91 protein-coding genes (2 of these 91 cut by a window edge) are annotated in these 115,343 nt (G+C 54.0%); 33 read left to right on the top strand and 58 right to left on the bottom strand.

Translation table 11 applies throughout. From position 1 onward, the window contains the following. Both Q3Y58_RS12220 and Q3Y58_RS12215 read right to left on the bottom strand, forming a co-directional pair. Positions 1-412 carry the start of a sugar ABC transporter ATP-binding protein gene (locus tag Q3Y58_RS12220; RefSeq protein ID WP_319622433.1) on the bottom strand. It extends 1,136 nt beyond the left edge of the window, so 412 of the gene's 1,548 nt are visible here — the first part of the coding sequence; the start codon lies at positions 410-412; its stop codon lies off the left edge, out of view. Between the two features lie 79 nt (positions 413-491). Further along, the gene (locus Q3Y58_RS12215; RefSeq protein WP_413697817.1) at positions 492-1,415 is read right to left on the bottom strand and encodes a sugar ABC transporter substrate-binding protein; all 924 of its coding nucleotides are present in this window, start codon (positions 1,413-1,415) and stop codon (positions 492-494) included. A 596-nt stretch (positions 1,416-2,011) separates the two neighbouring features. On the opposite strand from Q3Y58_RS12215, the gene Q3Y58_RS12210 reads away from it, so the two are divergent. Next, positions 2,012-3,262, top strand: a complete 1,251-nt coding sequence (locus tag Q3Y58_RS12210) for an MFS transporter (RefSeq protein WP_319622432.1) — start codon at positions 2,012-2,014, stop codon at positions 3,260-3,262. 79 nt (positions 3,263-3,341) lie between these two features. Here Q3Y58_RS12210 and arsH read toward each other — a convergent pair whose 3' ends face one another. From arsH to Q3Y58_RS12195, 3 genes are all read right to left on the bottom strand, one after another. Beyond that, complete coding sequence (gene arsH / locus Q3Y58_RS12205) at positions 3,342-4,064, bottom strand: arsenical resistance protein ArsH (RefSeq protein WP_319622431.1); 723 nt, start codon at positions 4,062-4,064, stop codon at positions 3,342-3,344. Continuing rightward, positions 4,039-4,461, bottom strand: coding sequence for an arsenate reductase (glutaredoxin) (arsC, locus tag Q3Y58_RS12200; RefSeq protein WP_319622430.1), 423 nt, complete (start codon positions 4,459-4,461; stop codon positions 4,039-4,041). The genes arsH and arsC overlap by 26 nt, the downstream gene beginning before the upstream one ends. A 92-nt stretch (positions 4,462-4,553) precedes the next feature. After that, positions 4,554-4,886: an ArsR/SmtB family transcription factor gene (locus Q3Y58_RS12195; RefSeq protein ID WP_274219750.1), complete on the bottom strand. Its 333-nt coding sequence runs from the start codon at positions 4,884-4,886 to the stop codon at positions 4,554-4,556. Between the two features lie 196 nt (positions 4,887-5,082). Here Q3Y58_RS12195 and Q3Y58_RS12190 point away from each other — a divergent pair, with 196 nt between their 5' ends. Further along, complete coding sequence (locus Q3Y58_RS12190; protein ID WP_274219749.1) at positions 5,083-5,763, top strand: GntR family transcriptional regulator; 681 nt, start codon at positions 5,083-5,085, stop codon at positions 5,761-5,763. 53 nt (positions 5,764-5,816) lie between these two features. Here the strand turns inward: Q3Y58_RS12190 and Q3Y58_RS12185 are convergent, their stop codons facing one another. Genes Q3Y58_RS12185 through Q3Y58_RS12170 form a run of 4 tightly spaced genes read right to left on the bottom strand, consistent with a single transcriptional unit; the run spans position 5,817 to position 10,179 of the window. After that, positions 5,817-7,394 (bottom strand): BCCT family transporter, encoded by a 1,578-nt coding sequence (locus Q3Y58_RS12185; RefSeq protein WP_274219748.1) that lies wholly within the window; start codon positions 7,392-7,394, stop codon positions 5,817-5,819. A 51-nt stretch (positions 7,395-7,445) separates the two neighbouring features. Then, positions 7,446-8,618, bottom strand: coding sequence for a mandelate racemase/muconate lactonizing enzyme family protein (locus Q3Y58_RS12180; RefSeq protein WP_319622429.1), 1,173 nt, complete (start codon positions 8,616-8,618; stop codon positions 7,446-7,448). 50 nt (positions 8,619-8,668) lie between these two features. Then, complete coding sequence (locus Q3Y58_RS12175; RefSeq protein WP_274219746.1) at positions 8,669-9,844, bottom strand: UxaA family hydrolase; 1,176 nt, start codon at positions 9,842-9,844, stop codon at positions 8,669-8,671. Continuing rightward, the gene (locus Q3Y58_RS12170) at positions 9,844-10,179 is read right to left on the bottom strand and encodes a carbohydrate kinase (RefSeq protein ID WP_274219745.1); all 336 of its coding nucleotides are present in this window, start codon (positions 10,177-10,179) and stop codon (positions 9,844-9,846) included. The genes Q3Y58_RS12175 and Q3Y58_RS12170 overlap by 1 nt, the downstream gene beginning before the upstream one ends. Positions 10,180-11,046: 867 nt before the next feature. On the opposite strand from Q3Y58_RS12170, the gene Q3Y58_RS12165 reads away from it, so the two are divergent. Both Q3Y58_RS12165 and Q3Y58_RS12160 read left to right on the top strand, forming a co-directional pair. Next, positions 11,047-11,259: a cold-shock protein gene (locus Q3Y58_RS12165; RefSeq protein WP_274219744.1), complete on the top strand. Its 213-nt coding sequence runs from the start codon at positions 11,047-11,049 to the stop codon at positions 11,257-11,259. A 71-nt stretch (positions 11,260-11,330) separates the two neighbouring features. Next, positions 11,331-11,549 carry a S1 domain-containing protein gene (locus Q3Y58_RS12160; RefSeq protein WP_274219743.1) on the top strand — a complete coding sequence of 73 codons (219 nt, stop codon included), beginning with the start codon at positions 11,331-11,333 and terminating at the stop codon, positions 11,547-11,549. A gap of 154 nt (positions 11,550-11,703) precedes the next feature. Here Q3Y58_RS12160 and Q3Y58_RS12155 read toward each other — a convergent pair whose 3' ends face one another. Then, positions 11,704-11,895, bottom strand: a complete 192-nt coding sequence (locus Q3Y58_RS12155) for a hypothetical protein (protein ID WP_319622428.1) — start codon at positions 11,893-11,895, stop codon at positions 11,704-11,706. A 94-nt stretch (positions 11,896-11,989) separates the two neighbouring features. Then, complete coding sequence (locus tag Q3Y58_RS12150; RefSeq protein WP_319622427.1) at positions 11,990-12,217, bottom strand: hypothetical protein; 228 nt, start codon at positions 12,215-12,217, stop codon at positions 11,990-11,992. Between the two features lie 472 nt (positions 12,218-12,689). Here Q3Y58_RS12150 and Q3Y58_RS12145 point away from each other — a divergent pair, with 472 nt between their 5' ends. Beyond that, the gene (locus Q3Y58_RS12145) at positions 12,690-13,964 is read left to right on the top strand and encodes an aromatic amino acid transport family protein (protein ID WP_319622426.1); all 1,275 of its coding nucleotides are present in this window, start codon (positions 12,690-12,692) and stop codon (positions 13,962-13,964) included. A 77-nt stretch (positions 13,965-14,041) separates the two neighbouring features. Beyond that, positions 14,042-15,409 carry an L-serine ammonia-lyase gene (locus Q3Y58_RS12140; RefSeq protein WP_274219740.1) on the top strand — a complete coding sequence of 456 codons (1,368 nt, stop codon included), beginning with the start codon at positions 14,042-14,044 and terminating at the stop codon, positions 15,407-15,409. Between the two features lie 47 nt (positions 15,410-15,456). Here the strand turns inward: Q3Y58_RS12140 and Q3Y58_RS12135 are convergent, their stop codons facing one another. After that, a complete protein-coding gene (locus Q3Y58_RS12135) occupies positions 15,457-16,470 on the bottom strand; it encodes a LacI family DNA-binding transcriptional regulator (RefSeq protein ID WP_319622425.1) in 1,014 nt (337 codons plus the stop codon). A 280-nt stretch (positions 16,471-16,750) separates the two neighbouring features. Here Q3Y58_RS12135 and Q3Y58_RS12130 point away from each other — a divergent pair, with 280 nt between their 5' ends. From Q3Y58_RS12130 to Q3Y58_RS12090, 9 genes are all read left to right on the top strand, one after another. Next, positions 16,751-17,701, top strand: a complete 951-nt coding sequence (locus tag Q3Y58_RS12130; protein WP_274219738.1) for an extracellular solute-binding protein — start codon at positions 16,751-16,753, stop codon at positions 17,699-17,701. Positions 17,702-17,792: 91 nt separating this feature from the next. Further along, positions 17,793-19,787, top strand: a complete 1,995-nt coding sequence (locus Q3Y58_RS12125; protein WP_319622424.1) for an ABC transporter permease — start codon at positions 17,793-17,795, stop codon at positions 19,785-19,787. Beyond that, the gene (locus Q3Y58_RS12120; protein ID WP_319622423.1) at positions 19,784-20,878 is read left to right on the top strand and encodes an ABC transporter ATP-binding protein; all 1,095 of its coding nucleotides are present in this window, start codon (positions 19,784-19,786) and stop codon (positions 20,876-20,878) included. The genes Q3Y58_RS12125 and Q3Y58_RS12120 overlap by 4 nt, the downstream gene beginning before the upstream one ends. Next, positions 20,875-21,675 carry an inositol monophosphatase family protein gene (locus tag Q3Y58_RS12115; protein WP_274219735.1) on the top strand — a complete coding sequence of 267 codons (801 nt, stop codon included), beginning with the start codon at positions 20,875-20,877 and terminating at the stop codon, positions 21,673-21,675. The genes Q3Y58_RS12120 and Q3Y58_RS12115 overlap by 4 nt, the downstream gene beginning before the upstream one ends. Before the next feature lie 420 nt (positions 21,676-22,095). Further along, the gene (locus tag Q3Y58_RS12110) at positions 22,096-23,706 is read left to right on the top strand and encodes a peptide ABC transporter substrate-binding protein (RefSeq protein ID WP_319622422.1); all 1,611 of its coding nucleotides are present in this window, start codon (positions 22,096-22,098) and stop codon (positions 23,704-23,706) included. Positions 23,707-23,767: 61 nt separating this feature from the next. Next, positions 23,768-24,691 carry an oligopeptide ABC transporter permease OppB gene (gene oppB / locus Q3Y58_RS12105; protein ID WP_319622421.1) on the top strand — a complete coding sequence of 308 codons (924 nt, stop codon included), beginning with the start codon at positions 23,768-23,770 and terminating at the stop codon, positions 24,689-24,691. 4 nt (positions 24,692-24,695) lie between these two features. Beyond that, positions 24,696-25,622 (top strand): ABC transporter permease subunit, encoded by a 927-nt coding sequence (locus Q3Y58_RS12100; protein ID WP_274219732.1) that lies wholly within the window; start codon positions 24,696-24,698, stop codon positions 25,620-25,622. A gap of 1 nt (position 25,623) precedes the next feature. After that, positions 25,624-26,595 (top strand): oligopeptide/dipeptide ABC transporter ATP-binding protein, encoded by a 972-nt coding sequence (locus Q3Y58_RS12095; RefSeq protein ID WP_319622420.1) that lies wholly within the window; start codon positions 25,624-25,626, stop codon positions 26,593-26,595. Then, positions 26,592-27,578 (top strand): oligopeptide/dipeptide ABC transporter ATP-binding protein, encoded by a 987-nt coding sequence (locus tag Q3Y58_RS12090; RefSeq protein ID WP_319622419.1) that lies wholly within the window; start codon positions 26,592-26,594, stop codon positions 27,576-27,578. Before Q3Y58_RS12095 ends, Q3Y58_RS12090 begins: the two co-directional genes overlap by 4 nt. A 176-nt stretch (positions 27,579-27,754) precedes the next feature. On the opposite strand, the gene Q3Y58_RS12085 is transcribed toward Q3Y58_RS12090, so the two are convergent. The 10 genes from Q3Y58_RS12085 to Q3Y58_RS12040 form a co-directional block, all read right to left on the bottom strand. Further along, a complete protein-coding gene (locus Q3Y58_RS12085) occupies positions 27,755-28,039 on the bottom strand; it encodes a DUF6916 family protein (protein WP_274219729.1) in 285 nt (94 codons plus the stop codon). An 83-nt stretch (positions 28,040-28,122) separates the two neighbouring features. Next, complete coding sequence (locus Q3Y58_RS12080; RefSeq protein ID WP_319622418.1) at positions 28,123-28,707, bottom strand: GNAT family N-acetyltransferase; 585 nt, start codon at positions 28,705-28,707, stop codon at positions 28,123-28,125. Between the two features lie 35 nt (positions 28,708-28,742). Further along, on the bottom strand, positions 28,743-29,282 hold the full coding sequence (locus Q3Y58_RS12075; protein WP_274219727.1) for a phage tail protein: 540 nt from the start codon (positions 29,280-29,282) through the stop codon (positions 28,743-28,745). Between the two features lie 73 nt (positions 29,283-29,355). Then, positions 29,356-29,916 carry a phage tail protein gene (locus Q3Y58_RS12070; protein WP_319622417.1) on the bottom strand — a complete coding sequence of 187 codons (561 nt, stop codon included), beginning with the start codon at positions 29,914-29,916 and terminating at the stop codon, positions 29,356-29,358. A gap of 46 nt (positions 29,917-29,962) precedes the next feature. Continuing rightward, on the bottom strand, positions 29,963-30,508 hold the full coding sequence (locus tag Q3Y58_RS12065) for a phage tail protein (protein ID WP_319622416.1): 546 nt from the start codon (positions 30,506-30,508) through the stop codon (positions 29,963-29,965). 311 nt (positions 30,509-30,819) lie between these two features. Continuing rightward, positions 30,820-32,091 carry a cytochrome P450 gene (locus tag Q3Y58_RS12060; RefSeq protein ID WP_319622415.1) on the bottom strand — a complete coding sequence of 424 codons (1,272 nt, stop codon included), beginning with the start codon at positions 32,089-32,091 and terminating at the stop codon, positions 30,820-30,822. Then, positions 32,088-33,281, bottom strand: coding sequence for a radical SAM protein (locus tag Q3Y58_RS12055; RefSeq protein WP_319622414.1), 1,194 nt, complete (start codon positions 33,279-33,281; stop codon positions 32,088-32,090). The genes Q3Y58_RS12060 and Q3Y58_RS12055 overlap by 4 nt, the downstream gene beginning before the upstream one ends. A gap of 13 nt (positions 33,282-33,294) precedes the next feature. Beyond that, on the bottom strand, positions 33,295-34,800 hold the full coding sequence (locus tag Q3Y58_RS12050) for an LpxL/LpxP family acyltransferase (protein ID WP_319622413.1): 1,506 nt from the start codon (positions 34,798-34,800) through the stop codon (positions 33,295-33,297). Continuing rightward, complete coding sequence (locus Q3Y58_RS12045; protein WP_319622412.1) at positions 34,793-36,805, bottom strand: carbamoyltransferase C-terminal domain-containing protein; 2,013 nt, start codon at positions 36,803-36,805, stop codon at positions 34,793-34,795. The genes Q3Y58_RS12050 and Q3Y58_RS12045 overlap by 8 nt, the downstream gene beginning before the upstream one ends. A 255-nt stretch (positions 36,806-37,060) precedes the next feature. After that, the gene (locus tag Q3Y58_RS12040; protein WP_319622411.1) at positions 37,061-38,410 is read right to left on the bottom strand and encodes a methyltransferase; all 1,350 of its coding nucleotides are present in this window, start codon (positions 38,408-38,410) and stop codon (positions 37,061-37,063) included. 335 nt (positions 38,411-38,745) lie between these two features. Here Q3Y58_RS12040 and Q3Y58_RS12035 point away from each other — a divergent pair, with 335 nt between their 5' ends. Genes Q3Y58_RS12035 through Q3Y58_RS12005 form a run of 7 tightly spaced genes read left to right on the top strand, consistent with a single transcriptional unit; the run spans position 38,746 to position 48,454 of the window. Further along, a complete protein-coding gene (locus tag Q3Y58_RS12035) occupies positions 38,746-39,951 on the top strand; it encodes an NAD-dependent epimerase/dehydratase family protein (RefSeq protein WP_319622410.1) in 1,206 nt (401 codons plus the stop codon). Next, complete coding sequence (locus Q3Y58_RS12030; protein WP_319622409.1) at positions 39,866-40,918, top strand: NAD-dependent epimerase/dehydratase family protein; 1,053 nt, start codon at positions 39,866-39,868, stop codon at positions 40,916-40,918. The genes Q3Y58_RS12035 and Q3Y58_RS12030 overlap by 86 nt, the downstream gene beginning before the upstream one ends. A 3-nt stretch (positions 40,919-40,921) precedes the next feature. After that, complete coding sequence (locus Q3Y58_RS12025) at positions 40,922-44,002, top strand: glycosyltransferase family 4 protein (RefSeq protein ID WP_319622408.1); 3,081 nt, start codon at positions 40,922-40,924, stop codon at positions 44,000-44,002. Continuing rightward, positions 43,989-46,103, top strand: a complete 2,115-nt coding sequence (locus Q3Y58_RS12020) for a glycosyltransferase (protein WP_319622407.1) — start codon at positions 43,989-43,991, stop codon at positions 46,101-46,103. Before Q3Y58_RS12025 ends, Q3Y58_RS12020 begins: the two co-directional genes overlap by 14 nt. After that, entirely contained in the window at positions 46,100-47,326 is a 1,227-nt protein-coding gene (locus tag Q3Y58_RS12015) for a glycosyltransferase family 2 protein (protein WP_319622406.1), read from the top strand. Before Q3Y58_RS12020 ends, Q3Y58_RS12015 begins: the two co-directional genes overlap by 4 nt. Beyond that, on the top strand, positions 47,326-47,490 hold the full coding sequence (locus Q3Y58_RS12010; RefSeq protein ID WP_319622405.1) for a hypothetical protein: 165 nt from the start codon (positions 47,326-47,328) through the stop codon (positions 47,488-47,490). Before Q3Y58_RS12015 ends, Q3Y58_RS12010 begins: the two co-directional genes overlap by 1 nt. Further along, the gene (locus Q3Y58_RS12005) at positions 47,474-48,454 is read left to right on the top strand and encodes a hypothetical protein (protein ID WP_319622404.1); all 981 of its coding nucleotides are present in this window, start codon (positions 47,474-47,476) and stop codon (positions 48,452-48,454) included. Before Q3Y58_RS12010 ends, Q3Y58_RS12005 begins: the two co-directional genes overlap by 17 nt. Positions 48,455-48,835: 381 nt before the next feature. Here the strand turns inward: Q3Y58_RS12005 and hutU are convergent, their stop codons facing one another. Genes hutU through hutI form a run of 4 tightly spaced genes read right to left on the bottom strand, consistent with a single transcriptional unit; the run spans position 48,836 to position 54,001 of the window. Beyond that, positions 48,836-50,509: a urocanate hydratase gene (gene hutU / locus Q3Y58_RS12000; RefSeq protein ID WP_319622403.1), complete on the bottom strand. Its 1,674-nt coding sequence runs from the start codon at positions 50,507-50,509 to the stop codon at positions 48,836-48,838. Further along, entirely contained in the window at positions 50,506-51,294 is a 789-nt protein-coding gene (gene hutG / locus Q3Y58_RS11995) for an N-formylglutamate deformylase (RefSeq protein ID WP_319622402.1), read from the bottom strand. Before hutG ends, hutU begins: the two co-directional genes overlap by 4 nt. Further along, a complete protein-coding gene (gene hutH / locus Q3Y58_RS11990; protein WP_319622401.1) occupies positions 51,291-52,808 on the bottom strand; it encodes a histidine ammonia-lyase in 1,518 nt (505 codons plus the stop codon). The genes hutG and hutH overlap by 4 nt, the downstream gene beginning before the upstream one ends. Next, positions 52,805-54,001 carry an imidazolonepropionase gene (gene hutI / locus Q3Y58_RS11985; RefSeq protein WP_319622400.1) on the bottom strand — a complete coding sequence of 399 codons (1,197 nt, stop codon included), beginning with the start codon at positions 53,999-54,001 and terminating at the stop codon, positions 52,805-52,807. The genes hutH and hutI overlap by 4 nt, the downstream gene beginning before the upstream one ends. Before the next feature lie 74 nt (positions 54,002-54,075). Here hutI and Q3Y58_RS11980 point away from each other — a divergent pair, with 74 nt between their 5' ends. The 8 genes from Q3Y58_RS11980 (at position 54,076) to Q3Y58_RS11945 (ending at position 68,287) form a co-directional block, all read left to right on the top strand. After that, positions 54,076-55,437, top strand: coding sequence for a formimidoylglutamate deiminase (locus tag Q3Y58_RS11980; protein WP_319622399.1), 1,362 nt, complete (start codon positions 54,076-54,078; stop codon positions 55,435-55,437). Beyond that, positions 55,437-56,135: a GntR family transcriptional regulator gene (locus Q3Y58_RS11975; RefSeq protein ID WP_319622398.1), complete on the top strand. Its 699-nt coding sequence runs from the start codon at positions 55,437-55,439 to the stop codon at positions 56,133-56,135. The genes Q3Y58_RS11980 and Q3Y58_RS11975 overlap by 1 nt, the downstream gene beginning before the upstream one ends. A gap of 644 nt (positions 56,136-56,779) precedes the next feature. Then, entirely contained in the window at positions 56,780-60,127 is a 3,348-nt protein-coding gene (locus Q3Y58_RS11970; protein ID WP_319622397.1) for a M10 family metallopeptidase C-terminal domain-containing protein, read from the top strand. 75 nt (positions 60,128-60,202) lie between these two features. Beyond that, the gene (locus Q3Y58_RS11965) at positions 60,203-60,601 is read left to right on the top strand and encodes a hypothetical protein (protein ID WP_319622396.1); all 399 of its coding nucleotides are present in this window, start codon (positions 60,203-60,205) and stop codon (positions 60,599-60,601) included. A gap of 330 nt (positions 60,602-60,931) precedes the next feature. Continuing rightward, on the top strand, positions 60,932-62,035 hold the full coding sequence (locus tag Q3Y58_RS11960; protein ID WP_319622395.1) for an efflux RND transporter periplasmic adaptor subunit: 1,104 nt from the start codon (positions 60,932-60,934) through the stop codon (positions 62,033-62,035). Between the two features lie 11 nt (positions 62,036-62,046). Continuing rightward, positions 62,047-65,118, top strand: coding sequence for an efflux RND transporter permease subunit (locus Q3Y58_RS11955; RefSeq protein ID WP_319622394.1), 3,072 nt, complete (start codon positions 62,047-62,049; stop codon positions 65,116-65,118). Continuing rightward, complete coding sequence (locus Q3Y58_RS11950) at positions 65,115-66,797, top strand: alpha/beta hydrolase (protein ID WP_319622393.1); 1,683 nt, start codon at positions 65,115-65,117, stop codon at positions 66,795-66,797. The genes Q3Y58_RS11955 and Q3Y58_RS11950 overlap by 4 nt, the downstream gene beginning before the upstream one ends. Before the next feature lie 701 nt (positions 66,798-67,498). Beyond that, the gene (locus Q3Y58_RS11945; RefSeq protein WP_319622392.1) at positions 67,499-68,287 is read left to right on the top strand and encodes a hypothetical protein; all 789 of its coding nucleotides are present in this window, start codon (positions 67,499-67,501) and stop codon (positions 68,285-68,287) included. Positions 68,288-68,606: 319 nt separating this feature from the next. On the opposite strand, the gene Q3Y58_RS11940 is transcribed toward Q3Y58_RS11945, so the two are convergent. The 14 genes from Q3Y58_RS11940 to Q3Y58_RS11875 form a co-directional block, all read right to left on the bottom strand. Continuing rightward, a complete protein-coding gene (locus Q3Y58_RS11940; protein WP_319622391.1) occupies positions 68,607-70,550 on the bottom strand; it encodes a hypothetical protein in 1,944 nt (647 codons plus the stop codon). A 17-nt stretch (positions 70,551-70,567) separates the two neighbouring features. Next, entirely contained in the window at positions 70,568-71,734 is a 1,167-nt protein-coding gene (locus Q3Y58_RS11935; protein WP_319622390.1) for an NAD(P)/FAD-dependent oxidoreductase, read from the bottom strand. Then, a complete protein-coding gene (locus Q3Y58_RS11930; RefSeq protein ID WP_319622389.1) occupies positions 71,734-73,632 on the bottom strand; it encodes a tetratricopeptide repeat protein in 1,899 nt (632 codons plus the stop codon). Before Q3Y58_RS11930 ends, Q3Y58_RS11935 begins: the two co-directional genes overlap by 1 nt. A 17-nt stretch (positions 73,633-73,649) precedes the next feature. After that, positions 73,650-76,133, bottom strand: a complete 2,484-nt coding sequence (locus Q3Y58_RS11925; RefSeq protein WP_319622388.1) for a lantibiotic dehydratase — start codon at positions 76,131-76,133, stop codon at positions 73,650-73,652. Further along, on the bottom strand, positions 76,130-78,685 hold the full coding sequence (locus Q3Y58_RS11920) for a lantibiotic dehydratase (RefSeq protein ID WP_319622387.1): 2,556 nt from the start codon (positions 78,683-78,685) through the stop codon (positions 76,130-76,132). The genes Q3Y58_RS11925 and Q3Y58_RS11920 overlap by 4 nt, the downstream gene beginning before the upstream one ends. Further along, positions 78,682-81,147, bottom strand: a complete 2,466-nt coding sequence (locus Q3Y58_RS11915; protein WP_319622386.1) for a lantibiotic dehydratase — start codon at positions 81,145-81,147, stop codon at positions 78,682-78,684. Before Q3Y58_RS11915 ends, Q3Y58_RS11920 begins: the two co-directional genes overlap by 4 nt. A gap of 4 nt (positions 81,148-81,151) precedes the next feature. Then, entirely contained in the window at positions 81,152-82,930 is a 1,779-nt protein-coding gene (locus Q3Y58_RS11910; RefSeq protein ID WP_319622385.1) for a tetratricopeptide repeat protein, read from the bottom strand. Positions 82,931-82,942: 12 nt separating this feature from the next. Beyond that, positions 82,943-85,186, bottom strand: coding sequence for a lantibiotic dehydratase (locus Q3Y58_RS11905; protein WP_319622384.1), 2,244 nt, complete (start codon positions 85,184-85,186; stop codon positions 82,943-82,945). A gap of 91 nt (positions 85,187-85,277) precedes the next feature. After that, positions 85,278-87,149 carry a gluzincin family metallopeptidase gene (locus tag Q3Y58_RS11900; RefSeq protein ID WP_319622383.1) on the bottom strand — a complete coding sequence of 624 codons (1,872 nt, stop codon included), beginning with the start codon at positions 87,147-87,149 and terminating at the stop codon, positions 85,278-85,280. Next, entirely contained in the window at positions 87,146-88,393 is a 1,248-nt protein-coding gene (locus tag Q3Y58_RS11895; RefSeq protein WP_319622382.1) for an MFS transporter, read from the bottom strand. The genes Q3Y58_RS11900 and Q3Y58_RS11895 overlap by 4 nt, the downstream gene beginning before the upstream one ends. Positions 88,394-88,432: 39 nt before the next feature. Beyond that, positions 88,433-89,050, bottom strand: a complete 618-nt coding sequence (locus tag Q3Y58_RS11890; RefSeq protein ID WP_319622381.1) for an NAD(P)H-dependent oxidoreductase — start codon at positions 89,048-89,050, stop codon at positions 88,433-88,435. A 64-nt stretch (positions 89,051-89,114) separates the two neighbouring features. After that, complete coding sequence (locus Q3Y58_RS11885; protein ID WP_319622380.1) at positions 89,115-89,309, bottom strand: ammosamide/lymphostin RiPP family protein; 195 nt, start codon at positions 89,307-89,309, stop codon at positions 89,115-89,117. Between the two features lie 1,097 nt (positions 89,310-90,406). Next, complete coding sequence (locus Q3Y58_RS11880; RefSeq protein ID WP_319622379.1) at positions 90,407-90,796, bottom strand: homocysteine S-methyltransferase family protein; 390 nt, start codon at positions 90,794-90,796, stop codon at positions 90,407-90,409. 547 nt (positions 90,797-91,343) lie between these two features. Next, positions 91,344-91,496, bottom strand: coding sequence for a hypothetical protein (locus Q3Y58_RS11875; protein WP_319622378.1), 153 nt, complete (start codon positions 91,494-91,496; stop codon positions 91,344-91,346). Between the two features lie 1,235 nt (positions 91,497-92,731). Between Q3Y58_RS11875 and Q3Y58_RS11870 the strand changes: the two genes are divergently transcribed. Both Q3Y58_RS11870 and Q3Y58_RS11865 read left to right on the top strand, forming a co-directional pair. Further along, a complete protein-coding gene (locus tag Q3Y58_RS11870; RefSeq protein WP_319622377.1) occupies positions 92,732-96,085 on the top strand; it encodes an HAD-IA family hydrolase in 3,354 nt (1,117 codons plus the stop codon). Between the two features lie 20 nt (positions 96,086-96,105). Then, positions 96,106-97,041, top strand: a complete 936-nt coding sequence (locus tag Q3Y58_RS11865; RefSeq protein WP_319622376.1) for a class I SAM-dependent methyltransferase — start codon at positions 96,106-96,108, stop codon at positions 97,039-97,041. 980 nt (positions 97,042-98,021) lie between these two features. Here Q3Y58_RS11865 and Q3Y58_RS11860 read toward each other — a convergent pair. The 14 genes from Q3Y58_RS11860 to Q3Y58_RS11795 all read right to left on the bottom strand — a co-directional run bounded on the left by Q3Y58_RS11860 (position 98,022) and on the right by Q3Y58_RS11795 (position 110,808). Then, positions 98,022-98,336, bottom strand: coding sequence for a transposase (locus Q3Y58_RS11860; RefSeq protein ID WP_319622375.1), 315 nt, complete (start codon positions 98,334-98,336; stop codon positions 98,022-98,024). Positions 98,337-98,614: 278 nt separating this feature from the next. Continuing rightward, the gene (locus tag Q3Y58_RS11855; RefSeq protein ID WP_274219655.1) at positions 98,615-99,028 is read right to left on the bottom strand and encodes a cupin domain-containing protein; all 414 of its coding nucleotides are present in this window, start codon (positions 99,026-99,028) and stop codon (positions 98,615-98,617) included. Positions 99,029-99,660: 632 nt separating this feature from the next. Further along, positions 99,661-100,254, bottom strand: a complete 594-nt coding sequence (locus Q3Y58_RS11850) for a hypothetical protein (protein ID WP_319622374.1) — start codon at positions 100,252-100,254, stop codon at positions 99,661-99,663. 245 nt (positions 100,255-100,499) lie between these two features. Next, a complete protein-coding gene (locus Q3Y58_RS11845) occupies positions 100,500-101,357 on the bottom strand; it encodes a Brp/Blh family beta-carotene 15,15'-dioxygenase (protein ID WP_319622373.1) in 858 nt (285 codons plus the stop codon). Further along, complete coding sequence (locus tag Q3Y58_RS11840) at positions 101,354-102,532, bottom strand: lycopene cyclase family protein (RefSeq protein ID WP_319622372.1); 1,179 nt, start codon at positions 102,530-102,532, stop codon at positions 101,354-101,356. Before Q3Y58_RS11840 ends, Q3Y58_RS11845 begins: the two co-directional genes overlap by 4 nt. Next, positions 102,519-103,484 carry a phytoene/squalene synthase family protein gene (locus tag Q3Y58_RS11835; RefSeq protein WP_319622371.1) on the bottom strand — a complete coding sequence of 322 codons (966 nt, stop codon included), beginning with the start codon at positions 103,482-103,484 and terminating at the stop codon, positions 102,519-102,521. Before Q3Y58_RS11835 ends, Q3Y58_RS11840 begins: the two co-directional genes overlap by 14 nt. An 8-nt stretch (positions 103,485-103,492) precedes the next feature. Continuing rightward, positions 103,493-105,007, bottom strand: coding sequence for a phytoene desaturase family protein (crtI, locus tag Q3Y58_RS11830; RefSeq protein ID WP_319622370.1), 1,515 nt, complete (start codon positions 105,005-105,007; stop codon positions 103,493-103,495). Beyond that, positions 105,004-105,846, bottom strand: coding sequence for a polyprenyl synthetase family protein (locus Q3Y58_RS11825; protein ID WP_319622369.1), 843 nt, complete (start codon positions 105,844-105,846; stop codon positions 105,004-105,006). The genes crtI and Q3Y58_RS11825 overlap by 4 nt, the downstream gene beginning before the upstream one ends. 66 nt (positions 105,847-105,912) lie before the next feature. Continuing rightward, positions 105,913-106,629 (bottom strand): bacteriorhodopsin-like, encoded by a 717-nt coding sequence (locus Q3Y58_RS11820; protein ID WP_274219648.1) that lies wholly within the window; start codon positions 106,627-106,629, stop codon positions 105,913-105,915. Between the two features lie 349 nt (positions 106,630-106,978). Continuing rightward, positions 106,979-107,269 carry a rubredoxin gene (locus Q3Y58_RS11815; RefSeq protein ID WP_319622368.1) on the bottom strand — a complete coding sequence of 97 codons (291 nt, stop codon included), beginning with the start codon at positions 107,267-107,269 and terminating at the stop codon, positions 106,979-106,981. A 245-nt stretch (positions 107,270-107,514) separates the two neighbouring features. After that, positions 107,515-108,018 (bottom strand): bacteriohemerythrin, encoded by a 504-nt coding sequence (locus Q3Y58_RS11810; protein ID WP_319622367.1) that lies wholly within the window; start codon positions 108,016-108,018, stop codon positions 107,515-107,517. 229 nt (positions 108,019-108,247) lie between these two features. Continuing rightward, positions 108,248-109,411, bottom strand: a complete 1,164-nt coding sequence (locus Q3Y58_RS11805) for an adenylate/guanylate cyclase domain-containing protein (RefSeq protein ID WP_274219646.1) — start codon at positions 109,409-109,411, stop codon at positions 108,248-108,250. A 52-nt stretch (positions 109,412-109,463) separates the two neighbouring features. Then, the gene (locus tag Q3Y58_RS11800) at positions 109,464-109,922 is read right to left on the bottom strand and encodes a nuclear transport factor 2 family protein (RefSeq protein WP_319622366.1); all 459 of its coding nucleotides are present in this window, start codon (positions 109,920-109,922) and stop codon (positions 109,464-109,466) included. Between the two features lie 4 nt (positions 109,923-109,926). Further along, positions 109,927-110,808: an alpha/beta hydrolase gene (locus Q3Y58_RS11795; protein WP_319622365.1), complete on the bottom strand. Its 882-nt coding sequence runs from the start codon at positions 110,806-110,808 to the stop codon at positions 109,927-109,929. Between the two features lie 66 nt (positions 110,809-110,874). On the opposite strand from Q3Y58_RS11795, the gene Q3Y58_RS11790 reads away from it, so the two are divergent. After that, positions 110,875-111,813 (top strand): LysR family transcriptional regulator, encoded by a 939-nt coding sequence (locus tag Q3Y58_RS11790; RefSeq protein WP_319622364.1) that lies wholly within the window; start codon positions 110,875-110,877, stop codon positions 111,811-111,813. A 6-nt stretch (positions 111,814-111,819) separates the two neighbouring features. Here the strand turns inward: Q3Y58_RS11790 and Q3Y58_RS11785 are convergent, their stop codons facing one another. From Q3Y58_RS11785 to hydA, 4 genes are all read right to left on the bottom strand, one after another. Beyond that, complete coding sequence (locus tag Q3Y58_RS11785) at positions 111,820-112,941, bottom strand: GGDEF domain-containing protein (protein WP_319622363.1); 1,122 nt, start codon at positions 112,939-112,941, stop codon at positions 111,820-111,822. Positions 112,942-113,103: 162 nt separating this feature from the next. Further along, positions 113,104-113,394 carry a DUF1330 domain-containing protein gene (locus Q3Y58_RS11780; RefSeq protein ID WP_274219641.1) on the bottom strand — a complete coding sequence of 97 codons (291 nt, stop codon included), beginning with the start codon at positions 113,392-113,394 and terminating at the stop codon, positions 113,104-113,106. 82 nt (positions 113,395-113,476) lie between these two features. Further along, a complete protein-coding gene (locus tag Q3Y58_RS11775) occupies positions 113,477-114,979 on the bottom strand; it encodes an NCS1 family nucleobase:cation symporter-1 (RefSeq protein ID WP_274219640.1) in 1,503 nt (500 codons plus the stop codon). A 135-nt stretch (positions 114,980-115,114) separates the two neighbouring features. After that, positions 115,115-115,343, bottom strand: partial view of a dihydropyrimidinase gene (gene hydA, locus Q3Y58_RS11770; protein WP_319622362.1) — the 3' portion only. Its footprint extends 1,226 nt past the window's final position; the window shows 229 of its 1,455 coding nt (coding positions 1,227-1,455); its start codon lies off the right edge, out of view; the stop codon is at positions 115,115-115,117.

Below are 115,343 nucleotides of genomic sequence, written 5' to 3'. Positions count from 1 at the left end.
CGCGGGCCCGCCGGTTCATTTCTGCCTTGTCCAGCAGGCCATAGCGGGTCTTGGGCAACCGTTCGATGGAGATGTTTTCTGCAATACTCAGATGATCAAGCAGATTGAACTCTTGATGCACCACCTGAATGCCACTTTCTTTGGCTTCATGCGGATTGGCTGGTTTGTAGGCGGCACCCCCAAGAAAGATATCGCCGGCATCGTAGGGGTAAACGCCCGACAGGATTTTGATGAGGGTGGATTTTCCCGCGCCGTTCTCGCCCACCAGTGCATGGGCCTCCCCTTTGACCAGGGAAAAACTGACACCATCAAGCGCCTTTACACCACCGAAGTACTTCCTTACGCCTTCGACGTTCAGAAAAGCTTCTTGAGGGTCTGGCGCTGGAGCTACGGAAACAGGTGTTGCTGCCATATTGCGTCCAGTCGCTTTTGGGAAGAATAAGGGAACCTCGCCCAACCAGCAGCGGACGGGCGAGGTGAGCGGCTATCGCTTACTCAGCAACGACCAGCTTGATTGGAGTCTTCACCCAACCTTCGAGTTCTGGTCCCCCGCGCACAACTTCCAGAGCCATGTCGATTGCATTGGCAGCCATGTCCTGACCAAACTGATCAACAGTTGCCAGCATGCGGCCATCTTCAATCATCGGGCCAACGGCATCGATGTTATCGAAGCCTACAACCAGAATGTCGTCGCGTCCGGCACTTTCCAGAGCCTTCACAACACCAATCGCCATGGAGTCGTTTGCGGCCATGACGCCCTGAATGTCTGGGTGAGCGGTGAGCATATTGGAAAAGACGGTGTTTGCTTCTTCAGTCTCCCAATGGGCTGTGCGGCTTTCGATAAGGTTCAGCTCATACTGCTTCACGGAGTCTTCGAAACCGAGCGCACGCTGAATGCCATTGTCAGCACCAGGGTTCCCCTCGATGATGACTACCTTGCCATCCTTGCCAAGCTTTTCGCCGAGCACATCGCCAGCCATCTTGGCACCGCCACGGTTGTCAGGACCGACAAATGCCAGCTCGACACCCTGCTGCTGCTTGACTTCCTCGTCCAGCGCCACGTCAAAGTTCACCACGACAATACCAGCCTGCATGGCTTTCTTGAGTGGACGAACCATAGCGCGGGAGTCAGCAGGAGCCACAACAATGGCGTCCACGCCTTGCGTGATGAAGTTCTCTACAGCGTTGATCTGCGATTCAAAGTCGGTTTCATTTTGCATGCCGACAGCGCGCAGTTCGTAGTCGCCGCGCATCGCTTCATGAGCCTTTGCTCCCTCCAGCATGTTCTGGAAAAACTCATTTGCGAGCGATTTCATGATAAGGCCTACGACCGGCTTTTCCTCAGCAGCTTGTGCTGCATTGGCGAGCAGAACAAGACTAGTCGCAGCAGCGGCCGCAAATTTCATAAACTTCATTAGAAGCCTCCCAATATATCGATTATAGCCACTCAAAATTTGCAAGCTATTTCGCCCATTTTTGATATATCTTGCCAAAATTACGGTCAATATGAATCGTTTCATAAAATTGAATGCATTCATTTACTGGTGTTGTTAGAATTAATCTATTTGCCGCTGAATATATTGAGCAGATCAACAAAGTTGATTTGCTGCCCAAAACCATTAGTTAAAATGATATTCTGCCTACAACTTTTGATAAGTTGGTGAAATATCAAAGGGAATACGAGCTTCCACCCTGATGGCCTACGCATGCTCTCAACTTCGGGCACCGCAGGATGGTGCGGACAATTTGAGATTTGCACCACAGTGTGAACTGAACCATGCGCGAACTCACCTCAGCAAACCTTAGGCATGGTACGTATGTGCAAAACAGGCCGTTTTCCAAATGGAATTCTCCAATCGCACGCACTCCAATGGCGTAGAGGCGTCATCTCGCTCTGACACGACCCGCGAGCTTTCCGAAAACACCGCATTTCTTGTAGCGAACAACCTGTGATATCGCTTAAACATAAGCAGAAAGACGGATCAGCCGCGCATCATAGAAGGTTTGTACGATGTCACAACGAGCATCGCTCATCACGCCTGTTCTTATCGGAGGCTCTCTCATCATGCTGGTGGGGTTTGCGATCAGGGCAAGCTTTGGAGTGTTCCAGATTCCAATCGCCGAGGACTTCGGCTGGCCCCGTGCGGAGTTCAGCCTGGCAATCGCTATTCAAAATTTGGCATGGGGCTTCGGCCAGCCGATCTTCAGTGCAATCGCCGAACGTCTTGGTGACCGCAAAGCAATTGTACTTGGCGCACTCACCTATGCACTGGGGTTGGTTCTGTCCGCCTATGCGATCACACCTGGCCAACACCAACTACTGGAGATCCTCGTCGGATTTGGCATTGCCGGAACTGGCTTCGGGGTTGTGCTCGCCATGGTAGGGCGGGCGGCATCGGACGAAAACCGGTCAGTTGCTCTGGGAATTGCCACCGCGGCCGGTTCTGCCGGTCAGGTTATTGGTGCGCCAATTGCCGAGTACCTTCTGCAAAGCATGCAATGGCCTTCGGTTTTCATTGTGTTCGCCGTCGCCATTCTCTTGTCTTTGGTTGTCCTGCCCCTGATGCGGACCGCGCCAACTGTTAAGTCCAACGCCCCTTCCGAAAGCATGGCCACGGCCATTTCACAAGCCGTACGCGATCCATCCTTTTTCCTTATTGCTGTTGGGTTCTTCTCCTGCGGCTACCAACTGGGCTTCTTGACCGCACATTTCCCGGCGTTCGTTCTTGAGCTGTGCGGCCCCATTGCTCCGGGCTCACTTTTGCATTCCGCAGGCATAACAACCACATCTGCACTCGGGGCCTGGTCCATTGCCTTGATTGGCATCGCCAACATCTTTGGGACGATCTACGCAGGCGTTCTGGGAAACAAGTTTCCAAGACGATATTTGCTCACCCTGATTTATGTTGGCCGGACCCTCGCATCGGCGATCTTCATCATCCTGCCCATCACACCAGAGACCGTCATCGTGTTTTCGTTGGTCATGGGATCATTGTGGCTTGCCACTGTTCCGCTGACTTCAGGCCTTGTCGGTCACATCTACGGTTTGAAGTATATGGGAACGCTCTATGGCCTGATCTTCTTTTCGCACCAACTCGGCAGTTTCATCGGTGTGTGGCTGGGTGGCACACTCTATGACATGTATGGAACCTACACCGCTGTTTGGTGGATTGGCGTTGGGGTCGGGGCACTCTCAGCGATCGTGCATCTGCCGATTGATGAAGAACCTCTTGCCAAACGGAGAGGGGCAGTGCCAGCCTGACACCACCGCGAACGCAAGAATTGCTGCCCCGATCAATGATCCGGGCAGTTTCTCTAGACAGTTACCGGAGCACGATAGATCAGGTTGCGCTTGACTGGTTCACGCGAGCAGAAAGCTCTGCATGACTTTCGACACGCTCTGAATAGCGGTCAACCATGTAGTCCCGGCTGTCTTTGGTAAGCACCGTGAACTTCATCAGCTCCTCCATCACATCCACGATGCGATTGTAGTAAGGGGAGGGCTTCATGCGTCCGGCTTCGTCGAACTCATCCCAAGCCTTGGCAACCGAGGACTGGTTCGGGATGGTCAGCAGCCGCATCCACCGGCCAAGTATCCGCAACTGATTGACAGCGTTAAAGCTTTGGCTGCCGCCACACACCTGCATCACTGCAAGGGTTTTGCCTTGGGTTGGCCTTACGCTGCCTAGCGAGAGGGGGATCCAGTCGATCTGTGCTTTCATGATGCCAGTCATGGCCCCGTGTCTTTCCGGGGTGGACCACACCATTCCATCGCACCATGTGACCAGTTCTCTCAGCTCTTGCACCTTTGGATGCTCGACAGGCGCAGCGTCAGGAAACGGCAGATCTCTAGGGTGGAAGAAGCGCACCTCAGCTCCCAAGGCTGCCAAAACACGCGCGGCCTCTTCTGCTGCAAAGCGCGAGAAACTACGTTCACGCAACGATCCATAAAGCATGAGGATACGCGGAGCCTCGCCGCTGTGGTTGGGCGAGAACAACGCCTCACGATCGATGTCTTTGAAACAGCTTTGCTCAGGATCAGCCAACGCGTTCACCCCTTTCATTGATGATCAATGTGCCATCTTCTTTTGCCAACGGGCCAGGGGGCAGGGTATCAAGCAGGTCCAGCACAGCTTCCGAAGGCCTGCACAAACGCACACCCTTGGCGCTGCACACGATTGGCCGGTTCACCAGCACCGGATGCTCCAGCATGGCATCCAAAAGTGTCTCATCGCTCACGCCTTCGTCCAAGAGGCCCAGTTCTTCCGCCGGGGACTTGGTGGTGCGCAGGGCAGACCGAGGGGTCAGGTTGGCAGCGGCAAACAACGCCAGCAACTGAGGGCGCGTCCAACCTTCGCTCAGATAATCAATAGCAACCGGCTCGACACCAGAGGAGCGAATGATCTCAAGAACATTGCGTGACGTACCGCAATTCGGATTGTGATGAATGACGATGCTCATCAATTGCCTCATCTGTTTTAGTGCCAGGCAGGTTTTTAAAAGGGCGTTGAATTAGCTCCAATTGGAACCAGAACGCAGCTTTCCGCCTCCACCTAGTTGGTGCAGGACATTTGCTTGAGCACTGGGCGGCATATTTCCGGATTGCCGCCGCAGCAGTCTTCCATGAGAAAACCAAGCAGCGCACTCATTCGCTCGAGGGCTGCAAAATACCGGATTGTCCTGCCTTCGCGTTTCGAGTGCACCAGATTGGCCGCAGCAAGAACGCTGAGATTGTTGGAAAGGGTGTTGGGGCGCACGTGCAGTGTTGTTGCTATCTCTCCTGCCGGGACGCCGGTTTCTCCGGCTTTTATCAGCAGCCTGAATATTTCCAATCGCTGCTCATGAGCTAAGGCCGCCAGCGAGGAGAGTGCTTCCTTTGATTCCATATTTCATGAAATATCGAATTATTCTAAACCTGTCAATTCTAATCGCATTCAGCACCCCTGATGCGACATCCGCCAGACTGGATGTGGTGTCGCAACCGGGTTCGCTTTCTTGAAATGCGCAGTCCGAGTGCCTATTGTCGGACAATGCCGACCACTGATGTGGTCCACCCGATGTTCATGACACCCAAGAGTTCCAATGAAAATAAACAAGCAAAGCCTAGAAGAGCAGGCCGCGGATTATCTACGGCAGCAGATTTTGGCAGGAGCCTTTGTATCAGGTGACAAGCTCACTGAGAGCACGCTGGCCAAGGATCTGGAACTTTCTCGCACAACCGTGCGCATGGCTTTGAACACGCTGGCAAGCGAAGGTCTTGTATCGCAAAAGCCTTATGCAGGTTGGAGCGTGACAACACTCAGCGGGCACGACATCTGGGAGATCTACCACCTACGTGTTGCCTTGGAGAGCCAGGCGGCAATGATGGCCGCCGAGACCATCAACGATGAGAAGGCAAAGCGCCTGCGAGATGAACTGGCGGCCTTTCAGGCCATCTGCAAACGAAAAGACGTCTCGCTTGCCGAAGTTACTCTTTGCGATTTCAAGCTCCACAAACTGATCATCGAGCTGAGTGAGAGCGACCGCCTTGCGCGCATGTACAAGAGCGTGATCAACCAGCTTTCCATCTACATCCGCATCACACACTTTGATTTCGATATTGAAAGCAGTGCCGACACCCACATTGATCTGATCAACGCCATTTGCGCAGGAGAACCTGAGAAAGCGCGCAGACTGGCAATCGAAAACATCAGCACCTTCACGGAGATGGGTCAGAAACTGAAGATCGAACAAGATCACACCTCCGATTTTGCGGCGAGTTGACAAACGAGAAGGGGCGGCCCGAAGGTCGCCCCTTGTGCTTGGGAGTGGGAGGTTTACTCCGCTGGCGCGGACGCCGCTTCCCGCGCCAGTTGTTGAATGTTTTCTCCGCTAACGAGCCCGTAGTCCTGGTGCATCCAACGGATGAAGCCTTGAACCATGTAGCCAATGATGAAGAGCAAGGGGATTGAGGTCACAATCGCGCAGGTTTTGATTGTGTTCAAAGGCGCCTCGATAAACATCATGGCCAGAGGGACTGCAGCCAGCATCACGCACCAGAACAGACGCAGCATTGGGGAAGGCTCTTCACCCTCACGCAGGCCCTTGGTGGATGTTGCCGCCATCGTGAATGCCGCGGAATCCAGCGTTGTGGCCAGAAACAGCACGGACACCAGCGAGAACAGGATGATGAAGGCCGCGCTGAATGGAAGAGCATTCATGACCTGCACGATTGCCTGATTTCCTTCACCGGCAGCAACCATGCCTGACACGTCGACCAGGCCTGAAATGTCCATGGACTGAGACAGCCCGCCGAGAATGCCGAAGAAGAAGAAGCAACCTGCACTGCCGCTGATCAGCATGTTGAGAACCACACCGCGGATTGAACGTCCCTTTGAGACCTTCGTCACGAAGATGGAAACAAATGGTGTGTAGGTAATCCAGTAGAGCCAATAGAAGACGGTCCAGCCTTCTGGAAAGCCACTGTTCTCAACCGGATCCGTGTACAAGCTCATGCGCACGAAATCCTGGATCATGATACCCACGCCGTTCACCGTAGACTTGGCAATGAACATTGTTGGGCCAACCAGAAACACCGCCAGACAGAAGCCAATGGCCAGATAGGTGTTCATGGAGCTGATCCGAGCCATCCCCTTCTGAATACCCACGTAGGAACTCAGCGAGAAGAAGGCGGAGATGATCAAGATCAGAACCAAGTTTACATTGAAAGTAGGCTCAATTCCGATCAGCGATGACAGGATTTCCGATACCATCGGCACTGAGACGCCAAGCGTGATGGAAAGTGCGCCGAAAATGGTGAAGATGAAGATGACATCCACAACGCGGCTGATAAAGCGCCACAGTGGTGTTATCGGCTTGTCTCCGCGAATGGCAGTACATACCGCTGAGAGGCTAAGCCCGGGGTTCTTCCGCACATGGAAATGATAGGCTACCGGCAGTGACACGATGCAATAGGCCGCCCAGGCACTAAAGCCCCAGTGAAACAAATTGTAGGCAGTTCCAAGTTCGTAAGCCTGCGTGGTCTCTGTTGCGACACCCAGAGGCGGAGCGTTGAAGTAGTACGCCCACTCGGTGAAAGCCCAGTACACCGTTGCAGAGCCCAATCCGGCACAAATCATCATCGAGACCCATGCATACGTGCTGTATTCAGGAGCCCCTTCACCCAACCGAATACTGCCATATTTGCTTAAAGCCAACGCAGCCAGAAAGATGACTGAACCAAACACAATCATTAGCACTGGCGTACCAAAGATCATGTTGAAGGTGTTAAACAAATAGTTGGCTATTTCGTTGCCTTGCTCTGGGAATGCCGTCAACCCTGCAACAATGGCAACAACAAATCCGAGACTAATTGATAGCAGAAAGGTGTCTAATCTTTTCCCACCATTAGACATTGCTTTTTCCTCCGATTAAAAGCTTGTTTTTCAGCGTGTCGTTCTTATTCATCAGCACGCTCGCTCCACCTCCCAGAAAGTACTCTGTGAGACTGGCTTTGATTTCACTTCGTACTTGCTGACAAGATCCTCATTCAGCTCCACGCCAAGGCCCGGGCTATCCGGAACGATCAGATGACCGTCCACGAATTCGATTGGCTGCTTGGCAAGACCATTCCCGGCCACGAGGGGGCTGTTGCTCTGCGAGTACTCCATCAAGGTGCCGTGCTCGCAGGACGCTAAGAAATGAACCGAAGCCGCCAATAGAATTTCAGTGCTGAAACCATGCGGCACCAGTTGGACACCGCGCATCTGCGCCATGTCATAGATCTTCCGCATCTCGGAGATGCCGCCGCAGCGGGTGATGTCCGGCTGAATTATGTCCGGTTCACAGCGCTCCAGCATGTCGAGGAATTCTCGTGCAGTTGTAAGAGCTTCACCGCCAGCGATTTTTTGTGGCGCCTGCCGCCCCAGCTTCACGTAACCGCGTTCATCATCTGCCAGGACTGGCTCCTCCACCCAATTGAGGTTGAAGGGCTCCAAGAGCTTGCACATCTTCAAGGCGTAAGCGGCGTTCTTCCATTTCGTTGCAAGGTCAATCTGCAACTCGATATCTGGACCGCTTGCTTCACGAACAACACGAACAATCTCATAGTCTTTGTCCGGATCGTCCCCCAGGACACCGCCACCAAACTTGATGCTGCGGAACCCCTTGGAAACAAGATGCTCAACAATCCGCCGGTTGGCTTCTGGTGGATCAGCAGGAATGAAGGTGCCGTAGGCCGCGATCCTGTCGCGGTACTTAGCGCCCAGTAAAATGTGCAGCGGCACGCCATAATGCTTTGCAGCAATGTCCCAAAGCGCAATGTCAATCGCGCTGATCGCATGAATACCGGCACCGCGGCGGCCCACATAGTTGCTGGACCAGTACATCTTCTGCCAAAGACGCCCGACTTCCAGAGGGTTCTCTCCAATGAGGAGCGAGCGGAGGCCCGTGCAGTAAAGGTTGGACTTGGGCGCCTCTATCAAAGATTTGATCACACTCGGAGAGCTGTCCGCCTCTCCCAGCCCAACCAGTCCGGTGTCCGTGTGAACACGCACGACAAGGGCGTCCTCTCCCCATTCGCAATCGCCATCTATTGGTGGCACTCGCAGGTGAATGGCCTCTACATCAGTGATCTTCATTGTTTTTCTCCCGCGCATACGTTCCCACTTTTCGCAGGAACGCCTTGCTGTTATTCGGTTGGGATACCGAGAAGTCGCTCTACTCGTTGATCTTTTTGAATTAGTGAGCAGTAGGCGTAGCCGAAGTCCTCAATGGCGGTCTTTTCGCCATTAATGACCCGGTGCAATGTCTCCAGCACCTTTTCCGAGACTTCCTCGATGCTGTCCTCCCCGCGCATGATCCCGGTCGCATCAACATCGATGTCTTCGTTGATCAGCTGACTGTTGCCACTGACCCGGATGACTGGGACAATCGGGTTATTGAAGCCTGCGCCCCCAGTGGTCCAGAGGATCACTTGGCAGCCCAAGGCCGCGAAGTGCATTGCCGAGCCGCCACAAAGCATTGTCGTTTCAGACAGGTACATCCCCGGCACTGTTGGCTTCTCGATGGTTTTCGCGTTAATGCGCAAGATGTCCTGGATGGGGCGTGTCCCGGTCTTGGCCAAAGCGCCAAGGGACTTTTCTTCAATCGTGGTCAGGCCACCTATGCTGTTGCCAACACTCATGGTTTCCACCTGAGCGCCTTCAACATGCCAGCGTTTTTCCTCATCACTGATCAGTTGAACAATCTTCTCGTGCACTTGAGGCGAAACGGCACGCTTTTCGAGGATGTGTTCACATCCCATCAGCTCCAGCAGTTCACCAGCAATAGCGGTTGCACCCTTGTCGATCAGTTTATCTGCGGCAAGGCCGACGCTCGGGTTCGAAGCCATGCCTGAACTCGTGTCTGAGCCGCCACACTTGATGCCGACCACCAACTTGGACAGGGGCGCATCGACCATTTCAACGGCATTTGCATGCGCGACCAGCTTCTGCGCTCGAGCGAGCCCTTCCTTGATAGTGGCGACCGTGCCACTTTGTTTGATGCAGGTCAGCGTTTCCACCGGTCGGCCCGAGGCCCGGATGGGGCCAGCTACCAGATCCGGCGCAATGCTGCCACATCCCATGTTCAAGACCAGCGCACCCGCAACATTGGGATTGATCGCAGCATTGATCATGGTTGCAATCATCTCTTCGTTGCCGCCATACATGCACGTATTGTAGTTGGTGACGACCACGCTGTTTGGCGTCTTGTCAGCAACAGCGCGCGCAATTCCCTCTGCGCATTCATCTGCTGCAATAATCAGGAGAAGGTTGCGGATCCCAACCGAACCATCTGCTCGCTGATAGCCCCTAAAAGTCTGCATCAGTCTTCCTCAATATTCATCTGCGTGATGATTTCGCGGATCATCGTTTCGGGAATGTCCAGATTTAAACTTCGAATGTTCTGCACATGCGCCAGCTGCCCCAGCGGGACCGGCTTGATGGCCTTGCCAACAGCCGCACCTCCCTTGATCAAGTGGTCCCCGGGATGCAGTGGAGCGAGCGCGATCTTGTTGCCGAAAGGAATTGCCTGCAGAGCCTCAATTTCGGCGATGATTTCGTTCTGATCGGAGATGATTTGCACCCGCTCGCCCTTGGCCACATCGGCCAAAACCGTCGCTACATTGTCCGCCCCATCAAGGCGTAAAGCCTTACCCATAATGCACTCCGTCGATTGTCTGACAATCGACATTTGCACAAAACACAGATGAAAGAAACTGATTTATATCAAAATGAGAAATAATACTTAGCAAGCAAAAGCTGTTGTAAGGCGCATTCGCCCTTTTGCCATGTACCCGGAAGGGGACACCTACCAAACAATCCGCTCTTTTACTCGACACTAAGCCACTGAATTGGCGCTGTTAAATGACGCGATCACCCGTTGCCCGGGTTGTAACCACCATTAAAGAGAGGAGGGGGAACGCCCGTTGCCGAGACAAGGCTCACTGTGAACAGGGTATGCACCTCTGGTTTTAGGATGTTCAAAATTCACTCATGTTTTCTCAAGGAGGCCGTCAGGACGCGCGATGAAATGGGTACACTAGGCAGTGTGCAATTGAGGCTTCAGGACGGGCACAAAGCGTCAAAACAAAGACGCTTAACCCAAAATGTTTCTTCTCAAGGATTAGGTCTCGGGAAAAATAAAATTTAGTAGGCTTCTTTTCACTTCAGTATAAAATGGCTTTCACCTTTGTATTTCTGCCATTAATTCTACTAGTAAATTTGAGGGTGAGCGCGATTTAACATAGGCCGTCCGCAATAAAATTATCAAAAAACTTTTATTCCCTTGCGCCCCGGCAGAAAACAAGATACGTCTTAGCGCATTAGGTGCCCAGTGATTTGGAAAAAATGCGCCTCAGACTCTCGGTTAGAGTACTTTAGACCCAGTTGTGCAGCCTGATTACAGGGCGCATGTTGGCTTATCGATCTTTCCCGACAATCTGCGAAACCTTACCAACGCATGGCATGCGTTTGTGCGGTTTCATGCCAAGTCATCACTATTTGATCAAACGGGAAGGACCCCAACATGTCAATCAACGGAACCGTAAAATTCTTCGACCAAACACGTGGCTTTGGCTTCATTGCGCCTGACACTGGCAGCAAGGATGTCTTTGTTCACATTTCCGCTCTTGAGCGCGCAGGCATCGGCTCCCTTAACGAAGGTGACAAAGTTTCTTTCGAAGCTGTCGACGACCCACGCGGCCGCGGAAAAACAGCTGAACAGCTGGAAATGATCTAACTAATTCGGCGGGCCCACTCTCTTTAGCGAAAGCGGGCCTGCCACCTCAAATTAAAGAAAAGGTACAACAATTGAACACAATCAAATTCGGTAAGGTTAAAAACTACGACCACATGGCTGGTCTTGGCTGGATTACACCAGAAGATGGCAGCCGCGACGTTGCCGTTAGCAAAGCCGCTGTCAAAAGCGCACGCCTCGGTCAAATCTGCGCAGGCCAAAGGCTTGGATTTCACGTCTCAGGTGGAGGCAGCAACGCCGTCAACCTTTGGGCAACTTGGTCCAACCGCTAGACCGCGAATGCCCTCGCAGGCACTACCCACCTCTATGAGAGCATTGTGGCGCTGCCATTTGCATCCGCGCCAACTCACAGCTCAAGCCTCAACATAACGCGATCGCTGCAGCCGACCTGAGCCCAAGACGCTCCTGCAAGCGTGCAGCGCAAGATCAACTCTCTGATACGCCTTCAAAACGAAGCCGCAGATACCCAGAGACCATATCATCAAGAACGGCCAGATGCGCTTGCGCTCGCTGTTCTTGCTCATCTTGCATAGCGTCAAAAACACCCACCCAGCACTCCACCAGAACACGCGCGACAATGACAGCGTCTTCAAACGCAACGTCTGGATGATACCGCACAGCGCCTTGCACGAAAAGAGGGCAGAGCCGCAAAACGACTCACCTGTCGCTAAGTTCAGCTCACTTAACCCAAACGGCAACCTCTGCCAGCACATCAGCCAATTCGGCCCCGGCGATTTGTCACCATGATTGCAGGCGCCGCAGCACGGCTGAGACCTGCAGCATGCAACACCCCCCAATCTTCTTCGGGAGAGGCACCGCGTGCCGGACACACCAAAGGACCATAAGGGCAGATAAGCAGAAACGCTGGAATATCACCGAAAACTCTATCGAGCTGCTGCGAAACATGAGGACAGCAGCCCAGCTCCTCTCCAAACGTCATTCCGAGGCTTGATCTCCGCGAACTCTTTATATACGGCCTGCATATCAGAAAGACCGTCGCCTACAGGGCCTGCCCGAACAATCCGCGATCCGTTCTTCCGGCAGCATTTGGAAGCATGAATTGAGTACAGCTATGCCGACGAACTCCTCTAGGGAAGACCGGCAATTTTTACAGCGAAACTACTAACTTTCGGCATTTTTTCTGCACACAAATGTATATCCCCAAAAAACCACACAAAAAACGCATACGGCAAAGTATACATTATTTTATGCTACGAATAATTATTTAAGTAGAATTTTCAGCTATTTGGCCCAAAACCTGTAGTTATTCATGCCTTGCCAGAGATATCTCACAGCGACTGATAGCGGCTACCACGTATAGATGTGATTTACATAGTTATTTAAAGAACAGCCTTGAAGGCGGGTTATTCTCGCGAATTTAGACTTTGACCACTGCTTGGGAGTGACTAGCAATGTCAAACGAAACAGTTACCTTAAGTGAGCAAAAAGAAAACAAACAGTCGTACACAAAACAGGATTTGACTTGGTCACTTTCCATGTTTGGTACAGCTGTTGGTGCCGGCATTTTGTTCCTTCCGATCCGCGCAGGCCTTGAAGGCTTTTGGCCGCTCATTCTGATCGCTGCGCTGGTTGGTCCAATGACCTACTTTGCGCACCGCGCACTTGCCCGGTTCGTACTCTCCTCCAAACGCGCCGACGCTGACATCACCGACGTGGTTGAGGAACACTTTGGTAAGACCGCAGGTCTCATCATTACTTTCCTGTACTTCTTTGCGATTTACCCAATCGTTCTGATCTACGGCGCTGCAATCACCAACACAATCGACAGCTTCATTGTGAACCAGCTCGGTGGCCCAGAAATTCCACGCTGGCTGTTGTCCGGCGCGCTGGTTGCCATGATGATGGGTGTGATGATCCTCGGCAGACGCCTGATGCTGATCGCCACTGAGCTGCTGGTTTACCCACTGGTGCTCATCCTGATCGGCATGTCGCTGTATCTGGTTCCACATTGGTCAATGGAAGCAATGTCCCTCTCACAGATGCCATCTATTGGCGCTCTGCTGATGGTCGTCTACCTGACAATTCCAATGCTGGTGTTCTCTTTCAACCACAGCCCAGCTGTTTCCTCCATGGCGCTTGCGCAGCGTGAAGAGTATGGCGAAAACGCAGTTGCACACTCCGACATGATCCTGAAGCGCGCTTCTTTCATGCTGCTCGGCTTCGTGATGCTGTTCGTGTTCTCTTGCGTGCTGGCTCTGTCTCCTGAACAGCTTGCAGAAGCCAAGACACAGAACCTGCCGATCCTCAGCTACCTGGCAAATGAGTTTGACAACCCGTTCATCTCATTCCTCGGCCCGCTCGTTGCGTTCCTTGCAATCTTCTCTTCCTTCTTCGGCCACTACCTTGGCGCCAAGGAAGGTCTTGCAGGTGTCATCAAGAAGTCCGCTCCGACAGCTGTTGCCAACATGGGCGAGAAGAACTTCAACACTGCGCTTGTTGCCTTCTTCTTCCTGTCGGTCTGGGGCATTGCCTACCTGAACCCATCCGTTCTGGGCATGATTGAATCCCTCGGCGCTCCGTTCATCGCAGCAATCCTCTTCCTGATGCCAATGTACGCAATCAAGAAGGTACCAGCGATGAAGAAGTACGACGGCGCCCTGTCCAACATCTTCATCATCGTGATGGGTGTACTGGCGATCAGCTCCATGATGACCGGGTTCTTCTGAGCGAGTTCACAATTGTGACGCCTACAGAAACCGGTGCCCACCTGCACCGGTTTCTTTTTTAAAAGGATCATAGCCCCATGTTCAGTACCCTGGATATTTTCAAAGTGGGCGTAGGCCCGTCCAGCTCCCACACCATCGGCCCCATGAAGGCTGCCAAACAGTTTGTCGACACGTTGCGGGCAACCAACAAACTGCGCGAAGTCACCCGCATTACCGTAGACATCTACGGGTCCTTGTCCTTGACCGGCAAGGGGCACCAAACTGACATCGCCATCATCATGGGCCTTGCTGGCAACTCTCCGGAATCCGTCGACATTTCGACCATTCCAGCTTTCATCAAGCAGGTTGAAGAAACCGGCCAGCTGCCTGCGGGCATGAACAGCCACATGGTTGCGTTCCCTACGGACGCCATCACGTTTCATGAGCCCGCATTGGCGCTCCATGAAAACGGCATGAAGCTGCATGCTTTTGCGGAGGACGAGCTGGTCCTGACCAAGACTTACTACTCCATTGGCGGCGGCTTTATCGTCGACGAAGAAAACTTTGGCCGCGCCGCCTGTGAAGAGCGCGAGGTTCCTCATCCCTTCGCTGATGCGGAAGAACTGCTTAACCAGTGCAAGCAATCCGGCATGAGCATCTCAGCACTCATTCTGGAAAACGAGAAAGCGTTCCGCACTGAAGAAGAGATCAACGAGCATCTGAATTATGTCTGGTCCGTCATGAGCGGCGCGATCGACAACGGCATGAAAACAGAAGGCATTCTCGCCGGACCGCTTCGCGTGCCACGCCGTGCAGCAGCGCTGCATCGCCAGCTCACCGCGTCAGCTCGCTCCAATACCGACCCCATGGCGGTCGTAGATTGGATCAACCTGTTTGCCCTTGCAGTTTCAGAAGAAAACGCAGCAGGCGGCCGCGTTGTAACTGCGCCGACCAATGGCGCTGCGGGCATCTTGCCAGCAGTTCTGGCCTACTTCGACAAGTTCGTGGAACCGATCTCCGCCGAACACTACACCCAGTATTTCCTGGCAGCAGGCGCAATCGGCGCGCTTTATCGGATGAACGCGTCCATCTCGGGCGCAGAAGTCGGATGTCAGGGCGAGGTGGGGGTTGCATGCTCCATGGCAGCGGCTGGCCTTGCGGAACTGATGGGCGCAAGCCCGGCGCAGGTCTGCATCGCCGCAGAAATAGGCATGGAACACAACCTGGGCCTCACCTGTGATCCTGTTGCTGGGCAAGTGCAGGTACCATGCATCGAGCGCAATGCCATTGCAGCGGTCAAGGCAGTCAACTCGGCCCGCATGGCGCTGCGCCGCAATTCGGACCCGGTGGTATCGCTGGATAAGGTTATTGCCACGATGTATCAAACCGGCAAAGACATGTGTCCGAAATACCGGGAAACATCTCAAGGCGGCTTGGCCGTCAAGGTGCTTCAAAACGCGAGCTAACGCGTCAGATATGAGAGCATTCCATGGCCTTTCCGGCCATGGAATGCCTAGGCAAACTCGGCTTTCGTACGCGGCACGAACCGCGTCGGAACCATCTTGCTCAACCTTTGATCACCAGCGCCTTCCTTGCGCTCCGTCAAGATCTCCAAAATCGCATTGATGATGTCTGCATCGCGCTGCTGGATGGACGGCAAGGCATAGGTCGGCCACGACGACTGCGGAATGTCGTCAAAACCAACCACATAAAGGTCTTCAGGCACCCGCAGGCCATACTTGAAGCGGGCCGTATCCATAACGCCCATGGCCATCAGATCGTTTGCGCAAAAAATCGCATCCGGCAAAGGGCCGCGCTGATACAGCCGCTCAAATGCCGCCGTGCCGCTGTCGTAGAAGAAGTCCCCGACCTCGCTATCCAGCAGCCGAAGGTCGCTGCGCGCCAAAGCCTCAAGCAGCGCCATCTTTCGTGAGGAATAAGCGGATGTCGTCTGCCGCCCGGCGATGAACCACAGCGTCTTTCGTCCCGTGGCTTCCAGATGGGCGACCATTTCGCCAATGCCCTTCACCTCATCCAACCGGACCGCATCCACCTCATCGTCTCGCGAGTAATTTTCGTTGAGCATGATGGGCGGCGCATAAGGGCAGTGAGGGATCACATGTCGCGCTTCAATGGAATCGGCAGAGACAACCGCAGTCAAAAGGGGAAACCGCAGAAACTGAGAGAGCGTTTCAGCGCCACTGTCATCGTTGCGCACAGACAGCATCAACGGCGTCATGCCAGCATTGAACAACGCCCGGCTGAGGTTTTGAACAAAGAACACCTCCCGAAAGTCCGGCGCATCGCCATTTATCAGCGCCACAATGTCGCTTGTCTGCCGCGCAAGGCTCGATGCCAATCCGTTCGGGCGATAGCCCAATTGCTCAGATGCAGCAAACACCTTGGCGCGCGTTTCTGCAGAAACCCGACCATTCCCTGAGAAGCTGCGCGACACTGCCGAGCGCGAAACTCCGGCCAACTCGGCCACTTTTTTTGCGTTCACCTTTTGCATAGCGACAATATGCACATGCGTGCACCAAAAGACAATATCACACCGCATGCGCGCATGTGCGCAACCGCGTGCGCACAGCTTGATTCTATTATTTATACCCAAGGCAGAGTCCCGCTAAAGCCCAGATTCTTCGATATGTTTCCAACTGTCATAAAGGTTTCATGGGCTATGGGGCATTAACCCGTCGTGACTGAGCGGGAGTGAAACCGCTTGCTCCGGGCGAAGATACCACCAAGGTGCGCACGCCTGTGCACTAGAACCACCGAACCTAACTTTGCAGCGTAGGAATCGACACATGAAAACTCTGGGAATTACCGCCGCTATTGGCGCGCTACTGATGACAACTGCTGCCTCTGCCAGCAATCTCACGGTCTACTCCGCCCATGGCGACGAGATTTTCGGCCCTCTCGTATCCGCATTCGAAGAAAAGCACCCTGAAATCGACGTAGAAGTGATCGTTGGCGACACCGGCGCTCTGTTCCAGCGCGTTCAGGCGGAAGCCGCAAACCCAGCTGCAGACATCCAGTGGGGCGGGGCCATTCAGAGCTTCGAAGCTTTCGCTGAGCTCTATGAAGCTTACGATTCCCAAGAAGCCGCTGCGCTTCGCCTGCGCGATCCGAACAACAAGTGGTTCCCATTCTCACTTTTCGCCCAGCCTCTGCTGGTAAACACCGATCTGGTGGCTGAAGGCGACTATCCAACCACCGTCAAGGAAGTTCTGGACCCACGCTGGAATGACACACGTGGCTTGGTTCTGGCTGACCCGAACCACTCCGGCACTGGCGTGTCCATCGTGTCTGGCCTGGCTTCCGGCCTTGGCTGGGAGTTCATGACCGACGTCATCAAAACCGCACGTGCAACACCGGGCTCTACGCCAATGTTTGAGGCCGTACGTGATGGCGAAGCAGCGATTGGCTGGATCAATGAAGATCTGGGTGCCAAGTGGGAAGCAGAAGGCCTGCCAGTGAAGATGGTTTACCCAACCGACGGTGTGACCGTTCAGGTTGATGGTCTGGCCATCATCGCGAATGCACCAAATGCCGACAATGCCAAAACCTTCATCGACTTCATCCTGTCAAAAGAAGGTCAGACGCTGTCCACCGCGCTTGTGAACCGTCGTTCTGTTCGCACCGATGTGACGCCGCCAGAAGGCCTGCCTGCTCTGGATGCTCTGAAGCTTTTCCCAGCCGAAGAACCTGCAGACGTGATCAAAGCAAAGTTCACGGCTATCCTCGAAGCCAAGTAAGCAGAGCTTCCCCCAAACTTGAACTCAACTATTGCGGGCATCCCACCGGGTGCCCGCATTCAACGGTACATTGCCTACCGGACCAGGAACTATGAGAAACAGCTGGAAAATATTCTCCCTATTCTGCCTAGCCGGGGCCATTCTATTGGTCGCTGTGCCGCAGATATGGATCGTTGTCTCGGCCTTCCGCCAAGATGGCGGTGCCTTCACGATCCAGCTTCGCCAAGGCGAAATGATGCTTGTCTCAGAAGACGTACAACGCTTCATTCCGCGCACTGATGGACAAGAAGACATTACCTTGGAACGGCCGGATGGCTTTGCCGCCTCCGTTTCCAACAAGGGCGACAACCGCATCGTTTTCAAAACCAGCGGGCCCCTGACGATTGACCCAAGCTCTGCAGGCAGCAGGCTGGTGCTCAACTCAGACAATGCTTCATTTGTGGTTGAGCAGACCGTGCCCATGTCGATCTTCGGCACGCCCACTGCACCCGTATTTGAGGCCCGCCCCGTTGATGGTGCCGTTGAGATCACGCACGCAGCCCGCAGTTTCATTCGCTTTCACGATCGCGCACTCAGCTTCAGCTTTGGCAACTTCAAGGAGTTTCTGTCGCGCAGTGTGTATCTGGAAGCCATCAAGAACAGCCTCATCGTAACGATCGCCTCAACGGTTCTTGCCAGCATCGTGGCCGTTCCGCTCGCCTGGCTGGTCGCACGGTACTCGTTCTACGGCCGCTCCATGCTGATTGCGCTGATCACCATGGCATCCATATCGCCGCCCTTCCTTGGCGCGTATGTCTGGCGCATGTTGCTGGGTTCAAATGGACTGCTCACCGCCGCGCTCGGCCTGGACTGGACCATTGTCGGCCTCCACGGCGTAATCTGGGTCATCATCTGGCTGATTTATCCGCTGATCTTCCTGATGAGCCTCGACAGCTTCAGCAGCATTGATCCCACGTTGCGAGAGAGTGCCCTCAGCTTGGGCGCAACTCGGCGGCGCGCCTTCTTCAACGTGGAAATTCCCACCAGCTTGCCGGGCGTCTTGACGGGCCTGTACATGGCGGCCATGGCGGCATTCTCAGACTTCGGGACCCCCTTCATCATTTCGCTGGATCTGGTGATCCTTCCCAAGCTGGTTTACACGCAGTTCCTCAACGAGACTGGCGGTAACGTATCCATCGCCTCCACCGGCTCCATCATCATGCTCATCATTGCGATGATGTTCCTCGCCATGCAACGTGTCGTGCTTGCAGGACGCAGCTTTGCGTCCGTCACCTCCCGCAAGTCCGAACTCGACCGTCCGGGAACGGCACTCAAGTGGCTGATCTATGGCTTTGGCGCCATCGTCATTGGCTTTGCCTTCACCCCACACGTTTTTGTGGCCATCACATCCTTCCTTGAGTGGCGCGCAGGCACGGTCACAACCGTCATGACCCTTGCAAACTACAGCACCCTGTTCACAGAGCAGCTGAATGCAGTCTGGGTCAGTCTGTCGACGGCTTTTGCCGCCACCATGCTCTGCATGGTCTTCGGTCTGTCCATCGCTTATATGATTGTTCGCAAGCGTTTCCGCATCATTGGTCCGGCATTGAACGGCCTGGTGATGACGCCCTACATCATTCCGGGCACGGTTTTCGCGATTGGCTTCATCCTCGCGTTCAACCAAGGCCCGATCGTTCTGACCGGCACATGGTTCATTCTTGTGCTGAGCTATTTCGTCAGAATGCTGCCGTTCTCGCTCAAGACCAGTGAAGCTGCGCTCTATCAAATCCACCCCGCAGTGGAAGACGCGGCCATGAGCCTTGGCGCAACGCCAGTGCGGGTCTTCCTTGGCATCGTGGTGCCAATGATGCTCAGCGGTGCCATTACCGGCCTCACACTGGTGTTCCTGCATTCGGCAACGGAACTCAGCTCCACCATCTTGCTCTACCGCCCACCCTGGACCCCCATGTCGGCGGTGATCTTCCAAAACACCATCTCCCCTGGCGCTAACTTCGGATATGCCGCCGCCATGTCGGTGCTGATGATGGTGATCCTTTACGTGCCTCTGGCCTACATCACATGCTCACGAAAGAAGACCTTGGTATGACACGGAAGCAAAACCCGTCATCAAATGGCTTGAGCGTTTCTCTGGAAGCGCTGGAGATCTGCTTCGGCAAGTTTCAGGCACTTCACGCCACCGATCTGAACATTCGCGATGGCGAATTCTTCACACTGCTCGGCCCGTCCGGCTGCGGCAAGACAACCTTGCTGCGATGCCTTGCAGGCTTCATCAAGCCCAAGAGAGGGCGCATTCTTTTCGACGATAAGGATGTGAGCCAAATCGAGCCATGGGACCGCGGCATTGGCTTTGTGTTCCAGAACTACGCCCTGTGGCCGACCAAGACCATCGCGCGCAATGTCGCCTACGGTCTGGAAATGCGCAAAGAGGACAAGGCGACCATCGAGCGCAAGGTGCGTGAAACGCTCGAGCTTGTGGAACTGGAGCACGCCGCGGACAAGTACCCCGGCGAGCTTTCCGGTGGCATGCAGCAGCGCGCGGCGCTGGCCCGAGCCGTTATCATCGATCCGCCGCTGCTCCTGTTTGACGAACCACTTTCGAACCTTGATGCAAAGCTGCGCGTCAAACTGCGCCGTGACATTCGCGCCTTGCAGTCACGACTTGGCCTGACCGCCGTCTACGTGACCCATGATCAGGAAGAAGCCCTTGATATCTCCGATCGGATCGCGGTGATGCATCAGGGCCGGGTCGCTCAGATTGGTACCCCGCGCGAAATCTACGAGACACCAGTCAGTACCCGCGTTGCTGACTTCGTTGGCAAAGCAACGTTCTTGCGCGGGCACGCCGTCTCAGCTGATGCATTTCAGCTCGACAGTGGTGCCATCATTCAAGGCGCAATGACGTTCCAAACCAGCCCCACCAACGGGCGCGTGCTGTTCTCGCGCCCAGAAACAATCTCGGTCGTAGCGCCGGGCGAGGGCGACATCGATGGCGTGGTCCACGAGGTGTCTTACCTAGGCAACCTCACCCGCTATGTGGTGACCACCGGGTGTGGCCAGAACATTCTGGTCGAAGCGCGCTGCGTTGCACAGCAGGGCGACCGGGTCGGGATACGTTTCTCGGAAATGAAAGTGTTCGACGACCTACCGGACACAAAGATGCAGGAAGAAGACCTATGAGTTCCGATTACACAAAGCTTCTTGAGCTGATGGAGCACACAGCACGCCGTGCTGGCAAGGAAGCGTTGCACTATTTCCGCCATGAGGGCGCACTGTCGGTTGCCTTCAAAGGGCAGGCAGACTTTATCTGTCAGGCGGACGGCGAAGCGGAAAAGCTTATCCGCGAGACCCTCCAGCACGCCTATCCGGATATCGCGTTTGAAGGCGAGGAGTATGGCTGCCACGGCCCAAGTGACGCGGAACTGCGCTGGGTCGTGGATCCGATCGATGGCACCACAAACTACATCAGCGGCCTGAACTTCGCCGTTTCCATCGCACTGGTGCGCGGTACGGAGCCGCTTGCAGGCGTGATCTATGAGCCGGTCGCCGATGAAATGTTCTCGGCAACAATCGGCGGCGGCGCGACGATGAACGGAGCGCCCATCAAGGTGCGGAAACAGGACGATCCGGCGCGTTTCGTTGTCGGGACGGGTTTGCCGCTCGATTGCCACGCCCATTCTGACGGGGCATATGATCGCCTGCACGAAATTCGCGAGCAGATCGGGGCCATCCGCATTGTTGGCGCTTGCGCTCTTGGCTTTGCCTACGTCGCCTCCGGACGCCTCGACGGATACTTTGAAGGCCCAACCGGCTTTCTGGACTTTGCCGCGGGCGTTGTCATTCTGCGTGAGGCAGGCGGCATTGTGACGGATTTCTGGGGCACGCAAGATTTCCCGGAAAACGTGACAACAACAATCGGTGCCCCAGCGTGTCAGCGTTTCCTGCTGGAAACCACTGTCAAAGCACCCAAGAACTAAAATGTCCATCAAACAGGCTGGTTGCTCTTTCCGTGACCAGCCTGCTCCTGCGGCGCGGGCTCTCCGCGCGATCCGCAATGATCAGCTTGCACCCACGCGCAGCTTATGCCCTTGGCGCGCCGGCACACTCTCCATCTCCGCAATGCTGCACCCCAAGTCAAGTAAGCGCGCGCAACGATCCACCTCTAGAGCAAAGGTTGTATGTCATAACGCAACAACCAACTTCCAGAGGCGACAATAGTTTGCTAAAACGATTCTCACAGAGGGTGTAAAACAATAAGTGAATTTAATTCATTAGAGTATAAATGAGGGGCGCAGGGAAATTCTGCTTACTTATTGTCACCTCTGCATATTTTTATAGCTGCGTTTGACTGCAAAATAATCAAGGCAGCAAGCGAAAACTACAAAGAGGAGAGGGTCTTGAAAAAGAACTGGCTTATTGCGACTGCATTGAGTGCATTCATTGCTTTTCCGGCACTGGCAGAAACTCGCGTTATCAATGGTGAGGAGCTGGCAGCGGACCAGACATTCATCTACCGCATTCTGGATGATTTCAAGACGCTTGACCCACAGCTCAACTCCGATGTCAGCGGTTCGGAAGTCATGCGTGACCTGTTCGAAGGCCTGATGAACGAAAAGGCTGACGGTAGTCTGGAGCCGGGCGTTGCCGAGAGCTATACAGTCAGCGACGACGGCAAGACCTACACCTTCCATCTGCGGGACGCCCTGTGGTCCGACGGCAAGCCGGTGACAGCGGGTGATTTCGTTTATGCCTGGCAGCGACTGGCGGACCCGGAAACGGCCTCTGAATACGCCTGGTATATGGAGCTGATGGGAATTGAGAACGCCTCTGCCGTTGTCAAAGGCGAAGCTGACCCGTCAGAGCTCGGCGTCAAGGCTATCGACGACAAGACATTTGAAGTCAAGCTGATCAACCCATTGCCCTACTTCCCTGCAATGACCGTTCACAGCTCCACGTTCCCGTCGCCCCAATGGGCCATCGAAGAGCACGGTCAGAATTGGACCAAACCCGGCAACATGGTCAGCAACGGCGCCTATGTCCTCACCGAATACGCCCCGGGCGAAAAGCTGGTTCGCGAGCGTAACGTGAACTACTGGAACAATGAGGAAACCATTCTCGACAAGTCGGTTGCCCTCATCATCAACGACGAGGCGCAGGCTTTGACGCGCTACCTTGCAGGCGAGCTGCACAAGACCGAAGTCCCGACAGGTCAGTATCCGCGCCTGAAAGAACAGTATCCCGATCAAGCCACCGCTGTTCCTTACTCCTGTTCATACTTCTACTGGCTCAACATGAGCGACAAAGGGCCGGAAGCCCTTAAAGATGTTCGGGTCCGCAAGGCGCTTTCCTACGCCGTCAACCGCGACGTTATTGTAGACCGCATCATGCAAGGTGGCCAAACGGCAGCATACAACCTGACCCACACCGCGACGGCCAACTTCACGACGCCAGACATTCCATTCGCCTCTTGGACCCAGCAGGAGCGTGTTGCCAAAGCCAAGGAACTGCTGGCAGAGGCTGGTTATGGCCCGCAAAATCCTCTTGAGCTCAAGATCTCCTACAACACCAGTGAAGGTCACAAGAAGATCGCCATCGCTGTGAGCCAGTTCTGGAAAGCGATTGGGGTAACGGCTGTTCTCGAAAACACTGAATGGAAAGTGCACACGGAGAACATGCAGGACAAGAACTATGAGGTCGCTCGCTATGCCTGGTGCGGCGACTACAATGAGGCGTCAACCTACCTCGACCTGCTGACTTCATATTCCGGGCACAACAATGCCGGCTTCAACAATGCCGACTACGATGCGCTGATGGCGGAATCCAAGACCATTGCTGACCCAAGCGAGCTTTACACGCAAGCTGAGGCAATTCTGGCAGAAGAGATGCCATTCATCCCGATGTACCACTACACCAACGTGAACATGTTCAAGCCAAACCTGCGTGGTTGGCCGCTTGAGAACGTGATGCGCACCTGGTACTCGCGCGACCTCTATCTCGTGAAAGACTGACTATGAGCAGGGTGCCACGGTTCAAGTGGCACCCCATCCCTTCAGCCAACACGAGAATGCCATGCTAAGTTACATTGCCCGGCGCATCATGATCGCGATCCCAACCCTGTTGGTGTTGATCGTGTTTTCGTTTCTTTTGATGCACCTTGCCCCCGGAAGCCCGTTCACTCAGGAACGCGCCATTCCGCCCGAGATTCTGGCCAACCTTGAGGCCAAGTACGGTCTGGACCAACCGCTCTATGTCCAGTTGCTGCAGTACATCAAGAACGTTGTTTTTCATTTCGATTTCGGGCCATCCTTCGTCTACAAGGACCGGACCGTCAACGCGATCATCGCCAACGGTTTCCCGATCACACTGACCTACGGCGTTCTGTCCTTCGTGGTCGCCGTTGTCGTCGGCGTGACACTTGGGGCCTGCGCCGCCATCTACCAGAACAGCTGGCTCGACTACATCACGGTTGGCATCAGCATTGGGGCGCAAGTCCTGCCAAACTTCGTGATGGCGCCCATTCTGGTGCTGATCTTCACGTTGATGCTGGGTTGGCTGCCCGGCGGCGGCTGGGAGGGCGGACAGTGGCAATATCTCGTCATGCCGGTAATTGCACTGTCGACCAGCTACATGGCCTCCATTGCCCGCTTGACGCGGTCCTCCATGCTGGAGGTTCTCACCTCGAACCATATCCGCACGGCACGCGCCAAGGGGATGCCAGCTCGCCGCATCATCCTCAACCATGCGCTGAAACCCGCGATGCTTCCAGTCGTGTCCTACCTCGGCCCCACCTTCGTGGCCATGGTCACAGGTTCGGTCGTGATCGACATGTACTTCTCGACCGGCGGGATCGGTCTGGCCTTTGTCAACGCAGCTTTGAACCGTGACTACTCGCTCATGATGGGGGTCACCATTCTGGTTGGCGCTCTCACCATTCTTTTCAGCCTGATCGTCGATCTGCTCTACGCGTGGATCGACCCAAGAATACGGCACTGACACCATGCTGACTGATACAGGTAAGATTGAAGAAATGGCGACCCGCATGGCGGAGCAAGATGTGCGGGGCCGGTCGCCATGGGCGGATGCCCGTCGTCGTTTCTTGCGCAACAAGGCGGCCATGACAGCTCTTGTTGTGCTTGTTCTGGTGGCCTTGTTCGCTGCCTTTGGCGCGCAGTTCACCTCCTTCAACAATGAAGACATTGACTTCATGGTGATTGGACAGGTGGCGGAACTGGGTTACCCCTCGCTGGCATCCGGCCATTACTTCGGCACGGATGACCTAGGCAGAGACCTTTACGCCCGAACAGTGCAGGGCACCCAGATCTCCCTCATGGTGGGCATTCTGGGCGCAGGCGTTGCAGTCGTTGTTGGCACGCTCTACGGCGCGATTTCCGGCTATGTGGGCGGCGCTCTCGACAATTTCATGATGCGCATTGTCGATGTGCTCATGGCCATTCCCTACATGTTCGTGCTGATCATCATGCTGACGGCCTTCGGCCGCTCCATTTCCTTGCTGTTCATCGGCATTGGCCTTTTGTCATGGCTGGACATGTCGCGCATCGTGCGCGGACAAACCTTGTCCCTCAAGCACAAGGAGTTCATTGAGGCCGCCCGCGCCAGTGGTGTCTCAAGCGCGAAGATCATTTTGCGCCACATCGTCCCGAACCTGCTTGGCGTTGTGGTGGTCTATGCCACCCTTCTGATCCCATCCATGATCATGGCGGAAAGTTTCATCTCCTTCCTCGGGCTGGGAGTTCAGGAACCGGATACCTCTTGGGGCGCTCTGATCTCTGAAGGCGCCCGCACCATGAAGTTTGGCACCTTGTGGCAGCTGGCCTTTCCATTGTTCTTCTTCGTCGTCACCATCTTCGCCTTCTATTTTGTCGGCGACGGTCTGCGCGATGCACTAGACCCGAAGGATCGATAGAATGCCCATGTTCGAGATCAACAATCTGAGTGTGGCCTTCAACACCGATGAGGGAACTGTCAACGCCGTCAGCGACCTCAGCCTGTCCATCGACAAGGGCCGGTCTCTTGCAATCGTTGGCGAAAGCGGGTCCGGCAAAAGTCAGACGGCATTTGCCGCACTCGGGCTCTTGGCACGAAACGGCAAGGCAACAGGCTCCGTGCGGTTTGACGGCGCCGAGCTGCTGAACGCCCCGTTGAAGACCCTGAACCAAGTGCGCTCCACGGGCATATCGATGGTGTTTCAAGACCCCATGACATCGCTCAATCCGTTCATGCGGGTGAGCGATCAGATGGCTGAAGTCCTGATCCACCACAAGGGCCTTTCCAAGAAGGACGCTCTGCGCCAATCCGTTGAGATGCTGGACGCGGTGCACATTCCAGATGCCAAAGCGCGGTTGCACTACTACCCGCATGAGTTCTCCGGTGGAATGCGCCAGCGCGTCATGATCGCCATGTCATTGCTGTGCAAGCCCAAGCTGCTGATCGCAGATGAGCCAACAACTGCCTTGGACGTTACCGTGCAGGCACAGATCATGGACTTGTTTGGCGAGCTGCGCCGCGAGTTCGGCATGGCGGTGATCCTGATCACCCATGATCTGGGCGTTGTCGCTGGTTTCTGCGATGAAGTACTGGTCATGTATGGCGGCCGGGTGATGGAGCAGGGCCCTGTTGACGCCATGTTTGACAATCCGTCCCACCCTTACACCCGCGGTCTGCTGCAGGCCATTCCGCGCGTTGACCAGCTCTCCCCAACCCTGAAGACCATCCCGGGCAGCCCGCCCAACTTGCTCAGCCAACCGGCGGGATGCCCTTTCGCTCCGCGCTGCAGCGAAGTTCAGCCGCTCTGCGAAACCACACGGCCTGCTCTGGAGGCTTTTGCTGAAGGTCGACTGCGGGCCTGTACACGCCCAGTTCTGGAGCTTGCCTCATGACCCCGCTTCTTGATGTAGAGAACCTGCGCGTTACTTTCTCCGCAGGCCGAGAAAACGCGCTGCCTTGGTCGCCTCAACGGGTTGTGAAAGCGGTCAATGGGGTGTCCTTCACGCTGCGCCCCGGAGAAACCCTCGGCATTGTGGGCGAGTCCGGTTGCGGCAAGAGCACGCTGGCCCGCGCGTTGATCCAGATGGTTGAAGCAGAAGGCAGTGTCACCTTCGATGGCACGACAGATCTTTTGTCTCTCAGCCCCAAGCGGATGCAGCCCTACCGCTCTCAAATCCAGATGATCTTTCAAGATCCACTGGCCTCGCTTAATCCGCGCATGACCGTTGGCGAAATCATCGCAGAGCCGCTGAAGACCCATCAGCCGCACCTGTTAGCTGCGGAGGTAAAGGCACGGGTGCGCGCCATGATGGAGCGGGTCAGCCTGCTGCCAAACCAGATCAACCGCTACCCCCATGAGTTCTCCGGCGGTCAGTGCCAGCGCATCGGCATCGCACGGGCGCTGATTGTGGAGCCGAAGCTCTTGATTTGTGATGAGCCGGTCTCCGCGCTGGATGTGTCCATTCAGGCGCAAGTGGTCAATCTCCTCAAGGACATCCAGCAGGAGATGGGCCTGTCCATGATCTTCATCGCCCATGACTTGTCCGTGGTCCAACACATTTCAGATCGGGTGATGGTGCTTTACCTGGGCAAGGTGATGGAAATCGCCAACCGCGCGGCACTCTACTCCGCGCCGCGCCATCCTTACACCAAGGCGCTGATCTCGGCCGTTCCGATCCCGGATCCTGCAATCGAACGGGCCAAGAAGCACATGCTGCTCGAAGGGGATCTGCCAAGTCCGCTCAATCCACCATCCGGTTGCGTTTTCCGCACCAGATGCCCCATTGCTCAGGACGCTTGTGCCCAATCCGCCCCGGCTCTAGCCAGCGCGGAGAATGACGCGGACCACTTCACGGCCTGCCACTTTCCGGGCTAGGGCTGGGTCGTGCCGCGCTCAACAATCAGGTTCGATCTTTAAAAGGTCAGATCCATCAGAGCGAAGCGGCCAAGGCTCCCTGAGCTTTAACCGGCCAGGGTCGGATGAAACGAAAAACTGGCGGCACACAGATGCCGCCAGCTTTGCTTTCAGGTTGTGATCTCCAATGAGATCAATCAGCTAAACACCACCTGAAGGTTCGGTGTTTTATTGCTCCCCATCACTTTGGAGATGAAGACAGAATGCGCTCCGATGGTATCGTGGGAGATCGCCAGCGTGTCGTGGTCACCGACAAAATTATCCGGGCATTCAAAGATCAACGAGAACTGCTCGCGGAACTCGGAAGGCGTATCAGGCCCCAGAGAGACGGAGGTGAGCTTGGCTTTGTAATGCCCGATTGCAAACTCCTCGCCAACCAAACCAGTAAAGTCAGTGTGTTCCAAATCCTTGATGGCTTTCATAACTACCTCCATTTGATGATGCATACACGCCTCAGCCCAAGTGCTTTCACGGTGCCAAGGCATTTTCAGAGAAGTCACCGCGGTCAGGCTGCACCCGACCCCGCGTTTTCGTGCTGCAGACGCCGGACGGTCACGTCCGGCGGCACAAAGTGCCCACTGGCAAACTGCTCATAGCTTGGGTGAAACCACCGCATCAGCGTGTGCCGTTGGTTCGAACTCACCGGCTCAAACCCAAGCCGCCAGTAGAACCGATAGGCCGCTGCGTTGAGGCAGTGCACATGCAAGGTCACGGGCAAACGCATGCGTGCAGCAGTTGCACAAATCCCATGCATGATAATCGAACCGATCCCGCGCCCCCGGTAGTGTGGCAGCAAGGCGATGTCCAGAACCCGGAACTCACCCTCCCGCTCATCCAGATAGAGTCGGCCGATCGGCGTCCCGCACAGCAAAATGATCCCATACTTTGCAACAGTGTAGCTGTTGAAATAGACCTCATGATGGGCGTTATACTGCTGCGCCAGCACCTTGTGGTAGTTCTCCTCGTCCCCTGCATTGAGAAGGGGCGCGAACTCCCAATGCCGTTCCGCGGCGTGCACACGCTTCAAGAACGGCTCATCTCCGGCTCCGGCTGGCCTGATCCTCACATCATGGGGGCTCACAGCGGTCATCACATACCTCCACTCTGGGTGAAAAACGGGAGAAGCTACGCTCTTGAGGGGTACACCCCTTTGAGCGAGATCTCGTAGTTCATGCAGGTGAACGGGTCCATGATCGAGAATGGGATGCCCGATCCGCTTTTTATCGTTCGGCTGCCGCTATTGCCGAGCGTAACCTCACTCCCGTCGGGCACCGCAAAACCATCGCCAACCAAACCGCCGACTTGCGGGACCGAGAGAATGGTCATGTCTGATGGCACTTCACTCCCAACCAAGGTGGAAGCTGCGAACCGCACATTGTCATGCGTGTGCGGTGGCAGGTTGTTGACATCAAGGGTCTGCGTCTCGTTGCCTGACCGTAGGCCCCATGGATAAAGCCCGTTGGTGTCCCGATGAACAGCAACGCGGCCCCGCATTTCCGGCAGGCCAAATGACGTGCGACCATTTCCACCAAAAGTTGTACCAAGCAACGAAAAGAGCGCATTGTACTGACTGATTGAGAGTATCTGTCCGTCACAATAGGCCCAGTCCTGGACAGCAAAGACGAGCGGAAAGATCGAAATCTGCGACATAAATGGCTGTGACATTTCATGCCTCCATTTTAGAAACACCCGTCAAGGTGTTTTCAATTTTAAATACAAACGCAAAGTGTCGAGGCGTTTAGGAGCGCGGTGGATACGTCCCAAGCAAAGCCATTTGGTAGCTAACCACCTGAAATGGCGACATAGTCGAAATGGGTGAACTGGCACCTTCGGTACTGGTGGCCGGAGAGCCATAGGAAGACAAGTCTGTCAGATTGGAGGCAGATGCATACCAGTCCGCGATTACCGGGGTACCGCCAAATGAGCCTTCCGGTATCGCAGTGACAAAGCCCGGAGCGGGATCACGGGAAGCGCCAGAACTCGGCTTGGCTTTTTGGGCAATGAGGTGGTCATGAGAGGGCATCTCAAGATGGTTGAGCGCCCAGGTTCTGGAGACGTGTTGGTCTCCCAGATTCCGGTTGGACAGGCCCGGACCGGTACCTGAGTGCAACACCGTCCGGCCTGCCAGGTTCGGCACGCCCATGGACACACGGCCATCGCCGCCATAGATATTCAAGATGAGGGAAAACAGCGCTTGGTTCTGTCCAACCGACAGCAACTGACCTTGACATTGGGTCCAGCCCTCAATGGTGAACCCGAGGCCAAACGCCGAAATCTGGGAGATAAATGGCTCCGCCACGACTTACTCCTTAAAACTTGTTTAAACGGCAGGTGAACACAAGCTTCTAATCCCGAGAAGGATAGACGCCTTCCAACGCGATCTCGTAATTCACTGCAAGAAACGGACTGCGCACGGAAAACGGTGTACTTGAACCAACGCTTTCCGTCGGATTTCCTGCACTGAAGGAAGCATCTAGGCTCCCGTCCTCCGAGAAGGAACTGCCAACTACGCTGGACCCCGGGCGAGTCACGGTAGGGTTTGCCATCACAAGGCCTGTTGCGGGCCCGCTGGTGCCCGGGTCATCAGCCACCGTCAGCACTGTGCCTCGGTGGGTATGAGCCGGCATGCTGACCTCAGTAAGCGTCACGGTTTCCGTACCGCCAATGGTGCCACGGTCTTCCCCCGGGTAGCCCAAGCCCGTTGCTATGCGCCCTTTGAGGTTTGGCAACGAAAAGGTGGAGGTTCCGTTGCCTCCATACTTGGTACCCAGCAGAGAATAGAGAGCCGCATACTGAGAAATATTAAGTGTCTGGCCGTCGCAAAACGCCCAGTCCTCAACCGCGAAGTTCAAGCCCCACAGAGATATCTGGGAGATAAAGGGTTGTCCCATTCAGTCCTCACCTAAGGTTCCTTGGTTGACTAGCGAGCCAAAAAGAGACGGAAACATAAATCTGCAACTGAGACAGCAAAGTCGCTGGGAGTTGCCGTGCCATTTCTCTTTTTGGTTGCATTAATTTACTTCAAGCAACCTATAGGGGCATAACTCTTGACGCCATTCTCACGTTTCTCTGGGAGGAATGACCTTGAGAAAACATAGCATGGTTATAAATAGCAACGGGGAAGAATGCCGGTGGGTGCCGCGCCCCGGCAGGACCTCAACTTACCATAGGAGATTTAGGAAAGAACGCCTGGCAGCGGGCCTTAAAGGCCCGCAACTTCAACAAGAAGAGGACGGTCGGGATAGAGACAAACACCGGTTTCAAGCCCGGGGGCGGGCTCATCGCGATCCTGCAGTTTCAACCGAACCTGCGACATGACCGAGCTGATCACCTGCGAGATTTCCTCTTGAGCAATTGCCGCTCCAAGGCAGCCGTAAGGCCCACCGGAAAAGGGGATAAATGCCCCGCGCGGGGCTTTGGGTCCGGACAAAAAGCGTTCAGGAGAGAACGAATCCGGCGCCTCCCAGTATCTCTGACTGCGATGGAGAGCATATAGCGAGACAATCAAGAGTGCCCCGCGCTCTAGAGGCACGCCATCTATTTCGAAGGGCACCTTCGCGTCACGCATGGCTTCGGGCACAGCTGGAAACAGCCTGAGCGCTTCATTCATGGTCGCAGCGAGAAGGGGGCTCCTTTCCGGCGCTTGCCATGTGCCAAGGCTCTCGCGAAGCTGGTTTTGCCTTTCGGGCAGCGCTGCCATCAGCCAAGCGATCCACGCCAAGGAAATGCCTGTAGACACATGGCCCGAGGCAATCAGTACGCTCGCATTTGCCTCCAGTTCCGCTTGGCTCAGCTTCATTGCCGAATGCCCAGCCGGGTTGGTGATCTGAGAAAACGGGGAGCTGTCCGCGACCTTCTTCCACCGCCCGCTGTCAATGAAATGTCTCGTCAGGCGCTTGACGATTTTGGAGTTGTCGAGAAAATCGGCCCTGCTTGCGCGGGCAATCTCTTGCACTGTTTGCGTAACAACTGGGTCTCGACCTTCATATCTGCCAGGCCCGAAAAGGGTTGCCCAGGCGATTTGCAGCGCCAGATCAGACATTTCCAAGCCGAGATCAATTGTGCCTTTCCGCCGCCAACGCCCCACCGCATCAGCCGTTGCTTCAACGGTGACCTGTGCCAGACACTCCTTCAAAACAGCGCTGAACAAGGGCCGAATGGCACGCCGCTGTTGAGCACTCTGTTCCCCTCGGGTCCCGCTGATGCCCTCGCCGAGCGCCACGCAGGCCAGCTTGCGCTGGACCTCGGATTTCGGAAAGTCATGAGGCCTCACGAACAGGATCTGTTCAGCGGCAGCCGCATCGGCAATCAACGCCACTTGCCGTCCTTTGATGCGCCGAAGCACCATAGGTTCATGAAGAAGCTCCACCGGCCGGGTGTTTGGCCGGAAGCGAATAATCTGCGACAGGTTCTTCCAGTTGATCTCGTCAGCCCGGGCAAAAGACAGGCGAGGGGCCATCGTCGCTCCACTCATTCAAACGCACGTCCAGCAAACTGATCGGCACTTTCAGCAGCAGGCACATGATATGGCTCGGCCGCACCGATGAGGAAAATCCGGCCCAGCACATCCATCGTGTCCAACCACCCCTTAAAGCCTTGCAGGTCCTCAAGGTCTGTAGGGCTGGGCACAAAGCGAGAAGACCAGCCGCCGGAGTACAGGCGGCATTGACTGCAGTCCACATCAGAAGTGCCGCACTTGACCTGCAGTTGTTGTCGGTTGGTGCCGAAGTAACGCATGGGGGCAACCATCCGAGAGCCGCAATTTTCGGCAATACCGGTAGCCGGATCTATCGCATGGGGCGCCTCGCGCGCACTCATGAGCCGATTATAGCCACGATCGTAGATGACTGTTTCCGGATACCGATCCATGGTCTCCTCGATCACCTGCGTCATGCGGTAAAGGTCTTCAGGCCCCAGCTGCGGGTTGTCTTCCGGCGCACTTACGCGGAAAAACGCCTGATCGTTGCTTTGATGTGACTTGAGTTTCTCCAGATAGCTGTGGGTTGGAGAGTAGATATTGAACGTGAGTGGCAGACCGTGCTCTCGGCACTGCTGGGCAATCATCGGAATATGATCAATGGTCCAGCGTGACACGGTAAACAGAATGATCGCTCTCGGGTCCCCCGCATAGTTCATCAGGGCCTTGCGGAAAGCACCAGCGCCGCGCATCACGCGATCGGTTTCTTCATCCGCTGCCCAAACAGAGACACCAATGCGGTAGGGCACTTCGGAGGGAATTCTGATCGTGCCGTTGCTGCCGATGTTTCCCCAAGGGAAACACTCAGCGGCCGCCATCAAACGCTTCGGTTCCAAGGCAGGTTCCGCGCCAACGAAATAGGCCATTGAAACACCGCGCCGCTGCTCTTCCTTGAAGAACTGTGCCCATTCTTCATCCTGCGCCCGAATATCGGAAACGTGGGATTGCCCCCCCTCAAAATAATAGCAGCCTTCACATTTCAAATTGCAGCGCGTCGAAATCTCATAGAAGGCAGGACGACGGAAAGCACGCACCACTTTCTTGGCCGCCGCGTAGCGAGGCTCAAGCTGGGGGTGGAGGCTGAGGAAATGCGAGATCCGTTGCGCAACCCACTTTTTGTAGGTCACGCTTCGCAGACTTGCAAAACCACCGGATGCCCGTGCATCCTTGTTTGCGGCGTTTATCATCAATGCCCCGTCTTCAGTCCGAGCCAGGCGAGGACCCCATGGCCCTTGCCCAAAAATCTCTGGGATATGTGTAGTTTCGCGGAGACCTGCGCAGGTGGCGCTCCAGCTTGCTGGCAAAACTCCGCGCCCATTCCATGACCGCAACGTCAGCATCCGGTGATGCAGTGTTCGGTGCAATCTCTTGTATTTCAAGGGCAATGCTCTCGCCCTGCCAATAGGGTTGGCACCAAAATGTGGGAACCCCATGCTTCACAGCTAGGCGCGCGGGCATGTCCCAAAGCCTCAGGGTGCCGTCCAGAAACGCCACTTCTACGGCGGAACCGACCTGACTTCCATCGCAGGCAAGCGCCAGCACGTCATTTTCTTTCAATGCTTTAATGACAGCCCGCAATTCCGCTCTTGGCTTTGCGCCGATGAGTATGGACTTATGCGCTTCTGGCTCCCACGCATTTTCAGGACGTCGTGCTAACATCAAGTTGCCGCGATTGCCGATACGCCTGAAGCGTTCAAACTGCCGCTCAAGATACCAAGAAGCTGCCGCCGTTGGGCCGTTGTGAGACGCGACCAAGAGACAACCCTTCCCTTTGTTGAGCGCCGCACGCACCGCGCCAAGGTCCGGCGGCACAAAAAGCCCTTCCATGTGCTCGGCTTCGGCTGGCAAGTCCATGAAGCATTGCATGGAAAGTCTGTTTGCAGCAGCGCCCCATACCATGCCGCGCATAAACTCATCGTCTGGGACACCTGGCGGACACAGAAACTGGCGTATCCTTTTAAAAAAGACGGCATCTTGCTTCTTGGGTTCGGGCGGCGCATTGAGGCGCGCTCGAAAAGCCTCAAGATCCTGTAATTTTTCAGTTTTCTGGCGCGCATGCTCGTGGAGCTCCTGCGCTGCTCTTGCCTGTTCCAGCCGCCCCGTGCCGTGAAGACCATCCAGATAAAAAGAATAGAAAACCCGATCAGCCGGGCTTTCGTGGAACCACTGAGCACGTCTTGTTATGTCACCAGATGAAGGGGAAGTAACCCGCTTCAACAGAATATAAACATGACGCAATGCTGTGTCCGAAGGGTGCTTCTTCAAGGCGCTTTCGATCTTGCCCTCAAGCTCTTCATAGTTCCCAAGCGAGAACAGACTCATGAGCTCCAAACGCAGAGGGACAGGATTTTCTGGCTCCAGTTCCGCGAGTGCCCGAGCGAACTGCAACGCGTCAGAGTGTGCGCCCGCTTGCTTGGCAAGTTGCGCCGCATGGCGAAGGAGGGCCGGTTTATCTGGCCAAGTCGCCAGTGCTTTCCGCGCTGCTACCAAAGCCTCGGACCATTGCCCCAACGCGCGCTGTGTACGAATGACCCCAACGACAGCAGGCAGAAAGTGCGGCGCGCTCTCAACAAGTCCAGACCATAAAGCCAGCGCCCTGTTCAGGTCGCCGTCAGCCTCAGCTTTTTGGGCAGCTTCTTTTGCCTCCCTGAGTTTCTGGTTCTGCGCCCGGCGGTCAATCGCCTCACTTCCGGCGTTTCTATCCATCTGTTACCTCCAGACGCAGCGTCTCCGCCCGGCTTAGAGCCTTCGCCTCGCGGGGCGGCGTGTTCGGTGCATCAAAATCCTGCGCCAGATCGACAAACTGGAAGTCCGCACGCTTGGAAAACTGCGCCCTGACACGGCGCAGCAGTTTGCGCAGTCTGGGCAGTTGTTCCGGGTCTTTGTGATCAAGAGCTCTCAAGCGCGGGTTCAGCTGCTTTAAGACCAGCTCTTCCCGGGTCAGCTCCAGCGGGTTGGCTGCTCGCTCGGCTTCTGCCCAGTCGATAGGCTGCCGTGGCACAAAGCTCCGGTTGACCCCTTCGGGTGGCGGCGCGGATTGGTATTCCTTGAAGTTCGTCAGCTCTAGCCGAAAGCCATCAACATAAACAACGCTGAGTTCCTTTTTCAGCGCAAAGTCGAGTGCCGCTTCCAAGCTGTTCAAAATGGGTTCGCCGCGATCATTCAGCGAGGTATTGCACAGCATCGGCACCCCGGTTTCGCGCGCAAAGGCCTGTATCTCATCGTAGAGCGCCGGATTTGCTGCGCGAGAGAGTGTCTGCGCGCGTGCCGTGCCATCCAGATGGCAGATTGCCGGAACGAGGGCCTGCTGCTCTGGCTTCACTGCAAATGCAATCAGCATGTAAGGTGACGGAAACGCATCCTCAAACCAAGCGTCGATATGCTCCTCCAGAACGACCGGGGCGACAGGCCGCCACCACTCCCGTTGTTTGATTGAATTCAACAGATCCTTGGACCGCTCCGTTCTCGGATCAGCCAGCAAAGATCGATTACCCAAGGCGCGCGGCCCAACTTCAGAGCCTTCGCAGAAACGCACCACGGGGCCCTTAACAATATCCTCCAAGAACTCAGAGGGGGAATAAGTTGATAGCGCGCGAACGAAGGGGCTGAAGCTTTCAGAAGCCACAACAGCTTCGACTGAGCTCCCCGAACGCCCCCCAACGTAAGGCGACGCAAATTTGAACGCAAAATCCCTGTTTTGTTCAAAAAAACGCATCAACCCCAAGCCCATCGAAAGCCCTGAGTCATTGACGCAAGGTGGGGCAATAAATCCCTTAAACCCAAAAGTATTCATGAGATGCGTGTTGGCAGGACAGTTAAGTGCCAAGCCGCCAGCCATGGCAAGATAGCTCGATCGCGGGTCAACTTCATGTTCTTTTAAAATAGATGACACCGTATTTTCAAGCTGCTTCTCAGTACAGGCCTGAATAATCCGCGTCATAACTGCCGCTTTATTTTCCAGAGGAGAGAACCTTCCGTCCATATCCTCTGATTTTTCTTCATCGCAAAGAAAATTGACCTCATCGATCATTCCGTTGAACCAGGCATCGGCTTCAAGAAAATCCGCAACGCCAAAAATGGGCGGCGGCGCCTGCTCTGGCAAAAGATCTGGCCCGCGACAAGCACTTGCTAGTGCCATCAAGCTTCCTTCTTTCAAGCCAAAGTATTGTCTAAGCAACGCCCAGAACGGAGCCGTCGACGGGACAGGGAATACGTTAATATCCCCGGACTTTACTATCGCCCCAGCGTAGAATGGCTTATCCCGGCTATAAAGATCCTCCAGGCTATCTGGCCCGCCATCAACGGCCAGACCCACGATACAACCTCTCTCGAAAACCTCTTTATCCAACATCATCGCGCAAAAGAGGTGGGCCAGACTATGCTGCGAAAAGTCGCCATAGCAGCGCCAGTAGTCGGTGGTGTCCGTGGTGACGCCCGGCGTCCCCCAAATTCCCTTGATGTCGGCGGGCTTCAATCCGAGGGGGGCCAGACGCTCCTGCAGAAATTCTCGAAAATGATCTGTGTTGTAAAAGGCTTGCGTGTGATGCTTCTGTCCCGAATAGCGCTCAAGCTCCCACAGCTGGACGAGCTCTATAGTCTGCCCCGCCTTACGCCACAAGCTGATGTTCTGGTCATGCCTGAGAGCGATGCGATGGAGGTACTCAAGCTGCCCAATCTGGCAGTAAGCCGAGATATAGAAGCCATCCTGCAAAACTAATTCCCCCAACAAGCAGACCCGAGTCAGCCGCGCGACTTACTCCCTCCGTTCTTATACTGATGAATAAAGGCTCTTGAAAGGCGCTGTTTTGTGTTTTGCATCGCTCAATCAGCTGCACTCAACACATATTCAACGCCCATCAGAAGCAATAAGTTCATTAGCATTTCCATTGAACAGTAACTTGCTCCATCGCAAAAAACACGTACTAAAGGCGAAATCAATAAATATTACAAATCAATTCTGCATCCCTTAACCTTCAGCAACGCAGTAAACTGCATTTGTTTTCAACTCCTCTGCAGTAAGATCACTCTTTACCCTAATAACACTTTCCAGAACCTCTGGAGTAAGACGCTCCAAAACAGCTTTAGAAGAATATTTATGCTCCCATGCCTCTATTTTGAAATGTTTGTTAACAATTCTTTTTAGATCATCAATACGAATACGATTCAAATTGGTATTTAGGTAATGATCATCCGGCAAATGATCCATAATCTTGATGTGATTCCAATCGCAATACTTTAAATGATCAGGATTTTGTTCATCCAGCAACCTGGGATGATGCGGCTGCATATGATGGCCGCTCCAACCAAAAAAGTTGTGATGCATAAACACAACTTTACCGCCCCTCACTAACAACTTAGAGATATCCTCAAATACACTCTCAATCTGCAGAAGATGCTCAGTGACGTTGTGAAGACAGATCACATCAAATTGCTTTTCTCCCAAAATGTCTCGCGTAGACACCTGACGCAACTCAATTGCAGGCACCAGTTCCATGATCTCACGCGCCGACATGTTAACAGGCACCCACTGCCTTAGGCGCTTGTTTCTCATGCGCTTTTCATCCAACTTCATAGCAGGATCTATGCCGGTGTAGCTCGTCGCCCCGGCACAGAGAAAACCTATCGCATACCCGCCAAACCCACAGCCCACGTCAAGCACACTACGGCCCTGTATCAGGCCCTGGATTTTTCGGGGCCAGGTGCAATAACCGAACTCAACTGCGTTGTCGATGAGCTCAGGCACGTAGCTATTCAATGCCACTTGAACATCGGCGCAATGATGGAAGTAGGCAACTTTGGCCTCAATCGGATCATCATCCCATTGCTGCAAAGGGCGAATTCTTTGAAGTCTTTCAGCGTTCTTAATCCGTCCAATTTTGCGTATGCCCCCAAAGCCTGAAGTCGCCAACCGGTCAACAATCTTTTTAGTTTGCTGTTGCCGCATCAAGGCCCTCAATCGATCAGAGGCACGAATTGCGGCTTGGTGGGTCGGATTTGCACGTAATGCAATATCAATCTCCGCCTTCGCAGCTGCATAATTTTGCTTTTTTATGTGCAGCTCGGCCGCAATAGCCCTCATTCCCGGATGCTTTGTATTTCGGCTCAAGAAAGTCTCGCAGAGTTTTTCGCAGTTTCTTAAGTTGCCAGACTTCATTTCTACAAGACACAGGAAATAGGCTGCGGGATGATAGGGATTGAACTCGACTATCGGACCTAGAACTTCTCGCGCTTTGACGACATCTCCTTTGAGCGCGAAACTCTTTCCGTCTTCATAGCTCATTAGTAAGTTGGTCGCACTCTCTGGAGAAGTATTCATGACAAAAATCCTTATTCTAAATCAAACAGCGAAATTCTCACTGAAGCCCCGAGAGGTTTTTGGCTTCCTACCTAGAAATATCTAACTCCAAAGTCAAACCACCGAATCTTACCTTAAATAGTTCGATTTTATGGTGCGCTCAACTACAGAAATTTCGAGCTGAGTCGCTTTATTACTCTAAACGCGAACCAGTTCATTTATCAGCTGCCCTGGAGTTGTGGAATGGCACTTCTTAGCAAAATCAAGGTATCGGTAAAATCCCGCAGAACTGCTATGTTTTTAGAGCAATTTTAGATTCGGCTGCTAATTCAGTGATAACTCGGGAGAGTTTTAGTATGAAAATTATTGTCTTGGGTGGCGACGGCTTCTGTGGTTGGCCGACTGCGCTACACATGTCTAATCTTGGGCACGACGTGATTATTCTGGACAACCTCTCTCGCAGACGCATTGATGAAGAAATGGGCACCAACTCCTTGACACCGATTTCTGGGGTGGGCGATCGGCTGGATGCATGGTTCGATCGTACCGGTCATGTAATACGGTTTATCGAGTTGGATATTGCCGCTGATTTCGAGGGACTGCTGTCCACGCTCAGGGAAGAACAGCCTGATGCTATTATTCACTTTGCAGAACAACGGGCCGCGCCATATTCGATGAAGTCCGGCCATACGAAGAATTATACCATCCAGAACAATATTTGCGGCACCCACAATGTACTTAACGCAATAGTGGAAACAGGGCTTGATGTGCATTTGGTGCACCTGGGCACGATGGGCGTCTATGGCTACGGCCATGAGGAACCAATTCCGATTCCTGAAGGCTACCTAGAGGTGAAAATTGACACACTCGACGGCAGGCAGGTCTCGGATACAATTATCTATCCTCCAAACCCAGGCTCCATCTATCATATGACTAAGACGATGGACGCTCAGATGTTTCAGTTCTACGCAAAGAATGACAAGCTCCGTATCACAGATTTGCATCAGGGCATCGTATGGGGAACTCAAACGGAACTGACCGAACTGGACGAACGGCTTATTAACCGCTTCGATTATGACGGCGACTACGGAACGGTTCTCAACCGCTTCTTGATGCAAGCAGCTGTCGGGTATCCACTGACGGTGCACGGAACTGGGGGGCAAACTCGAGCTTTCATTCACATCTCTGACACCTGTAAGTGCATTGAGCAGGCACTCTTGCATCCACCGACTGCCGGCGCACGACCTCTTGTGCTTAACCAGATGGCAGAGACCAAAACCCTTTGTGACTTGGCATTGCACATCCAAGAGATGACAGGCTGTAAGATCAGCTATCTAAAAAACCCTCGAAATGAAGCTGAGAAGAACGATCTGGTGGTCCGCAATGATCTGCTGAGGTCCTTCGGTTGGACACCAACGCTCATTGAAGATGGGCTGCTTAATGAAATTAAAGAGATAACAGAACGCTACAGGTCGCGTGCAGATCATTCGAAAATACCCTGCGTTTCCTACTGGAGCAAAAATAAAGCGGCCCCCAATCTCGAAACAACCATTAGCGGATAGTATCAAAGTGTTTAACAGAGTTCTTGTGACAGGCGGCTGCGGTTTTATTGGCTCAAATCTCATTCGAGAACTATGCTCCAGGAAGCTTTGCGAGGACATCATTGTCCTTGACAATGAAGCAACCTCCGACCGTTCGTCGATCTCAGGTCACCCTCACACCTTTATTAAAGGGGATGTGAGAAATCCTGCTGACATTGACAAAGCAATGGACGGTGTGGATGCCGTGGTTCATCTAGCTGCAGACACGAGGGTCATTGATTCAATTGCAGCGCCTCTTTACAACTTTGAGGTCAACGTCCGCGGCACGGTGAATCTTCTTGAGGCAATGCGCGCCCATGGCGTTTCTCGGCTTGTAAACGCTTCAACTGGCGGCGCAATTCTTGGTGAAGCAGTACCGCCCGTACACGAGGAAATGGTTCCAAGACCGGCCTCTGCCTACGGTGCCTCCAAAGCCGCAGCTGAAGCCTACTGCTCAGCTTATTCGGAAAGCTATGGCCTCGCTGCAGCCTCGCTGCGCTTTTCCAACGTTTACGGCCCACTTTCCCTACGTAAAGGCAGCGTTATCGCGGCATTCATCAAAAATGCTCTCAAGGGTGAAACCTGTGTTGTTTACGGGGATGGCACACAGACGCGAGATTTTATTTTCGTTGAAGACCTTTGCCAAGGCATCATAAATGCGCTCAAACTCACGAGTAAAGGCGTCTTTCAGCTTGGCAGCGGCAAACCAACTGCAGTCAATGAAGTCATTGACCTGCTTAGAAACGTTACAGGGTTTGGACAGAGGCTTCGAGTAGAGTACCGCGACTTTAGAAGAGGTGAGATCAAACACAATCACACCGATATTTCCAAAGCATCAAGGATGCTTGATTTCGAGCCACAGACTGAATTGATCGACGGCATCAGAGCGACTTGGAGTTACTTCCAAGGCATCGACGGTTCCACCCAGCGTATCGGAGTTGGGGTCTAGCAAATGCAACACGATACGTTTGAAGTAGCATCCTTTCCTGACCTGGAAAAGTATGCGGCCTACACCTCGAGCCGCAAGCTGCGGCTATGTATCGCCACCGAAGAAATACTCGGTCCTGTCCGAAACGGCGGCATTGCCTCGACCTATTACCACTTGGCCAAGGGGCTTGCTGCCCACGGGCATGAGGTACATGTGCTGTACCTCAAGGGACCAACTGTTGAAAACAAGACAGCCGACCACTGGGTTAAACACTTTGCCGAGTTCGGAGTTGCCTTACATTATCTGGAGCACATGCCTGAGGCCATTGTCGGCCCTTCCCAATTCTGGCAGCAGCGTTATGCAGCCGCATACAAGTGGCTAAAAAACCAGAATAATTTCGATGTGATCCATACATCTGAATGGCGTGGCGGTCTGGTCTATGCGCTGATGGCCAAAAAGCTTGGTCTGGCCTTTAAAAACACCCTCTTCATCGTGAAGACGTCGTCGCCGCATCTATGGAACCGTCACTATCAAATGCAGCCAATCGAGAAATTGGATCTCGTCGCCGCAAGCTTTGCAGAGCAAAAATGCGTCGAGCTGGCAGACATGGTGATTGGCGGCAGCGCTCATTTGCTCAGCTTCATGCGCCATGTGGGCTATCAGTTGCCTACGTTTAGCTTTGTCCAGCCGAATATTCTCGACTTCTCTGAGGTCAAGGTCGTCGACAAACGTCCCTCCCGAAAGCCGGGTGATCTGGTTCAGTCAACTGAAGTCACGTTCTTCGGGCGGCTTGAAGCTCGCAAAGGGATTGAGCTTTTTTGCAGCGCGCTCGACATTTTGGAGCGAGATGGCATTCGTCCGAAACGCGTCAACTTTCTCGGCAAGTACGGCGCTCCTCTGACAAATCACGCCAATGAAAAAGTCGAGGATTTCATTACCCGCAAATCCGCCGGCTGGAAGTTCGAAGTCAACCGAATTACGGACCTTAATCAGCCTGAAGCGCTCTCATTCTTGTGCTCCCGGGACATGCTGGCCGTCATGCCTTCTCTCATTGAAAACTCCACAATGGCGGTCTACGAAACTCTTGAGAACAGGATCCCGTTTATAGCTACAGATGTGGGAGGCACAGCGGAGCTGATAGCAACAGCCGATCACGAGGAAACGCTCATTGCCCCGAATGCATACGAGTTAGCGCAAAAACTAAAGCATGCCCTCACAATGGGCCACCGGATTGCAGAACCAAGCTTCAACAACCACAAGAACTTGGAAACATGGTATGGTTTTCATGCCTACCTAGCGGATCTTTTCAGCAAACACCCTGGCGAGGAAGCCATATCGCGTTTGATGGGCGAGCCTAAGATTGATGCAAAGCCGGAGGCGGAAACTGATAGCATCTCGCTGGAGGCGATTGTTCTCCTTCGCGAGGAAACGGAGGCAATGCTTTTTGCCAAATCGCTCCTTCAGGATCCTCCCGACCATACAACACTGCTGTTTACCGATCCGGCGCTGGAAGAAACAGCACACAAAATGGCAAATCTCATCAAGGCAGCCGGGCAGAGTGTGAAAGCCCTAGATTGTCTCGGGCATGCTGCTGGTGCCGCGCTAAGTGAGGCTTTGAGAAACAGCAAGTACGATGCTTGCATACTGTGTGATGGGACCGCTACTCGGTTTCAAGAGTTTTTTGCAGAATTGCGGGTGGCACTGCAACACAAACGCGACGCACTCATCACCAGCTTTGTTCAGATCGATGACACGACAATCGGGATGCCGATTGGCAATGACGTAGCATGCGAGAATGCAAATGGCGGAGCAGTGGGCGCAAACATCTTGTGCGTATCCAAAGACGTCCAACAGCGCGTTGGCGAGCTACAACCCTACGATATCCGCTTTGGGCTTTTGCAAGAATACGCTCTCAGAGCCGCCCACAACCACAAAATCGACCTGCTCGTCATTCCCGAATGCCGATTGCAGAGCAGTTCATATTCCAACGAGTTAGAAAAGACAAAAGCGAATCCCAATTCCCGCTATTTGCGCGCAATGCCGCTTATCGAAGCAGGTGACATCTCCAGCCGCAAAATGGGGCTTTTGCCGATCTCAAGTCCAGCTGGCCAAAATATCAAACCCAACCTGTTTCGCGACAAAAAACGCAGGAACCACGAAGCCGTTTGGTACATCCCAAGTGATCGCAGAGCACAACCAATGCGACGTCCACCGAAAGTCTTCATCGGGGTCGACGAACGCAAATCCAGACTTCTTCTTGTGGCTGTCGGCGAGGGGGAAAGATCTCTGTTCATAAACGGCGTAAGGCAGGAGATTGTCCTAAAGAAAGTCAGTGGTGACTTGACCCTTCACCAGTTTGACGTGCCGCATAGGTGGGAAGCGGGGCGCGTGTTCCACATCAAGTTTGTACTAGATTACCACGGCTCTCAGAACTCACGATATCTTCGAGTAATCAAAATGGCCGATCGCGTGTTTGCAGCAGTTTCGGGGGCTCAAATCGCTGACGCACAAACAATCGCGGCATTGTTCAAAAAACCGATACGAACCAATACGCCTGCTTCAAGACTGACTAAGAGACTACGGTCGCTAGTGTCTTCTGCACTGCGCCGCTCTGAGCTCAAAAGCATCCCCAAGATAGGCACCTGGTTGAAGAGCGGCATCCAAAGCGTCATGCGTTTAAGACCTCACAAGGTTGGCAGAACGATCGAGCGGAAGGTCAGCCGTACTATTCGCGGTTATGAAGGCTCGCCAATCCGTGGGTCTGTACCGCCCAAGGAACTGTTCGCGATCAATCCAGAAACACTATCTGGGTGGGCTTGGGATCGCAGTGACACAAGCCGCACTCTGACTGTCGTGCTGGAACTCAATGAGCGACCTGTTGCGGAAACAACGGCAGACGTCGTGATTGAACGTTTTGGCACACGCAATAGAAAGCTTGCCAACCATGGCTTTTGCTTTGATCTGTCCCCGGAGATGAAAGTTGATGGCGCAAATATCGCATTGAAAATTAAGGAGACAGGCGAAGTTGTTCGCAACGGTCATCTGGTTTATAGCGCGCAGATGCTAGTACCAAGCCAGCTGGGCATTTCCCATGAGAATGCTTGAAGCAGCCCTTACCCAACACCAGCCGGTGTCCACAAAGCGCATCTGTATTGTCACACCGGACATTTTAGGCGCGGTGAAAAACGGCGGCATAGGGACCGCTTTTTTTCATCTCGCAGTGTTTTTAAAACGCATTGGTCACAGCGTAGCTATATGCCTTGTTGATCGCATGGCGCACAACCCAATAAAGGTGCGCAAAATTAAGCAGTTCTACGAAAAATATGGGGTTGAGTTCCACTGCGTCGCACCTAGACCGCTGGCCAAAACAGAGTTGGCGCGCATGACGGCACCACCATACGCTGCTTATGAGTGGCTGCGGCTGCACGAAGGTGCATTTGACCTCGTTCATGTCTCTGAATGGCATGGCCTCGGATATTTTGTACTTCTGGCAAAAAAACTGGGCATCGCGTTCCAAAACATTCATTTCGTTGTGAAGGGATCTTCGCCAACACTTTGGTCAGCTGAAGGCAACAGTCAGTTTCTCAAAAGCAACCAACAACTGGCCTGGGTTTTTATGGAGCGCAAAAGCGTTGAGCTCGCGGATACATTGATTTGCGGCAGCGCTCACCTTCTCGAATGGATGCAGAATGCCGGTTACCAGTTGCCCGCTCACAGTTACTTCTGGCCCAATGTTTTTCTAGATGATTTGCTAGACCTTCAGAATGAGAAGAACGGCAATGAAAGGCCAACAAAGACAACTGAATGGGTTTTCTTTGGAAGACTAGAGCCACGAAAAGGCATTTTGTTGTTTGTGAACGCACTCAATGAACTTGCTAAAAATGGGGTAACTCTTCCCTCCATCACTTTTCTAGGGGGCCATTCCCATCGCTTTGACGCAAAGAAACTGATCTCTGAGAACCAGGAAAAGTGGCATACGAAAGTTACTTTCCACAATGACTTCAATGCTCTGCAGGCGCTCGACTATCTAAGTGGGGACGGCCGGCTTGCGGTTATTCCAGCGCTTTTGGAGAACTCACCAATCGCGGTGTATGAGTGCATCGCAGCGCGGGTGCCATTCATTGCAGCAGCTACAGGCGGGACACCAGAACTCATTTGCCCAACTGACGCTTCACGGGTTCTTTTCAATCCAGACCACCATGCGTTGGCGGAGAGGCTTGAAAGACATGTAGATACACTACCGGCCCCGGCCAAAAAACACGAACGGGTGGCACAGTCACTGGAGGCCTGGGAGCGCTGGCATGGTCAGCTTTCGCTTTCTTGCGACCGAACACCGGCTCAACCCCAGCAACAACCGCTCGTTTCCATCTGCGTTCCACATTACGAACGTCCAGACCTTCTTCAACAGGCGCTGGAAAGCATTGCTAGCCAAACCTACGCAAAAATCGAAGTCATCGTGGTGGATGACGGCAGCTCAACCCCCGAGAACCTTGATAAGCTCAGAGCTATTGAAGACCAATATCCGCACTGGAAGTTCCTCTATCAGAAAAACAAGTATGTAGGTGCCGCCAGAAACGCGGCGGCCGACGCGGCATCAGGAGAGTTTCTGCTGTTCTTTGATGACGACAACGTCATGTTTCCGAGCATGGTTGAAAGCTTGGTCAAGGCAGCGCTGTTTTCTGGCCTACAGTGTCTGACTTGCAGTGCAACGCGCTTTCACGGCAACGGTAGACCAATGACCCCAGAAAGCACCATGGGAACGCAAATTCGTTTTCTTGGGCCAGCAAAAGCTCTTTCCAGAAAATTGAACGTAGTTGGCGATGCAACCTGTCTCATTGATGCCGAAGTCTTCAAGCAGGTGGGTGGTTACAGCGAGCGTTTCAGAACAGGTAAAGACGATATTGAATTTTTCAATCGGTTGATACAAGGCGGGTACAAGGTTTCCTACTACCCGGATCCACTCTACTACTATCGCGTCAACAGCGTCTCAATGAAAGCAAGAAATCAGGTTAAGGAGGAGGCGGACTTTCGTCAGATCTCACCGTTTCTTGAAGGCCTTGACGCAGAAGAAAAGAGCGCGCTTCTTCTCCGCGAAAAACCTGATAGGAGGCGCAGTGGACAGCAAGTCGCCCGAGAGGACTACAGACCAGGAGCGCTCACAACATCTTGGCGAAAATTGCGGCGCTTTGTAAGGATTAGTACTTGAACTTGAAAGAGAAATTGCATCCGATAGCGGAAAAGCTTTTTCCGCTGATCTGCGTGCTTCGTAATGAAAGAGATATTCTCCCTGCCTTTTTGTCCCACTATCGTGGTCTTGGGGTCAATCTGTTTCATTTCGTCGACACGGGGAGTACTGATGGCTCAATTCAGTACCTTAAAGACCAAAAGGACACGCAAGTTTACCTGAAAAAAGGAGGCTACGCGCAAGCAAACGCGGGCATCGACTGGGTCAATGAGATCGGCTGCACGTCTTGTACTGGCACCTGGACGCTGGTCGTTGATGCGGATGAGTTTCTGCAGCTACCACAAAGCGAAGAAAAAAGTCCATTGGCACAGGTCAGCGCTGTCATGCGCCGAGAATTGGCTTTCGGCCTTTACGCTCCCCTGATCGATTTTTTCGCTGACGATTTGACGGGGCACTTGAATACTCAAAAGAACCTTCAAGGCTTGCTTCAAGGCTCGCCCAACTACGTCCCTTTCGCCAATTGCAATTTCTCTTCGATGGAAAGGTTTCCCTTTGGGGACTTGCGTTCGAACGCCAGAGCGCGCATCTCAGGAACCACAAACTACAGAGTGAGGTCCTACAAGATACCGCTGGTGTTTTGGCGCCCTGGTTTTCAGTATGTTCACTCAACTCATGTTTGCACACCAATCCCGTTGAGCGATGTTTCTTACCCAATCTACCACTTCAAATACCGCCCCGGGTTCGAGCAGAGGCTTTCCAAGGACATGCAAAGCCCAGACCGACTGAATGCAGACGTCTATCGCATTTCGCGGAGTATCATTCGGCATCAAGATCGAATTGCCAGCAACACGGTAATGATCAAAGATGGCCACGAACTTGAAGGCAGCGACTGGGTAACCAAAGACGGCTTCAGTAAAAAATGGCTGGAGTTGAATAAAAGCAAATCCAACTATTTTGACGTACTCTCGGAACAAAAGTCGATATCGGAAAGCGAACTCACCGCCAAGCTTCAGGATCTTACAGAAACGTCCAGTTGGCGTTGTACCCGGCCAATAAGGTCTTTTCTTTATCGCAAGGGAGTGCTCCGACATGACCATTTCCCAGAAAGGTTTAAGCAGACCAATGTTCACTTGGACCAAGTTGTAGCTGTCTACGAATCCTTCTGGTGGCTTTTAACAGGGGTTCTAAGGATCCCGAAAGCGCTGCGAAAGTCTCTCCTTTGGCACAAACTGAGGAGGCGGTAATGAACACAGTTGATCTGGACAAAGCCAGCAGTTCCTCACAAGCCCACGCCGCAACCACTGAGTTCTGCTGGTACAGAGTTCTGGGAATTTCTGTTGTTGCGCTTCAAACATTATCTTTGAACTTGCTCTATACTCAGCGAGGCTTCCATGACGACAGCGAGTGAAATACAGACCGCATCAAATGTATCAGTTCGGCCTGAAATTGACTTTTTGGAGACGCCTTTCAATCAGGCGATCAAAGAGACGCCGGGTATGATCTCTGTAGATGAGAGGCGACTTCTCTATTTCCTGTCGAAAGACAAGTTTCGCGGATCTGGAGCCATAATTGACGGCGGCAGTTTTCTTGGCGCTTCCGCTGTTTCAATCGCGCAGGGGCTGCTGGATAAAGACAATGCTCAGGAAATTAGCCTGAACAAAATCATTAAGGCCTACGAGCTTGGCGTGTTTCCTGCCCCAGCTAACGGGCGGGAGATTTGGCACGAGTACGGAGATGTACGTTTCAAGCGCGGGGATTCCTTCCTACCCGCACTCAGAAAAAACATCTCTCCCTATGAGAAACTTATAAGCCTTCGCGAAGGCGATCTGGGATCGTATTCATGGGATGGGGGGGAAATTGAACTTTGCTTTATTGATGTATGCAAGACAGCGGAACTGAACAGGCATGTAACCAGCCAGTTTTTTCCATGCCTTATGCCCGCCAATTCATACATGATCAATCAAGATTATTTCTTTGATCGCCTTCCTTGGATCAAAGTGACCATGGGCTATCTCGCGGAATACTTCGAATGGTTGGGACAGGTCCACTGCAGCTCGGTTTATAAGTGCGTAAAAGAGATCCCACAAGCAGTCGCGGACTATGACCCTTATACCGAAGCTTCACTGGAGGAATGCCTAAAGCTTCATGATATGGGCGCTAATCATGAGATGTCGGAGATGTACAAGCTCCGGATGGAAATCTCCAAGGCCTATCTGATGGCGTACAAGGGCGAAAAAGAGCGCGCGCTGAAGCAGCTTGAACATACCAGTACACTCTTCGGACATACGATGAGCGACGACGCCGACAGAGGAGAGATGAACAGATTTCGCTTCGAACGCGCCCTCAGACAAATCACTATTGGAAGGATGTAGCCCCGAGTTCAAGAACAGCAATCCCAAGCTCTTCTCATCGGGGATTGGCGTCTTCAAGGAGCCAGCGACTATGGTGATCTTGAAGACAAGGCCCATGGCGGACCTTAGAACTTAAGAGCTGAAGATCTAGAGGAGGGCCTCCCAAACAGGCTCTCCTTGATCAACCTCTACTTTCCTGAGCTAGGATTTAGCCCTCACAGAGCTGCAATAGATAGACGGTCATGGCCAAATGAAACGCCGATATCAGGCGTCCCGCTCAATCGTGATCAGCTCAGTTTCCGAACGCTGATGAAACAACCTGAGCAGAATGAGCGCACTGGCACCACAAGTGCATCGCTATGAATGCACTTGTGGTTCTCCTGCTTGGAGTTGAGGTAAGAGCTAGTTGCCCAAGATCGCCGGCAGCCGCAGACCATGCTCTTTTGCGCATTCAATCGCAATATCATAGCCAGCATCTGCATGGCGCCAGACACCTGAAGCCGGATCGTTCCACAACACGCGCTCCAACCGTTTTGCGGCCTCCGGAGTTCCATCCGCCACGATCACCACCCCAGCATGTTGTGAAAAGCCCATTCCAACCCCACCACCATGATGCAGCGAGACCCAAGTTGCTCCACTCGCCGTGTTCACAAGGGCATTGAGCAAAGGCCAATCACTGACAGCATCAGAGCCGTCTTTCATCGCTTCGGTCTCGCGGTTGGGGCTGGCAACAGATCCGCTGTCGAGGTGATCGCGGCCGATAACAACGGGTGCTTTCAGTTCTCCATTCGCCACCATCTCGTTGAACTTCAAGCCAGCGCGGTGGCGATCTCCCAGGCCGATCCAACAGATCCGCGCAGGCAACCCTTGGAAAGAAATGCGCTCGCGCGCCATATCCAGCCAATTATGCAGATGCGCGTTCTCTGGAAAGAGGTCCTTCATGGCCTGATCGGTCTTATAAATGTCTTCCGGGTCACCCGAGAGTGCGCACCACCGGAACGGACCAACTCCTTTGCAAAAGAGTGGACGGATGTAAGCGGGAACAAACCCCGGAAATGCAAAGGCATTTTCCAAGCCCTCTTCCAGAGCCACCTGCCGGATGTTGTTGCCATAGTCCAGTGTCGGAACGCCGTCATTCCAGAAATCGACCATGGCCTTTACATGAACCTTCATCGACGCTCTGGCTGCCGCTTCGACCGCCTTTGGCTCGGTCTCTCGCTTTGCCCGCCAGTCCGCCAGCGACCAACCTTGCGGCAGATATCCGTTAATTGGATCATGAGCGGAAGTCTGGTCGGTCACGATGCTGGGCCGAACACCTCGGCGATAAATCTCCGGGAAAATGTCGGCTGCATTGCCGAGCAACCCAACGGACTTTGCTTCGCCTGCTTTCGTCCAGCGCTCGATCATTTCCAGCGCCTCATCCAGACTCTCTGTCTTCTCATCCAGATAGCGCGTCCGAAGTCGCGCATCGATGCTGTCGGGATTGCATTCTACAGCAAGACAGCAGGCACCTGCCATCACCGCCGCCAAAGGCTGAGCCCCACCCATGCCGCCAAGACCGCCGGTGAGGATCCACTTGCCTTTCAGATTGCCTCCGAAATGCTGGCGGCCCGCTTCAGCAAATGTCTCATAGGTGCCCTGCACAATGCCCTGTGAGCCAATGTAAATCCACGATCCGGCTGTCATCTGACCGTACATCATCAACCCCTTGCGATCGAGGTCATTGAAGTGATCCCAATTGGCCCAATGCGGAACGATGTTGGAGTTTGCAATCAGGACACGGGGGGCGTCTGGGTGTGTCTTGATGATTGCGATGGGTTTGCCTGACTGAACAATGAGTGTCTCGTCCGCCTCAAGGTCCTTGAGACCAGCCACGATCCTGTCAAAGTCCTCCCAGGTCCGCGCGGCGCGTCCGATCCCGCCATAGACAACCAACTCATGGGGGTTTTCCGCCACGTCTGGGTGCAGGTTGTTCATCAGCATACGCATGGCAGCCTCGGACTGCCAGTTCTTAGCCGAAAGCTCACTACCGGTGGGTGGGTATACATCGCGTTGATTGTGCCGTGGGTTGGTCATGAGGGCCTCCACTCTATCAGGGCTTCAAGTATGGTTTTCAGATGGGCACGGAGTCTGTTGGCCTTCTCCGGATCATAGGTCCAAGGCGCGCGCTCCTGCATGTAGGAGCATTGCGCGAGCTCCATTTGAATGGCATGGAGGCCGTCTGCTGGACGCCCATAGTGGCGTGTCGTCCAGCCGCCTTTAAAGCGCCCATCAACAACGCTGCTGTAGTCGGCAGCCTGAGTGCAGCAATCGATTACGCGGCCTGCGATTTGGTTGTGGCATGTTGTACCGCCATTCGTTCCGATATTGAAAACCGGGAGGGTGCCGTCAAACAGGAACGGAACTTTGGACCGAATGGAGTGACAATCATAAAGAATGACAAACCCATGCATAGCCTTGACGCGGTCAAGCTCTGCCGACAGAGCGGCGTGGTACGGCGCATGGTAGGTCTGCCTGCGGATTTCAACATCGACCTCATCGGGTGCACTGTCGCTCCGATAGATCTCGATGCCGTTGAAGTCAGTCAGCGGGCACAAACCAGTGGTGTTTTGGCCGGGGTAGAGACTGACACCCTTCGGGTCGCGGTTCACATCAACAGCGTAGCGATGTATCCGCGTTCGAACTCTCGTCACACCCGGCACCAGCCCCTCATACAGCTTGTGTACGTGCCAGTCTGTATCAGCCAATGCCCGTCCGGTCTCGTTCAGGCGGCTGGCAATGTCGTCGGGAAGCTCTGTGCCAGTGTGCGGCAGCCCCAACACAAGCGGACTGTCGCCCTGAGAGATTTCAAGAAAACTCATATCTGCAACTCCAACCCAGCTGCTTGCGCGAGTTCATCATTGCGCACCAGCGACGCGGCCAATTCGATGTCCGGAGCGAGGTAACGGTCACCGACAAGGCTAGGAACTTGGCTGCGGAGCTTTGCCACGACAGCTTGAAGCGCAGTGGATGTGACGAGGGGGGCGCGGGCTTCAATGCCTTGAGCCCCACACAGAGCCTCAATACCCAAGATCACGGAGAGATTGGCAGTCATCCGCTTCAGCCGAACCGCACCATGGGCTGCCATGCTCACATGGTCTTCCTGATTGGCCGAGGTAGGTGTCGAGTCCGTCGAGCACGGATTGGCGAGATGTTTGTTCTCGCTCATCAAAGCCGCAGTGGTAACCTCAGCGATCATGAAGCCGGAGTTCAAGCCGGGTTCTGGCGTCAGGAAAGGTGGCAAATCATGACTGAGGGCAGGGTCCACCATTAGCGCGACACGTCGCTGTGCAATCGCCCCAACCTCTGACAGGGCCAGCGCAATTTGATCGGCAGCAAACGCCACAGGCTCAGCATGGAAGTTCCCACCAGAGAAAATGCCATCGGCGGTCACCAGCGGATTGTCTGTTACCGCATTCGCCTCAATCTCCAACGTTTTTCCGGCAAAACGCACAAGGTCCAGAGCCGCTCCAACCACCTGTGGCTGGCAGCGGATGCAATAGGGGTCTTGGACACGACTGTCATCATCAAGATGGCTCTCGCGGATCACGCTGCCCTCCATCAGCCTCGACATCGCTGAGGCCACGTCGATCTGGCCAGCATGGCCGCGCAGACGATGAATTTCCGGGTGCAAGGGCTGGGTTGAGCCCATTATAGCATCAGCCGAAAGGCAGGATGTCACAACCGATGTTCGAAGCATCCGCCATGTTTCAAACAGAGCTACCAGCGCGCAAGCCGTTGAGAACTGTGTCCCGTTGATAAGGGCAAGACCCTCTTTGGGACCAAGCACAACTGGCGACAATCCGGCTTTTTCAAGTGCCGCTCCGCCCGGCATACGCTCTCCGGCGTACATTGCTTCGCCTTCACCGATCATTACTGCAGCCAGATGGGCAAGGGGAGCCAGATCGCCGGAGGCTCCGACAGAACCTTGCGAGGGAATAACAGGCAGAACACCCGCGTCCAACATCCCTTCGATCAAGGCGCATATATCCCAGCGTACACCGGATGCGCCGCGCCCCAGCGACAACAGCTTGAGTGCCATCATCAAACGCGTGGTCTCCGCCTCAAGCGGCGATCCAACACCGCAGCAATGGCTTAGGATCAGATTGCGCTGCAAGGTTTCGGTGTCTCCCGGCGCGATGCGAACGGATGCAAGCTTGCCAAACCCGGTATTCACGCCATAGACGGGTAAATCTCCTTGCGCGGCTTTGCGCACGCGTTCTGCGGCCACCTCCACATCTGCCCGAGCTGAAGGTGTAAGCCGAGCACCTTTTCCTTGGCAAATCTGTTCCAGCTCAAGAAGTGAGCATGCGCCGGGTTTCAGCACAAGGGTCATAGGCGTCCTCCAAAGATGCGTTTGTGAAGTGGATTGATGCCAATGCCATAGGAAAGCTCGGCAGGATGAGCGACATTCCAAACCGCCAGATCGGCACGTTTTCCGGGAGTAATGGTACCGCAGTCGGAAAGGCCAAGTGCCCTAGCGGCATTGCAGGTGGTCCCTCTCAGGGCTTCGACGGGCGTGAGACCAAACAACGTGCAGGCCATATTCATCGCCAGCAGGAGTGAACCGAGAGGAGACGTACCCGGGTTCCAGTCAGTCGCAACAGCCATCGGCACACCGTGGTCTCGCAGCGCACCAACGGGAGGCTTTTGTTTTTCGTTCAGCGTGTAAAACGCGCCCGGCAGAAGCACCGCAACACTGCCAGCTGTCGCCATGGCGCGTACATCGGCGTCAGTTATGTATTCCAGATGATCTGTCGAAAGAGCGCCGTATTGAGCGGCGAGTTCAGTTCCACCCTGATGGGAAAGCTGCTCTGCATGAAGCTTGACCGGCAAACCCAATGCCTTTGCACGATCGAAAACGCGGGCGATTTGCGCAGGACTGAAAGCGATCCCTTCACAAAACCCATCAACGGCATCAACCAGCCCCTCGGCATGAGCGGCCTCAAGCGCAGGCAGGCAAACCTCATCAATGTAGGCGTCCGCGTCCACACCTTTGGGAACGGCATGAGCGCCTAAGAACGTGGTGACAACGCGCAAGGGCCGATGGTCAGCCACACGGCGCGCCACCCGAAGCATCTTGAGTTCCGTTTCCATATCAAGCCCATATCCAGACTTGATCTCAACCACCCCGACGCCCTCGCCAATCAAGGCATCGGCGCGCACCAATGCACTGGCAAGCAAAGCCTCCTCCGAAGCATCGCGTGTCGCCGTAACCGTGGAGACAATGCCACCGCCAGCGCGGGCAATCTCCTCATAGGTTGCCCCCTCAAGGCGCATCTCAAACTCACCAGCACGATTGCCGCCATGAACAAGATGCGTATGACAATCAATCAGCGCCGGGGTAACCAATCGGCCGTCCAGATCGACAGGCTCAGCATTGGCATATGCAGCTGGCACCTCCGCACGAGAGCCAGCCCACGCAATCCGGCCACCCTCTATCGCAATGGCAGCGTCCTCTATCAGCCCATAGCCCCCTCCCGTGATCGTCGCGGCCCTGACATTGGTGATCAGCTTGGCGCTCGTCATGCTCTATCCTTCTTGCAAATGAGCCTGCATATTCGTAATATGTAGCTACATATTATGTCAACAGAAGTGATCTCATGGAAATCCTTCACGCAAAGCAAGCCCTCACTCCCAACGGATGGGAAGCTGACGTTTCAATCGAAATTCTGGACGGTCGCATTGGGGCTGTGACGGCAAACACAGCACCGACAGGCAAGAAGGTTGATCTCCTGTTACCCGCGCCGACCAATCTGCATAGCCATGCCTTTCAGCGTGCCATGTCAGGGCTAACTGAGACCCGTGGGCCAGATCCTCGCGATACATTTTGGACATGGCGTCATTTGATGTACCGCTTTCTGGAGCAGCTTTCGCCTGAGGATGTGGAGACCATCGCTTCCATGGTCTTCATGGAAATGCTCGAAGCCGGTTACGCAGCGGTCGCGGAATTTCACTATTTGCATCACGGTGTTGGCGGGCAGACCTACGATGACCCAGCTGAAATGGCTGGCAGGATCGTGTCGGCAGCAAAAAGAGCAGGTATCGGCTTGACCCTGCTGCCCGTGCTTTACACGCATGGCGGCTGTGATCGGCGGGAACTACAAGGCGGGCAGCTGCGCTTCGGCAACAGCTTGGAGGCTTTCGTAAAGCTCCACGACGCCAGTGCCTCGCACTTGAACACAGGCCCGGTGGACTTCGTCTTGGGCGTCGCTCCGCATTCCCTCCGGGCCGTTGCGCCGGAAGCCTTGCGACAAGCCCTGAGACTTGGCGATGGGCCGGTCCACATGCATGTTGCGGAACAATTGGCGGAAGTTGACGAGGTCAAAGCGCACCTGGGCGCACGACCAGTTGAATGGCTGCTGGAAAACCATGACCTAAATGAAAACTGGTGCCTCATTCATTGCACCCAAATGACGGAAAACGAGACAACTGCGCTGGCGAAGAGCAGGGCGATTGCGGGGCTGTGCCCTATTACCGAAGCAAACTTGGGCGACGGTATTTTCAATGGCACCGATTTCTTGGCCGCAGGCGGACGGTTCGGCGTTGGTTCGGACTCGAACGTGCACATAGCCTTGTTTGAAGAACTCTGCACGTTGGATTACACACAGCGTTTGCGGGATCGCAGCCGCGCCGCAACAGCAGAACTTGGACGCTCTGCCGGACGAGTGCTGTTTGAGGGCGCGGCAAAAGGCGGCGCGGTGGCTGCCGGACGCACCTCAGGGCGGATCGCATCGGGCGCGTGGGCAGATCTGGTCGCGCTCGACACGGCAAACGAATGGCTCTACAACCGCCGCGGCGACACTGCTTTGGACAGCCTGATCTTTGGAGGACGCGGCCGCGATTGCATCCGCGATGTCTGGAGTGCAGGGCGTCACGTAGTCGTTGAGGGGCGCCACCACAAGCGTGACATCATTGTCAAACGCTTTAGGGCGGTTATGGAAGGCTTGGGACAAGAGATTTAATGCAACAAGGACGCCAAACCTGGAAGGCTGTGCGGGAGAGGATTCACGACTGGATTCTCTCGGGTCGTTATGGACCAGGTGACAAGTTGCCCAAAGATTCCGAGCTGGCGCTTCAAATGGACTGTGCCCGCTCAACCATTCAGCGCGCCATGCAGGATTTGTCCGACAGCGGAATCATTGAACGTCGCCGCAAGGGCGGGACGCACGTGCGGAAGAACCCCCTTGTCCGCGCGACACTGGATATTCCTGTGACGCGCCATGAAATCGAAGGACGGGGTGGGCAGTACGGCTATCAGCTCATCGAAAAAGTCCAGCGCCCCCCAACTCGCGCAGTTCAGGCCGCTTTGGGAATGGCGGAACCGCAGGACATGTTGCAGATCGTCTGCCTGCACCTTTCCGACGGCCGCCCTTATACCTTGGAAAATCGCTGGGTCTCCATCGAGACAGTGCCAGATATCCTTCAGGTGGATTTAACCCGAGAAAATGCGAATGAGTGGCTGCTCAAGAATGCGCCATACACCCGCTTCGAATTGAAGTTTTACGCGCTGAATGCCGATGAAAAAACAGCCGAACTTCTATCCGTTCAACCGGGCAGCGCACTGCTTGCGATAGAACGCGCTACTTGGGTTGATGAGGCGGCCATTACCACGGTAACGGCAATAACTGCGCCCGGCTATCAATTGCTTAGCCGCAGCTGATGGCCTCAATCGGGGTGCCCAGATCCGCCAAGCCGTATCTTTTCGCAGCCGCACGCCATCTCACCAGCCCTGTTGGAACGCCCCACCACAACCACCCCAAGGCGTAAACGGTCATTCTAGACACGCAAATACTGTAATTAATATACTTCTAAAATTATCGTGAAGTATTCTAATTGGTAATAGCAAAAAACAAAGACATATAACGCTAGGTCATTTAAAAATGATCACCATGACGCGCGTTGACTTTAGGTCATTTTTGCAAAACAATTACGCAATAATATGACATGCACTCATATTAAATCTTCAATTATGAAGCTATGATTAAGTAGGATTCGAAGATTTATTTGGTTGAAATTGAGAGAGTTCAGCCAAGAGAAGTCTCGGGGGCGCAAAAATGTATGATTTTCCAAAGAATGACATAGCAGCGGAGGATGGTTGCTTTTTGGATTTATCTTCATGGCGTCCTACGGGCCATTCTAGACTTTCCTTTGCATCCTCAAGCTAGATCCAAACTACTTATCTTCCAGAAAAATCCCTGACAAACATCTCTGACTTAGCGCCCGCAAGCGCTGAGCCAGCACGGGGAGACTGCATCTCAATCATCCTGTTTCTTCAGCCGAGCTTTGCTTAAAAGGGGGACAAAAATGTCAAGCCAAAGCCAGTCTAGTGACCAATGGTGGGTCAACGACCAAACACCCGACAATCCATACGGCAAGAGTGAGGACTACGAGGCCTACCTTGACTATCTGGGGGCACTCCCACGAAGCCTGACACCGGAGATCGCAGCGCAAACGCTCGTCATCAACGTCAGCGAGCTGAACGATCATCCGGACTACAAAGCCGCTGCCATTGGCGCACTGCACATGTGGTCCGCAGTGACCCCATTGACGTTTGAGATCGTCGACGACGTGCCTTTCGATCCCGAAACACAATGGATGGAAATTGTCAGCCCCGAGTTTGGCGAAGCGAATGACGGCAGCGCGTATTCAAGCAATCGCTTCATCAGCGTGGGCCAACGTTTCCACGACACGGAGCCGAACAAGACCGACCTGGGTGGTTATGTCTTTGACACATTCATCCACGAGCTGGGTCACGAGTTTGGCCTCAATCACCCCGGACTTTACAATTACAGCGGCCCCGGCGGGGTGCAGATCAACTATCTGAACAACGCAACATGGACCTATGATCGCCAGCAATACTCCGTCATGTCCTACTTCGATGGGATTGATGTGGGCGAAACCAGCCGTTGGTCTGCAACAACACCGCTTATGGCAGACATCGAAGCCACAATCCGACGTTTCTTCTCCGAAGTTGATGAAAATGGCACGCGCACCTTCGAGCAGATCGACCTCAACACCGGCAACAACACATACGGTTTCAACAGCACCGAATACGGTTACGAGCTGACGTCTTCGGGCATGCAGCATGACATCGGTTTCACCATCCATGACACCGGCGGCATCGACACTATCGACTTTTCTGGTTCCACGGCTGGCACCATTCTGGATCTGCGTGCAGGCCAGTTCTCCAGCGTGAATGGCCATAGCAACAACGTTTCGATCTTCGCCGGTCACAACGAAGACCAGAGCGAATACTATATCGAAAACGGCATTGGCAGCGCCTACGATGACATCCTCATCGGCAACGATGGCAACAACACCCTGGATGGGCGCGGCGGCGCAGACAAAATGGCAGGCGGCAAGGGGGACGACATCTATTTCGTCGACTCTGCCGATGACCTTGTTCGTGAAGAAGCCGATGGCGGCTTTGACACCATTATCGTCCTCAACAAGGACATTGATCTTGGTGAGGTGGCCAATGTCGAGAACATCATCTACGTCGACGGCACGCACGTTCCCCCTGCCAATGACGCAGACGACAACGATACAGGCACCGGCACCCCGAGCGATGCACTCTCAAACCTGATGTTCGGCGACGACGGCAACAACACACTCAATGGCGGAGCGGGTGGCGACACCATCTTCGGGTTGGATGGTGACGATCTCATCATTGGCGGCCGAGATTCCCTTGCCAGCCGTGACATCAACAACACCATCGCGTTTGAGGACCTGGAGGACCAGACGGAAAGTGACGATGGCGACGATGTTCTTTACGGCGGGCGCGGCAACGACACCATCTTCGGCGGAGCCGGTGACGACATTCTGGATGGCGGCGACGGCGATGATACCTTGATGGGTCAGGACGGCGTTGATGTCTTCCGCGGTGGCGACGGCGTGGACACCGTTGACTACAGCCACGAAAGTCCGTTCCAGCTTCTGGTAAACCTTGCAACCAATGTGGCGAGCGGCGGCACGGCCTCCGGGGACACCTTCTACAGCATCGAAAACCTTATTGGTTCCGATGACCGCATTGATCGCTTCATCGGCACAGATGATGCCAACCATTTCTGGGGTCGCGGTGGCGGCGATGTCTTCAACGGTGGCGGTGGAGATGACATTCTCGACGGCGGCCGGGATGGCGACCTGCTCTATGGGGACGAAGGAAACGACATCCTCATCGGCGGCTCGGGCCAAGACTACATGAATGGCGGTGAGGGCATCGACACGGTCGATTACTCCGGAAGCAATGATGGGGTAACCGTAGATCTTGCCAACGGCACGGCCAGCGGCGGCGACGCCGATGGGCCTGTGCAGATTGTAGGGCGTGGCACCACCATCAAGCACGACATCATCGTGGACGTGGAAAATGTGGTGGGGTCGTTCTTTGACGACCACTTGATCGGCAACGACGAAACCAACGTTCTGTCAGGTGGCCACGGGAATGACATCCTCACCGGCGGGGCAGGCGCTGATGTGCTGAAAGGCGGCGCGGGCAGTGACACCGCGGACTATTCCGATGCAACCAGTGGTGTAAACCTCAACCTGGCTAGAGGACAGTCCGAAGGCGACACCTACGAGTCCATCGAGAACCTGTCTGGCTCCGGTTTCAATGATCGGATGAAAGGCGATCGCTCCGCCAACACTCTGATCGGGCAAGGTGGAAATGACGTCCTGAAAGGCGGCGGCGGAGATGACATCCTGTTGGGTGACTTCTCGGATCAGGCTGGCTCTGTTCCACGTCCGGGCCTTGGCACAGGCTATGTCACTCTGGGAGCAGATGCGACCAACAACTCGATTGCCACGGCGTTCGACATCTCCAACAACTTCTCGCTCGCAGAGGACCCGGATATTTTTGACTCCACAACCGTGCTTCACACCACGGTCAATGCGACCGGTAACGGTCAGGGAGGCTACTACAGCATTTCGCTGGCCGAAGGCACGATCGTCAGCATTGATGTGGACGGGATTGCCGATCCGAATGTGCATGACAGCTGGATCCGTGTTCTGGATGCTGAGGGCAACATCATCGCCCAGAACGACGACGGCGGCGGAGACCCAGGCTCAACCAGCAACCGAGATTCTAGCAGTGTCTTCGTTGTTGAAGAAACAGGCACGTACTTCATTGTGCAGGGTGCCTGGTCGCCCGACGCGCCGGGCAGTGGCTGGTCTGAGGCTGTGCCTGAAGGTTCAACCTACAAGCTGAACGTCTCTGTTGAGTTCCCGCCTGAACCAGTGCAACCCGGCGAAGCTGGAAACGACAGGCTCTTCGGCGGCAAGGGCAACGATCTGCTCGACGGCGGTTTGGGTGCCGACTTCCTCGTTGGGGGTAAGGGAGAAGATACGTTCCGTTTCTCCACTGAACTCGGTGCGGACAACATTGATCGGATCAAGGACTTCAACGTGGAAGACGATGTCATCATGCTCGACAGTGACATCTTCTCCGAACTGGGTGGCGAGGGGCAACTTGACCTCATGGCGTTCCACAAGAGCGCTGCGGGCGTCAGCCAGGACGCGAATGATCGTATCATCTACGACACCGATAGCGGTGCCTTGTTCTATGATGCGGATGGGTCTGGTGATGGTGAGGCAATCCAGTTTGCCACGCTGAAGTCCGGCCTTGACTTGTCAGCCGACCATTTCACTATCTTTTAATACCAGTTTGGAAGGGGAGCCTCATGCTTCCCTTCCAGCCTCTATTGATGTTTCGACAACAGAAAGGGAAGTCAGATGAAAGCCCGGTTTTCCCGATTGTTCGCCAGTCTTCTCTTTTCAGGTCTTGTTTCGATTGGCACACCGGTGAACGCACAAACTCAAAAAATCAGCGGTACGATCTCCTTTGCAGATCAGGAACTGATCCCCGAAGGCAGCCTCAAGCTCTACCTCAAGAGCATCGCGCGGCCTGACAGCACAACTGAGCTTGAAACAGAAACCCCGCTGGAAAGTAGGGGCAAAACAGGGACGTTGGCCTTTGTTGTCAATCTGCCCGAGGCTCTGGAGCCCACCGCGCCCTTTCAACTCATCGCGCGCTTGGAACGCGCCGACGGCTGGTTGCTGGCCCGTGGAGCTGCTTCGCTGAAAAACCCTGAAATGCCGCAGGAAATTACCCTTTACACGGTCATGTATTAAGACCTGCGTTGAGTACTGGCCATCGACCTGCAGCGATGCGGGTGCGAGCCAAGCCGCTCCTTAAGAGAACATCACGCTTCCAATCAGCACCCTCCGCGGCCCCCTGAACAAGATCAGTTTTAGGGGGCTTTTTGCGTTCTGCCATTAAAATGACCTTAACGGACGCTGCGTAAACTCTCCGACAGCATGTGTAGCCAAACAACAACAAGAATATAGGCCACCGCTATTCCCTAGCATAGGCTGAAGCAGTACAGACAGGCCGAGTTTCCGAAAGCTGACCGGAAAATCTGCCCACGGTTCCCATCTCATCTGACAGTGGAGAAACAAGGCATGTTTCGATGGATCGCCGGTATGCTGGTGATTGCTCTTCTGGCATTCGGAACGGTCATCGGTTTCAACTACTATGTTGCCGAAAAGACCAAAGAGGCCTTGGCGAATGCGCCTGAACCAACATTTCCAGTTTCCGTCCAAAAGCTGGAACCCAAGGTATGGCCCCAGACCATTCAAGTGGTTGGCTTTGTAGAGGCGAACCAAGGCGTCTACGTGTCATCCGAGGTATCGGGCACCGTTACCGATATCAACTTTGAAAATGGCGATACCGTTAAGGCTGGAGATGTTCTGGTCTCACTGGACAGTTCCGTGCAGCGCGCAGAGTTGAAAGTTCAAGAGGTACAGCTCCCCTCCGTTGAAGCCAACTACAACCGACAACTCACTCTCTTTCGCGATCAAACAGTCTCCGAGAAAGCCATGCAGGACGCTCAGTCCAATTTCGAAGCGCTCAAGGCGCGCATTGGCACCTTGCAGACAGAAATTGCCCAACGAGAAATTAAGGCGCCGTTCAGTGGCAAGTTGGGCATACGCAGCATCGATCTTGGCCAGTACGTCCACGCGGGCGACAACTTTGTGCGCCTTGAGGACCTTTCAGTCATGCGTGTGCGTTTCAGCATTGAGCAGGCGGACCTTAGCAAGATTTCCCTGGGCCAAGAGGTCAACCTTACAGTTGTGAGTTACCCAGGCCGTGTCTATGTGGGCAAGATCAACGCCATTGAACCCATTGTCAGCGGCAGCACCGGTCTGGTTACGGTTCAGGCCACGGTCCCAAATGATGACCGCTCCTTGCGCGGCGGCATGTTTGCCAGTGTTCAAGTTCGCGAAAAGGATCTGGACAAGCAGTTTGTGGTGCCGCAGACAGCAATCGTTTTTGCGCTCTATGGGGACTCTGTGTTTGTTCAGGAGACCAACGAAGACAAACCCCGCGTTCGCCAAGTGACCGTCAAAGTCTTGCAGCGAAACGGCAGCGACGCTCTTGTGACAGGAGACCTGAAGTTTGGCGACGCCGTCGTAACCTCGGGTGCCCAAAACCTCTCCAACAACGCCGCGATCAAGATCGTTCCAGACAGAGTCACCCCACCAGCCAAGATGCCTAGGCTCTAGGAGGGTCGTCGATGCGCTTTACGGATATCTTCATCAAACGGCCCGTGATGGCTGCGTCACTCAGCATGTTGCTGTTCATCTTCGGCCTGAATTCAATAAGCAGCATTGATGTCCGCCAGTTCCCAAAGATGACCAACACGGTAATCACGGTGACGACACCCTACCCCGGTGCGGACCCCGCTCTGGTGGAAGGGGCCATAACCCAACAGCTGGAGCAGGCACTGGCGCAGGTGGACCGGCTGGACTTCATGACCTCGTCAAGCGAACTTGGCACGTCCACCATCACGCTGAACATGTTGCTCGACACAAATCCGGAAGAGGCCCTTGCTGATGCATTGGCTCAAATCAATTCCGTCACCAATGATTTGCCCGATGCGGCCTATAACCCGTCGATCACCTCTTCTACGAGTTCAACAACTGCACTCATGTACATCTCGTTCTACAGCGACACGCTCAACCCGAGCCAAATCACTGACTACATTGAGCGCGTGGTCAGCCCCCAGCTCGCGACGGTTGAGGGTGTTTCCAACATCACCTATCAGGGCGGGGCTCCTTTTGCGCTGCGGATCTGGCCCATCCCTGAAAAGCTTGGGCAGTATGACATCTCCACGCAGGAGCTGGTCACCATTTTACAGGAGAACAACTTCCAGTCTGCCATTGGTGAGTTCAACAGCTACTTCACCGTTCTTAAGAGCAACATTAACAGTCAGGTCATTGATGTAGAGGGCCTCAAAAGACTTGTGATCAAGTCCGACAACGGTGACCTTGTAAGACTGCAGGATGTGGCGGAAGTTTCACTGGATGGCAGCAACGACGATACCCGCGCCATAGCAAACGGCCGTCAGGCCGTTATCATCGGCATCAACCTTTCACCAACCGGCAACCCACTTACCGTGGCGCAGGGGCTTCGTTCTGTCTACACGGCCATCAAAAACGGCATGCCGCCCTCCATAAACTCGGAGATTGTCTATGATTCTTCGATCGCCATTGAAGATTCCATCCGGGAGGTCGTGACCACGCTCGGAGAGGCCGCGATCATCGTCATCGTGGTCATCATGCTGTTCATGGCCTCGTTTCGATCCGTCATCATTCCCATCGTCACCATCCCGCTTTCGCTAATTGGCGTCATTGCCCTGATGCAAGCTGTGGGTTTCACGTTGAACCTGATGACATTGCTCGCAATGGTGCTCGCCATTGGCCTCGTGGTTGACGACGCCATCGTGGTCGTTGAGAACGTAGACCGCCATATCAACAACGGCTCCAAGCCCTTCAAGGCAGCGATTGAGGCAACCCGCGAGATCGCGATACCGGTCATTTCCATGACCATCACACTTGCTGCAGTTTACACGCCTATAGCCCTCATGGGCGGCATCACTGGTGCCCTGTTCAAGGAGTTTGCCCTCACTCTGGCCGGATCAGTGGTTATCTCAGGTTTCATAGCGCTGACACTCTCACCCATGATGTGCTCCAAGCTAATGAAGGAAAAGGGGAAAGCGAGCAGGTTCCAACGTATCGTTGATGGGCTGCTGCACAAAATCACGAGCAACTATCACACCGCACTTCTTGCTGTTTTCAATCACAGGCGGATTGTCCTGTGCTTTGCCTTCATTGTGATCGTGTCATTGCCGGTGATTTTTTCGTTCTTGCCCGCGCAACTCGCACCTGACGAAGACCAAGGCGTTGTTCTCGTAATGGGAACCGCGCCATCTACAGCCAACAACGACTATATTGAAGCCAACATGGCACTGCTCGCCGACATAATTGGCAAGCGTCCCGAGGCCTCAGCATCTCTCGCCTTGATTGGCATTCCAACCACCACCCAAGGGATTGGCATTGGGCCACTCATTCCGTGGAGCGAGCGTGAACTCAGCCAAAAAGAAATTTCCAACATCGTGTCCAAAGAGGCGAAAGACCTGCCGGGCATCAATGCCTCGGCCTTCCAGCTGCCTGCCTTACCCGGCTCCTCCGCCGGGCTACCTGTTCAGTTTGTCATCACCAGCCCAACAGATTTTGAAAGTTTGTACAGCGTGGGCTCTGCCATTTTGGAGAAGGCCAAAGCAAGTCCGTTGTTTCTGTTCGCGGATGTGGACCTGAAGTACGATTCCGGCACGGCCAATCTTGTCATCAACCGCGATGCCGCTGGTGCCTATGGTGTCACCGCTCAAGCGATTGGCAATACGCTCGGCAGTCTCATGGGCGGAGGCTACATCAACCGCGTCAATATTGACGGCCGCTCCTACGAGGTAATCCCAGAGGCTGAACGCCGGTTTCGAGCAACACCTGATCAACTCAGCCAATTCTATGTAACGGCCCAGGATGGCAGTGCCATACCGATGTCCAGTCTGGTCTCCCATGAGGTGCAGACCCAGCCCAAGTCTCTGCCGCATTACAATCAGCTGAACTCCATCACAATCTCAGCAGTACCTGCACCAAATGTTGCCATTAGCGATGCCATCAGCTTCTTCGAAACACAAGCGCGAGAAGCTTTGCCGCGCGGTTTCAACTATGCGTTTATGGGAGAATCCCGGCAGTTTGTTGAAGAAGGCAACGCACTTTATGTGACACTCGCGCTGGCACTGGCAGTTATCTTCCTCGTGCTCGCCAGTCAGTTTGAAAGCCTGCGAGACCCACTGGTGATCATGTTGACGGTGCCCATGGCCATCAGCGGGGCTCTAATCGCTCTCGGCTGGACCCATGTGTCAGGCCTTACATCACTCAACATCTACTCGCAGGTGGGCTTGATTACGCTGGTGGGGCTTATCTCAAAGCACGGCATCCTCATGTGCGAAATGGCAAAGAATGAGCAGATCGAAAAAGGTTCTTCCAAAACCGAAGCGATCATTGAAGCGGCACGTATCCGGCTCCGCCCCATTCTCATGACTGTTGCCGCCATGATCGCAGGCCTCATCCCGCTGCTTTATGCAACTGGTGCAGGTGCAGTTTCGCGTTACAACATTGGCCTTGTGATTGTCGCGGGCCTTTCCATCGGCACCTTGTTCACACTCTTTGTATTGCCCGTGATGTACAGCTACATTTCAGCGGGTCACACAAAAGGGGAGAACGCCATGGAGGACATGCCATGAAACGAGGAGCCGTGTCTTGGGCCTTTGGCAAGTTTAGTGTTCCTTGCTTGTTGCTTGGCTTGGTCTTCTTTGCAGCCTCCTTGACGCCATCTCTCATTCCACGAGGCCCGCTTGAACAAGGCATACTGGGCGGACTGGTCACCGCTCTCGGCTATCTTATCGGCCAGATCATTGCGCTTCTTTGGAAAGCTGCGGATATGCCCCGCCTAAAAGGCAGGCTGGCCAGAGTTCTGGTCTTGTGCCTCGGGATTGGTGTTGTTGCGTTTTTTCTATGGATACTGAGTTCCAGCCTCGAATGGCAAAACGAACTGCGCCAAAAGATGGGCATGGAACCGGCAGAAGCTCTGCACCTATCGAGCATCATGATCGCCGCCGCCGTAACGTTCGCAATTGCTTATTTTTCCGGTCGCCTCGTTGCAACGCTGTTCCGTCTCGTGCGCGCGTGGTTTTATCGGGTCATGCCCCCTAGACGAGCAAATGTGCTCGGCGTCATCGCCGTTGTGATGATCTTGTTTGTTGTAACCCGCGATGGCCTCCTCGATGTGATCGTGACAGCGCTGGACGAAAGCTACGAGGCTGCGCAGGCCTTGTTTGACGATGCGCCGCCCCGACCTGACGACCCAAGAATGACCGGAAGCGCTGCTTCTTTGATCGACTGGAAGGCCATCGGCGAACCGGGACGAAACTTCATAACAACGGGGCCCGATGCAGCAGCGATTTCGGCGTTTACAGGCCGGCCAGCGCTTGACCCGATCCGTGTCTATGTGGGCCGTGCAAATGGAGAGACCGCGAAGGAACGCGCGGAACTGGCGTTGGCTGAACTGAAGCGTTTGGGTGCATTTGAGCGCGAGGTTCTGATTATCGCAAGCCCTACGGGGACTGGCTGGATGGATCCGGGCGCGCATGACCCGGTCGAATACATGCACGATGGCGATATTGCCACTGTTAGCGCTCAGTACTCCTATCTCCAGTCTCCCCTTGCGCTGATCCTAGAAACCCAAACCGGACTGGAGCAAGCAACAGCATTACAAGATGCGGTGCATGGATACTGGAAGACGCTTCCGGTCGACGCGCGGCCGCGTCTTTATGTGCACGGACTGAGCCTTGGAGCTTGGTCCTCCATGTACGCCACCAACATTTTCAGGTTCATGGATGACCCGATAGATGGGGCGTTTTGGGCCGGTCCTCCATTCCCGTCAGCGTTCTGGAACTACATCCAGAACCGCCGCAACCCTGGCAGCCTCTTTGTATCGCCAAGCATTGGGGAGGGGAGGATTGTGCGCTACGCCTCACATACCCAAGATGGTTCCAAGGCGCCTGACGCATGGGGCAATATGCGCATCGTCTTCTTGCAGTATTCAAGCGATCCAATTGTCTTTTATGATCCCGCCTCGCTTTGGCGGGCACCGCCATGGATGAACGATCCGCCTGCAGAAGACATGTCAGAGCATCTGTTCTTCATGCCCGTTGTAACGCAGTTCCAGCTGGCGTTGGACATGGCGCTGTCCTTCGGATCGCCGCCCGGGCACGGCCATGCCTATTATGCGCAAGACTACATTGGTCCTTGGGTTCAGGTAACAGATCCGGCGAACTGGACGGCGGAGGACACCAAGAGGCTGAAAGCCCATTGCAACATCGGCTTCCAGTTCGGTTGCCGCAATGACCAAAAAGAAGACTGATCACACCCCAGGCATCGGCGCAAAGTCGGAGGTGTCTGCGCCAAACGTTACATTGTCGGCTCACGGATGAGCAGGCAGAAAAACAACGGATCTGTCGGAACGCTTGCCCTTGAACATAAGAGCAGCTCTGGCACTCCGGCCTAAAAACCTTGCGAGCTCTCCGCATTCGCACTGGCTGTTTGGATGTGATCTGCAACCCAGTGGCCGAACTCTTCACGGTTGGCGCCACTTGCCTTTGGATATGATTGAGCCTCAGCCATAAAAAGATGAAGTGAATACCTCTTACAAAAATCGAAGTAATTGATGAGAAGTTTGCATGTGCATTCTGATGCACCGACTGCTTACTAAACGCTATTAGCGTTCGTGCTCGGATGTTATGCCTGCTCAAATTATCTAGTTGAACTAAAGAAACTTAAGAGAATGGGCGATGAATTATGCCATATGCATATAGTGTGAATGAAATTTCGTGGTGTCTATTTTGTAAAGCGTTGAATTTTATTAAATTCATTTGTTATACATGCCTGAGAAAACTACTGTTCATGAAAAATCAATGCAACTTATTGAAGAAAGTCGGGTTTAGTTCCGACCAAAGATAATGAATTCGCAGGCGGTCAATGTGCTCCATAAGCGGTCTGCGGTACCGCTAAAGGCTTGGAAGCTGCCGCGCTGTTAGATGGTAATGTTGAAATCAGGAAGTGGTGATGCGCTCTCTTAATGCTTTCACGAGGCTTGTTGTTTCCGGTCTAGTTTTTCTTACGCCGGCGCTAGCTCAGTCAGCCAACAAATCGATTGTGGTATGCGAAAGAGATTGGCTCGGAGACGTTGGATTTACTCTATCCAATAATCTCTGGTTTGATGACGAAATTGGAATTACTCAAGTTTATAGGCATAGAGAAAAGAGCACCGACAAGACGAATGCTCGGAGATATCGCGGTTTCAGATTCTCTTTGCTGAATATGACCTCTGTGGATTTAGGTAAGTACGCGATTTACTCAGTATCAATTCAAGACACCGGGCTTAATGTGCCATTTTATACTTGGAACACATATAAAGGCAATATAGATGGTTTGAACTTTGAAGAAGACATTTCCTATGATATTTTGGTAGCACCTGACAAGTATTATTCCAATTACTTGGCGTCGACCGAAGTTTCTGCAGAAATGATGCAGCATTTTGGTGATGAGCAGTGTAATATTGTTAGAACTGTTTCAGGTTTTGAGATTGAAAAAACTGCGATTTTTGTTTCTGATGAAGATGATACAAATTATTTCCAGTGTCTGATGGCTGGGGTCGGCATCCATTACGGCCTCTCCAATTATGAAAATATTATTCAGTGGATCGACTTACCTTCGGTCACAATAGGTGATTTTCATCCACCTATGTGGTTCAAGTTGCGTCCGCTGAATGTGCTGTATTCAGATTTCGTTTATTATGGAATGGATCAAGAGGAATTCTTTAACAAACTTTCGCAAGTTGATTGTTCTGAATAGTATATATTGAGAAAATTATTATGCAAGACTTAGGGAGGTGGGAGGATATAAATAAAGATATTCAGGATATTCTTGATACTGTTTCGTTTTTTAGCGATGACGGGCAGGCATTTCTTGATGCTCGACTGACCGCGATTTCTAAAAAGCATGGAGCAGTTCTAAATACAACACTCTCTGGCGGGGTTGGGCTAAACTAAAAATAGGGTGCGCACCTCGGGCCAGCGCACACCCCGCTACACGGAATTGCCCCATAATCCATCTTATGGAACCATGGCAATGCCCAGAAACAAGGTCCTCTGGGCATTTCTGTGTTGTTTTGCTAGGCTGAGATATCGGCAGTTTGCCGCTCGGGCACGAGGAGCCCGTGCTCCATGAGTTTCTTCAGTGCCAGTTCAATCTTTTCCCGAGCAGCAGGCGGGAATGATCCCGTCAAGTCTTTCAAGGAAACTGGTTCTTCCGCTTTGTTTAGCAATCCGCCCAAAACGTCACTCAGGTTTAGAATGCGGCCATTGTTCGCATTATACGCGAGCCATGCTTTCTTCGCTGCCACATTGGTTGGTTGCGGAGGTGGTGTGTTTGGCCGAGGTCGGAAGTCGCCATAAAGATCATCCAGTGCGCGGTAGTCAAATTGTGTTTGGACCAGCCGGACACCGGGCGCTTTTGTGACTTTCAGATTGTACCCGAACTCTCCCGTTAGGCCTGATTTCGTCTGTTCTGGTATCTGAATTGCGATAGGCGTTCCTTCATCAGCATGAAGCGGCGACGGTGGCAAGTCGTTGTCACGGAGCTTAAGGCGGGGCGCCAACTCAGCTGCGGTTTGGAAAAAATTCTCACTGTTGAGCCCGGTTTCACTCCGAAAGTGAAGAGCTCTTGGAAGATCTGCATTTCCGGGATCCATCAGCTCCAAGATGCCAAAATCTTCAGGCGATCTGTGTACAGGAGAGCCAACTGGCACCCTGTATAACTTTAGACGCAAGATTTGGTCTATCTCATTCCTATTCTTTTCAAGGAACGAGATAAACCTCTCGAAGCTCGCAGCCGTATCCCGTGGGAAGCCATAGACCAGCGTTAGCGATACATGTAGATCAGCCTGCTTGGCGGTACGCCAGGAGGCCACCAACCCTTCCTGTGCTGACGGCTCATCGGGCCAGCCCGCAAACCCTTTGACCTCAAACATCAATGAGCTCAAGCCCCCATGCGCCAAACGCTGCGCGACCTCCCGTGAAAGCGTCTGGCCGAAACCAAGGGTGGCCGACCATGCAGCTTCCTTCCCGGCCAGAAGCCCCGCCAGATCCAACAGGGCATCGGGCGTGCTCGGTGCCACGAACAGCAGTCGCACGGATGTTTCATCCAGTGCGCCGCTTGCCAACATGGAATGAAACGCATGGTTCGACTCCGGAGAGGCCGTGACCCGCAGGACAGGCACCGCTGGCCCCTGAAGTGTAAAGGACCCGATTGCACTGACCCAATGGTGGGGGGACACACCGATGTCGGCATCTGCCAGCTTTGCCATGACGCTGGATTTGTCTGGCAGGATTTCAACGGGAACGTCTGGTAGTGCGCCGCATTTCTTTGCTTTATTCAAGTTCGGCGAAACCGGCCCGCAGAAAACAAGGTGCGGCAGGTCTTCGCCATGCGTGCTGAACTCAGAGAGCGCTTTTAGCAAGCTCATAGCGGGAAGGAGTTGTTGGTCCGCATCAAGCCAGACAAGCCAAGTCTCGGAGGCCTGCACCCCGACCCTTCCAATAAGGTCTCGCCAAAAATCGTGATAGGGAAATGATTGATCCTCGCAAACGGCACGGAGATCCGAACTCACTTCTGTACTATGTACAGCGGTTAAGTCGTTGAGACGAAGCTGCCCGTAGTAAGGTGCAATGCCAACTTCGAGCCTTCGTTCTATGTCTTGGCGTAACACATCTTGCCTGGGCGGCGATGCATCCTGTTGAAGTAAAGCACTCAACATTTGCCCGGCATCTTCCTCGCTGAGGTCAGACTGCAAAAGCTTGCTGCGCAGCAGACGGTAATAGCCGTAGGCGTGATCGCCATTCAACAACCCCTCATCCGGCGTTGCATCAGCCAGCTTTTTTTCCAGTAGTGCACAGCGGGCTGCAGCATGGGAACCTGAGAGAAAGCGTCGAAATGCCAATTGGTTGGCGTCAAGAAGGTGTCCACCCATAGCGCAAACACGCGCCGCCAGATCTATCAATTCAACATCAGGCGCGGTGGGATCCGTTTGCGGCGGGTAAATCAGGCGAAGTGACATGAACAATTTCTCCCAAACTATGCGGCAACCGAAAAACGGTCGGGTCTGAACGCCTCAAAGTCTTTGTGAGCTGGTTCGCCCAAGGCAAGACCACAGACAACATCGGCGGTGATGGCGCTCAGCAAGACACCATGGCTGCCATGGCCAGTAGCCATGATCAGCCCATCCAGCCCGGCAAAACGTCCAATCAACGGATAGCCGTCGGGTGTCATGGGGCGAATACCCACAAATTGATCAAGCACAGGCGCTTGCAGGAGTATCGGCACGACCCGCGCGATCTCGGCAAGACTGGAGAGCCCTCCAAGGGTATGATTTGGAGTGCTCTTCCGCGCTTCATGAGTAGCCCCAATCACAACGCGCCCACCCGCCTTCGGCACGATATAGCCGCGGCCCGTAGTAATCACGGGGTCGAAACGGTGACGGGTAGGCAAACAAACGACGATCATTTGCCCACGAACCGGGCTTATGGGCACCTGTAGCCCCATGCCTTCCAGCAGGCTCCCGGTTTGGTAACCTGTCGCGACAATTGTTTCGGCAGCTTCTATCTCAACGCCCGTAGAGAGACGCCCACCAATAACGCGCGAAGTTGTGTGCACCAATGCTTCAACACGGGTTTCGGTCAGGAGTGTCAGCCCCAAGTCCAGCGCACACTGTGCCAGGGCAGACACCAGTGCGGGTGGGTATGTGTGATGCGCATGAGCACCAACAATGCCACCTGCAATGCCCTCGGCAATGTAGGGGTGACGCGCCCGCAGTGCAGCTGCATCCAGTTGACGCTCATGGGGATCAGCAAGGCCGGGATCGGCGAGATATGCTGAGAGCAACTCAAGCTCTTTGGAGTCTTGTGCCACGCGCAAATGTGGGCTTTCGACCACACCATGTCGTGCGTGGTGCTGCTCGCCGCCCACCTCAGCCACCAGTTGGCGAAACCGCTGCAGACCGGCAATGGACAACCGTGAGTATGGTGTTCCTGCCTCCCCCTCAGCCACAGTCGTTAACAGACCTGCCCGGGCAGCGCTCGCCTCAAGCCCGAGGGCGTCTCGCGCCTCTACCAGCACCACCTTCTTCCCGGCCTGCAGTAAACGCAGGGCGGTTACAACTCCAACCACCCCTCCGCCAATAATAAGGGCGTCAGTGGTGTTTGGTGGTTGCGTAGGGGCTGGATTTCGAAACCGCTCTTCCATTACGACGCTGACTCCCAGTACAAGTTTGTGATGTCAAACGGACGGTTCAGCTTGGTGCCGGGGCGCGGCAAGAATTGGAACTCGACTGGCGCAAAAGCGTTCGCACCAGACTGATCTTCGCCTTCACGCCCCATACTGCCGGAAGAGATGGATTTGTAGAGTGGTTGCTTCACCGCGTTGGCACCGGCGGTTTTGGAGGTTACGCACCATCGGCAGTACCACAACGCGACCCAGTCGGCACTGATTGCATCATCCGCGCCCATCTCATCCTGAAGACGTACGCACGTTTCAAACCACGTTGAGGCTTCTTCAACCTGCCCCGCCCGATAGAGAACTCCGCCCAGATCGCGTGCAATCAACACCGCATAGAAGAGATCATGGGACTTGCGAGCTTCCGCAAAAGCTTTCATGAAATGGTCAGCGGCTTCTTCAAACCGATCAACCTTTGTGAGCAGTCCGCCCATCCGATAGTGATAGTGCTTCGCAAAGCTTCCGGCGGCAGACTTCAGCATGGGTTCAAACACAGACCACCGCTCAATTGCTTTTGGTACCTGACGCGTGAACTCCTCCAAGTTCGTCATGTTAGACAACAGATTGATCTTGAGGTGTATTGAATCGGGCGTCCGTTTGCAGGCTTTGTTGTACTTGATGCCCATCAGGACCTGTTTGCGAGCATTCGCTACGTCGCGCAGCTCGACGAAAGACAGGGCCCGCAAGTTGTAGAGCCAGGCCAAGTCATTCAGCGCGGCATCATCGGTTCGGTCTTTTAACATCGCTATGGCTTTATCAAGGTGCTCGCGGCCTTGCAGTGGCTGACCTAGGCGTTTGATCTTTAACAGTGCAAGGAAGAAATGGCTCATCGCCTTTTCATCAGCCGTATCAGCCAAAGACATGGCATATTGCAACGCCTCTGCCGCGCTTTCGAAACGGCAGGCAAACGCTTCAGCGAAAGCCAGATGCAGCACGAGCTCATGCTGTTGCTCAGGAGAAAACTCGATAAAGCGCTCACCTATTCGCCCCAGAATGGCCCTTGCCTGGGGGAAGTTCAGTGTGAACACTGCCTCTTCAATCGCGGCGATTGCATGAGCGGCAAGCGTTTCGGGTTGTTCATTCTCCTCAATGGACGTGTTGAGGGCCTCAACCAGTGCTTTCTCGCGTGTGCCAAGGTTGGTAATGCCGTCTATCTCAACAATCTCAAGAGCTGAAACTGGTGATCTCGCGTCTTGATCCAACACAACATGCTTGAGATTTTGCATGACGCCTTTAATCATGGCAGCGCGTCGTTCTTTTTGGCCGAGCCAAGGGGCCAGCCCCTCTACAACGAGTTCTTTGAACTCCCCGCCACGGGAAAAGAGGATGAGCGGGCCACCTTCTGGCATGATGTCCGCGACGCGGCGCATGACCCTCACAGACTGCTCGTCTATTTCGTCAACATGCACTGCATGCACGACGCCGATCTCGCATTCGTCTGAGCATAGCCATTTGCGCAGCAACCGCCCCAGCGCCACGGTCACGCGCAAAATTTGTTCGGACTCCTTGTGCAAGCGTCGCCGGGATGGCGCGATTGCAATCTCGGTCAGCTCAGGCGCCGCTTTGAAGAAGTCCTTACTTCTCAGCTCAGGGAAGAGCCAAGTCAGTTCGGCCGCAATGCTTTGCAAGAACTCTTTGTTCTCGGGATCTGCTTCCGCCCAGGACAAAGCCCGGGCGACCAAGGGGGCAATGCTGCCGAAGCCAAGTGTTGCGTCGCCAACCACAGGCCGAACGCGCAGCACCAAGGGCTTTGCGGTCGGAACCTGTTCAAGGAGCCTAGCCTCTGCTCGATCAGGCTCAAGGGCAACGGGCACAAAGTAAGCCTGAGGTGTGGTCAAGACTTGCGAGTTCTGGATTGATTGCAACATGCTTGGCTCCAATTTTGTCAAGAGGCTTCCTGCTCTGCAACAGCGGCATAGGTGCAGCGAATTTCGGCGGTATGGGGCTTGCCTGTTCCCACATCAAGCCAGAGTCCGTTGTCATCCGGCATCATCTCGGTGAGCACCGCGTGTCCTTCTGACGGCATTAGCGCCTCCAGATACTCCAGACTTAAAGGGCTGCGGAAATCGACCATGACCGGTTTGGGCTGACCGGGAATTTTCGCAAAGACTTGTTCTGGCAGCGCGGCTTTCAGCTGCGCGCGGCGCACACCTGTCATCAAGGCACTGGTATCGCCTCCACTACCGCTATCCAGCCCCAACTCGGTGCGATCAAGGATCCAGCGCGCCCGCTGCAGAACGATCTCATCCACTTCAATGCGAGGCGTAAACGCGCCGAACGAAATGGTGAAAGGTACCACGCGTGGCAGCGCAAAGATTTGATGCAATAAAGAAGACAGCTCCCCATTAAAGAGGGCGAGCGGGACCTCACTCGCGTCGTGCATCAATGCAAGGCCGTCATGCTGTACCCTCACCCAAACCTCGGAAAGGTCGATAGTTTCAACGCCATCTGTATCGGCTCCGGCAGATACAGGAATGGTCACTCCGGGATACCGAAATGGTGTGATTTTCAGCCGAGTAGATCCGGCAATGTTTGCGCAATTCGGGCCGCTTATTGGCGCCAGAAAAGCCCACATTTCCTCTTGCGGTTTGGGGTGCTGAGGATGCAGGCCGAGTGCCCATCCCCACACCATGGCTGTATCATGCACCTCCCCCAAAACCATGCGCGGAGTACCTGCTGGTGTTTTGGCGATCATTATGTCCGGTGAACAGATCAGAGGCGTTTGATCATGCTGCTGCTGGTCAGCAAGCTGCTTAGCTGCCGCGACCAAACTGGATCCCGGCACTTTCAGCACTTCGATACCGTCTTCTTTGTATCGATCCCCAAGGCGCTCAAGGAGCTCCTCATTTGTGAGGTGTTGCGCAACCGCTGACCGAAAGGAAGCGGCCTCACTCTCCCACTCTTTCAGCTTTTCATGGCCCAGCACATCCCGCATGAATTTGGCAAAAGGAACCTGGGCCGTGCTTTCACCGTAGAGCGATTGATAAATCTGTTTGCCAAGCGTTTTCAAAAACGCTGAGCGCTGCTGGCCAGCCAAAGCCCAGATATCGAGTAAGGGAGCTAGGTTTGCCGTCATTTTTTCTGCAAACGCCGAGGTCATTTCGCCATGTTCAAGAGGCCCCACACCCTCTTCATAGAGCAGAAACCTATCTGCGTAGATGGAACCTTGATTTCGGCTTGACTCCTGCCCCGTGAACTTGGTGAACAGCTCGTTTGCTTCTTTCAAGAGAGCCTGTTTTTGTGGCGCATCGGCAAGGGGATAGAGTGCCTTTTTTCGGCAAAGCATACCCAACAAGTCTCGCCAGATGCTGATCTGTTCATCGTCAATGTTAAGTGCGTCTAGCCAGTCTTTCAGCCATTGCAGAGCATCCGCTTCCTGCATTGGCACATGGATGCCCATCTCAACCAGACGTTTTTCCATAAAGGGCCGTAGTACGTCCTCCAGAGCCTCTGGACAGTGGCCAGCTTCCCGTGCCAGCTCACCAAATGACCGGCCCTTGTTGAGACAACGCAGTATCTCACGTTGTTGCCTGGAGAGCTTTACGCTCCGGTTTGCTGCCGCTATCCAGAGCGTACCATCCTCTCGCACCTTGCATCCCGTCACCAACACCGGCTTCAACTCAGTGCGTACCCTTGGATGGGTGGCAATCGTTGTCGCCAACGCCTTGACGGCCCAAAAAGCCATAAAGGCCTTGCGTTTCACCCCTTCAGCGGAGAGTGAGTAGCGGATTGGCCAAGTCTCTGCCTCCTCGGGGCTGGCGTGATGAAGTACCTTGCCGTAGTTGATCGGCCCGAAAAAGCTGGTCGTCTCGTTTTTTGCGGTAAACCGTTGCAGGTACAATGCAAGTTGCCGCTCCTGTCGGCGGACAGCGCTGGTGCGTTCTGCCGCCGGTGCTGACAGGTTTGCAAGCCCGTTCTTGTACATGCTGGGACTTGAGAGGAACACAGCCTCGTGAAGCAGCGGATCGTCAAACGCGTTCGTCAAGTGCTGGCGTGCGGCCAGCAATTCCCGCCGCAATGTCTGCTCTACTTCCTGTTGAAGTGGGGGCAGCGCTGAGAGGGCTTCATTCCAGGCAACCATATCCGCCTTGAGCGTAGGCTCGGCCGCTGCCAGCTCAAGTCGTTCTTGGGAGAACGCGGCCTTGCCCCCAAGTGACTTGAACAAACTCTTTCGCTTGAGGCCGGGCAATTTGGGAAGCTCCATCCACCTTGAAGCCATCTCTTGTGCAAGCAGCTCCAGGCGCCGTTCTTCCTTCAGCAATCGATCAACCATCTGTGCGGTCTGGCAGCAGTTCAGACCTTGAAGAAGTTCGAGCGGAAACCCGGCAGAGCGGATCAGGAAATGCGGTGCAAGCTTCCATTTTCTCATGAGCTGGCTCCTCCCACCATCAGCATCCGCAGTTCGCTGGTGTAGGACCTGCCATCCGTGCCGCTGAACCAAAGGCGGTCACCATCTGGCAGCATTTCGCTCAGGCGCAATGCACCGTCACCACGGGCCGCACCGAGCACAGCCTCTACAGACAATGGGTTCTCAAGGTCCATCAGAATTGGTTTGGGTTCGCTTTCAATTTTGACAAAACTGAACTGCGAAATGAAACGCTCTGACGCCAACTGGCGCATGGCACGAAAGCGCTCCATCAAAGCCTTGTGTGCCTTGACCTGCGCCAAATCATGGGCGGCGATCGTCCATTCCGCCCGCTTGAAGATAAAAGCGTGACGTCCCAGTCGTGGCGAGAAATCCCTCTCAGAAGGCAGTGGCTCAGGCAGACGCAAAATTGGGTAGGAAAACAGCTCGAACGGCCTGTATGCCATTGGATCGAAACCGAATGCTGGCGGCAGGAAACTGACCTCGCGCTGGCTTTGGGGATCGAGCAATATCAGACGTTCTCGCTCCCGTTTTACGTGAAGATCTGCCAACCCCAAGGACTTGGCGGATGTTCGGTTGGGCGCGGTTCCAGTCAACTCAACATTCAATGCGGGGTAGACTTGCGGCGAAGTCTTCATGTGCCGCGCCAATACAAGATTGGCTGCCAGCCTTTCATCTTGCCCCGCTCGCTCTTGAACAATGGCATCAAGCTGGCCACGCAGTTCATCATGGGATTGATGAAGAGCCAACATCCAACCATCCATGGTGATGCCATGGTGTACTTCACCCAGAACCCATTGAAGTTGTCGCTCGCCACCTGCCAGACTTTCGGCAATAAGAAGGTCCGGTGACATGAACCACACAGGATCAAGCTCCAGATCGCTTGCTAGCTGTTGCTGCAGATCTCGCGGCCACTCTTCTGTGGCACTTACCCGTTCCAGAATTTCAAACCAGTTTGCCCTGAAACCGTCATGGGCCCTCACGAGGGCGCGTGTCTCGTCACTGATCAGCGCGGCCTCTGCCTCCCCGGCATCAACACGCATCATCCTCTTGGCAACCTGATCAAAACGCACCCGTTCACGTCCCGGAAACCAGAGGTCATATTGTGCCATGGACCGTGCCATGTGGATCTTGTGCAGCCAGTGTGTGTTGACCCTGCAGGCCAGCGCCAGTGCTTCTAGGTCTTCGGTGATAGGATCCAAGGCGCTTTGCGCAAGATGCAAGTTTGCGCCGCCAAATCCCTCTTCATAGAACAGTTGGCGGGTGCGGAACATGCGCCCTTCATTGCGCCGTGCTGCGCCCCCTAGCTTGTGAGAAAAAAGCCGTTCTGCGCGCTCCATCAGATCCCGTTTTTGCGCTTCGTCCGCCTCAGCAAAGGCCATACGGGCATCGTTGATCTGGTACGCGAAAGCCAGCCAATCCGCCCTCACTCTGGTTTCAGCCGTAGTCGCAGGCTCTAAGGCCAAGAGCGCTTCGATAAGCGCGCTCAGCTGGTCGACCCTTGCCGAGGGAACGGTCAATCTTCGCGCGGCGAAGCCTTGCTCAACAAGCGGCGCAAGGCGCTGTTCGACAAATGCCTCGCTCGTGCCGAGTACTTGCGCCAGTTTTCGCTGCGACAAGCCTTCGTGGATCCAATCGGTTTCCCGGTGGCGTCGCCTTGGTCCCTGTAACACAACAGGCAGGATTGCCTTCAGATCCGGCTCCTTCGAGATCTTGTCAAGAATCTCTGCGACCAACCATTCTGCGGCATAGGCGACCCGGCGTTTGGCCTGATAGCTCAAGTCGAGTGCAGGCGCGTTATCTGCATTTTGGTCGATACGGCCGTAGTTGAGTGGGCCAAAGAAGCTGTTGGTCTCATTCTTTGAAGCAAAGCGCTGCAGATACATCCAAAGCGTGTTCTCGCGTTGACGCACTTTGGTGTTTCTTTCATTGCCTTCAGGGCACTTCAGCCGAGTAAACAAGTCAGCCAAATTTGCATTCGAGAGAAAGACGGCTTGCGTGAAATCTGATTGAGAAGCCTGATCCCATAACGCACGACGGCTGTCGGCAAACGCACTCTCGAAAGCTGAAGTCGTGCTGCGTTGGAGCGGCCGCAGGGCATTTTGCAGTGCCCCATAGTTTTTGGCCCAGGCACTTAATCCTGCATCCGTGCCGTACTCTGCGGCTAATGCTTCGCTGAGCCCCTCAACTCCTTGCAGCGGTTCACCACGTTGTGCCTGCTTGTTCAGACGATTGAGGTCTTTGCGCAAGGGACGAGCCCTATCAGTTGACCCGGACTTCAGAACATCCAACAACTCGGGTAACAAGCGGACCTTGAGGTCCTGCTGCGCCTCATTAAGCTCCATTTCATGGCGATCCAGAAGATCAATCTGCTCTATCGTATCTTCATCAAGCGAAATACGGTTCAAGAGATCGAACGGAAAACCTGCTGAACGCAGAACGAAAGGCCGCCAAATCTCACATTGCGGGCTGAGATGCACAAGCTCAGGCGCAGAGGTGGTATGTCGATGGGCCGTCTCTCCATCGGCTGATGAGGTGTCAAGGATCACGCTCATGAGGCAATCCCCGTCTCAACACGAGGGCGGACGCATGTGCCGCGGATCTCTACGCTGTAGCTCCCCTCGGCGTCTGAAAGCCACAGATCCTTGTCGTTGGGGAGCATTTCAACAAATGTAAGGCGTTCATCCTTCCCAAGCGCCTGAATTACGCTGGAGCATGCGTTCACATTATCAAGATCAAGGAACAAGGGCTTTTTCTCGGATGGCACGCGAACAAAACTGAGATTTGGGATGCCATTCCGTCGGCAAACGCGCCGCAATGCGAGCATGATCTGCAACTCGTTGGGCTCGTGCAGATTGTCGAGCAACTCCTTGCGGGTTACCTCCCAGCGGGCCCGCTGAAAAACGACATTTCCAACTAGGATGCGCGGCGTATACCCTTCAAAACGAACGGGCGGTGCAGCAAGCGGTGGAACCGAGAACGCCCACAGGTGAAGTTTATCATCCCCAGCATGATAAAGGTTGAACTGTCGTCCATCTTTACGGCTGACCAAGTGCAATACTGGTTCCGTTGTTTCAGCGGTGCGTACCACATCCAGGTCGCGGATCGCCACCCGATCCGTACCCTCTCCTGCTAATCCGGTCAGTTCAATGAAGGTCCCGGGGAAACCATCGTTGATCAGGCCTTTATGCCGACGTGCATTGAGAACCGTCGCAAGATTGCCATACCCATCCAGTTGGCCTATGCGATCTTCGACCCTACGGCGCACGCTTTTGGCATCATGATGAAACAGGAACTGCGACCCCCACATTGCGAGGAACTGGTGCACTTCCCCCATAACGATCTGATAGCGACCATCGCTCAGGTCCTGTTGCGTTGGGGCGCACAGCATGAGATCCGGAGAAGTGTGAACCGCCAATCCCGTATCCAGATGCTCAAACTGGGTAAAGTCTTCAGCCCTCAGCCGCGAAACGCCGTCCTGCTGCCGCTCTTTAACCAGCGCGCTCAGTTGGGCCAAGAAACCCCGCACTTCGGCACCGGCATCGGGTAAGGCACCACTATTCTCCAGGGCATCAATGCCTGAAATGAACTCCAGATACGGAATGCGAGTGCGCCCTGCCGCAATCTGATCGAACGCCAGCCGCGCACGCTCCAAATTTGACCGGTGCCCTACATGTCCGTAGATCGTGAGCAGCTTGAGCACGGGCTGCAAGCGTTCCATCATCTGTTCTGTGAACGACGTATTGAATGAGAACTCATCGAGCGTACCGCTGCATTCTTCATACATCAATGTGCGGTCGGCATAGGTTTCTCCACCCTTTCGCCGCGCCTCCACACCGGTCACTTTTGTAAAAAATTGTTCAATCTCTCGCGTGATTTGCGCGCGGGTGTCCACATCAGCGTCAGCGAGGCGTTCCAACTCAACGTTGAAATGGCTGAGTACAGGGAGCCATGTTTCCTGAGCACCGCTCTCCAATGGCATTTCGAGCAGCATTTGTTCGAGCGTTGCCATTGGATTGAACACAGTTGAGGGCAGCGATATCTCAGCCAGCACAAATCGACCGAGTATCTTGTCCAAAAGCCGTTCATCGCCAATGGCCTTGCGCAGCTCCTCTAAGCTGGAACAAGTCTCGACTTGCTGAAAAGCCTCAAGCACCCTAGCTGGCAACTTTAACGGTGTTCCGGCGAACGAGGCGCTTGGAGCGTCTCCCTCGGTCTGTAGAACCAGCAAGGGGTGAAGCCGCACAGGCAAGCCTGCCGATACCTTTGGATCGGCTGCAATGGTTTTAGCCAGCGCCTCCACCATCCAGAACGAATAGTAAACGCGGCGTTCACTCAGTTTTTTGCCGTTTTTCCGTATACGGACAGGCTCTTTATGGTCCGCGTTGAAAACGCCATAGTTCATCGGGCCAAAAAAGCTTGCCGTTTCGTTTTTCGCGCAAAAGCGATGGAGATAAAGAGCAAGGCGTCGCTCTTGTGCCTTTCGGCGTTCCCGCCCTTCAACAAACCGCTTGAACGATTTCTCGTAGAGGTCCGGGTTGGATATGTAGATTGCTTCTGCCAACCAAGGATCTTCTGCATAGAGCTGACGAATTGTTTGTGTGGTCAGTGGCCTTTCACTTTCGAACGCATCCTGCGATATCTTTTCAGCATCACGAATTTGTTCCGTCAGCTGTGCAAACGCCGATAGTTGTTCAGCAAAATCCTGATCTGACTGGCTATCTCCCCACGCAGCCAATGCCATGCGATCGAATGTACCTCGTCCCACCTTTGTTCTGGCGCGCGAGAGCCGTTTTAACTCTGCCTTGTCGTTTTTCACCCGATCAACAGCGGAGACAAAACCCGTTGCCAGCAATTTGGCTTTCAGTTGCTCCCTCTCAAGTTCAAGCGCAACAAGAACGTCCAGCTCATTAGCTGTCTTGTTCATGCGAAGAGCTGTCAGGCGGTCGAAAGCGAAACCTGCGTGACGCACCACCATGTCGGGTATGATCTGCCAATGGGAATCTTGTGATTTCATGACGTTAAGCAGCAATATGATAAAGGTAGAAAGGGCGCCCCAGCTTGGTTTCCGGGGCACGGTGGAGCCATTCCTCGCAGTCAGAGATCGCGACCTCAGAGGGATCGTCACGCGATCTTTCCGCCATTTTGAGTGCTAAGGAGCGTGCGGCGGCCGATTTGTTCGCTGCTGCATGGTCGGCGCATCGTTTGGCTTCTGTCTCAGCCCGCTCAAACCAGATTGCAGCAGCTTCGAACCGCCGCCTCTGGAACTCCGCCTTGCCGAGGGTTTGAGCAATGACCACTGAGTGGAAGGTGTCGTGAATACTCTGCGCCTCGTGCCAGGATGCCAGGTACTGGTCCATTGCCATGTCGATTTGCCCAAGCCCGAACAACAGGCCAGCTTTCCGAAAGTGGTAGATCTTGGCAAACAACGCACGAGCTGGTCCCGTGTTGAAAGCTTCAAATCGTTCCCACACCGCCAGAGATTTACGGAGGTTGCCATCTGCCTCAAACAGAATGCTCATGTTGGAAATGAGGTTGATTTTGAGGTGAAGTGCATCACTGCCCTGTAGAGGCTTGATGGTTGCAATGGCTTCCCTGCAAATGGCAGCCGCTTCTTCGATCCGCTTGGTGCGAAACATTACCAGCGCACGAACATTCAACAACCATCCAGTTTCGAGCAACGCCGCCGCCTCACCATGACCCTTTAAGGCCGCAAGGCCTTCATCGATCAGGGCAATCGTCCTGTCATATTCAGAGAGGCGTTTTGCCGAGAGCAACGAAGTGTACACACAAAAGCGGGCTTTCATGACCGGGTCTTTGGCCTGGCTCATGGCCCGGTGATAGATCTCTTGAGCAAATTGAAAGTTACCGATGTAGGCATGCGCCAGACCCAAGAGCCGCGCCCTTGTCTCTGCCTCGAGCTCAAAGTCGGGATGTTCCAAGACAGAAAGCGCCAGATCATACTGACCAACTTGAATGGCCTCGAACAAACTGTCTTCGCTGAACCTATCAACATCACGAAGGAGTGGGGCAAGCGGGCTGGGCCGGCCTTCTTCGGGCTCCATGGTGCCAAGTGGCGTTGGCTCGTGGTGGCACAGGAATGACTTGAGGAACTTGCGTCGTTCGTCGGTTGACGCTGGCTCAGTTGTCAAGACCTCTTGTGTCCCCCAACGCGTCAGTTCGTTCAATGAGGAGGGACCGCCATAAACCACTATTATCTTCTGACTGGCGAACTGGAGTAACTGATTGAGTGACAGCAGGCTCACCCTGTCGATTTGCGTTACGTCAGGAACAAAGATCCAGAGTCTCTGGCCCGCAAAGGCAGCTGTCTTCTCCAATCCTTCCACGACCAGTCGCGCAAGGCCGTTGGTTATGCGAAACGTGTATTCACTCTCACGGGAAAGGCGGCGTTCGGAAGCTGGAAGCGCTAGCGCGTCCATTGCGATGAACGTCAGGTCCTCCGGCGTCACATGCAAGTTCACAGCGGTAAGCTCTGCAGCTTTGCCCGATACAAGCCCTTCGCATTCCTTGGACAAGCTGGGCAGGAACTTGGCTACCAGTCCAGCAAGTCCTTGAAAGGGTGCAGCGTGATTTGGTGCAAAGCTCCAAACATCGACCAGTTCACCTTCGCGCTTCAACTGTTCAACTGCTTCATCAAATGCATCTGGTCCGCCATGTGCGTGCGGGTTGATGAACAGTTGTCGGTGCCCCGCTGCAACCTCAGACCTGAGAGTTTCAAACCACTTTCCATCTATGGTTGTGGTGGCGGGCAAATCTGTTTCCTGGAGTTCTGCGGTCACCGTCTTCCTCCTCTAAGCGATTTCCGCGCCAGCAGCGAGCTTGGCGCCTGCAAAGGCTCTGGTCGTCTCTGGTACTTTCGCTACCGGACCGGGGTAAATCGCATGAACTCGCAGCTCACACGGGTAGCGACCACCTCCCTGCGTCAACCAAAGGCTCTCAGCATCAGGGTACATTTCCTCAAAACGTACTGCGGTGCTGCGTTTGAGCAGATTGGCGAGCATCACCAAACAATGCTCAACGGCGAAATCCACGTAGATGGGTTTGCGTTCTGCATCTGCCTTTGCAAAAACCCGTTCTGGCAGTTTGTGTGTTTGCCGGAAGGTTTGCGCGGCCTTGAGCAAAGCAACGCCTGACATCTCAGTAAGGTCGTTGAGAGCTTCCGCAGCAAAGGACCAACGTTGCCGTTGTATCACGCAGTCGCCGAAGTAAATGCGTGGCGTGTGCTGTCCAAGATCGATCTCTGGCGCGGCCAGCCAAGGCAGGGCTAGTGCGGCGAATGGTGGGTATTTTTGATGGTCTGACAACGTCAGGTAAAGCGGTATTGGCATGCCGCCAACCATCAACCGCACCACACCATCATCATCAAGGCCGACTTCAGCGCGCGCAAGAGATGTCGCTTTGGCCCCCTCAGCCTTGTCGAAACGGCCAATAGGATCTGAGTAAACGAGGCGCTCACCGGGGAAACTATAGAAACCTTTATTGCGCCGCCGCACTTGAAGGGCGGTAAGTTCGCTCAGGCCCGTTTCATTCAGCCTGTTGTTGAGCTGGCATGAGTACTCATTCCGGTTTGGCAAAAAGGTGGTCAGCCACGAGTTCAGCAATAGATGATGGTTCATCTTGCCAACAAAGAGCTCATAGTTCCCAGAAGCCAAGGCGTCCATGTCCTTTGCTCCGATGAAGACATCAAGTAGCGAGTAGCGCGGCCCCTCAATCTCCTTCAGCATCAACTGTTCTGGGGCAATGCGCACGCACCCGTCCGCATCTGCAGATTGATTAGAGACCAGCTCTTCCAGACGGCGTTGCACCTCGTTTGTGCCCACCGCAGGCATTGTTGGCACCTCACCCTTCATTGCACCGATAAACCGAGGGGCTGGCACTGGTGTGCCATTCGGTGAGAGATGCATGAAGACGGCGCGGGCAGAGCGTTGCAAGGCTTCCCATTGCGCATTCCCTATGGCTGCCGAGAGTTGCAAAGAGGGCTCCGCCCGTTGAACAAGATCCTCATGAAGACGGCGGCCAAAGGTCAGCTCACGGATGCTGCCACGTGCTTCTTCATAGTAGATGGTGCGGTCCTCATACATCGCGCCGGTTCCACGCCATGCTGACAAGCCGGTCTGCGTTTCAAACTGCAAGGCTGCCTCTTCGAGCAGCTTTTGCCGCTCCTGGAAGGACGCTGCGCTCATCTGCGCGCACCACCGTTGCCACGCTGTCAGTCGCTCAACCCACCTGTCGCGTGTGGACCCTTCTGGCAAATCACTGACCACGGCAAGCAACTCTTCCAAAGCGTCAAGGCGCGAGGAGCTAACAATAGGGCCGTGCCGCAAAATGCTGGAAGCAACCAACTTGTCGATGAGAACCTGAGAGCGTGGGCCATGCGTTTTCTGGATTTGGCTGCGGGTCTGGCCGTTTTCCATTGCCTCCATTACTGCAACCGCCCAAGGGGGCAACGCGCGATGGGATTGATCCGGCATAGTCAACCCATCCGCTTTCAGGAGGACCATGGGATTCAGATGTAATGGCAACGCGTTCCTGAACTCAGGTTCTTCAGCGATTTTTTCGGCAAGCGCCGACAGGGCCCAAAACGTTAAAAAGACGCGGCGTTCAGTAACAAGATCCTCGCCCATGGCGAGCCCCGGCCCCTCTTTCCGATCTACGGTGGTTTCAAGCCTTGCCCAGCCATCCCAACCGTCATCTACCCGGCCATAGTTCAGTGTACCAAAAAAGCTTGTGGTCTCGTTCTTGGCTGCGAAGCGCTGGAGGTAGGCAAACACGGTACGTAACGCGCGCCGCGCATCAGAGTTGAAATGGGATTTCGCAAGCGCTCGCTCAACTTTCGGTACCGCGTTGCGATAAACATCCGGGCTTGAGACAAACAGCGCTTGGCGAATATCCTGCCTTTGCAAAAGACGCCCAATGCTGTCCAAAATGCGTTGATTTTCTTCGCTATAAACCTGTTGCGTCTTCGCATCTTCAGCACCCATTTCCAGCAGGATTGCCAAGGTGTCCTGCATGCGAAAAAGTTCAAGCACCTCCATCGGAAAGCCCGGAGAACGTAGAACAAATTCAGGGCCAAATTGCCATCTAGCTCGGACATGGGCTTTTTGTTGGTGAGGAGCGGATTGCTGATCAAGCATATGATGCAGCCTCCCCGGGAACATTCAGGACAAGTGTCATCAGTTGGTTCAATCGGCCCCGCATCACGCTCAGGCACGTTTCCCACACGGCCTCCTCTTCCAGATCAGCACCAAAAGTTGTTTTGAAAGCGGTATTGATGTCGTTTTGAGCCATGCTGCGCAAAAGACTGGTGTAGGCGCCAGCAAACTGAGGTCCTAAAGCCTGTCTTTGCGCCTCAAGAAAGTGTGCAAGAAAAAAGCCGGTAATGTAGGGCAAGCCATGAAACTGAGAGGCAATGAATACCGGTTTGCGATACCAAGCACTCACATCTGGGCTAACTTTGTTCTCTCCGAACCAATGCAACCAAACTTTCGTGAAACGCTGATCCAGTTCCTCTGGTGTATAAGCGAAAGGCGCATCGGTCAGTTGCCTCTCAAAAGTAAAGTTGGCAGGCAGCATCAGCGCAAAGGCGATAAAGGCCTGCGCTTCCATCCACGCGTAGCGGCGGAACTGGGCACATGGGTGCTGAGAACTGTTCTCCCCGCTGCGCTGCCATTGGCTACGCAGCAGAAGTTCGGCAAACGATGCCACTGTTTCTGCGGAGGCCGTTGGCACATAGTGCCGCTCCATGGGCAGATCTTTTATGCACCAGAAATGATGTGCGTGCGAGGTTTCATGGGCAATGCGGATCGCGTTCAGAGCATGGCCATCATAGCTCACGAGCACGAGTGGCACGCCGCGTCGGGCAATCGAGGTTTGAAAGTCCGCTGTTCTGCGTCCTGCCTGATGAGGTCTGGCATCGAGCCAGCCCTTTTGCATCATCAGACGGAAAAACCCAGCCATTTCCGGATCAACCGCATTGAACGCTCGCTCGGTATCCCTCAGCGCCTCGTTTAGTGGAACCGGACCAACCCAGTTGCTGGAAGCATCCAGATCCCAAGGTGCAAGCCTCTCGTAGCCTGCCATGTGCGCTTGAGCCGTTAGCGCTGCTTGAGCGTCAGTTCGAAGGGCGTTTGCAGCTTCAAGACAACGCTCAACTGCGCCGCGCGAGAGGGACGTTTCAGCAATGGCCTCCTGCCAGCGATCTTCGCCCTTGATCTCAGCAGCTCGACATCGCCATGCAATGCGGCCGGTCAAAGCGTGGGCTGCCATGGTTCGATGCGGCTGCCAAGCTGTTTCCACGCTTGCGAAAATCCTCTCCCGAATGCTTCGAACCGGGTGCGCCAACAAGCGGGTCGCCTCCACCACAGGGACTTGGTTATCGGCTATCCCGTCCTCAGGCAGATGGAAATAAAGCTGCGCTCGAGTGTCACGGTAGGCCTGCCACCACTGTCTGTAGCCGGGTCCACCGAGCCGGTCTATCTGTTCAGTGCGCTTGCTTTTTTCCTCGTCCCTTTCCCAACTCTGCCAGCGCTTTAAGACCTTTTCAGGCACGCCTTCCGGGAATAAATCTGAGGCGTTTCGGCCTGCTTTGAGCATCACCCCTACAAACTCCGTAGGGGCACTTTTATGCGCAGTAGCAATGCGCCGAATACGTTCCGCATTCTTCATCAAGTGTTTGGAAGTTTCGCCAAGAGAGCGCTTGCACTCCAAAAACACATAGAGTTCCTGAATGCTCTCTCGCTGTTCTGTCCAATCCGCATCAAGTCGCTCCAGCGCGGTGGCAGACAGCGCCCCAGCCGTTACTTGCTTGGCGAAACGAGCAAACTCTTCTCGGCTCCGCTTTACTCCCGCCCAGACGTTACTCAGGGCAGCTGCGAACTCTGCAGAAGCCGGATCCCACAAGGGATCTATCATTTTCCACCGTACTTCCTCGTGAGCACTCTCGTCACCCGAACTGAACGGCTCCGGCGCCTGTGTTGCGAGGGAGGCTGTCATCGTCATGACTTGCCCCCTTCAAGGGCCTGCGGTTCGTCTGAAGCGCGCGAACGGCTTGCAATCAGTCCAAAGATGGCCATGGCCACAGTCCCGGCAGCGCACATGATGAATGCAGCTGGAGCGGTAGACTGGGAGATCAACGCACCAATCATGAGCGCGCTCAAGCTCTCGCCGATAAAAGCGACAGTTGACCACATGCTGAACACCTTGCCCATTCGGCTGCCGGGCGTTTTTGTTTGTATCAGCACGACAAGCGGAATATCCACGACCGCTTCTACAGCGCCTACCAGCAGGGCGAAGCTCAGCGCTATCCAGATGTTTTCAGAGAGTCCAAGCGCGGCAAAAAAGACGCCCCACAGGGCCCATCCGCCGAAAATGTAGAGCGATGGATTTTTGATTTGCAAACGGCCGATCACGAGGGACGCAAAAACGTAGCCGATGGTGATCATGGCTAGAACCCAACCAAAGCCACTGGCTCCTGCGCCCCAGTTCTGGTCTGCCACGTGCGGCAGCGCGACACGCTCCAGGCCAGTGACAAACATCAGGCCGACACCGAACAAGATGATGCCCCAAAACAGATCTCTATGACCCTGCAAAAAGCGCAGCGTGCCACCAAGAGCACCGAGCAGGTTGTCCTCGGACTCCTCACCTTCGGCATGGCCGACGTTGCGCAGCGGCACTACAAAACCAATGGAAACAAAAAAGGTTACAATAGCAATGGTGTAGAGCTGATCTGCGCCCCAAAGCTCGATGAGAATGCCGCCAAGTGCCAGACCAATCAGGCGCGCAGCCCGAAAACCGCCCTCCACAAGGGACACCCCAAGGGCCCGGGTGTCATCATCCAAGACACCTGCAACCGCTGCATTCAACGACGGATGAAAGAAACAGCGGGCGCTTGTCAAGACAAATGCAATCAATGCCAAGTGCCAGACCGTCAACATGCCTGCCAGCGCCAACGCAGGCACAACCGCCACGGCAACTGCTCGGATCAGATCACAAAACAGCATTAATGACTTGCGGTTCCATTTATCCGCGTAAACGCCGCCGATCAATCCGAACAGTAGGTAAGGGGCGCTGGCGCAAAACACCACGAGACCCGCCAGCCACGCGCTTTCTGTCATCTCGTAGGCGAGCCAGTAAAACGCGACCTGATAGATGGATTCGCCAAAGGTGGAGATGGTTTGTCCCAGCCACAGCAAACGATAATCGTGGTTTCGGGCAAGTCGCAGCCAGTCGGGCGCCGTTTTCATGCGTACCTCAAAATCAAATGGACAAGCGGAACAGCAGCGCTATGCCGCTTCCTTATGTTTTCTCCGAATAGCCCCGTCCTTGCGCGCTTCTGAAAGCGCCCGGGTATAACCAATGAGAAGATCACAGGAAGCATCCAAACGCGCCCAGATGGCGGGAAACTTCTGCGACGGCTCGGTGAAAGCCCGTTCCGTTGCGGCGTTGACGTCGCTCACGCGCCGCACCACCACGTCATCAGGGATCCAGCAGAGCCGATTTCCCCTGAAGCTGGAGACACGCAACTCCGCAATGGGCCAGACACCGCCCATGCCATCCGAAACTCCCACCGGCAAGGCTGGTTTGTCACAAAACGGCCCCTCTCCAGACAGCATGAACAGCGTTTTCAAACCAGGTGGCACCATGCCGTGGAATTCGGGTGTGATGACCACAAAGCCGTCCGCGTCAGAAAGGTCACCCAGGGTGCTGTGCCAAGGTGACCCCGGCGTTGGCGGGGATTTGAAAACATCGTCCGTCAGCTCTGGCAGGATTGGCTCCGCAAGGTCTAACACAGCGCAAGTCACCTCTTTACGCCGCCTGGATAGACGTTTTGCAAGTAAATGGGCGAGCTTACCCGACTGGGAGCCCATGCGCGGGCTACCAGAGATAATCATCAACTTCATGAGATTGCTCCACACTATGATTTGAAGCCGGAAGTTGCCCAGCTATTAAGCTGCTCGAAACCGGCTAAAGAGCGAGGGGAGCGATCTTGTCTTCAACATCTTCAAGATCGAAATCCAGATCATCTAGGTCGTCCAGATCATCGTGGTTTTCTTCATGTTGAACAGTCGCATCGACAGATTTTACTTCATCGGTCGTGTTGGATACGTCTTCCCGGATTTCTTCCTGAGTATTTGAAGTGCTATTTTCAATGCTTGACATGACACACTCCTTGATAGCCAAGAGTCCATCGATTGTATGAGATGGACTTCCTCTACTGGACCGAGTGTCGAGATACCAGCAATATGAATGTTTATCAACTTTCTACAATAGTATTAGATCGTAAATTATTCTAATTTTATTTAATATTACTCAGCGTAAGGCAAGTGGTTTTCTATTGGTTGTAAAACTAGAATTCTCTCAGACGCAGTGAGAATTAGTTTTTTTTTAGATTATCAATATCAATAATCAATGCGATGATTAATCATGCTAATTCATTTAGAAGTAGAGTATCAGGGTCAAAAAACGCACCTCTCATTTCACTCATGGAAGTTAATCGGTTAATCGAGAATCACCTTGAGCAAATTGGCTCCCATCGCATGGTGCGTCTAGGTTAATGCCCGACAGCACCTTAGGCGGGCTGAAGAAAGAAAATCTTGTCTAGTTTCATGCGCCGGCTGAGGCAGAACTAAGCACATTGCCGTACCTCACTTCGCTTCACTGGTACATGTTTCACTACATTTGGTGTATCCACCTGCGAGGTCCCTGGCTTTTGATTGGACTCCCGCCGCCAGCCCTAATGCCTTTGGAGCAGTCGTCCCGAACGGCTCGGGCTTGAGTTATGTGAAGATCGCAGGTTATGTTGCAGCCTTGTAGCCAGCCGCAGCGCTAGAATGCTCTGCTTGTTCTGGTGCCTTTCATACTCGGTCAGCTGCTTGCCGAGCAGATAGGAATCCACAAACCCGCCCGACTTGATTGCTTCCGTGATCCCGATTTGAACGACACCCACCGCTTCGTCGGAGACATAGAAGCCGCCGTGTTCTTCTTCGTCCCACGTGATTTCCTGGGCGGTTGTAAGGTCGCGGTTGAGGGAGGCGAGCGAGGTGGTTGCGCCGCTCTCCTCCGGCTCCTGCTGCCTGTCCTCATCGCGGATGAGAATCTCCGCCTCACCCAGCGTGGTACGGGTTACGTGCCGCCCGCGCGCGGATTTTGCGTATGAGGCGGGACCTCTGCATGGCTTTGGGCTTTGCAGGCTGTGTTTTAAAGTCCTATCCGTACAGCGCTTTACCCGAATGCCCCTGCTGCAGCGTCTCCGGCGTTCAGGTCAAACGCCGCACGAGTTCTGCAATATGAGCGGGGCCAACCTCGCAGCTGCCGCCGATGATGGTTGCGCCCATTTTCGCCCAGTGCCCAGCAAAGTCGGCATAGGCGGCCGGTGAAAGGTCCGAGCGTGCAGAGAGTTCCGAGACTGTCGCACCTTCTTGGACGAAGCTCTTAGTAATCCGGGTAAAGCCTTTGACATTGGACAAGTAAAGGAAATACAAGCCGAAGCTACTAGTTAGATTCGTTGTTGCCAGCCGAACCAACCGGTCCGCGATCTCCGCATTTTCGTCGAACAGTTTGCGCACAAAACGATAGCAACTCTCGCCGGTCTGGAACGTTCGGCAGGCAAGCGCAATGCCTGCACCACGCAGATTGATTGCATTCATGACCATCTCCCGGCGCTAAGACGACCTCAAGTCCTTTGCCCGCAGCGTGCTTAAGCAACTCGTTCTGCATCGCCATCTCGGCATACCTTTTCTTCAGACGGCGATCCTGCTGAACCATGACCTCCATTTCTGACATAGCGGCGTGTCCATACCGTCATACTCAGAACACAAGTTGTAATAAGTCGCGCTGCTGATCCCATGTTCCCGGCAGAGATCGGCCACTCAAACAATTCTTTCATTTTTCAGGAAAATGATGCACTGGATGATTTTCTAGTCCTCATCATTGCTTCAAAATTTCCAGGATCTGGCTTCCCGTAAATCGAGACTTCTTCATTTGCTTCTCGAAGCACATCACAGGCCGGAGAAGCCAACTTTAAACCCGGTGAATTTTGGGGTTGATTATCGTGTCTTCCAGCCAAGACACTTGAGGGGCGTGTTGGTGAGGCGGTCACTGATCCTTTCAAGTTTGGATCAGAGACCTGCCGCATATCCAGTATGCGTGGCAGCCATCGTCTGGCACGGCACATTGTATTTTCGACCGTTCCTTTTACCAAGGCGCGGCAGGATCGCAAAACCAGTTTCGCTTCCCGATCTCGACCTGTAAGTGAGGCCAAGACATGAACTCTGTTCCACGATCAAAGGTGATGGATTGGCGTGCTCCAAGAGGCAGGGCTGCAAGTGCTGCGATGATCTTATCCATCAGCGGCTTGTTTTCCTGCGGCTATTTTTTTGAGAACCTTGAAACGGCCGACAAGTTTCACCGAAGAGGTGACATTGCCCGGACCAAAGTGTTGTTTGAAACGCGCTAAATCGGCTTCCTTGCGGCCGAACTCTTCACTGTTAGGTCGAAACAGAAAGCTAACATCACAGTGGAATTTGGAGATGCGCCGTATTCGAGCCCATCTCGGCCTGGGCCTCACGATGCTTGGGAGATACCACGAAAGTTCCTGTCGCACCCCTTCCTTGGAATTGATCTATCTACACTTGGTTGCGGGCACTCTCTTGGAGACACTGTTTCATGGCCGATGAGACAGACGATTTGTTCCGGCGCTCAGCTATCCAGATACACACAACCACAGAAAGACACAGAGCCTTATGGCTGATCAACTACCGTTGTCTGCCGTGTCGCCTTAACGCGGATTGCTGGGCAGCAGCGCCAAAAAAACCAACCACATCTGACAGCTCGGCGTCTCCAAAGTGGCTCCTTGTGAGCTCACAAAATAGTGTGGAACGATAGCGCCCAAGAGTTGCGACCATACGCTCCACGGGTGTCTGGGCCCGTCGCCAACGTTAAATCTTCACGCGTTCAGCTTGAGCAAGGTGGCTGCATATTGCTCCTATGAGGAGATCCTCCCATTTTACAAACTATTGGTTTCAAATAAGAGCCGCACTTCGGGGTAGTGTGCGCGTATCCGGCTATGCCGCTGTCACCCCATATGAATCCCTCCAAGTTTATACGAGGCTCCCATCGCTGCACCGGTTGAAGCGCAGACGCCCCATATCTATGTTGCACTATTTAGCAAAATCAGAGCTAAGCAGAATGAAGAACAGTCATAGAATTCGTTGAATAAATGGCACAAACTAGAAGAAGAATACATCACGCTGTTTGGTTAATACATTGACTCTCTCGCATCCTACACCTGCCCCCGGGGTTTGCAAGATACTTTGAAGTAATTACCTATAGTTACCATCGAGAAAGACTACTATCGGGAGATAGTTTTCGAGTTTCGTAGCATGTCGTCAAAAATTCATAATTTAAATAAATGCGGTTAATTACTTGGGGGAAAGAGCCTGCCCCTATGTACTCCGCATAAAAATCAGGTAGGCTCCGCCCCCAAAAGGTGAAGCTGGTCAATCAAATGTACCTGCCCTGTAAAGGGTCTGAAAAAAGATTGCACAGCCCAATGCCAGTCGAATGATTCTTTTGGAGCGCTTATGAAGGTTTTAATATGGGTTACGCCATGGGTGGGACAAAACAATGATTTGTTTTTTTTCAGAAATGCCTTCAACAAACATCTTTTGAAGCAAGCGAATACCCTTTGCTCTAAAGGGATCGACGTATCTGTAATTTTGCCATCCTCGCTGCTCCCGCTGCGAGGTAACTGTAATCCAAAAATTAAGGTGATTGAAATTAGTTCTCAGGAGGCAATCTCCTTGGTTGGTGGATGGAAGGATCCATCAAAAGAACTCCACCTAGAACCTTTCGGGGCTATGCAGGCTAAAATTTCGGCGTGGCTTGATAATATTCTTTCGGAGAAATTCGATGTCGTGTTGAGCTGGGAAACACCGGTGCCATTTCTCCAATCTTTGTATCCCGGCGCACTGATTATTCATCAAATGCCGGGGGGGTTTGCGCGTCCGCCGTTCCCCCATACCGTTACCTTCGATCCAATAGGTTTGTATTCAAACGGGATTATTGGTCGCTATTCGACTAAAATATTTAAAGACAGCTGGGGTACGTACAAACTTGCAAAATCAATAGGTCCACACTTTAAAAGTTTATTCTCGGAATTTAAGTATCAAAAGCGCGATACTTTGTTGGAAAGGGCTTCCTCGGACCATCTTACTCTGCTTCCTCTACAAGTCTCGAGTCACTATGCCTTTAGGGCGGAAACAGATTTCCAATCGCAGCTTGATTACCTTCACACTGTATCGAACCAGTTGGATGGTGCAATTTATGTCACTGAATATGTATCGAAACTTTATAGCGAGATATGCCTGAGTGAGCCTCACCTTGCTTTTTTCCAGAAATCCAATCCGCAAATTCTGTTTGATAGTGGCTCTCGAGAGTTGCCATCTGTGTCCCAGTTTTTACTGCCCGAAGTGGATAGGCTTGCAGTAGCAACTTCGGGCTTGGCAATTCAGACATTAATTTGGGATACTGAAGTCATTCCATATGGGCGAACCCAATTTAGCGATTGGGCAGGAATAAAAACATCAGAAGAAAAAGAAAAAATGCTCGAGTTTATTCTTAATCGCCATCAACCGTTAGCATCAAAAGTGGTCGAAGACGGTGACTTCCTTGTTAACTTGATTGAAGAACTAAAAGGAAGACAAAAAAATCTTACTCCAGACAATTTGCCAGATTTTACGTCGATTGATCCGAGCTATGAGGAGAAGCTTTTCTTGGGCACCCGTAGAGACATAGTCAAGTCGGACTTCAAAGCAGCCGGAATTAAGTCTGCTTGCGAACGGGAAGATCAGCTGGCAGAACTCTTGAAATCCGATATTTCGTTGGTTTGTTTTGATATATTTGACACTCTAGTTGAGCGCCCTTTTGAGGCGCCTGCTGATTTATATGGATATCTCGAGCTGGAAGCCTCAAAAGCCGGTTTTCAGGTGTTTGATTTCGCTCAGAAGAGACTTCAGGCCGAGCTGAATGCTCGCGAAAACGCCAGCAAAGAAGAAATTACTCTGGATGAAATTTATTTGGAGTTTCAAAAGTTAGATAAAGCGATCGAGTTGTACGCTGATGAGCTAAAGGCACTAGAAAAAGACGTTGAGGTGAGGGTTTCAAAGCAAAGGGCCTTAGGTAAGCGACTTTGGAATCTTGTGCAGTCAAAAGGTTTTCAGGTTGTTCTAGCTAGTGATATGTATCTAGATCGCAGCACAATAGAGAGAATACTGAATAAAAATGGCTATGCTGCCTACGAAGAATTGTTTCTTTCCTCAGAGGTGGGAGCGACTAAGAAAACGGGGAGACTGTTCGATTATCTATCGAAGCAGACACGAATAAAGCCGAAAAAAATAGTTCACATTGGCGACAACCTGAAAACTGATGTCAAACCCGCCGAATCCCTTGGGTTTAACGTGTTTCACGTACCACGTGCGGAAACCCATTTCTGGGAGAATTCGAACTATAAAAGTGTTTTTGGCAAACGAAACCCCATAGAGCCGCTACAACGAAGCTTAGTCGCCGCGAATATTGCTCGGACCCGTTTTGCTAAGCGCAACAGTGGAAGGTGCACGTCGCTATTTAACAATGATCCAAGCATGTTGGGATATTGCTCGGTTGGGCCAATTGTTTTTGGCATGGCCGATTGGCTTCGCCGGAAAGCAGAAAACGATAGAGTTACTGAACTCCATTTTCTTTCGAGGGAAGGGCGTATTTTATTTGATGCGTTCCAGATTATGCAAAGAGGCAACGAGGAGAAGCTTCGAGCAAAATACCTGTATGGCTCGAGGCGGGTCATAAGAGTAGCGACGCTTCGGAATATCTCGGATATTTACAATTTAGCCATGAGTACAATTGATGCCAGCGCTTCTTTCCAGTCTCTGCTGGAGCAGAGATTTGGGGTCTCTCCATCCTCTGATATTATGGCAAAGTCAAAGGATGCTGGCATCCGAAAATTGAGTGATTTGGTAAGCGGTTACGACAAGTCAGTATTATTTCGCTTTTTGTCGTATTGTTCGGACGAGATATTGAAAAATGCTCTTGGTGAAAGAGAGACTTATTTAGCTTATTTAAACCAGGTTGGCTTTGGCAGTTCCGACAGGCCATATGTTGTTGATGTGGGTTGGAACGCAAATATGCAGGGTAGTCTAGCCCAGCTTACCGGAAAAAAAGTCGGTGGTTATTACTTTGCTACTCTTGAAAGGGCAAGCCGTTGGGTCAAGCGAGGGTACCCCATCCAAGCTTACTATAGATACGGTGACATGCGACCGGAGAAAGATGGGATACTATCCAATAGATTGCTTCTGGAGCACTTCCTATGCGACATCGGTGGCACAGTGGTGAGCATTGCGAAAAACAGAGAAGGAATAATTGAGCCAATACTTGGTGATTGTGATTGTGAGCGCGATCGGTTCGTGAAAGATGTGCACAAGGGCGCGTTGTCGTTTGTTAAGGACATGGTGAATACCCTTGAGGAACTGGATCTCGACATCGAGTTCGAACCAGAATTGATGTGTGCTATCATGGGCCGGTATATGGCCAATCCAACAGCAACTGACGCAGAGCTCGTAAAAGGGCACCAATTAGAAGATGCGTTCTCTGGTGCAGGGAGGCTTTATGTAATCAATGCGCGGGATCGCATTGGGGTAAATGTGGCAAAGTCCTATTGGAAGCCGGGAGCAAAAAAATTGGAAAATAAACATGCGCGTTCTCCAGAGCAATCTGAGGCACCAAGCGTGTGGGCCAAGGCGGTCCTTAAACTTGCGGAGCCATTTGTTGTTCCACGCTTAGAACAGCATCAGGCGTTTTTGTATCGATCAAATCCGAGTGAGCTCTTTGAAAATGCAAAACACCCCAAGCTGGTAAAACTAGGTAAAGTTGCGGGTTTTATTTGATCAACGAATGGAGAGCTAGCATGGGATACTTGGAAATGCTCAACGCGAGATTTAAAAAGATTGTAGGCGACCAGGCTTCCTTAAGAAAGGTTGTTGAGAAAGACTATAAAGATGTCCTCCTGAAAAAGAGGTCTGATGCGTTTTTTGACGGTTTGTACAAATCGTCCTACGAGGCGTCAGCTCTAGTTGAAAAGAAGTTCTTAAATATAGGTCCAGGTTCTTTTTCTCATAAATACTGGTCAACAGCAGACAAATATTATGACGACAAAACCTGGACTGAAAGCAGACGAGAAACAGAACAACCGAAATTTGATTATACTTGGGATATATATGATCATAAAGAGTTGGCCATCAAGCCCGGCTCAGTGAATGCGGTATACTGTAGCCATGTCGTGGAACATGCATTTGATGACGATGTTGCCTTTTTGTTCAAAGATGTTTTCCGGATACTAAAATCTGGTGGCGTATTCAGAGTCGCATGCCCGGACGCCGACTTACTAGCAAAATCTTATGTCGAAAAGGACTGGGCATTTTTTAATCACTATTTGTCCGTGCGCACTGGTCGGCGCGAAATAGATTTTAGTAAATTGGAGCAATACGCGTCATCAGGGGTCTATGAAGAGTTTGTATTGGACTGGGTTAGTCTTGTAATGAACGATCGGAACCCAGTGCATCTTAATAGATCGGAAGCAATCGAGTTCTTCAAGAAATTTGATTGTATGTACACGGCGTTCACAGAAGCGAGCCGGCTATCCGATAGGGATGTGAATAGGTCGCTGGGAGCGCATGTAAACTGGTTTAATTATGAGAAATTGTTAGGTTTACTCACTCTTGCCGGTTTCAGTAAAGTAAGGCGCTCCAACTATTTGCAAAGCTCGTGTGCAGTGATGCGCGATAGGTATCACTTTGATCGTACCGATCCAGAGATGACGCTTTACGTAGAGGCGGTGAAATAAGTTCGTTATTCTTGCGAATTGAAGCGTGATCATATACTTGGAGGCTAACTATTTTAACCACTCGGTGAGCTAAATCCACTGGACTTTTTTTGTATTCTTGTTTCTTCATGTTTTGGCGCAGGATAGTGGAAACAGAAAGAACCCTTCAGTTTCGTAGCGGTTGAGGAGGTCATCCAGTATGGCTTCTCGGGATGATTACCTAAGGTGCGGCTGACAGTGTCCAAGTGGTTTTGCGTGGTCGGTATAGCTTTATAGGGGCTCTCGATAACAGTGAAGTTCTTGATTTCACTGGTTCTTGCCTTGGTAGATCTGTATTGACCTAGCCATTCCTGCTCAGGTTAAGCCGCTAGATTGAATGCCTAGGCAGGAGTGTTTATGGAAAGAGCCTGATGTGGCCTTCTATGATCGCAGAATTGGATCCAGTCGGCAATTGAACAGCTGGCATGGGCTAGGCTTTAGAAGCGCTGGCGATGAACACATTGCTCCTTCAAAGACCGGATCAAGCGCTCCATCATACAATTCTGCTGCGGGCATTGCGGTGTGATGAACTCCTGTTGCAATCCTTAGCTTCGAACCAGCGCGGTGTACTGTTGAGATTGAAAGACCAGCCTGTGGTCGCTCCTAAGGCGGAACGGGCTTTCCACGCGGCCATGAGTGCCGAACCCGGCGATTAGTGCAGGCACCAGAGCGGAGGCAGCGATTATCGCCTTACCGGGCCGCGATAGATGCCAACCCAGCAGCTGGGATATCAGCGTACGGAGTTTTGTTAATGCCCAGAAGATGGGCCACCGTGCAATAGCCGAAGGAAGGCTGTTGTTTGATCAAGGCCTTAATGGGCTGACTGAAAGCCGAGTTGACCTTAGGTGCGTGCTTGATTGGTTTGTATTAGACGGTGCGGCGCGAAACGTGGGACCAGATGCACAACATCGTTTGAGGGATCACAACACCTTCTCCCAGAACGCCATGCTGGACACTACGGATCATTTGTCATCCTCCGCGTGCAGCGAGGCCTGCAACTTTTTTCGCGCGCCAACTACAGCATAGCCCACCCATGGGCCTCCTGAAGATCGCTCAGCTTCTTCTCGTAGTGCTAACGAACACCAAGGGATTGCATTCTCAATGCCCTTTTGAACATCGTCCACCCAACTCTCGATCTCGCTGGGTGTCGCATCATAAGACCGGCTAGCCTCGGCCACGGTGGTCTTGCCCTGCATGATCACTATGACAGGCGCTGATTTGCGCTTGGCTGCCCGACGTTTGATACCTTCTTCAAATGCTTCACTCGTCGCTACCATTTTCCTCACTGCAGCATGAGCAGTTTCTCACCGCGTCGATGCAAACTCTTTCAATCGAGGTAAAGCGGTGTCCGTTCGCCTCAACATAACGGCTTGCCCAACGCTTAGCCTGAGTTTTTGCTCTTTGCCGAGATCCGATGCCAGCTCTTCAAGCCAGATGACGGCTCTCTTTTATCACTCGCACCATCGCTGAGGCCGATCTGAAACCGAAGCAAGCGCCACCAAGAACGGCTCGGCGGCGCTTGCGCAGAGGTTGGCGTGAGCTGGCGCTGAGAAACCTACTCCTTAAAGGTCAGGTCACGCGCGCCTACAAAATCAAGCAGGTTGATGCACACCTCAGGCCCGTTGCAGCGGTCCGCGTGCACATCATCTGCACGGATCAAGGCATAGCTGTCCTGGCCGGTGATCACTTCATGTCCATCTGCATCAATATGCACCCAGTTTCCTTGCACGGCGATGCCCCAGTAGTCGCTGGAGTGGGTGTGGGCTGGAATCGTAACGCCCGGCTGAATGCGAAACGCATACATTGCGCTGCTGTCTTCCTCTTCGCCCCACAAAACGGCCATCTCAACGCCGTCGAGCCCGGCAGGCTGCCAAGCAACATCGTCAAACTTGAAGACATGGCCGTCAGCGGCCAAAGCTACGGTAGATGAAAATACAATGGCCAGAGCTGCCAGAAAATTTTTGATCATGACGAGATCCCTCTTACGCTTCTGATACTGTGATTAGGTGCGGTGTTGTGCTCGCAAACCGAGAACCCGAGGCGCGGCTCTAGCCGCTGGAATGAAAAAGACCCGCCACCGCCTCCAGAAGCGCGCGGCACCCTCTTTCAGTCCCCGGAAAGTCAAGAGCCACAACGCCTCCCCGAGTTCATTCAGTTCGGCCTGCATATTCAGAAATCAGGTTACCATTGTCAATTAGGTACCCATGAGTAACCATTAACATCTGAGAGGACGCCCGATGCAGTCGCAAGCCTTGGGAAAGCTCAAGAAAGAGGCAAAGCCAATTTGCTAGAGTGCTTTAGCTGAATGAAGCGAACGCCTAGCAATATGAATTATGGGGTGGAGGCTTATCCAGGGACATCTGGACGCGCAGGCATAGGCTCTACTGACAGGCGTTGGCGTCAAGTATCCAAAGCAAGTGTTGATATGGATTGGGTGCCCAAGCTCAGCGGTGACTGGTTCTTTTGAGGGGTCAGGGCGTGACGCGCTCAACCCTCTGTGCTCGTGTCCTATTCAAGCACTCTTCGGCACCAGAACGCAAAAAGGCACTGCCAACTCAATGACAGCGCCTTGCAGGGGTTCATGTTGACACGCAACAAGATCTAGCGGCAACCCACCACGGACTTCTCGCAGCCAATCCGGTTCATGGTCACAGACAGGGTAGGATAAGCATAGTCGTGCTTCTTGTGGTCTGTTGCAGCATCAATCAAGGCCACGGCCACCACACCCAAGAGCCCGCCGCCGGAGGCTGAGGACAACCGGTCCTGAGAGGTCTTGCTGAACGCTGTCACGCTGGCGTGCCCGTCGCGGTAGTCAGGCGCCTTGCAGCTGGCCGTGATTGGCCGTGAGGCGTAACCATAGTCGGGAACGCGGACCTCCGCTGGGGTCTTCAAAGACGCCTTGTAGCCATCGCTAGTGATCTCACAGGAGATCCCTTCGATCTCTTTTTTGGAAGCAACCTGATTTTTCGACTCCCGATGATACTCATAGGTGCGAACCGTCACAATTTCCTGCCCGCGCAGCTCCGGAATATCCTGACCAGCCGCGCGCTGCTTTGCCAGCACATCACCGTTCTGCGTGCCCGGCACGGTAGGAGTGGCCGTTACGCTCATGGCAATTGGCTTGGTTGTCTGACACCCAGCCAGACCGACGACGAATAGAAGCGCCGCGACACGGAACAAACTGCTGATTTTCATATGGCTTACCACAGCTAGAGATCGTTTAACTCTGCGCGCGAGAAAGGAGCGGGCAAGACCAGAAAAGCTGAAAAGCGCCACAGCTCAGCTCTCATCTGCCCCATTTGACCTCGCGGACACGCCTTCGGTGTGGAAGGCGGACTGCTTATTGCAATCAAACCTTGCGTTAAGCTGGCCAAATACAACTATTGAGAGAATGAATTACTGGCACAACGCGAAGAGGGCGACACCGGAAGAGATCGCGATCACGCCCGTGTATCCATGAGCACCATGTGAGGCACGGTAAGGCAGGCCAAGCCAATGAAAACCGCCTGCAGCACGCTGGTGTTCATGTGACCGGGATCAGTCACAAGCGCCACCGCAATTGTCGCGGCAACCAGTGTGGCGAAGCTGTAGCCGACAGTCCAAGGCAGGAACTGGCCATCTTGGCGTTGATCTGCCTGCTCCAAAGCACCGCGAAAGTGGCGGATGCTATGAAAGAAGCAGAAGTACAACGCAAAGAACACAAGAGGCGGCAACAGGCATGCAAGGGCCAGGACAAGAAGGATCTCCCCAGCCGCTCTTTTGCTTTTGAGCGCGCAGAGCCCTGCAACTCCCACACCCCCAGCCAGCAAGGCAGGCGCGATCGCGCCTTGCACTGTGCTCAGGAACGCGGCGTCTTGCCCGGCGAGGCTTTGGTAGACGAAGGCGACCTGTTCTTGAAACAGCAAACACGGCGCACTCAGCATCGCCAATCCCACCACGAAGCGCGGCAGCGGAGCCAAGGCCTCGCGCCAGTCGCCCGCAAAATGCCAGGCAGAGTATAGCAGAAACGATGACAGCCCCACGATTGGAAAGACCCACCAGAGGAGCAACGCCAACGCCGCCAGCGCAACGTAAACCCCATGGAAAATCACGAGCCCTCTTGGCGAGTGCCAAAGTCCTCGATACAGCGCCAGCCGCGCGTCAGCAGCCCCGTGCGGAACGCCCAGAAACGCCACAGCGGTTGCCAGCAGGCCAACTTCCACCGAAAGCGGCAGACGCAACCCGGCGTAATAGGAGACTGCAGCAAGAACGGCAAGCACACTCAGAACCATCGTTTCAATGGGCCGCGCTGTGTTCATGACCGAACCCCGTCGCTCAAACGCAACTGCGCAGCGCACTGCCGCCCTGCACTGCGCAGGAACGGTACTGGCGGCAAGGCTGAAATCAGCCGAAGAACACCCGGCAAGGTTTCCTGATCACTCATGAAGGCTGCAAATTGGTCTGCGGTCAGCTGTTTGGCAATCCGCATGAAGTAGTTCGGTGCCCGGTGCGGCGCGTTGGCCACGGCCTCAAGGAAGATTGCATCCATGGCACACCGATGCAACAGATCCTGCGCCGGCGCAAGCGGCATCCCGCCCTCCAAAAGCGCGGTGGCACACGCATGGGCCCAGCTCTGAATGCGGCGAAACCCATAGCCGGTGGATGGGCGCACGGCTCCGGCAACTTGCCCGGCGTAGGTCATGCGCGCTGTTTGCCTGGGTTTGAATTTGAGCCCCATTGGTATGGCCCCTTGCTCGGTTCTTACCACCTCAAACCTAGTGCTGCCGAGATAGGCGTCCAGATCTTCTTTGAGATCGGCCTGAAGCGAGTCTGCCGAAACGGGTTGAGCGGCAAACCGCGTTGTTTCAACGAGAAGCCGAGTGCGCGACAGTGGCAGCACGTAAAGGAAACGAAAACCGCCAGCATCTGCGCGCATGCGGGCCATCAGCTCCACGGCATCTGGGTCCCGCCCCGCGCTTGCGTCAAGCTCGATCTCAACGCCGCGAAACTGTTGCCAAAGAACGCTCTCAGGAAGACGCCCATTTAGAGCAGAAGGTCGCGTGTCAATCACATATCGGGCGCGCAGCTGCCACCCTTCGCCTTCAACCAGGACATCTTCACTGCCCTCAATGCAGCCCAACACCTTCGCGCCGCCATGAAGATGAACACGCGGTGCTGCCTGGATGAGGGCTGTGCAATGGCGGTAATAGTCGATGCTGCGCAAACATGCATATGTGAACCTCTGCCCATGGTGGGACAGGCTGCACCCGGCATCGGAAAACCGCCAAGTGCGCCACCTTTTGCTCACCAGAGCAGAAAACGCGTGTTCTCCATCCTCGAAGAAGCACCAGGTGCGGTCATCCTCATAATGGTCGCGCGCCTCAAACGCATGCACGTCCAGCGGCGCATTCCCTTCCGCCAAGCACCGCGCAAGTGCAAGCCCGGCGCACCCGCCTCCCAAGATCACCACATCGGCGATGTCAGGGAGTTGCATCTGTCGCCTCCCGGCCCGCCGTGCGTTCAAGCTCTTCCAGTTCAAGCCTGTCCAGCGCATCATGCAGACGCGAGACATGATAGCGTGGCGGGCGATGCAGAGTGGCGTCCCACAGAAAACCAATGGCAGAAGTTGTCACCAACCGGCCTTTTGCCGCGCGGCCAACAACCGCCCGCCCCTCCCACACATCATAGGCGCGTTTTTCAATCACACGGCCAATCTCCTGATAAACGCGGCCCGCAACAAGCATTGCAAATCGCGCCCGCCGAGGCAAAAAAGCAAGGCCAGAGTACCCGCTTGCATAGTAGGTATCAGCCAAGCCCAAGAGATGCTGCACGTGGGGTTTAAGCACTTGCTTCAACAACTCTGGTGGATCCTCCAATCGGGCCGCGCGCAGTTCTCCTGTCCATGTCTTTGGCAAGTAGATCCGTCCGCGCTCCGCATCCTCCCTGATGTCGCGGGCAATGTTGGTCAACTGCATGGCAATGCCCAGATCAATGGCATGGGGGTACGCCCGGCGATCCGTCACATCCAGCAGGGCACACATCATCACCCCCACCGTTCCAGCCACCCGATAAGCATAGCGAATGAGCGAAGGCTCGTCTGCCAACTGCGTCAGGGTCAAGTCGCTTTCCAAGCCGTCGATCAGGTGCAAGAGGCTTTGAGGCTTGAGGCCAAACTGATCCTTCAAGTCAAAAAACAACTCCAGCTGCCGCGGCGCACTAGCGCGCGCGTCACCGCGCACAGCGTCGCGCACCAAGGCCAGCTCACGGCGCGCCTCATTGGCATCGCCGCCCCGATCCGCAATATCGTCAAGCCAGCGACAGAGTGCATAAAGCTGTGCAGCCCGTTGCCCATGGCGAGCACCCAGAAACCGCTCAGCCAGCGCAAACGACCGGCCATGGGCACGCAGCACCTGTTTGACGTCCATGGAGGCGGGTCCTGAGCTCATCCTCTCCATCATTCCGCCGCCAATCTGGCCCGTGGTTCAGAGTTCACATTCGCTTTCACCGGTGGCACCAATCTATCAACCACCTTGGCCGAACTCAGCACACCGGGCAGCCCTGCGCCGGGGTGGGTCCCAGCTCCGACGAGATATAGGTTTTTCGGCCCTTCAGCCTTGTTGTGAAACCGAAACCAAGCCGACTGAGTGAAAATCGGCGCAATGGAAAACCCGGCACCGGCGGGGCTCAGATAGTCATGTTTGAAGTCCTCAGGCGTCATCCAGAAGTCGGAGCGAATATGGTGCTCAAGCCCGGGAACAATGGTCTTGCTCAGGGCATCGACCACACGGTCGCGCATACGCGGCGCCTCCCGTTCCCAGTTGATTTTCGCCTCCAGATTTGGAACGGGCACCAATGCGTAAAAGCTGTCATGGCCTTGCGGAGCGAAAGAAGGGTCCGTTGCAGTTGGTCGGTGCAGATAAATAGAGAAGTCTTCTGCCAGCACCTTTCTCTTGAAGATGTCTGCAAGCAGTTCCTTGTAGCGCGGCCCCATCCAGATGGTGTGATGCGCGACCTCTGGATACTGACGGTTCGTCCCGAAAAACAGCACGAACAGCCCCATGGATTTGCGGGCGTATCTGGTTTTCAGCCGCGCCCCGAGCTTAGCCTCAGAGGCCCCCATCATGGTGCCATACAAATGCGCGGGGTCGGCGTTGGACACGACCATATCGCAGCCGATCCGCTGGCCGGTTTGCATCCTGACCGCGCTCACGCGATTATCCTCGACCTCAAGCCGTGACACGGTTTGCCCCAGCTCAATCTTGATGCCGACCTCCACCATGAGCTTGTGCAGCGCCTCTACCAAGGCCCCTGTCCCACCCATGGCAAAATGCACGCCATGCGCGCGCTCTAAAAAATGGATCAGGTTGTAAATGCAGGTGGTGTCGAACGGGTTTCCGCCCACCAGCAGCGGCTGGATCGAAAAGGCCTGCCGCAGCTTTTCATGCTTCAAATGCCGAGAGACCAACTGGTATACATTGCGGTCACTCCGGAGTTTCACCATGGCGGGCAAGACCCTCAGCATCTCGGAGAGCTTGTGGAATGGTTGCGCAGCCAACTGCTGGAAGCCGACCTTGTAGATTTTCTCGGAGGTCCGCAGGAGTTCGGCGTAGCCCTCCGCATCAGGAGGTGACAACTTCTTTATCTCGTTGATGGTGTCTTCCGGTGTTCCGCCATAGCGAAACCGCACCCCATCCTGAAAGTAGAACTCGTACCACGTATCAAGCGCGACCAAATCGACATAATCGTCAAGCCTGCGCCCAAACAGCGCAAACAACTCTTCAAAAAGAAACGGCGCGGTTATCACGGTGGGGCCTGCATCGTGCCGGTAGCCGTCCTTTTCAAAAACTTGCGCTCGCCCGCCTAGGCGATCACAGCGGTCGAGCAGTGTAACCTGGTAGTTTTTGGCCCTGAGGCGCAGCGCAGCCGCAATGCCGCCGAAGCCACCGCCTATCACAACAGCGTTGGTCATGCCGCCTCCTGCGCTGGCAGTTGCGCCAGCATCTTGTCCGCATGGCGCACCATTAAACTGCCAAGATCAAACGGAAGGGCGGAACATGCTTCCTTGGCTTCCTGCAGCACGGTCCGTGTCAAATGGGCGGCCTCTATAACGGCTCTTTGAAAATCCGTTTCAGGCTCGAACATCCAGATCACATTGTGCGCACCCGCCTTGAAGTCCTTGGCCGCATCGCTCAAGTCATCCGCCATTTGGTAGCCCAAAGCAAAAAGTGTGGTGGCACTGCGAATGGGCTCGATCAACGCCTCTTGGCCAGCGGCCAACGCTGCCAGCTCGAGGGGCAATGCCAGCAGCGGGCCGGATTTCGCCTCTGCCGTTCTGCGATACGCTGTCGATGTGCGCGGCAATGCATCCGATTGCAAATCCTGTGCTTGCCCCTCAATCACCACGGCGGTGCGATCGTGCAGGTGGCTGATGAGTTTGCCAAGCTGGTTCGTCTGCGCGTTTGCCAAACACTTGTAGCTGGCAGAAAGAAGGTAGTCACCGGCACATATGGCTGTGTCCGCGCCGTAGCGTGCCCAGACGGATTGCTGGCCGCGACGATACTTGTCGCCATCCTGCAAATCGTCGTGAATGAGGGATGCATTGTGCAGCAACTCGCAGCTGGCCGCCAATGCCACGATGGTGGTCGGCGAAAGTGCGAACCGCTCGCCGGCATGGATCCCGAGCTTTGCACGGAAGCGCCCCCCACCTGCGGCGAGATGATAGTGGTAGGCCTCGCTGACCAAGCCATTCTCGCCAGCCGCTGCGCACACCGCGTTTTCAGTAAGGACGAAAAGGTTATCGTTGGTCATGCCTGTCACTCCTCTCGGACCCGAAAAGGAGGGCAGAGCGGTCAACCCACTCTGCCCGTCCTGTCATCATGCACGTGCCTTCTGGTTGGCATCGTCAGAAGTGGCCGCGGCCCAAATCACCACACCAAAGGCGATTTTGTTCACGAAATCGGCAAGGTTGTAGATGATGTTGAGAGCGGCAATGTCTCCACCTGCGGCGTAACCGTAGATGTATCCCAAAGGATAGATGGACCAACCGACAGTCACGATCAGGCGCAAGGCGTGAAATGCTTTCTTGGATGCGACAGTACCTTGCGAGGCGTTGATCTCGCTCGCTTCACCGGCGAAGACCTCATAAATGATGTAGAACCACGCGACTGTGCCGATGACGAACAGCCCCCACAGCGCCAGCGCGCTGGATGGGTTCACTTCACCCAGATAACCCGCGATCAGCATAACCAGTGAGGCGACCAGCAGGCGCCAGAACAGACCGACCGACACCACTGCAATAGCGGTTAGAATGAGGTAGAACTCGATAATCTGCAGCGGAACCGTCAGAAGCCAGTCGACATAACGAAATACTGTCGGGCTGGTTCCGGTCGCAACCCAAACATCTCTCATGTAGAAATAGTGAATGGCTGCGATACCCGTCACCATTGCAGCAACTGTCAAGGATGTTTTCCATTTCCCGTGGGCACGATCACGTTCGACCCAGAAAAAGAAAGTTGCGGCTACCATGGCAGCGGAGATGATCCAGAACGACACCCCGACATAATCACGGGGGTCAAGTAGTAGTACGTCCATCATACTCCTCCACGAAGTTACTACAGCTGACCATTGCTGCAGTGCGAAATAATAGTTCACGGTCAACTATATATTACGTAGAGTTTGTTCGCTGGATCACACTTTTTATGTTATCTACTCAAATATTTCTCATGATGAACCATATAGTGAATAAATAAAACAGGATGCGCATGAAATTTTACGCAGACGAATACAACAGACAATAACGAAAAAACAAGCGAACTCATCGCCAGAACTGATCATAAATCAGCTGACGTGCTTTGGAGGTGTAAATAGCCCAGTTGAACGCAAGGGCAAGGTCTTGCCTGCTCCTTCAATATGCAAGGGCTTTCAGCACTCGCAGCTGCCCCTACCAATCCTCATGTGGTGTTCCACAAATAGGGCAGACCCAATCCTTTGGCAGATCCTCGAAGGCGACTCCCTTGGGGATGCCGCCGCTTCTGTCACCAAGCGCAGGATTGTAGGTATAGCCGCACTGATCTTCAGGGCACCGCCGCCGACGCATGGGATCAACGGCGTCAGCAAACGACACCTTGTGGCCAGCCAAGAAAACAACCGAAGCCGCAAGCACTTGTGAACCAACGCCCTGAAGGAAGCGGCGACGCGGCAGGGTACAAGACTGCAAGAATAACTTGACCATTGCGACACCTCGCAAAGAAAAACGGCAGCAGCCGACAGGGGACGGATCAAAGCCGCCAGAGTAAATTACTTAACGTCCGCATTTTGATGCGAACGTGAAATCCGGCCATGACCCTGATCAATCAACGATAAGAAACAGGAGACTTTTTTCGCGCCCTTAGTCTCTGGAAAAACGTCTTTGGCCAATATCAAAAGATCCCGCGCAGCGTTGTATCACACACACCTTGAAGCCGCTGATTGGATGCGTTAGCCGCTGGCAAGCATATCCAATTCATCTTGCTCAACCATTTTCTTTGCGTCCTCAAAGCTGAAGCCTTCTTTCATGGCCAAAACCACATTAGCCATCTTCTTGTCATCGCCGAGAATATGGAAAGTGAGCCAGCGTGTAAGGATCTGCAAGACTCTCTCTGTCTTCTCCTGCCAAGGCTTGTCCTGTTCAACCACGCCAATGCGCATGATGTTTGGCAGAAATGTACTGTGATTCAGTTCATGCTCCCTGTACCATACATCGCTGGTATCAAAGTATTTGGCCCAAACCTTTTCTTCTTGCTGAAAATGAAAAGCCGCATAGTCAAACGTTTCATCGATCACGTTCGACATGCTCATCTCATCACCAGTAGAAAGCGTATCAGAAAGTCTGTTGATGAGATCGACCAGTTTGTGGTGCTGAGCATCAATTACCGGAATGCCAACTTCGAATTCCTTGGTCCAAGGAAATGCCTCTGCACTTTTAACTTGGGTTTGCTGCACGTTCTTTCCCATCAACAAAACAGAAGTTTAAATTTGTATCTTGCCTTCAAGTTTAACGTACACGGCAAACTATCCGGCCACTAGCGCAAAAACCCTAGGGAATCACAGTGTTTTTCCAAAAATGTGCAAGTCTTCGAGGCAAGACCGGGAACAATGCAATGTTGAAGTGTGGCTCGTGAACCCGCTTTCACATCCCCAATCTTGGCAGAGCGACAAAACGAACTGGCACCTATCGCAGCCGGTAGAGCTCTACTTTTTCAGCAAGCCCTTGGATAGAGTGCAGTCCTTCGGACCTGGCATCGACCTTCGCGGCTTGGGCAACCGCCGCTGTCATCAAAGCTTCCGCACCGACGGACTTACACAGCTCCTGAACGCGACTAGCGACATTTACTGCCGGACCCACAACGGTGAAATCGAGACGATCCGGCCCCCCAATATTGCCATAGGTCACGGACCCATGGTTGATGCCGGTTACAAACTGAATTTCCGGCTTGCCGTCGTCCAGGCGCCTTTTGTTACAGGAGATCAGCTCATTGTGCGCTTCCAGAGCAGCGGCAACGGCCTGCTTGCACACCTCCGCTGCACCTCGGCTGGCTCCTTCGGGAAAAATCGCGACCACACCATCGCCGATAAATTTGAGAACATCGCCACCATGATGCAGCACGGCAGATACAACAACATCGAAGTAGTCACAGAGTGCCTGAAGTAGCTCCTGTTCGCCCCAGCTCTCAGACTTGGCCGTGAAGCCACGCAGATCTGCAAACAGGATCGCTGCTGAAATCCGATTGTATTCACCGCGCCGGATGACTCCATTGATTACTTCGGAAGCTGGCCCGTTCCCCAAGTAGGTACATAACAGGCTATTCATGGAACGCCGCATGGCCATCGGCTCAGCTGCTGCGGCGAGGGCGTGCCGTGTGGCTCCCAGAGCAGCCAAATCACCAGCTGTAAAGCCCCCTTCCCGCCGCGTTGTAAAACTAGAGGCCTGAACGGTGCCATCCCCGTACTCTAATGGCATGGCGAGAAAGTCAGTCGCCCCCGCTTCTGCCTGTTCCCGATACACGCTATGCGTCTGATCCAGGTCGAGCTCATGAATTGGTACCCGTAGCAGTTTCCGCTCTTGCACAATGTACTCAAAGGGGCTTCCCTTCCATGCGACACTATCGAGCGCCCCAACCGGCACCTCGTAGGCCGCTGTACCGGCTTCCAGGGTCCAGATAACGCCCCATGCGCTAAGCAGCGGACTGGCGAGGTGCTGCCCCACTCTAACGCGGTTCAGCGGCACCCCAAGATCAACGAGAGCTTCACAATAGCCTCGAACCAGCCACTCCAGGTCGCCCTTAGTGCGCCCCTCATTTATTAGCCATGCGTTCACTTTACTGACGTCATGCATCCTGCGGCCTCCCCTGCTTGCGTGACATCACGGCCCAGTGCCTTAAGCGTCTTCAGGAAACGCCAGAGGACCGGGCCTTTGCCTCTTCACCAACCGTATGATCGCCAGCCGCGAACTTGAAGTGAAAGGTCATTTCTTCGATCCGCCATACCTTATCCTGACGCACCAACCTGAACGTGTAAGTGCCGACGATGAGCTGGTGCCCGCTTCCTGAAGTTCCTTTTATGAAGTGAGACGCCATCCCGTGGCAAGACACCGTAGCCTCGTCGCCTTCTACCTCAACAATCAGGTTGCCAATCTGATGATGAATGGCGTCGTAGTTGGGCATCATCATGCCCCATGCTTCTGTGATCTGCTGCGGCCTCAACAGCTCTGCCGGTTGCCCCGTCAAGGAACGGTAATCCAGCCGAACCGTCTCGGCCATGAGGCTACATACCTGCGGCCAATCAAGGCGATCGACCGCAGCAAAAAACTTGGACACCAAATTGCAAAGAGCGTGATAGTCCTGCATGACCTCAGCCCTCGCTTTTAAAGAAAACAGCAAGTTCGTCCGCAACCTGCTCCACCACTGCCGGTTTGTCGTAGAAGTCAAACTGCGAAACATCGTCAAGCCAGACTTCGCTAATTGGCGCATGGGTGCGCTTTACAAACGCATGCGCGCTTGCGGGCAAAGCCGCTGCTTCCGAGGCCACAATCAAGGTCGCCTTCGACAACTTCTCGGCAATTTGCTGCGCATCATAGGACAGCCACGGCTCCCAGGAGGCAACGTTGAACTTGTTGTCATAAGCGGCAATCATGCCCCGGTCCGTCTCGGTGTAATATGGGGCCTGATACATGAGCGCATTCTCATCGGTCGCGCTGGCTGCAACCATGTAAGTTGGCTCCGCCGCACTGGCTGCTTCACGCCCTGCCGCTATCAGAGACTGCGCCATATCCGGACCGCCATAAATCTGTGTCGCCATTTCCGGGTCATGCAGCCATGGAGCCACAAGTGCAAGCTTTTGCAGAACCGGCACGGTGGCAACAGCGTCTGCCATGTACCCCGAAGATGCGCATATCCCGACGCCATAAACAGATGCTTCATCCACCTCCGGCAAGGAGGCAAGAAAGCGCGCTGCATGGCGGGTGTCTTCCGTTTTGCGTGCTGGATCTTCCAGATACCTTGGCTCGCCCGCAGACTGGCCCCACCCGCGAAAATCAAAGACCAGTGCTGCAAAGCCGCGCTGCGCCAAGGCCTTGGCATAGGTGGTTGGCATTTGCTCTTTAACGGTGGTCCACGCTCCGGTCACGACAACGCCCGGCAAAGGCCCATTCCCGGCGCGTTCCGGGGTGTAAAGCACCGCCTGAAGAACGTCGCCCTCTACGGAAAATTGAAGTTTTTTGCTGATGATCGTCATGTGTACCTCCAGTGTCCGGATCCCATTACAGTCAAAATAGAGGGACGAACTGCTGAAAATAAGAACTTGAAAATCGAAGATACTGCTGGCATTTTTCGAACAATGCAGCGCATGCCTCTAAACAGTCTCGAGCTCTTTTTTACCATTGCAAAGCGCGGCTCCGTGCGTGCTGCCGCGGCTGAGCTCAACCTCCAGCCATCCACCGTCAGCCATCAATTGAGAGCCTTGGAGCAGCAGTTGGGCGTGCGCTTGTTTGTGCGAACCACACGCTCTGTCACGCTCACGGATGCAGGGCATGAGCTTTGGGAACAGGGCCTTCCAGCTTTTGAAAAGCTCAGGCGCGCCATTGAAAACACGCAGGAACGGGATCAGAAAATCCGCGGAACGCTGCGGCTCAATTTGCCAGAGATCGCATATGAGGTCTGTCTCGCAGATCGACTTGCCGAGTTCTACGCGACCTATCCCGACATCTCATTGGACCTGACCCTCAGCGATCAGATGGTTTCTGTTGCAGCAGAGGGGTTTCATGCTGGCATCCGATTTGGCCACAGATTGCATGATGAAGTCATCGCAGCGCAGATCTCCCCACCGCACCGCACGGTCGTGCTGGGCTCTTCAGATTACTTTCAAGACCATGGCGTGCCGCAAGTCCCGCAAGATCTGGTCGCGCACGATTGCTTGCAGTACCGGTTCGTGGACTCCCGGCGGACCGCGGAATGGCGTTTTCAGATCGAAGGTGAAGTACAGGTTCAACCGGTGTCAGGTTCTCTCACATCGTCCAGCCTGGGTGTTTTGGTGGATCGCGCCCGCCGAGGGCACGGCCTCATTCTCACCTCTGATCAGCTGGTCGCACGCGAACTGGCTAGCGGGAAGCTGGTTGCCGCCCTCTCCGAGTTTGCCTACGAGTATCCGGCCCTTTACATCTACTATCCCAAAGACTATCGCGGCCATCCGTGCTTGCGTGCCTTTGTCGGCTTTTTTCGCTCAGGTGAAGGCGGCCCATAAAAAGGTTCAGTCCATGAACCGAACGCGGTTCCGCCCCTCTTGCTTGGCTTGATAAAGTGCCCTGTCCGCCTGTTCCAAGAACAGCTCTGGCCCCTCGCCAGATGCAGGCACACGGGCAACAACACCAATCGACGTGGTCAACCGGCACGCTGGCCCGCCCGCTTCATCCCGGATCAGGATTGTCGCGACCTCCTCGCGAACGCGCTCAGCCAACTTAACTGCTTCCGCCTGTCCATGCCCCACACTAACGATCAGCAGCTCTTCACCGCCCATGCGGAACGCGGAACCGACTGCCGTTTTGCTGTGACGGGCCAGAATGGTCCCCACGTCCTGAAGCACCTTGTCGCCCTGCAAATGCCCGTAGGTGTCGTTGACCCGCTTGAAGTGGTCCAGATCCAACGACAGAAAGGCCACCTGCTTGTTGGCAGCCGCAGCCCGTCGCAGTTCATCAGATATGAGCACATTGAAGTAGCGGCGATTGTAAAGCCCCGTCAGCTCGTCGGTAATTGAGAGCTTTTCCAGCTTCTCGTTGAGCTGCTTCAGTTCTTCTTCAATAAGGATACGGCGTTGGCGCTCCCGAATGAGTTCAATGGCGTGAAGAGACAGTTCGTCATACATGTTCAAGACGGTCTCGATCAGAACACGAATGGAACCGCCCATCTGCTGATCTGCAGCCACCTTGGCCTCGGAAAAACTCAACCCACTGTCCATGGCCTGAACCACGAAGCTCATCTTCTTGTCTTCGTCCAGAATGTGAAAGGCCAGCCAGCGGATCAGGAACCGCAGCACTTTCTCTGTCACTTCTTGCCAGGGTTCATCGGCGGCCTTTTCCTTGATTTGAAGAACGCTCGGCAAGAACGAGCCGTGGCTTTTCAGGTGTGCGTTCTTCCAATCATCCGCGCCGTCAAAGTAGGTTTCCCAGACCTCTTCTTCCTCTGCGAAGTGATAGGAAGCATAATCGGCAAGCTCGTTGAACACGACCGCGACCCCAACCGGGTCATCGGAAACAAGCGTGCTGGCCAGCCGGTTCAACAGGTTCACCAACTGCTTGTGCTGCTCATCAACGGTGGCAATGCCTGTCTCAAAATTCTTGTTCCAGGGGAACACCACAACGTCAGTCACTTGCATCCACACAACCCAGTTCAATGCGCCAAAACCGGAACAGCGCTGGCTCCGGCGACTACCTGGATTCTACTCTAACGTGCAGCACCCGCGTTTTTGAATAGGTATATCCCCTGCCAGATCAACGTTTTAGCGTAGGTTCTGGCTCAACTTTCGGAACAAGAGGGTTTATTCGGAGGCTTCAACAATCATGATGTTGGCGATGCCCGCACCTTCCCGGTGCTTCTTTGCATCCTGATACTGCGCACTGTTGTAGCACGCCAGCGCCTGCTTCATGCTGTCAAACTCGATCACCACATTGCGTGGGTGGCTTTCGCCTTCCAGCCATTCAAAGTTTCCGCCGCGCGCCAAAACACGCGCACCAAACTTCTTGAAGGCTTCCGTCGCACCTGCAGCATAAAGAGCATAGGGCTCTGGGTCGTTCACGGTAACATGGGCAATCCAGTAGGCTTTGGGCATAACGGTCTCTTTTTGAAATGAGCAAACTTGGAAAAGAGCGGGTGCATGGCACCCGCCCTGCGATCGCTGAAAGACAGCTTCCTTACTTGTTCAAGATCTTGGCGAGGATCAGATATGCGATCCCGGCCACAAACAAGCCAACGAACCAGGCATAGGTATAGATGGTCGCAAACAAATCTGAGGTTCCATCAACCAGACCCACGCCCGCCATGAAGCCCGGCAGGTTTGGCAGAATGCCGATGATCAACGCACCGATGCCCGCCCAGTTCCAGCCGTTTGAGCCTTCATAAATGCCCTTCATGCGGAACAGGTCCGTCACGTTCAGCTTGGTTTTCCGAAGAAGATAGTAATCCGCCAACATCACACCCGCGATCGGGCCCAGCAGTGCCGAGTATGCGATCAGCCAGCCAACGATGTGGTTCACCAGTATCCACGGAAACATCACAATGCCGATACCGGCAGTTATGTAACCGCCCACACGCATGTTGATGGCCTTGGGAGCCAAGTTGGAGAAACCATGGGCTGGTGCCACCACGTTCGCCGCAAGATTGGTGGTCAAGGTAGCAACGACAAGCGCGATCAAGGCGATGATGATGCTGGCACCACCCATGCGCTCTGCCAGCTGGATCGGATCCCAGATCGCCTCACCAAAGATCACGACGGTCGCCGATGTCACGGCAGAAGCGATGAAGGCAAACAGCGCCATTGGGATAGGCAGACCAATGGCTTGGCCCATGAACTGGTCCCTCTGGCTCTTGGCATAGCGGGTGAAGTCAGGAATGTTCAGCGCCAATGTCGCCCAGAAGCCGACCATGCCGGTCAAGCTTGGCCAGAACACGGCCCAGAACTGCCCCTCCTTTGGTTGCCCCGGATCAAATGCGCTTGGCGTGGACAGCATTTCGCCAAAACCACCGGCCCTGAAGTAGGCCCATGCCAGCAAGGCAAAGCCCATCAAGAGCAGGAAGGGCGCCGCATAGGTTTCGAGCCAGCGAATGGACTCTGTGCCATTGCGGATGAAGTAAAGATGCAAACCCCAGAACGCGAGGAAACAGATGAACTGACCAATATTGATGCCAAGAATGGGCAGCGGATCACTGGCAATGCCGCCGCTGGTCAAGGTGTTGAGGATCACGTAGATGGCTGACCCGCCGACCCAAGTCTGAATGCCGAACCAGCCACAGGCCACAATGCCACGCGCAACAGCGGGAATTTTTGCGCCCACCGGGCCGAAGGACGATCGCAGCAAGACCGGGAACGGAATGCCGTATTTTGTGCCCGCGTGGCCAATCAAAACCATCGGAATGAGCACGATGGCGTTCGCCAGCAAGATGGTGAAAACCGCCTGATCCCAGGACATGCCCGCACCGATAAGATAGGAGGCAAGCAAATAGGTTGGGATACAAACCACCATGCCGACCCACAAGGCCGAGATGGAAACCCAGTCCCAAGTGCGAGCCTGCATGGAAGTTGGCAGCTGGTCTTCATTGTAAAGCTCGGCGTCAATGCCGCTCAGTTTTTGATGGACAATGCCAAACTCGTCGGTGGTGTAAGCATCCTGCCCCATCGTCGCAGCAGATTTGGTCATTTGATATGCTCCCGTTTCTAACGTGTGCCAACCAACGCCCCTCTGGTTGTTTGCTGGTGTCATTCGCTGGCACGGTTCAAGGCCGTCCTGACAGTGTCTCTTGCACCACCAAGACGGCGGGTGCGCACAGGGTCTTTATACGCCCGCAGGCATGTTCTCCGCCTTGCGCTCAACTTTGCGCGGCGCAGTTAGCTCCTTCCATTTTGTGAGCGCCGAATGCACGGCAGGATAGGCCTCACGAGCGATGAACTCGCCCTTTCCGGGTTCGGCCTTCACCATGTTTTCTTCAATGGCAACACGGCCACGTGTCAGGGTAAAGCGTGGAAGGCCGGTCACTTCCTTGCCTTCGAACACGTTGTATTCA

It is taken from the genome of Nesiotobacter zosterae (assembly GCF_033843645.1).
In the GTDB taxonomy this organism is placed as follows: domain Bacteria; phylum Pseudomonadota; class Alphaproteobacteria; order Rhizobiales; family Stappiaceae; genus Pseudovibrio; species Pseudovibrio zosterae.
The sequence above is the reverse complement of the archived record's forward strand: the minus strand, read 5'-3'. Positions and strand labels throughout refer to the sequence as shown.

Coding starts and splice junctions, on each gene's coding strand:
- Q3Y58_RS12215 (WP_413697817.1), bottom strand. CDS start 1,415: ATGAAGTTTATGAAATTTGCGGCCGCTGCTGCGACTAGTCTTGTTCTG.
- Q3Y58_RS12210 (WP_319622432.1), top strand. CDS start 2,012: ATGTCACAACGAGCATCGCTCATCACGCCTGTTCTTATCGGAGGCTCT.
- arsH (WP_319622431.1), bottom strand. CDS start 4,064: ATGAAAGGGGTGAACGCGTTGGCTGATCCTGAGCAAAGCTGTTTCAAA.
- arsC (WP_319622430.1), bottom strand. CDS start 4,461: ATGAGCATCGTCATTCATCACAATCCGAATTGCGGTACGTCACGCAAT.
- Q3Y58_RS12195 (WP_274219750.1), bottom strand. CDS start 4,886: ATGGAATCAAAGGAAGCACTCTCCTCGCTGGCGGCCTTAGCTCATGAG.
- Q3Y58_RS12190 (WP_274219749.1), top strand. CDS start 5,083: ATGAAAATAAACAAGCAAAGCCTAGAAGAGCAGGCCGCGGATTATCTA.
- Q3Y58_RS12185 (WP_274219748.1), bottom strand. CDS start 7,394: ATGTCTAATGGTGGGAAAAGATTAGACACCTTTCTGCTATCAATTAGT.
- Q3Y58_RS12180 (WP_319622429.1), bottom strand. CDS start 8,618: ATGAAGATCACTGATGTAGAGGCCATTCACCTGCGAGTGCCACCAATA.
- Q3Y58_RS12175 (WP_274219746.1), bottom strand. CDS start 9,844: ATGCAGACTTTTAGGGGCTATCAGCGAGCAGATGGTTCGGTTGGGATC.
- Q3Y58_RS12170 (WP_274219745.1), bottom strand. CDS start 10,179: ATGGGTAAGGCTTTACGCCTTGATGGGGCGGACAATGTAGCGACGGTT.
- Q3Y58_RS12165 (WP_274219744.1), top strand. CDS start 11,047: ATGTCAATCAACGGAACCGTAAAATTCTTCGACCAAACACGTGGCTTT.
- Q3Y58_RS12150 (WP_319622427.1), bottom strand. CDS start 12,217: ATGACGTTTGGAGAGGAGCTGGGCTGCTGTCCTCATGTTTCGCAGCAG.
- Q3Y58_RS12145 (WP_319622426.1), top strand. CDS start 12,690: ATGTCAAACGAAACAGTTACCTTAAGTGAGCAAAAAGAAAACAAACAG.
- Q3Y58_RS12140 (WP_274219740.1), top strand. CDS start 14,042: ATGTTCAGTACCCTGGATATTTTCAAAGTGGGCGTAGGCCCGTCCAGC.
- Q3Y58_RS12130 (WP_274219738.1), top strand. CDS start 16,751: ATGAAAACTCTGGGAATTACCGCCGCTATTGGCGCGCTACTGATGACA.
- Q3Y58_RS12125 (WP_319622424.1), top strand. CDS start 17,793: ATGAGAAACAGCTGGAAAATATTCTCCCTATTCTGCCTAGCCGGGGCC.
- Q3Y58_RS12120 (WP_319622423.1), top strand. CDS start 19,784: ATGACACGGAAGCAAAACCCGTCATCAAATGGCTTGAGCGTTTCTCTG.
- Q3Y58_RS12115 (WP_274219735.1), top strand. CDS start 20,875: ATGAGTTCCGATTACACAAAGCTTCTTGAGCTGATGGAGCACACAGCA.
- oppB (WP_319622421.1), top strand. CDS start 23,768: ATGCTAAGTTACATTGCCCGGCGCATCATGATCGCGATCCCAACCCTG.
- Q3Y58_RS12100 (WP_274219732.1), top strand. CDS start 24,696: ATGCTGACTGATACAGGTAAGATTGAAGAAATGGCGACCCGCATGGCG.
- Q3Y58_RS12095 (WP_319622420.1), top strand. CDS start 25,624: ATGCCCATGTTCGAGATCAACAATCTGAGTGTGGCCTTCAACACCGAT.
- Q3Y58_RS12090 (WP_319622419.1), top strand. CDS start 26,592: ATGACCCCGCTTCTTGATGTAGAGAACCTGCGCGTTACTTTCTCCGCA.
- Q3Y58_RS12085 (WP_274219729.1), bottom strand. CDS start 28,039: ATGAAAGCCATCAAGGATTTGGAACACACTGACTTTACTGGTTTGGTT.
- Q3Y58_RS12080 (WP_319622418.1), bottom strand. CDS start 28,707: ATGACCGCTGTGAGCCCCCATGATGTGAGGATCAGGCCAGCCGGAGCC.
- Q3Y58_RS12075 (WP_274219727.1), bottom strand. CDS start 29,282: ATGTCACAGCCATTTATGTCGCAGATTTCGATCTTTCCGCTCGTCTTT.
- Q3Y58_RS12065 (WP_319622416.1), bottom strand. CDS start 30,508: ATGGGACAACCCTTTATCTCCCAGATATCTCTGTGGGGCTTGAACTTC.
- Q3Y58_RS12060 (WP_319622415.1), bottom strand. CDS start 32,091: ATGAGTGGAGCGACGATGGCCCCTCGCCTGTCTTTTGCCCGGGCTGAC.
- Q3Y58_RS12055 (WP_319622414.1), bottom strand. CDS start 33,281: ATGATAAACGCCGCAAACAAGGATGCACGGGCATCCGGTGGTTTTGCA.
- Q3Y58_RS12050 (WP_319622413.1), bottom strand. CDS start 34,800: ATGGATAGAAACGCCGGAAGTGAGGCGATTGACCGCCGGGCGCAGAAC.
- Q3Y58_RS12040 (WP_319622411.1), bottom strand. CDS start 38,410: ATGAATACTTCTCCAGAGAGTGCGACCAACTTACTAATGAGCTATGAA.
- Q3Y58_RS12035 (WP_319622410.1), top strand. CDS start 38,746: ATGAAAATTATTGTCTTGGGTGGCGACGGCTTCTGTGGTTGGCCGACT.
- Q3Y58_RS12025 (WP_319622408.1), top strand. CDS start 40,922: ATGCAACACGATACGTTTGAAGTAGCATCCTTTCCTGACCTGGAAAAG.
- Q3Y58_RS12020 (WP_319622407.1), top strand. CDS start 43,989: ATGAGAATGCTTGAAGCAGCCCTTACCCAACACCAGCCGGTGTCCACA.
- Q3Y58_RS12010 (WP_319622405.1), top strand. CDS start 47,326: ATGAACACAGTTGATCTGGACAAAGCCAGCAGTTCCTCACAAGCCCAC.
- Q3Y58_RS12005 (WP_319622404.1), top strand. CDS start 47,474: ATGACGACAGCGAGTGAAATACAGACCGCATCAAATGTATCAGTTCGG.
- hutU (WP_319622403.1), bottom strand. CDS start 50,509: ATGACCAACCCACGGCACAATCAACGCGATGTATACCCACCCACCGGT.
- hutG (WP_319622402.1), bottom strand. CDS start 51,294: ATGAGTTTTCTTGAAATCTCTCAGGGCGACAGTCCGCTTGTGTTGGGG.
- hutH (WP_319622401.1), bottom strand. CDS start 52,808: ATGACCCTTGTGCTGAAACCCGGCGCATGCTCACTTCTTGAGCTGGAA.
- hutI (WP_319622400.1), bottom strand. CDS start 54,001: ATGACGAGCGCCAAGCTGATCACCAATGTCAGGGCCGCGACGATCACG.
- Q3Y58_RS11980 (WP_319622399.1), top strand. CDS start 54,076: ATGGAAATCCTTCACGCAAAGCAAGCCCTCACTCCCAACGGATGGGAA.
- Q3Y58_RS11975 (WP_319622398.1), top strand. CDS start 55,437: ATGCAACAAGGACGCCAAACCTGGAAGGCTGTGCGGGAGAGGATTCAC.
- Q3Y58_RS11970 (WP_319622397.1), top strand. CDS start 56,780: ATGTCAAGCCAAAGCCAGTCTAGTGACCAATGGTGGGTCAACGACCAA.
- Q3Y58_RS11965 (WP_319622396.1), top strand. CDS start 60,203: ATGAAAGCCCGGTTTTCCCGATTGTTCGCCAGTCTTCTCTTTTCAGGT.
- Q3Y58_RS11960 (WP_319622395.1), top strand. CDS start 60,932: ATGTTTCGATGGATCGCCGGTATGCTGGTGATTGCTCTTCTGGCATTC.
- Q3Y58_RS11955 (WP_319622394.1), top strand. CDS start 62,047: ATGCGCTTTACGGATATCTTCATCAAACGGCCCGTGATGGCTGCGTCA.
- Q3Y58_RS11950 (WP_319622393.1), top strand. CDS start 65,115: ATGAAACGAGGAGCCGTGTCTTGGGCCTTTGGCAAGTTTAGTGTTCCT.
- Q3Y58_RS11945 (WP_319622392.1), top strand. CDS start 67,499: ATGCGCTCTCTTAATGCTTTCACGAGGCTTGTTGTTTCCGGTCTAGTT.
- Q3Y58_RS11940 (WP_319622391.1), bottom strand. CDS start 70,550: ATGTCACTTCGCCTGATTTACCCGCCGCAAACGGATCCCACCGCGCCT.
- Q3Y58_RS11935 (WP_319622390.1), bottom strand. CDS start 71,734: ATGGAAGAGCGGTTTCGAAATCCAGCCCCTACGCAACCACCAAACACC.
- Q3Y58_RS11930 (WP_319622389.1), bottom strand. CDS start 73,632: ATGTTGCAATCAATCCAGAACTCGCAAGTCTTGACCACACCTCAGGCT.
- Q3Y58_RS11925 (WP_319622388.1), bottom strand. CDS start 76,133: ATGAGAAAATGGAAGCTTGCACCGCATTTCCTGATCCGCTCTGCCGGG.
- Q3Y58_RS11920 (WP_319622387.1), bottom strand. CDS start 78,685: ATGAGCGTGATCCTTGACACCTCATCAGCCGATGGAGAGACGGCCCAT.
- Q3Y58_RS11915 (WP_319622386.1), bottom strand. CDS start 81,147: ATGAAATCACAAGATTCCCATTGGCAGATCATACCCGACATGGTGGTG.
- Q3Y58_RS11905 (WP_319622384.1), bottom strand. CDS start 85,186: ATGGAGGTGCTTGAACTTTTTCGCATGCAGGACACCTTGGCAATCCTG.
- Q3Y58_RS11900 (WP_319622383.1), bottom strand. CDS start 87,149: ATGACGATGACAGCCTCCCTCGCAACACAGGCGCCGGAGCCGTTCAGT.
- Q3Y58_RS11895 (WP_319622382.1), bottom strand. CDS start 88,393: ATGAAAACGGCGCCCGACTGGCTGCGACTTGCCCGAAACCACGATTAT.
- Q3Y58_RS11890 (WP_319622381.1), bottom strand. CDS start 89,050: ATGAAGTTGATGATTATCTCTGGTAGCCCGCGCATGGGCTCCCAGTCG.
- Q3Y58_RS11885 (WP_319622380.1), bottom strand. CDS start 89,309: ATGTCAAGCATTGAAAATAGCACTTCAAATACTCAGGAAGAAATCCGG.
- Q3Y58_RS11880 (WP_319622379.1), bottom strand. CDS start 90,796: ATGAATGCAATCAATCTGCGTGGTGCAGGCATTGCGCTTGCCTGCCGA.
- Q3Y58_RS11875 (WP_319622378.1), bottom strand. CDS start 91,496: ATGGATAAGATCATCGCAGCACTTGCAGCCCTGCCTCTTGGAGCACGC.
- Q3Y58_RS11870 (WP_319622377.1), top strand. CDS start 92,732: ATGAAGGTTTTAATATGGGTTACGCCATGGGTGGGACAAAACAATGAT.
- Q3Y58_RS11865 (WP_319622376.1), top strand. CDS start 96,106: ATGGGATACTTGGAAATGCTCAACGCGAGATTTAAAAAGATTGTAGGC.
- Q3Y58_RS11860 (WP_319622375.1), bottom strand. CDS start 98,336: ATGGTAGCGACGAGTGAAGCATTTGAAGAAGGTATCAAACGTCGGGCA.
- Q3Y58_RS11855 (WP_274219655.1), bottom strand. CDS start 99,028: ATGATCAAAAATTTTCTGGCAGCTCTGGCCATTGTATTTTCATCTACC.
- Q3Y58_RS11850 (WP_319622374.1), bottom strand. CDS start 100,254: ATGAAAATCAGCAGTTTGTTCCGTGTCGCGGCGCTTCTATTCGTCGTC.
- Q3Y58_RS11845 (WP_319622373.1), bottom strand. CDS start 101,357: ATGAACACAGCGCGGCCCATTGAAACGATGGTTCTGAGTGTGCTTGCC.
- Q3Y58_RS11840 (WP_319622372.1), bottom strand. CDS start 102,532: ATGCAACTCCCTGACATCGCCGATGTGGTGATCTTGGGAGGCGGGTGC.
- Q3Y58_RS11835 (WP_319622371.1), bottom strand. CDS start 103,484: ATGAGCTCAGGACCCGCCTCCATGGACGTCAAACAGGTGCTGCGTGCC.
- crtI (WP_319622370.1), bottom strand. CDS start 105,007: ATGACCAACGCTGTTGTGATAGGCGGTGGCTTCGGCGGCATTGCGGCT.
- Q3Y58_RS11825 (WP_319622369.1), bottom strand. CDS start 105,846: ATGACCAACGATAACCTTTTCGTCCTTACTGAAAACGCGGTGTGCGCA.
- Q3Y58_RS11820 (WP_274219648.1), bottom strand. CDS start 106,629: ATGGACGTACTACTACTTGACCCCCGTGATTATGTCGGGGTGTCGTTC.
- Q3Y58_RS11815 (WP_319622368.1), bottom strand. CDS start 107,269: ATGGTCAAGTTATTCTTGCAGTCTTGTACCCTGCCGCGTCGCCGCTTC.
- Q3Y58_RS11805 (WP_274219646.1), bottom strand. CDS start 109,411: ATGCATGACGTCAGTAAAGTGAACGCATGGCTAATAAATGAGGGGCGC.
- Q3Y58_RS11800 (WP_319622366.1), bottom strand. CDS start 109,922: ATGCAGGACTATCACGCTCTTTGCAATTTGGTGTCCAAGTTTTTTGCT.
- Q3Y58_RS11795 (WP_319622365.1), bottom strand. CDS start 110,808: ATGACGATCATCAGCAAAAAACTTCAATTTTCCGTAGAGGGCGACGTT.
- Q3Y58_RS11785 (WP_319622363.1), bottom strand. CDS start 112,941: ATGCAAGTGACTGACGTTGTGGTGTTCCCCTGGAACAAGAATTTTGAG.
- Q3Y58_RS11780 (WP_274219641.1), bottom strand. CDS start 113,394: ATGCCCAAAGCCTACTGGATTGCCCATGTTACCGTGAACGACCCAGAG.
- Q3Y58_RS11775 (WP_274219640.1), bottom strand. CDS start 114,979: ATGACCAAATCTGCTGCGACGATGGGGCAGGATGCTTACACCACCGAC.